We start from the raw sequence: 111383 nt of genomic DNA, 5'->3' as shown, positions 1-111383 counted from the left end.
AGTCCGACGCCGGTGAGGACGACGACGTTGAGGACGTCGAAGGCGCGGCCGGCCCGGGTGTTGAACCGCTTGTGGGAGGTGGAGGCCATCAGAAGATCCCCTGCTGGTTGAAGCGCTTGGCGAGCCAGTTGGTGCCGAAGATGAGCACGAGCCCCACGAGCGCCTTGAACAGGCCGACGGCCGTGGAGTAGGAGTAGGCGCCCTGCTCGATGCCGGCGAAGTAGACGTACGTGTCGAACACGTCGGCCACGGTCCGGTTGAGCGAGTTCGACATCAGGTAGATCTGCTCGAACCCGGTGTTGAGGATCTGCCCGGTGTGGAGGATGAGCAGCACCACGATCGTCGGGAGGATCGAGGGGATCGTGATGTGCCAGACGCGCTGCCAGCGCCCGGCGCCGTCGATGACGGCGGCCTCGTACTGCTCCTGGTCGACCCCGGCGAGGGCCGCGAGGAAGATGATGGTGCCCCAGCCGGTGTCCTTCCAGACCATCTGCATGAGCACGAGCGGGCGGAACCAGTCGGGGTCGGCGAGCATGTTCGCGTCGGTGCCGAGGAGCCCGGAGAAGAACGTCCACAGTGGTCCGGTGCCGATCGCGAACAGCAGCGCGGTGATGGAGACGACGACGGTCCACGACAGGAAGTGCGGGATGTAGACGAGCGTCTGCACGGTGCGCTTGAGGATCTGGAGGCGCAGCTCGTTGAGGAGCAGCGCGAGCACGATGGTGAGCGGGAACGCGATGAAGAGGCTGAGCCCGGCGACGACGAGAGTGTTGGTGAGCAGCCGGGGGAAGTCGGGGTTGGTGAGGAACGCCTGGAAGTGGGCCAGGCCGACCCATTCGCTGCCGTCGATGCCGAGGAACGGGATGTAGTTCTTGAACGCGATGCGGGCGCCGTACATGGGCCAGAACCGGAACAGGGCGAAGTAGAGGAGGCCGGGCAGCATGAGGAGGAACAGCCAGCGGTAGCGCACCGCGGCGGTCCAAGGGCCCCGGCGGGCGGGCGTCCTCGCGCCCGGTGGTTCGCGGTCGGCCTCGATGGCGGTCGTCATCGCAGTCTCCTTGGGGGTCGGTGTGCGGGGCCGGCCGCGGGTCGGCCGGCCCCGCGCCGGGTCAGTTCAGGTCGGCGTAGAGGTCGTTGATCTCCTGCGTGACGTCGTCGCCGCCGCTGGAGCGCCACGTCTCGATCGCGGCCTGGAGTCCGGCCTCGTCGATCTGTCCGGCGATGTACTGGATCCGGGCGTCGGCGATGATGGTGTCGAGCTGCGCGCCGCTGGTGGTGTAGGTCGGCGACACGAGCGCGGCGGCCGGGTTGAACACCGCGTTCGCGGCGTCCTCGGCCTGGAGGTCGAGGCGGAGCTGGTAGAGCGCCTGGTCGTACTCGGTCTCCTGCTGGATCGGGTAGGCGTCGTACCCGGCGACGTTGGTGCCGAGCTGGGCCCAGGCCCCGGTGACCTGGTCGGTGAAGTCCTGCTTGGCGGGGTCGAAGACGGCCTCGCCGTCGACGACGGTGAAGTTGTCCCCTTCGATGCCGTGGTTCATGAGGTTCTGGGCCTCGGTGGTGTTCAGCTCGTTGAGGGCCGCGAGGACCTGCTTGAGCTGGTCCTCGGTCTGCACGCCGGCGCGGGGGACGGCGAGGAAGCCGGAGTACCCGGCGGTGGGCAGCGCGTAGGTGCCGTTCGGGCCGTCGAGCTGGCCGACGAGCGCCACGTACCGGTCGTAGTTGTCGGGGTCCTGCTCCTTGAACAGGCCGGCGAGCTGGGTGGCGCGGGACTGCACGTCGATGATGATGCCGCCCTTGCCGTTCAGGAACGGCTCGTTCCAGGTGGCGGGGTCCATCGTGGCGTAGTCGGGGTTGACGTAGCCGTTGGCGACGAGGTCGCGCTCGTACCGGAGCGCCTGGACCCATTCGTCGGTGGTGAAGGCGGGGGCGAGTTCGCCGCCCTCCTCGGTCCAGAGGTTGCCCGAGCCGTGCCAGACCTCCATGGCGTCGTAGGGGCTGCCGTTGCCGATGCCGCCCCACGCCGGGTTGATCATGCCGTAGGTGTCGTCCTGGCCGTTGCCGTCGGGGTCGTCCTCGGTGAAGGCGCGGGCGATCTCGTAGAGGTCGGCGGTGGTCTGCGGGGCGGCGAGGCCGAGGTTGTCGAGCCAGTCCTGGCGGAGGATGACGCTGGTGCGGATGACGTCGCGGGCGCGGTAGACGCCGTAGACCTTCCCGTTGACGCTGGAGGCCTCCTGGACCTGCGGGTTCTCGGTGACGAGGTTCGGGTAGTCGCCGGAGGCGAGGTAGTCGGTGAGGTCCCAGAACCCGCCGGCCTCGGCGGTCTGGACGAACGACTGGTCCTTGCCCTGGATGACCATGACGTCGGGGATGTCGTCGCCGGCGAGCACGGTGTTGGTCTTGCTGCCGTAGTCGGTGTTGGGCACCCACTGGACGCTGAGGTCGAGTCCGGCGAGCTCGCTGAGCGCCTCGTCGATCGGGTCGTCCTCCTCGGGCGGGACCGCGGAGAAGAACGGCGCCATGATGGTCAGCGACTCAAGGGGTTCGCCGCTCCCCTCGCCGCCGTCGGAGCACGCGGTGGTCAGGGCGAGGCTCGACGCGGCGAGCACCGCGAGCGGTATGCGCTTGCTTTTCAACATGGGGGTCCTTTCGGAAGGGGATTTCGACTGCTTGCTGTCCCGCCGGCGCGGCCGGCGGAGGCGTCAGGCCGCGCCCGGGAGGCTCCGGTCGTTCGCGGCGTAGAAGGAGAGGCACAGCGCGGTGCACAGGTGGATCCACACGCCGACCGAGAGCACCGGCAGAAGCCCGGGGACGAACGCGGTGACCGCGGCGATCAGCGCGGTGGTGGCGGCGAGGAGCAGCGGCGCGCCCGGGAACCGGAGCGCGAACTCCCACGACAGGCGGATGCACCGGCCGCGGGGCAGGTCGTAGTGGGCGTCCATCGTCACCGCCAGGAGCAGGTGCGCCAGGCACAGGGCGCCCGCGGCGGCGAGCGCGGCCCGAAGCCAGAGGGATTCGGCGGCCGCGAGGTTCCAGCCGAGGACGGCGAGCGCGGCCGCCGAGGGGGCCGCGAGGAGGTTGGCGTGGACGAGGCGGCGCCGCCAGGCGGCGGCGAAGGCGCGCACGGTCCGCTGGGCGTCGCCGCGCAGGCGGGTGCGGCTGCACGAAGCGGCCGCGGACAGGGCCGGGGCCCAGCCGAGGACGATCCCGCCCGCGAGCGTGAAGGCGATCACCAGGAGGTTGAGCAGGCCGACGAACGCGATGGCGTCGAGGCGGCCGTGCCAGCGATCGGTCCGCGAGCCGTCCCGCTGGGGCGCCGCCGGACCGCGAGGGGTGTCCAGTGTCGTCATGGTGCTCCACATCTCCGTCGATGCGTTCGGCCGGCCCGGGGGGCCGCTGGAGGGGTGCCGCGTCAGGGCCGCGACAGGTTCACACAGAGTTGAAAGGATTCAAACGTGATTGACACAATAGTTAACGATCACCCTCGCGTCAACACGCGGCAGGTCCCGACGTCAACACCCGCAAGACAGGAGGTAATCACCCGAACGCGGCCCGCAAGCGCCGCCGGCCACCAGTCCATCACGGACACTCATGTGTATCGTTGCGGCCCAATGAGAGAGCAGCTCAACCGCCCCAAAGGGCCGAAACGGCATCGAGGGGCGCCGATGGGCACGGGATTGAATCGGTTCAAAAACGGGGAGCCGCTCCGGCGCGGTCATGCGGGGAAAGGAGGCGGACGTGAAAGAAGCCCGGTCGCCCGGACTTCGTTTCATGCGTTTCGATGGAGGTGGGTACGGGATTCGAACCCGTGTGCACGGCTTTGCAGGCCGTTACCTAACCACTCGGACAACCCACCTTGGTGGAGAAAGAGCCCAGGGGATGAAACCTGGGCTCTCTCGCTTCGGTGGACGATACTGGGATTGAACCAGTGACCTCTCCCGTGTCAGGGGAGTGCTCTCCCGCTGAGCTAATCGTCCGGGATAGCGCTCTTTCGAGCTCCGAGCGGACGACCGGGATCGAACCGGCGACCTACACCTTGGCAAGGTGTCGCGCTACCAACTGCGCTACGTCCGCATGTCTTCCAGGTAATTCGCATTCCCTGGCGACGGGATAGAACTTTACCCAACGCTGAACAGAGCGTCCACCGGGGGGTCGGGGCATCCGCCTTTGGACCGCGTTGTCGCAGCGCTCTGGCAGAATCCTCCCGTGGCTCAAGCTATCGATCAACGCATCGCCGAAGAACTCTCGGTCGGCGCCCACCAAGTCCGCTCGGCCGTCGCGCTTCTCGACGACGGCTCCACCGTTCCGTTCATCGCCCGGTACCGCAAAGAGGCGACCGGGGGCCTCTCCGACGAGCAGCTCCGCTCGCTCGAGGAGCGCCTCGGGTACCTGCGGGAGCTGGAGGCCCGCCGCAAGGCGGTGCTCGAATCGATCGCCGAGCAGGGGAAACTCACCGAGGCGCTGGCGGCGCAGATCGACTCGGCCGACACCAAGGCCCGGCTGGAGGACCTCTACGCGCCCTTCAAGGTCAAGCGCCGCACGAAAGCCCAGATCGCCCGCGAGGCCGGCCTGGAGCCGCTCGCCGATCTGCTCCTGAGTGATCCCTCACAGGACCCGGAGACCGCTGCCGCGGCGTTCCTCAACCCCGAGCAGGAGGTGGCCGACGCGGCCGCCGCCCTCGCCGGGGCCCGCGCGATCCTCACCGAGCGGTTCTCCGAGGACGCCGACCTCATCGGCGACCTGCGCGAACGCATGTGGCGCAAGGGAAGGGTCGTCTCCAAGGTCCGCGACGGGGCCGAGGAGAAGGGCGCGAAGTTCTCCGACTACTTCGAGTTCGCCGAGACGTTCACCACGCTCCCCTCGCACCGGGTGCTCGCGCTCTTCCGCGGCGAGAAGGAGGAGGCGCTCTCGCTGGCGCTGGAGCCGGGCGAGTCCGAGGTCGAGGGCGCCGACTGCGAGGGCGTCATCGCCGCGAAGTTCGGGATCAGGGACGAGGGCCGGCCCGCCGACGCGTGGCTCGCCAAGACCGTGTCCTGGGCCTGGCGCACCCGCATCCTCGTCAAGCTCGGCGTGGACCTGCGGATGCGCCTGTGGCAGCAGGCCGAGGACGAGGCCGTCCGGGTCTTCGCCGCGAACCTGAAGGACCTCCTGCTCGCGGCCCCGGCCGGGCCGAAGGCCGTCATGGGCCTCGACCCGGGCTACCGGACCGGCGTGAAGGTCGCCGTCGTCGACGCCACCGGGAAGGTCCTCGACGCCACCGCGATCTACCCGCACCAGCCGCAGAACCGCTGGGACGACTCGCTCGCGGTTCTCGGGGCCCTGGTCAAGAAGCACGGCGTGCAGCTCATCGCCATCGGCAACGGCACCGCCTCCCGCGAGACCGACCGGCTCGCCGTCGACCTCGTCAAGGCGTTCGCGGGCGTGGCGGAGATCTCCAAGATCGTCGTCTCCGAGGCGGGCGCCTCGATCTACTCGGCGTCCGCGTACGCCACCAAGGAGCTCCCGGGCATGGACGTGTCGCTGCGCGGCGCCGTCTCTATCGCCCGCCGGCTCCAGGACCCGCTCGCCGAGCTCGTCAAGATCGAGCCCAAGCACATCGGCGTCGGCCAGTACCAGCACGACCTCACCGAGTCGAAGCTCACGCGCTCGCTCGAAGCGGTCGTCGAGGACGCCGTGAACGCCGTCGGCGTCGACCTGAACACCGCCTCGGTGCCGCTGCTGTCGCAGGTGTCGGGCCTGAGCGAGTCGGTGGCCGCGAACATCGTGGCCTACCGCGACGAGCACGGCCGCTTCCCCGACCGCAAGGCGCTCCTGAGCGTGCCCCGGCTGGGCCCCAAGGCGTTCGAGCAGGCCGCCGGCTTCCTGCGGGTCCCCGGCGGGGCCAACCCGCTCGACGTCTCCGCGGTCCACCCCGAGGCGTACCCGGTCGTGGAGCGCATCCTCGCCGCGACCGGCGCGTCGATGAGCGGGATCGTCGGCGACGCGAAGGCGCTGCGGGGGCTCAAGGCCGCCGACTTCGCCGACGAGCGCTTCGGCGTGCCCACCGTCACGGACATCCTCGCCGAGCTGGAGAAGCCCGGCCGCGACCCGCGGCCGGAGTTCAAGGCCGCCTCGTTCAAGGAGGGCGTCGAGAAGGTCGCCGACCTCAAGCCCGGGATGCTCCTGGAGGGGGCCGTGACGAACGTCGCCGCGTTCGGCGCGTTCGTCGACATCGGCGTCCACCAGGACGGCCTCGTGCACATCTCGGCGCTCGCCAACCGGTACGTCGAGGACCCGCGCGAGATCGTCAAGCCCGGCGACGTCGTCAAGGTCAAGGTCGTGTCCGTGGACCTGGCCCGGCAGCGGATCTCGCTGACGATGCGCCTGGAGGACGAGCCCGAGTCCGGCGGCCGGGGCCGCCAGGGCGGGCAGGGAGGCCAGGGCGGCGGCCAGAACGCCAAGGGCGGCAAGGGCGGCGGCCGCCAGCAGCCGCGCCAGCGCGGCGGGCAGCAGGCCGCGCCGCAGAGCGCGATGGCCGAGGCGCTGCGCCGCGCGGGCCTGACGAAGTGAGGCGGCGGCGCGCCCGGCCCGCACCGGGCGCGCCGCCTACGCTGGGGGCGTGAAGCTCAGTTCCCTGTTCCGGCCGATGGACCTCCTCGTGGGGTCGGTCAACGCGGTCGTGGTCATCTCGTGGTCGCTCGTGCAGTGGGAGCTGCGCGTCGAGGACACGCAGGGGCTCAACGAGGACCTGGGCTGGATCATGATGGCGGTCTCGGTCGTGGTGCTGTTCTTCCGCTCCGCGTTCCCGCTGGCGGTCACGCTGGTCATCCTCGCGGCGACGCTCGTGTACTACCCGGCGTCGTCGACCGACGGGCCGATGCTGTCGGCGTTCGTGATCTCGCTGTACACGCTCGCGGCGCTTGGGAGGCTGGTCGCGGCGTCGGTGATCGCGGCGAGCACGTTCGTGATCATCGTGGTCTCCGAGGTGATCGCGAACTTCGCGCACATGACGCAGAGCGAGACGCTCATGCTCGGCGGGTGGATCGTCGCCGTCCCCGCGATCGGGGCGGTCGTCGCGCACCACCGGCGGTACCGGGCCGAGACGCTGGTGGCGCTGGAGGAGACGCGGCGGCGCAGCGTCGCCGAGGAGCGGATCAGGATCGCGCGGGACCTGCACGACGCGGTCGGGCACCACCTCTCGCTCATCAACGTGCAGACCGCGGCCGCGCTCCGGAAGCTGCGCAAGGACCCCGCGTACCGGACCGAGGAGGTCCTGGAGATCGTCGCGGAGACCACCCGGCTGTCGCTGCGGGAGCTGCGCGCGATGGTCGGGGTGCTGCGCGAGGCCGGCGAGGACCCGCCGACCGGGCCGGGGCCGAGCCTGGACCAGCTGCCGTCCCTCGCTGACGCCGCGCGGGCGTCGGGGCTGGAGGTGGAGCTGCGGGTCGACGGGAGCACGGAGCCGCCGGCGGCCGTGGACGCGGCCGCGTACCGGGTGGTGCAGGAGGCCCTGACGAACGTGCTGCGGCACGCGCGGGCCTCGCGCGTGCATGTGACGGTGGTCATCGGGACGTCGACGCTGGCGCTCGCGGTCGTCGACGACGGCAAAGGCGATGCCAAGGGCGCCAACCTCGCCGGGAACGGCCTGACGGGGATGCGCGAACGGGCGGAAGGGCTCGGCGGTACCTTCAACGCGGGGCCGCGCGAGGACGGCGGCTTCGCCGTCGAGGCCGCGTGGCCGTTGGAGGTGCCGAAGTGATCCGGGTGATGCTCGTCGACGACCAGCGGCTGGTGCGGGCCGGGTTCGCGTCGATCCTCGGCGACGAGGAGGACTTCGAGCTGGTCGGCGAGGCCGGCGACGGGGCCGAGGCCCTGGAGCTGGTGCGCAGCAAGCGCCCCGACGTGGTGCTCATGGACATCCGGATGCCGCGCATGGACGGCCTGGAGGCGACCGAGCGGATCGGGCGCGACCCGAAGCTCGACGGCGTCAAGGTGGTCATCCTGACGACGTTCGACGAGGACGACTACGTGTACCGGGCGCTGCGCGCGGGCGCGAGCGGGTTCCTCGTCAAGGACACCGACCCCGACGAGCTCATCCACGCGATCCGGGTGGTCGCGGCCGGCGAGGCGCTCATCTCGCCGAAGGTCACGCGGCGGCTCATCGCCGAGTTCGCGGGGCGCGTCGCGCGGCCCGAGCCGAGTTCGCGGCTGGGCGCGCTGACCGAGCGGGAGACGGAGGTCCTCAAGCTCGTCGCCACCGGCATGAGCAACGACGAGATCGCCGGGACGCTGTTCCTGTCCCCCGCGACCGCGAAGACGCACGTCAGCCGCATCATGTCGAAGCTGGCCGCGCGCGACCGGGCGCAGCTGGTGGTGACCGCGTACGAGGCGGGACTCGTCCGTCCCACATGGACCGACGGGCAGTGATGCTACCGGGGGCGTACGGCCGCATCGGGCCGTGATCCCGCGGGAGTAGCGCGAATGCCCCTGCCGGGCCGATGCGCCTGGAGCCCGCGCCGCGGGAGAGTCGCGGCATGGAACCAGACCTCGCCCTCGCCCGCTCGCGGATGGCCCGCCTGTCAGACTGGACGCAGCGCCGGCCCCTCATCGCCCTTCTGACGTGGGTCCTCGTGTTCGGCGCGTCGATCGGCGCCGCCGCCGCGATCGGCGCCGCGTTCGACGACGACTACTCGATGCCCGGGACCGAGTCGCAGGAGCTCACCGACCTCCTCGCCGACCGCGCGCCCGACGCCGACCGGCTCACCGTCCAGGTGGTGTTCGCCGCCGACTCGGTGACCGCCGAGCAGGACCGCGTCACCGCGCTCCTCGACGAGATCGACGCGATGCCCGGCGTCGGCGACGTCTCCGACCCGTTCACCGAGCCCGGCGCGATCAGCGACGACGGCACCGTCGGGTACGCGACCGCCGTGTTCGACGGCACGACCGCCGAGGCCGCCGAGCTGCTGCCGCTGGCCGAGGACGCGGCCGGGGACGGCCTGGAGGTCGCGCTCGGCGGCGACCCGGTCCGCGAGGCCGAGGAGGGCGGCGGCGGCGGCGCCGCCGAAGGCGTCGGCATCCTCGCGGCCCTGGTGATCCTGGTGCTCATGTTCGGGTCGTTCCTGGCCGCGAGCCTGCCGCTCATCACCGCCGTGTTCGCGGTGGGGACGACGTTCTGCCTGGCGCAGCTCGTCTCCCACGTGACGACCCTGCCGACGTACCTGACGCCGATCCTGTTCCTGGTGGGCCTGGGCGTCGGCGTCGACTACGCGCTGCTGATCTTCGCGCGGTTCCGCTCCGAGCTCCTCGGCGGCGCGTCCCGCCGCGACGCCGCCGCGACCGCCCTCGACACCGCCGGCCGGTCCGTCCTGTTCGCCGGGTCGGTGGTCATCGTCGCGCTCGTCGGCCTGTACGCGCTCGGACTCGGGGCGCTGCAATCGGTCTCGATCGCCGTCGCGCTCGTGGTCCTGGTGACCATGGCCGCGTCGGTGACGCTCCTGCCCGCGCTCCTCGCGCTGTTCGGCAAGCGGATCGAGCGGCGCGTGCGCACGCACGCGGCGAAGGCCAAGGGCGTGCCCGGGCGCCGATGGAACGCGTGGTCGCGCCTGGTCGAGAAGCAGGCGTGGCTCGCGATCGTGCTCGTCACCGTCGGCCTGGTCGCCCTCGCCGCGCCGCTGACGGGCATCCGGCTCGGATTCGCCGACGCTGGCACCGAGTCCGAGGAGCTCCAGAGCCGCCGGGCGTACGACCTGCTCTCCGACGGCTTCGGCGCGGGCTTCAACGGCCCGCTCCTGGTCGTCACCGACGGCACCGAGGCCGAGGCGCAGGACGCCTACACGGCGATCGACGGCCTGGAGGCCGTCGAGTTCGTCTCCCCCGCGGCCCCGATCGGCGAGGACCTGTGGATGTCCACGGTGATCGGCACCGCCGGCCCCAGCGACGAGGCCACCGTGGATCTCGTGCACCAACTGCGCGGCGACGTCCTCGACGACGCCGCGGGCGACCAGCTCGTCGGCGGCGCGACCGCCGCCGCGATCGACTTCAGCGACATCATCGAGCAGCGGGCCCCGCTGTTCCTAATCCTCGTCGTGGGCCTGTCGATGCTCCTGCTCATGGTCGTCTTCCGCTCGATCCTCATCCCCGTCAAGGCCGCGATCCTCAACCTCCTCACCATCGGCGCGAGCCTCGGCCTCGTCACGTGGATGTTCCAGGACGGCGCCCTCGGTGCCGAGCCGGGACCGATCGAGGCGTTCGTGCCCGTCATGAGCTTCGCGATCATCTTCGGGCTCTCGATGGACTACGAGGTGTTCCTCATGTCCCGCATGAGAGAGGAGTGGGTCCGCACCGGCGACGCCGCCGAGTCCGTCCGCAGGGGCCTCGCGTCCACCGGCGGCGTGGTGACCGCCGCGGCCGCGATCATGATCGCCGTGTTCGGCGCGTTCGTCTTCAGCGAGTCGCGCCTCCTCCAGCAGTTCGGCGTCGGCATGGCCGCGGCGATCTTCATCGACGCCTTCGTCATCCGCGTCCTCCTGGTCCCCGCGATCATGAAGGTCATGGGCCGCGCCGCCTGGTGGATGCCCCGCTGGCTCGACCGCGCCCTCCCCCACGTCACCGTCGAACCCGAACCGGCCCCCGAGCCGGCCCGAGTCTGAACCGGGAGACCGCGGGGTCCCGGCGCATCGCGCCGGGGCCCCGCGCCCGTCTGAGCGCGTGGGACCGCGCGCCCCGTTTCCGCAGAAGCCGCACCGGGCGTCCCGAATCGGGCTAGCGTCGGGAATCGAGACGTTTTCACAGGTGGAACGGGGTGAGTGCGATGCTGGAACTGCTCGCCAAGAACTGGGCGTGGGTGCTGGTGCGCGGCATCTTCACGATCGTGTTCGGCGTCCTGGCGGTCTTCTGGCCCGGGATCACGCTCATCGCGATGGTGATCCTGTTCGGCGCGTACGCGGTGGTCGACGGCATCACCGCGATCGCGATGGGCCTCCGGCGGTCCACGGGGCGCGGATTCCTCATCTTCATGGGCGTCCTCGGCGTCGTCGCCGGCCTCATCGCGCTCATCTGGCCCGGGATCTCGGCGCTCGCGCTGCTGTACGTGATCGCGTTCTGGGCCATCGTCACCGGCATCGGCTCGATTGTGAGCGGCTTCGGCCTCACCGGCGACGCGGGCGGGCGCTGGCTGTTCATCCTCTCCGGCCTCGCCGGGGTCGTCCTGGGCATCCTGCTGCTCGCCAAGCCCGGCGAGGGCGCCATCGCGCTGGTGGTGACCATCGGGTTCTTCGCGATCATCTGGGGCCTGCTCACGGTCATCACGAGCGTGCGGCTGCGGCGCCTGTCCAAGGAGGTCGACGCCGACCGCGCACGCAGCGTTGACAATTCAGACCTGAACCACGCATAGTGGACTGAGATCGAGCAACGGAGCGCGGGTGGGGCGCGCCAATACCCACCTGGAGCTGCTCTCGTGAATCCACTGCACACCACGGCGAAGGCGGCCCTGCGGGCCGCCTTCGCCGTGCTCATCGCACTCGCCGCGATCGTCGCCACCGCGACCCCGGCCGGCGCCGCCCCGGGCGACTACTTCGTCTCGACGGTCGGCGAGGACGGCTGCACCGTCTTCGAGACGACGGGCAACGCGGACCTGTCGTACCCGGGGATGCCCGTGGTCATCCTCGAGGGCCGGGCCGACCGGTACGACGACGGAGGCGACTGCCTCGACGTGGAGCCCTTCGACCGCCGGATCGAGTTCGTCGCCCTGGACGGCTCCGGCATGGTCGTCGGCGACGCCTACGTCCCGCTGCCGCTCGCGAACGGGTCCGAGGAGTACACCGCCGCGATCTACGGGCTGTACGGATCGGACGTCGTCGTGGTCATCGTCGACATCTGCGTCGTCGGCGGCGACCCCGGATCGTTCATCTGCGGCGAGAGCGACATCATCGTGCCCGCCTGAGCACGACGGAGGCGGCCCGCGCATCGCGCGGGCCGCCTTCGTCTCGTGCCTATTCGGACCAGGCGCGCCAGGACGCGGTCAGGTCGCGGACCCGGGCGAGCTGGTCCGCGACGGCCTTCGGGCCGGTCGATCCCGGGGTCGTGCGGCCCGCGAGGGCGCCGTCGACGTCCAGGACGGCCTTGACCGACGGGTCGAGGTGCGGGGAGATCGACGCCAGGTCGGCGTCGTCGATCTCGTGCAGCTCGATGCCGCGGGACTCGCAGTGGGCCACGCATGCGCCGGCGATCTCGTGGGCTGAGCGGAACGGGATGCCCTGGCGCACCAGCCAGTCCGCGATCTCGGTCGCGAGGCTGAAGCCCTTCGGCGCCGACGCGCGCGGGACCTCGGTGTCGAACCGCATCGTGGCGACCATGCCGGTCACCGCGGGCAGCAGCAGCGCCAGGTTGTCCAGGGAGTCGAAGACCGGCTCCTTGTCCTCCTGGAGGTCCTTGTTGTACGTGAACGGCAGGCCCTTGAGCGTCACCAGGAGCGCGGTCAGGTTGCCGACCAGGCGGCCCGACTTGCCGCGCGCCAGCTCGGCCACGTCCGGGTTCTTCTTCTGCGGCATGATCGACGAGCCGGTCGAGAACGCGTCGTCGAGCGTCACCCAGCCGAACTCCTGGCTCGACCAGAGGATGACCTCCTCCCCCAGGCGGGAGAGGTGGACGCCGATCATCGAGCACACGAACAGGAGCTCGGCCGCGAAGTCGCGGTCGGAGACGGCGTCCATCGAGTTCGCCGCGGGCGCGTCGAAGCCGAGCTCCTCGGCGACGGCGACCGGGTCGAGCGGCAGCGACGAGCCCGAGAGCGCGCCGGCCCCCAGGGGCGACACCGCGGCGCGCTTGTCCCAGTCCCGCAGGCGGTCCAGGTCCCGCAGGAGGCCCTGCGCGTGCGCGAGGAGCTGGTGGCCCAAGGTCACCGGCTGCGCGTGCTGCAGGTGCGTCATGCCGGGCGCCGGAGCGTCCACGAGGGACTCGGCCTGGTCGGCCAGCGCGTCGACGAGCGCGGTCACGTCGGCGGCGAGGCCCCGGGCGTGGTCGCGGCAGTACAGGCGCAGGTCGGTGGCGATCTGGTCGTTGCGGCTGCGGCCGGCGCGGAGCTTGCCGCCGAGGTCGCCGAGGCGCTCCACGAGGCCGCGTTCGAGCGCGGTGTGGACGTCCTCGTCGCTGATCGTGCCGGTGAAGGCGCCGCTCGCGACGTCCTCACCGAGCGCGTCGAGCGCGGACAGCATCCGCTCGAGCTCGTCGGCGGTCAGCAGCCCGGCGCGGTTGAGCACGCGCGCATGGGCTTTGGACGCCTTGAGGTCGTACGGCGCGAGCCGCCAGTCGAAGCCGATCGAGGCGTTGAGCGCCTCGAGGGCGGCGGCGGGGCCGCCCGTGAAGCGGCCTCCCCACAGTTTCGCCATTACTCGGCCTCGTTCTTGATCCGCTCGTTCCGGGCGGCGGCGAGCTTGGCCGGGAGGCTCCACAGCTCGACGAAGCCGCGCGCGTTGGACTGGTCGAACGCGTCGCCCTCGTCGTAGGTGGCGAGGTCGAAGTCGTAGAGGCTGGTCTCGGAGCGCCGGCCGGTGACGGTGGCCTTGCCCGCGTGGAGGGTCACCCGGACCTCGCCGGTGACGTAGGTCTGGACGTCGTTCACGAACGTCTCCAGGCTCTGCTTGAGCGGGGAGAACCAGAGGCCGTCGTAGACGAGCTCGCCCCAGCGCTGGTCGACGGTCCGCTTGAACCGGGCCTGCTCGCGCTCGATGGTGACGTTCTCGAGCTCCATGTGGGCGGCGATCAGGGTGATGCCGGCCGGGGACTCGTAGACCTCGCGGGACTTGATGCCGACGAGCCGGTCCTCGACCATGTCGATCCGGCCGATGCCCTGGGCGCCGGCGCGCTCGTTGAGCTCCTTGACGAGCTCGTACGCGGACTTCTCGACGCCGTCGAGGGCGACGGGCCTGCCGGACACGAAGGTGATGACGACCTCGTCGGGCTCGCGCTCCTCGGCCGGGTTCTGCGTGTAGTCGTAGATGTCCTCGATGGGGCCGTTCCAGATGTCCTCGAGGAAGCCGGTCTCGACGGCGCGGCCCCACAGGTTCTGGTCGATCGAGTACGGGGACTTCTTGGTCACGTCGATCGGGAGGTGCTTCTCCTCGGCGAACGCGATGGCCTTGTCGCGGGTCCAGGCGAAGTCGCGGGCGGGGGCGACGACCTTGAGGTGCGGGGCGAGGGCGGCGAGGCCGGCCTCGAACCGGACCTGGTCGTTGCCCTTGCCGGTGCAGCCGTGGGAGACGATCGTGGCGCCGTGCTTCTCGGCGGCGGCCACGAGGTGCTTCACGATGAGCGGCCGGGAGAGCGCGGAGACGAGCGGGTAGCGGTCCATGTAGAGGGCGTTCGCGGCCACCGCGGGGAAGCAGTAGTCGGCGGCGAACTCCTCGCGGGCGTCGATGATCTCGGCGGCGACGGCGCCGCACCCGAGGGCCCGCTGCTTGATGACCTCCATGTCCTCGCCGTTCTGGCCGACGTCGATGGCCACGGCGATCACTTCGGCGTCGAGCTGCTCTGCCAGGTACGGGATCGCGACGGACGTGTCGAGGCCGCCGGAGTAGGCGAGCACTACCTTCTCGGTCATTTCTGGTTCTCCTTCATTTCCTCAATGGTGATGGCGTGGAAGGGGTCTGGCGCTTTGCCGGCCCAGGTGAGAAATTGGTCCGCGATCTGGGTCCCGAGGACGCCGTCGCGGGCGATGACGGCGATCGTGTCGTCGCCGGCGATGGTGCCGATGACGTCGGCGAGGCCGGAGCGGTCGATGGCGCTGGCGAGGTACTGGGCCGCGCCGGGCGGCACGCGCAGGACGGCCATGTTCGCCGAGTGGTCGGCGCCGACGAGGAGTTCGCGCAGGAGCCGCTGGAGGCGGTCGGGGGCGGCCTCGGCGTCGCGCAGGGGGCGTTCGCCTTCCGCGAAGATCGAGTAGACGGCGGAGCCGCCGTCGGTGCCGCGGACCTTGACGGCGCCGAGCTCTTCGAGGTCGCGGGAGAGCGTGGCCTGGGTGGCCTCGATCCCGTCGGCGGCGAGGAGCGCGGCGAGCTCGGTCTGGGAGCGGATGGCGCGGGTCGAGATCAGCTCGACGATGCGCGCCTGCCGCGCGGCCTTGGTGGTTGGTTGGTTCATCAGCGTCCACTCCGGTTCGGGGAGGCGAGCGAAGCGAGCGGCGGGTGCGGGCTCACGCGGACTCCTTGAGCAGCCAGGCCAGGAGGGCCTTCTGGGCGTGGAGCCGGTTCTCGGCCTGGTCGAACACTCGCGAGTGGGGGCCGTCGATGACGTCGTCGGTGATCTCCTCGCCGCGGTGGGCGGGGAGGCAGTGGAGGACGATCGCGTCGTCGGCGGCGTGCGCGAGGAGGCCGGCGTTGAGCTGGTAGGCGTGCAGGTCGCCGAAGCGCTGGGCGCTGTCGGCCATGCCCATCGAGACCCACGCGTCGGTGGAGACGACGTCGGCGCCGGCGACCGCTTCGACCGGGTCGGCGGTGACGGTGACCGAGCCGCCGGTGGCGGCGTTGATCCGGGCGGCGCGCTCCAGGACCTCGTCGGCGGGCTGGTAGCCGGCGGGGGCGCCGATGCGCACGTGCATGCCGGCGAGGGAGGAGGCGATGACCGTGGAGTTGCCCATGTTGAACGCGGCGTCGCCGAGGTAGGCGATGCTGGTGCCCTTGAGCGGCTTGTGCTCGGCGATGGTCTGGAGGTCGGCGAGGAGCTGGCAGGGGTGCCAGCCGTCGGTGAGCGCGTTGACGACGGGGACGGTGGCGTGCTCGGCGAGCTCGGCGATCCGGTCGTCGCCGAAGGTGCGGATCACGATGGCGCTGACGTACCGGGAGAGGACCCGCGCGGTGTCGGCGACGGTCTCGCCGCGGCCGAGCTGGGTGGACTGCGCGTCGATGACGACGGAGTGGCCGCCGAGTTCGGCGATGCCGACGTCGAAGGAGAGCCGGGTCCGGGTGGAGGGCTTCTCGAAGATCACGGCGACGGACTTGGGGCCCGCGAGCGCCGGGTAGGCGTAGCGGTCGGCCTTGAGCTTGGCGGCGAGGTCGAGGACCTCCGCCTGCTGGGCGGGGGTGAGGTCGTCGTCTTTCAGGAAGTGCTTCACGGTCGGCCTCCGGGTGCGGGCAGAACGGTGTCGAGGGATGCGATGAGCTTGTCGCAGAAGGCGTCGATCTCGGTCCGGGTGATGGTGAGCGGGGGTGCGATCCGGATCGTGTCGGCCCGGGGCGCGTTGGCGAGGACGCCGAGGCCGATGAGGTGCTCGACCGTCTCGGCGGCGACGGGTTCGGCGAGGGCGATGCCCCGCCACAGGGCCTGGCCGCGGATCTCGGTGATCCGGGGGTCGGCGAGGAGCCGCGTCTCGAGGTGCGCGCCGAGGGCGAGGACGTTGTCGAAGAGGTGGTCGCGCTCGATCGTGTCGATCACGGCGAGGGACGCCGCGCACGCGATCGGGTTGCCGCCGAAGGTGGAGCCGTGGACGCCCTTGGTGAACAGGGCCGCGGCGGCCTCGGTGGCGAGGACCGCGCCGATGGGCACGCCGCCGCCGAGTCCCTTGGCGAGGGTGACGGCGTCGGGGACGATGCCTTCGGCGTGGTGGGCGAACCAGGCGCCGGTGCGGCCGAAGCCGGACTGGATCTCGTCGAGGACGAGGAGCGCGCCGTTCGCGGCGGTGAGCTCGCGCGCGGCCTTGAGGTAGCCGGCGGGGGCGGGGACGACGCCGGTCTCGCCCTGGGTGGGCTCGAAGAACACGGCGGCGACGGTGTCGTTGACGGCGGCCTTGAGGGCGTCGATGTCGCCGTAGGGCACGAAGACGACGTCGCGGCCGTAGGGCGCGAACGGCTCGCGGATCGCGGCCTTCCCGGTGATGGAGAGCGCGCCGAGGGTCCGGCCGTGGAAGCCGTGCTCGGTGGCGACGATCCGGGTCTTGCCGGTGGCGGCGCCGTGGAGGATCGCGAGCTTGAGCGCGGCCTCGTTGGCCTCGGTCCCGGAGTTGCACAGGAACACCCGGCCGGGGTTGCCCCACAGGTCGAGGAGCTTCTCGGCGAGTTCGACCTCCTTCTCGTGGAGGAAGAGGTTCGAGGTGTGCGCGAGCCGGGCGGCCTGGCCGCCGACGGCCTCGACGAGCGCGGGGTGGTTGTGGCCGAGGCTGGAGACGGCGATGCCGCCGATCATGTCGAGGTAGGTCGCGCCGTCGACGTCGGTCACGTTCGAGCCGGAGCCCTCGCGGATGGCGACGGGCGGGAGCCCGTAGTTCCCCATGAGCGCCTTGGTGTACCGGGTCTTGATCTGCTCCGAGTAGGTCATGTCGTCTCCTGGACCATGGTGCCGACGCCGTCGGTCGTGAAGATCTCCAGCAGGGTGGAGTGGGGGACGCGGCCGTCGATGACGTGCGCCTGCGGGACGCCGCCCTTGACCGCGCGCAGGCACGCCTCCATCTTCGGGACCATGCCGGCCTGGAGGGAGGGGAGGAGGTGCGCGAGGTGGTCGGTGGAGATCTGCCGCAGCAGCGAGTCCTGGTCCGGCCAGTTCTCGTAGAGGCCCTCGACGTCGGTGAGGACGATGAGCTTCTGCGCGCCGAGCGCCTCGGCCAGCGCGGCCGCGGCGGTGTCGGCGTTGAGGTTGTAGAGGATGCCGTCGTGGTCGAGGGCGACCGTGGAGACCACGGGGATGCGCCCGGCGGCGATGAGGTCGTCGACCGCGGCGGTGTTGACCGAGGCGACGTCGCCGACCCGGCCCACGTCGACCTGCTCGCCGTCGACGTCGGCCCAGCGGCGCTTGGCGGTGAACAGCTGCGCGTCCTCGCCGGACATGCCGACCGCGAACGGGCCGTGGTTGTTGATGAGGCCCACCAGTTCCCGGCCGACCTGGCCGACCAGGACCATCCGGACCACGTCGGCGGCCTCGGGGGTGGTGACGCGCAGGCCGCCCTTGAACTCGGAGGCGATGTCGAGCTTCTTCAGCATCGCGGAGATCTGGGGGCCGCCGCCGTGCACGACGACGGGCTTGATGCCGACGTAGTGCAGGAACACCATGTCCGCGGCGAACGCGGCCTGGAGCTCGGGGTTGATCATGGCGTTGCCGCCGTACTTGACGACCACGATGGAGCCGGTGAACCGCTGGAGCCACGGCAGCGCCTCGATGAGCGTCTCGGCCTTGCCGAGGGCCGCCTGGAGGTGCGGGGCGAGGGTGCTGATGTCAGTCATGTGGAGTACGCCGAGTTCTCGTGGACGTAGTCGTGGGACAGGTCGTTGGTCCAGATCGTGGCCGCGGCCGCGCCCTGGTGGAGCTCGATGTCGATGGCGACGTCGCGGCCGGTGAGGTCGACGAGGTCGCGCGGCTCCCCGGCGGCGCCGGCCTTGCAGATCCACACGCCGTTGACGGCGACGTCGACCGCGTCGGCGTCGAAGGGCGCCTTGGCGGTGCCGACGGCGGCGAGGATGCGGCCCCAGTTGGGGTCGGAGCCGAACAGGGCGGTCTTGACGAGGCTGTCGCGGGCGACGATCCGGGCGACCTCGACGGCGTCGTCCTCGGTCTCGGCGCCCGAGACGGTGATCGCGACGTCCTTCGTGGAGCCCTCGGCGTCTGAGAGGAGCTGGTGCGCGAGGTCCTTGCACAGGGTGGTGAGCGCGGTGATGAACTCGTCGGCGGCGGCCTCGACGCCGGAGGCGCCGGAGGCGAGCAGGAGCACGGTGTCGTTGGTCGACATCGAGCCGTCGGAGTCGAGCCGGTCGAAGGAGTACCGGCAGGCGGTGCCGAGCGCGGCGTCGGCGAGCGGGGCGTCGACGACCGCGTCGGTGGTGAGGACGACGAGCATCGTCGCCAGGCCGGGGGCGAGCATGCCCGCGCCCTTGGCGATGCCGCCGACGGTCCAGCCCGCGGGGCTGGTGACGGCGGCGTTCTTGGCGACGGTGTCGGTGGTCATGATCGCGGTGGCGGCCTCGGGCCCGCCGTCGGCGGCGAGGGCCTTCGCGGCGGCCTCGACGCCGGGCAGGAGCTTGTCCATGGGGAGCCGCTCGCCGATGAGCCCGGTCGAGCAGACCGCGATCTCGACGGCGCCGCAGCCGAGGGCCTCGGCGGTCTTCTCGGCGGTGGCGTGCGTGTCCTGGAAGCCCTCGGGTCCGGTGCAGGCGTTCGCGCCGCCGGAGTTGAGGACGACGGCCTTGAGCGCGCCGGTGGTGAGGACCTGCTGGGACCACTTGACCGGGGCGGCCTTGACGCGGTTGCCGGTGAACCGGCCCGCGGCGACCTGGAGCGGGCCGTCGTTGACGACCAGGGCCATGTCGGGCTTGCCGGAGGCCTTGAGCCCGGCGGTGACGCCGGAGGCCTGGAAGCCTTTGGCACTCGTGACGGTCACGGCGCGACTCCGTTCACGGTGAGGCCGGCGGCCTCGGGGAGGCCGAGCATGAGGTTGGCGCACTGGACGACCTGCGCGGCCGCGCCCTTGCCGAGGTTGTCGATCGCGGCGGTGACGATGATCCGGCCGGAGTCCTTGTCGACCGTGCCCTGGAGCTGGACGGCGTTGGTGCCGAAGACCGAGGCGGTCGCGGGCCACTGGCCCTCGCGCAGGACGTGCACGAAGTGCTCGCCGTCGTAGGCCTTGGCGAGGGCGGCCCGCACGTCGGCGGCGGTGGCCTCGGCGACGGGCTTGGCGGTCACGGTGGAGAGGATGCCGCGGGGCATCGGCGCGAGCAGCGGGGTCATGGAGACCGAGGCGGCGCCGCTGGCCTGCTTGATCTCGGGGACGTGCTGGTGCGCGCCGACCTTGTAGGCGCTGATCGAGCCGGAGACCTCGGAGGCGAGGAGGCTCTTCTTGGGGGCGTTGCCGGCGCCGGAGGTGCCGGAGGCGGCCACGACGACGACGTCCTCGGGCGAGGCGATCCCGGCGTCCAGGAGCGGCCGCAGCGCGAGGATGGTGGCGACGGCGTAGCAGCCGGTCGCGGCGACCCGGTCGGCGGCGGCGATCCGCTCGCGCTGGCCGGGGAGCTCGGGGAGGCCGTAGGTCCAGGCGCCGGCGTGGGGGCCGGAGTAGTAGGACTCCCAGGCGGCGGCGTCTTCGAGCCGGTGGTCGGCGCCGAGGTCGACGATCTTCTGCCCGGCGGGCAGCTGGGCGGCGAGCGCGGCGGACTGGCCGTGCGGGAGGGTCATGATCACCAGGTCGGCCTCGTTGAAGGCCTCCGGGGTGGTCGGGGTGAAACGTCGGTCGCCGTACGCGGAGAGGTGGGGGTGGACTGCGGTGATGTACTCACCGGCGTTGCTGTGCGCGCCCGCGGCGACGACGTCGAGCTGCGGGTGGTCGGCCAGCAGCCGGAGCACCTCGCCTCCCGCGTAGCCGCTGGCTCCCGCCACGGCGACCTTGAACGTCACTGGAAACCTCCGTCTTGAATGACTATGCAGAGAACTGTATCAGCATTCAGACGGAATCGGACAGAGGTATTCCGCGTGGTGGGATGTGACCGTCGCCCTGTTCGCGGCCGCCGGACCGCGCCGGCGGCGCCTCCTCAGCGGGCCTGCTCGCGTGCCGTTCGACCGTCGGCCGCCATGGCCCCGCCCCGCTCTCAGCGGGCCTGCTCGCGCGCATCATACGGCCGTCGGCCGCCATCGCCCCGCCCCGCTCTCAACGGGCCTGCTCGCGTGCATAGATGGCGGCCTGGACGCGGCTCGCCAGGCCCAGCTTCGCCAGCACCCGCGTGACGTGGGACTTCACCGTGGCCTCGGCCATGCCCAGCTCGGCGGCGATCTCCGCGTTCGACATGCCCTCGCCGATGAGCGCGAGCACCTCGGTCTCGCGCGGGGTCAGGCTCGCCACGCCCGCGCCGTCGACCTCGATCGGCGCGTACGCCGGGCGCGAGCGCGCGAACTCGGCGATGAGGCCGCGGGTGACGGCCGGCGAGATGAGGCCGTCGCCGCGCGCGATCGTGCGCACCGCCTCCACGAGGGTCTCGGCGTCGGCGTCCTTGAGCAGGTACCCGCTCGCGCCGGCGCGCAGCGCGTCGAAGACGTTCGCGTCGTCGCCGTAGGAGGTGAGGACGAGGACGTCGGCGGTGCCGCGCAGCTCGGCGGCCGCGGCGATGCCGTCCTTGCGGGGCATCCGCACGTCCATGACGACCACGTCGGGGCGCAGCTCCCTCGCGAGCGCGACGGCCTCGACGCCGTCGGCGGCCTCGCCGACCACCTCGATGTCGTCGGCGCTGTCGAGCAGCATCCGCAGCCCGGCGCGGACCGCCGCGTGGTCGTCGGCCAGCAGGACAGTGGTCATGGGCGTGTACTCCGATCGAGTGAAAAACTGCGGCGGCGGGGGCGGAGCCCGGCTCTCACTCCGGCTCCGGGGGCCGGGCGGCGTCGGCAGCTCCGGTCGGGATGCGGGCGCGGACCGCCCACTTCCCGCCGTCGGGCCCGGCGTGCACCGTACCGCCCAGGATCCGGACGCGCTCGGTCATCCCGACCAGGCCCGAACCGGCGCCCGGGACGGTGTCCTCCTTGCGCCCCAAGGCGTTCACGACGGTGACGACGAGCTCCCCGGGGGCGAACGCCACGGTGGCCTCGGCGTCGCAGCCGTGCTTGAGGGCGTTCGTGAGCGCCTCCTGCACGACCCGGTACGCGGTCAGCTCGACCTCGCCGGGCAGGTCCCGCTGCTCGCCCTCGACGCGGAAGTCGACCTGGAGGCCGACCGCGCGCATCCGCTCGGCGAGCTCGGGGATCTGGTCGATCCGGAACGACGCCAGCTCCTCCCCCTCGTCCCCCGCCCGGAGGATGCCGATGATGCGGCGCAGCTCGGCGAGCCCGTCGACGCTGGAGGCGCGGATCGCGGCGATGGACGTGCGCACGGTCTCGGGGTCGAGGTCCCGGCGGGACTGGAGGGCCGTCGACTGGAGGGCGATCGCCGAGAGGGAGTTCGCGACCGTGTCGTGCAGCTCGCGGGCCATCACGGTGCGCTCGCGGAGGACCGCCTCGCGGCGGCGCACGTCGGCGAGGCGCACCGCCTGCTCGGCCCGCTCGCGTTCGAGCTCGGCGCGGTCGTGGGCCTGCCGCACGATGACGCCGGTGGCGATCGGCGAGAGCAGCACGACCGCGAGGATCGCGAGCGTGGTCACGACCGAGACGGTGTCGGCGCCTTCGAGATAGGTGAGGCCGCCGAGGGCGAGCACGCCGGCGACGATGGCCGGGGCGAGGACGCGGACGCCGCGGCGCGGCCCGTACCGCGCGTACGCGTACAGGTTGTCGGTGTACACGCAGATCGTGGCGAACGAGACCCCGATGGCGATCTCCGTGGAGAACCCGACCGTGCCGAGCGCGAGGCTCAGGCTCGGGGAGGCCCGGCGGACGACCACGCCGAGGCAGGCGAGCCCGAACGGAAGGTACCGGTAGCCGATCGGCAGGTCGCGCATGTACGGCTCGAAGCTGCCGAGTCCGATCAGGACCGCACCGACGGCGAACAGGACCGCGGCGGCGATGAGGTCGCCTCTGCGCACGCGTCGCAGGAGGCCGGGCGGACTGGTCATGCCCCCATCCCATCACGCCCGCGGGCCCGCGGCCTCAGTCCAGGAGTGGAACCGGCCTCCGACTTTGGTCGCACCCAGCGCGCCCCACCGGACCCGGAAGGTTCATCATGTTCGGGTGACCCAGGTGAATCCTCCCCAGTTCCGTCCCGAGTGGGAACGGTACAGCGGGGTGCTCCGCAACCTCGTGATGGCCAACTCGTTCCTCGCGCTCGTGCTCGAGCTCGCCCTCTTCGTCTTCGTCGCCTGGTGGGCGCTCGCGCTCGACCACCCGCTGTGGACGCGGGTGCTCATCGCCGTCGCCGCCGTCGGCGCGCTCATCGCCCTGTGGGGCGCGTTCGCCGCGCCGAAGGCCCGCGTGCCGCTGCCGACGGCCGGGACGGTGGCGGTCAAGGCCGTCGCGTTCGGAGCGGGGGCGCTGGCGCTGTGGGGCCTCGGCCTGCCGGCCGCGGCGATCGCCTTCGCGGTACTCGCGGCGGCGAACACCGCCGCGGTCACCTACTTCAGGCGGCCCCGAAAAGCGTGAGCACGACGCTGTAGTCCCATGAGGACGGGTCCTCGGTGGGCCAGTCCTCGATCTCGCTGAAGACCGCGCCGACCGTGGTGACCCAGAAGATCACGTACAGGATCCAGAAGACGATCGAGGCGACGCCGATCCAGCCGAGCACGATCCCGGCCGTGGCGAACCCGCTGCCGCTCTCGCCGCGCTCGGCGATCTGGCGCTTCGCGATCATGCCGAAGATGAGCCCGAGGACCCCGAGGGGGTTGCACGCGCCCACGATGCCGAGGACCAGCGCGGCGATCGACATGCCGTTCATCGGGGGCGGCGGCGCGTACGGGTAGCCGTAGGGCGGGGGCGGCGGGTAGGCGCCGTAGGGCGCGTACGCCGGCGGCTGCTGCGCGGCGGGGTACTGCGGCTGCTGCGGCTCCGCGTTGTAGGGATCGGGCGTTGACATCACGGGCACCTCTCGGTCGTTCCTGGCACGACCTCAGCTTAAGCGCTCCCCGCCCGCCCCGGGCTCCTCGGCGGGAGGCGCGTCGACGGCCTCCCGCAGGGCCCGTTCGCGGTCGAGCAGCGGGGTGCAGGCCCGCCAGACGAGCGCGGCGACGGCCCAGCCGACCGCGGCGCCGCCGACGGTGTCGGTGAGCCAGTGGGCGTGCTGCCAGGTGCGCGCGCCCATCATCAGCACCGTCAGGAACACCGCCACGGGCCACCAGGCGCGCAGGTGCCGGGCCGGGATCCACACGACCGCGACGATGACGACGAACACCGCCATCCGGGCCGCGTGCCCGGAGGGGAACGCCCAGGACCCGGTGTCCACCATGACGTCCAGGGGCCGCGGGCGCTCGCCGACGCGCTTGACGAGGTCGACCGCGATCGAGGTCGCGGCGACGGCCGCGCACGCGAACACCGCCGAGCGCCAGCGCCGCGCGATGAGCAGGGCGACCACGGCGATGGCGAGGAGCGCCAGGCCGGGTTCCCCGCCGAGGCGGTTGAGGAGCTGGGCGAGCTGCCAGCGCAGGCCGTCGGCGGGGCCGCCGACGAGGTCGTTCCAGGAGTCGTCGAGGCCCTGCCAGGGCGGGCTGCCGGGGGCGAGGCGGATCCAGAGCGCGTCGCCGAGGACTCCCAGCGGGACCAGGACCGCCAGTGCCAGTGCCAAGCGGGACTTCGGGAAGCCGTTGGGAGTCATGCGCTGCATCGTAGTCCAGACCGGTCCTCGGGCCCGTTCAGCAGAAGGGCCAGCTGGTGCACTCGCTGGTGGTCTCCTCGGGCTCGGACGTGGTCGGCTCGGGCTCCTCGGGCTCCGATGTGGTCGGTTCGGGTTCCGGTTCGGCGCTGGTCTCCTCGGGTTCGCTGGAGGGCTCCTCCTCGGACTCGCTCGGGGAGGCGGAGGCGGCGCACGCGGCGTCGCCGGGGTTCGCCTGGCAGTACTCGCCGGCGGGGTCGACCGAGCCGTCGTCGCCGAGCCCCTCGGTGAGGTCCTCGCCGGCTCCGGACGCGCCGGGGAGCGACTCGGCCTCGTAGCCGTGCTCCTCGATGGCGGTGTCGATGACGGTGCGCCACAGGGCGACGCCGCCGTCGTTCGCGGCGGCGCCGTTGGCCCAGGCGGCGACGCTGAGCTGCGGGATCGCCCCGACGAACCAGGACTCGGTGGTCTGGCCGTGGTAGTCGGCGGCGACGCCGAAGAAGTCGCGGTCCTCGATGGCCTCGCTCTCGCCGAGGCCGAGGTACTGGAGGTCCTGGGCGGTGGTCTCGGCGAGGGCCTGCTCGGTGCGCACGCCCTGCTGCGCCTCGATCTCGCGGTCGCCGGAGTCGAGGACGGCGCCGACGAAGTGGGTCTCGGCGTACGCGCCGCCCGCGGCGATGGTCGCGTAGACGCTCGCCATGTCGACCACGGACACGGGGTAGGTGCCGAGGTCGGCGGCGGCGAGCCCGTCGTAGTCGCCCGCGGCGAGGTCTCGCACGGTCCCGTCGGCGTCGGCGATCGCGGTGAGGCCCATGCCGTTCGCGGTGGCGAGGACGGTCTCGACGCCGTATTCGCCCGCGACGGTGTCCATCGCGCCGGAGCGGCCCTCGCTGACGGCCTGCGCGAGGGTGACGTCGGTCTGCTCGTCGGCCCACCAGGACTCGATGGAGGCGCCCGCTTCGAGGGCGGTGGCGGCGGTGATCATGTCGAACACCGAGGACGGCGGGTGCAGCGAGCCGACGAGGTCCTCGCCGGTGTCGGGGTCGGTCCCGGCGTAGCACAGGACCGCGCCGGAGCCGGGTTCGACGGCGACGACGCCGGCTTCCCCGGTGGTCTCCTCGGCGGCGTCCTGGAGGGCCTTGTCGAGGGTGAGGACGACGCGGTAGCCGTCGGGGCGGTCGTCCTCGTCGTAGAGCTGGTCGGGGGTGATGCCGTAGCGGGCTTCGAGTTCGGCGTAGACGCGCTCGGCGAGCGGGCCGTGCGTGTCGGGGAAGTCCGCGGGGAGGGCGCGGCCGTCGTCGTAGAGGAGCGCGGCGTCCGCGGGTCCCCCGTCGGACCCGTCGTCGGGGAGGTTGCCGAGGACGATGGAGACGCCGATGGCGAGCACGAGGGCGACCGCGCCGCCGACGGCGAGGTGCATCCTGGTGAACCGCATGTCGCGCAGGCGCTCCGGGATCGACGAGGCCGCCCGGCGGGCGCCGCTGTACGCGAGCCCGGCACGGTGGCTCCCCGGCGGTCCGCCTTCCGAGCCGGTCCGCCTCAGACGCCTGCCAACGCGAGAGGGGTTCCCGTTATTCACACCACGTACCTTAAAAGGCGCGGACCATGCGACACGCCGCGGCTCCGCCTTTATGCCGAAATCACCGGCGAGTCGGACACGCAGTGAGGGCGCGGTGCCACCGTGGTGGCACCGCGCCCCTGTCGTACTGGAAGAGCGGGGTTATTCGCGCAGTCCGGCCCCGAACCGCTCGGCGGCGACCGCGACGGCGGCGTCGCGGACGGCGACGCCCTCCTCGTTGGTGAGGGTCCGGTCGGCGGCGCGCAGCTCCAGCTTGAACGCCAGCGACTTCCGGCCCTCGCCGAGCTTCGCGTCGCGGTAGACGTCGAACAGGCGCAGGCCTTCGAGCAGCTCCCCGGCGCCCTCGCGCAGGGCGGCCTCGACCTGCCCGGCGGGGACGGCCTCGGCCACGACCACGGCGACGTCGATGAGCGTCGCCGGGAAGTGCGAGATCACCGGCGCGGGCGCGAGGTCGGGCAGCGGCAGCGCGGTCAGGTCGAGCTCCATCGCGGCGGTGCGGCGCGGCAGCCCCAGGCGGTCGCAGACCTCCGGGTGCAGCTCGCCGGCGTGCCCGACGACGATGCCGTCCACGCGCAGCTCGGCGCAGCGGCCCGGGTGCCACGGCGCGGCCTCCCCTTGCGCCGTCTCGAGGTCCACGCCCGCGGCGGCGGCCACGATCTCGGCGGCCTCGACGGCGTCGGCCCAGTCGACGGCCCGTCCGGGCGAGTCGATCCCGGCCGGAACGGCCTGGCCGCACAGGACCGCGGCGACGTGCCGCGGCTGCACCGGCAGGCGCCGGATCGCGGCCGCGATGGCCTCGTCCTCGGGGCGCCTGGAGACCGGCAGGACCACCGTGTCGAGCTCGGTCCAGCCCTCGGCGGGCTGGAAGACCAGGCCCTCCTCGAAGACCGCGAGGTCCTTCGCGCCGCGCGCCAGGTTGATGCGCACGGCGTTCACCAGGCTCGCGAGCACCGTGGCGCGCAGCAGCGGCGCGGCGTCGTCGAGCGGGTTGAGCACGGCGACGGCCTCGCGCTGCGGGTCCTTCTCGTCCAGCCCCAGCTCGTCGGCGCGGTCGCGGGAGACGAACGGGAACGTGTACGTCTCGGTGAACCCGTTGTCCGCCAAGGCGCGCGCCACGCGGCGGCGGCGCCGCTGCGCGGAGGTCAGCCCGGTCCCGGCGATCGCGCGGGGCGTCGCGGACGGGACGTGCGCGTAGCCGTGCAGCCGCACCACCTCCTCGACCAGGTCGGCCGGGTCGGTGATGTCGGGGCGCCAGGACGCGGGGGTCACGGTGAGGACGTCGCCCTCGCCTTCGACGGTGCAGCCGGACGCTTCGAGCATCGCGACCACGGTCGCGCGGTCGTAGTCGACGCCGACAGTCTTGGCCGGTCGGTCCACGGGCAGCTCGATCGCGGTGATCGGCGTGCGGTGGTCGATGTCGGCGACCTCCTCCACGAGCGTGCCGCCGCCGTACTCCACGAGGAGGTCGGCGGCGCGCTGCGCGGCGAGCATCGAGATCGCCGCGTCGGCGCCGCGCTCGTAGCGCTTGGACGCCTCGGAGGTGAGCCTGTGCCGGCGGGAGGTGCGCGCGATCGAGGTCGGGTCCCAGTGGGCCGCTTCGATGAGCACGTTCCGGGTGCCGGGCACGACCTCGGAGGTGAGGCCGCCCATGACGCCGGCCAGCGAGAGCGGACCGGACGCGTCGCAGATGACCATGTCCTCGGGGTCGAGCTTCCGCTCGACGTCGTCGAGGGTCTTCAGCGTCTCGCCGGGCTGCGCGCGGCGCACCACCAGGACGTCCTGGAGGGCGTCCCGGTCGAAGGCGTGCAGCGGGTGGCCCAGTTCGAGCATCAGGTAGTTGGTGACGTCGACCGCGAGGCCCAGCGGGCGCATCCCGGCCTGGACCAGGCGCTTCGCCATCCACTCGGGGGCCTCGGCGTTGGCGTCCACGTCGCGCACCTCGCGCAGCGTGAACCGCGTGCATCCGTCGGTCTCCACCCGGACCGGGTACGGCGGGTGCTCGGTGGCCTTCGGCTCCGCGGCCTTCGCGACCGGGTCGGTGAACGCGACGCCGAGGCGGTGCGCGACCTCGCGGGCGATGCCGCGCACGGAGAAGCAGTAGCCCATGTCGGGGGTGATCGCGAGCTCGAAGACGACGTCGTCGAGGCCGACGACCGCGCGGGCGTCCTCGCCCACGGTGCCCTCGGGCAGGATGATGATGCCGTCGTGCTCGTCGGAGACGCCGAGCTCGCGGGCCGAGCAGATCATGCCGTCGGAGAGGCGGCCGTAGGTCTTGCGCGAGGCGATCGTGAAGCCGCCGGGCAGCTCCGCGCCCGGCAGCGCGACCACGACGAGGTCGCCCTCGGCGAAGTTCATGGCGCCGCAGATGATCGAGCGCGGCTCGGCCTCGCCGACCTCGACCTGGCAGTGGCGGATCGGCTTCTTGAACTCGGTGAGGAGTTCGATCGAGGCGACGCGGCCGACCACGAGCGGGCCGGTGACGCGCCCGCGGAGGTCGTCGACCTCCTCGACCTCGAGGCCGCACTCCACGAGCGCGGCGTCGAGCGCCTCGGTGGTCAGGTCCGCGGGCAGGGCGGCGTACTCGGCGAGCCAGGAAACGGGAATCCTCATCGTCTACTCCTCCACTCGCAGGCCGGCGGGGAACCGGACGTCGCCGTCGATGATGTCGCGCAGGTCGGTGATGCCGTGGCGGAGCATGAGCGCCCGCTCGACGCCCATGCCGAACGCGAAGCCCGAGTACACGTCGGGGTCGATGCCGCAGGCGCGCAGCACCCGCGGGTTGACCATGCCGCAGCCGCCCCACTCGATCCAGCGGGCGCCGTCCTTGTGCGCGGCGAACCAGACGTCCACCTCGGCGCTGGGCTCGGTGAACGGGAAGTACGAGGGCCGCAGGCGCGTCACCGCGTCCTCGCCGAACACCGACTTCGCGAAGTGGTCGAGGGTGCCCTTGAGGTCGGCCATGGTGATGCCCTCGTCGACCACGAGGCCCTCGGTCTGGTGGAACACCGGCGAGTGCGTGGCGTCGACCTCGTCGGTGCGGTACACGCGGCCGGGCGCGACCGTGTAGATCGGCGGCTCCTGCGTGAGCATGGTGTGGATCTGCACGGTCGAGGTGTGCGTGCGCAGCACCATGTTCGACCCGTACTCGCCCTTGCCGTCGGCGATGTGGAACGTGTCCATCATGGTCCGGGCCGGGTGGTCGGGGTGGATGTTGAGGGCGTCGAAGTTGAACCACTCCAGCTCGACCTCGGGGCCCTCGCCGATCTGGTAGCCCATGGCGACGAACAGGTCCGCGATGCGGTCCATCTGCACGTTGATCGGGTGGCGGGCGCCCTCGCGGCGGCGCGGGGTGCGCGCGGTGACGTCGACGGTCTCCTCGCGGAGGACGCGGGCCGCCTCGGCGGCCTTCAGGATCTCCTCGCGGGCCTCGTAGACGGCCGTGATCTCGGTGCGGGCGGCGTTGACGTTGCGCCCGGCCTCGCCGCGCTCGGGACCGGGGATGGAACCGATCGCCCTGCGGGCCAGCGACACCGGCGACTTGTCGCCGAGCGTCGCGGACTTCGCGGCGGCGAGCTGGTCGAGGTTCGCGGCCCCCTCGATGGCGGCGGCGGCGTCTTTCACGGCCCTGGACAGGGCCTCGGGCTGGAGCAGGCCAGCCTCGTTCTCAGTGCTCATTCGTCTCTCTCCTGGCGGGACCTTCAGCAGTCTAAGGAAGGCGTGCGGCGCTGCCGCAGCCCGCTGGGGAGAGGTGGTCGGCTAACCGCCCAGCCCGCACCCGGCGGGCTGGATAAATTCGCGGTGGCCGTCAGACATGAGCCCATTCTAACTTCCTGCGCTGCGCGGCGGCGCTCGCGTACAGGCAGAGCCCGGCGGCGACGGCGAGGTTCAGGCTCTCGGCCTTCCCCCAGATCGGGACGCCCACGCGGCGGTGCGCCAGCGCGGCGGTCTCGTCGTCCAGGCCGTGGGCCTCGGAGCCGAGCAGCCACACGGTGGGCGCGTCGAGGTCTCCGGCGGCGTCGAGCTCGTACAGGTCCTCGCCGCCGGCCGCGGCCGCGAGGATCTGGGCGTGCGGGAAGACGTCGAGCATGTCCGCGGTGTCGGCGGCGCGCACGACGGGCAGGTGGAAGAGGCTCCCGGCGGAGGAGCGCACGCACTTGCCGTTGTACGGGTCGACCGAGTCGGTGCCGAAGACCACGCAGTCGGCCCCGGCGGCGTCGGCCGCGCGGAGCACGGTCCCGGCGTTCCCGGGGTCGGTGATGCCGTGGAGGACCGCGATGAGCTTCGGGTCTTCGGGGAGCCGCTGGTCGAGGAAGCGGCAGACCGCGACGAGCCCCTGCGGGGTCACGGTCTCGGCGAGGGACGCGAGCGCGTCGTCGGTGCACGGGTGCACGTGGGCGCCCGCGGCGACCGCGGTGTCGATCAGGTCCGAGTGGCGCGTGTCGGCGTCGAGGTCGTAGAACAGGTCGGTGACCGCGCCGGCGGCGACGGCCTCGCGGACGGCCTGGGGGCCCTCGGCGAGGAACCGCTCGGCCTTCTCGCGGCCGCGCCGGCGCTGGAGCTTGCGGGCGGCGACGACCCGGGACGAGCGCGCGGTCAGCGCGTCCGTCCCGGGTTCATCTGCGCTCATGTCGGCGATGCCCGTGTTCCTAGGCCTCGACCGGGGCGTTGACGTCCTCGGGGAGGGCGGCCTTGGCCACCTCGACGAGGGCGGTGAACGCGGCGGCGTCGTTGACGGCCAGCTCGGCGAGGATCTTGCGGTCCACCTCGACCTCGGCCAGGGCGAGGCCCTGGATGAAGCGGTTGTAGGTGAGGCCGTTCGCGCGGGCTGCGGCGTTGATGCGGGTGATCCACAGCTTGCGGAACTCGCGCTTGCGGGCCTTGCGGTCGCGGTACGAGTAGGTGTACGAGTGGAGCAGCTGCTCCTTGGCCTTGCGGTACAGGCGCGAGCGCTGCCCGCGGTAGCCCTTGGCCTCTTCGAGTACGACGCGGCGCTTCTTCTTGGCGTTCATCGAACGCTTGACGCGTGCCACAGTAGGTCTCCTTGCGGTTAAAAGCGGATGGAAGTCAATCGGAGCGAGCTAGCGGCCCAGCAGCTTGTTGACCTGCTTGACGTCGGCCGGGGAGACGGCGACGCGGCCGTCCTTGCCACGCTTGAGCTTGGAGGACTTGTGCTCCAGCAGGTGGTTCTTGCCGGCCTTGCGGCGCATCAGCTTGCCCGAGCCGGTCACCTTGAACCGCTTCTTGGCACCGCTGTGGGTCTTCATCTTCGGCATGTGCTTCTCCTTAGTCAGTCCAGACGAGGTCGGGCGCGTTCCCGCGCCCGGCCCGTCCTCGCACGCGGTCTAGGTCGCGGGCGCTTCGTCGGGCTTCTCGGCAGGGGCCTCGGCCGGAGCGGCGGCCTGCGCCGGCTCGGCCTGCTCGACCGGCTCGGCCTCGGCGGCCTCGTCGCGGTCGCGGCCCTTGCGTCCGCCGCCGGCCTTGTTGATCTCGCCCTTGGGGCGGATCGGCGCGACGACCATGATCATGTTGCGGCCGTCCTGCTTCGCAGCGGACTCGATGACCGCGAGGTCCGAGATCTCCTCCGCGAGCTTGTCCAGCAGGCGGCGTCCCAGCTCCGGTCGCGACTGCTCGCGGCCGCGGAACATGATGGTGATCTTGACCTTGTCGCCGGCCGTCAGGAACCGCACGATGTGACCCTTTTTGGTCTCGTAGTCGTGCTTGTCGATCTTGGGCCGGAGCTTCATCTCTTTGATGACGGTCTGCTGCTGGTTGCGGCGCGAGGCACGGGCCTTCTGAGCGGACTCGTACTTGTACTTGCCGTAGTCCATGAGCTTGCAGACCGGCGGACGCGCGGTGGGAGCGACCTCGACCAGGTCGAGGTCGACGTCCGCGGCCAGTTGCAGGGCCTTGTCGATCGACACGATGCCGACCTGCTCGCCTGCCGGGCCGACCAGACGCACTTCCTTCGTCCGGATCTGGTCGTTAATCCGCAAATCGCTGATGGGGCCTCCTTGGTTGAGCTGCTCGCCGGTGCGGTCGCACCGGCGCCCCTGTGGCTTTCGGGTCGTCGCCGGTGCGGGTGCATCGGCGGCTCGTCGCGCAAGCGTGACCCAGCGGCCTCGGGCATGAGGTCCCAACAAAGAAGGACCCCAGCGTATGCCGGGGTCCACTCCAAAGCACGGCAGAGTCGTCTGCCGTCTTGTGACCCGGTCGCCAGTCGGTCCCGAGGGACCCGGCTGCGGGTGGGAGCTGGACTCCGCTTGCTAGCACCTGCCGTCGTTCAAGTGAAGGACGCGGTGCGATCGACACGCCATCCTAGCACTCAGCTGCGGGACTGCTCCAAGAGCGCTCGCAGGTGTTTGATCGCCGCCACAGCCCGCTCCTTGTCGCTGACCTGCACGGCCATGATCGACATCTCGTCGTCGTCGGCGAGTTCGACGGTGGCCCAGGTCATCTTGTCGGTGAAGTTGATCGCGGTGACGACCTGCCACGGGAAGAAGCGGGTGGCGGTGACGTTGCGCACCTCGATCCCCCGCTCGTCGGCGCGCACGCGCAGGCGCAGGAAGCTCAGGGCGATGCCGGCGCCGACGACGCCGAGCCCGATCATGGCGGCCTGGTCGGCGACGGTGACGGCGCCGCCCTCGACGGTGGTCGAGCCGAGGGTGAAGGACAGCGCGGTGAACCCGACGAAGGCCACGGCCGCGCCGATCCAGGCGCCGATCCGGGACTTGCGGGGTCGGTAATCGAGGGGGCCGGTGGTGGTCATCGACTGCTCCTGTGCGGCGGTCACGCTGCTCCTCTAGTGTCCCTCGACCGGCGCCTCACGGCAGCTGGTCGATCTCCAGGCTGGAATCGAATGCAAGCAAGGTCTTCGGCTCGCCCGTGACGATGGGCCAGCCGGGGCGGTTCAGGCCACACCAGGCGACGTGCCCGGCGGCGATGTTGCCGTGCTGGCGCGAGCGCGAGAGCATGAGGCCGACGTCGCGGGCGGACTTCTGGTCGAGGTCCATGACCACGGTGACGGGCAGGCCGAGCAGGACCAGGAGGGCGTCGCGGTCGCGGCGGCGGGCCTGGGACCAGGCCTCGGCGAGCGCCCCGGAGGGGATCGCGAGGACCACGTTCTGCTCCAGCGCGGTGAACACCACGGCCTGGGGGTAGGGCATGGAGGTGGCGAATCCGACGATGGCCGACACGTCCAGGATGCGGCCACCGATCATGGACGCGCCTCCCCGTCGCGCTCCTTCTCCTCGACGCCCAGGACTTCGCGGGCCCACGCGAGGTGCTCGGCGCTGGGGCCCTGGCCCTTGCGCTCGAAGAGGTCCTGGAGCTCGGTGAGGGAGCGGTCGCGCTCGAGGCGCTCGGCGACGGCGGCGCCGACGTAGTCGTCGACGGACTCGGCCCGGCCGACCGCCACGAGGCGGCGGATCTGCTCGAGCTGGGCTTCGGTGAGGGTGACGCTCGAGCGCGAGGGGGCCGCCCCCTGGTTCGGGGGTGGGTTGAGCGACGAATTGGCGCGATCGGTCACGATCCTCAGGGTAGCCGTGCCGTCGCGTTCGAGGCGACCGGCCGGGAGCGTCGCGGGCCGGGTCATGGCGGCGCTTGCGTGCCGCGGGCGCGGCCGGACGCGGTACCGTCAGGGAGCGCGGGCCCCTAGCCGCGCGACAGGTACAGAGGAAAGGAACGGCGATGGCCGAGACGAAGTCCGGGGAGCGACCCCACGACCCGAAGTTCCCCGAGAAGTTCCTGGAGTTCATGCGCTCCGGATGGGGGCCCTTGGACCTGGACGCGGCTCCGCTGCCGCAGGCGGCCTCGACCGCCCGCCGCCGCGCGGCGCTCTCGGCGGCGTTCCCCGGCGAGGTGGTGATCGTCCCGACCGGTGCGGAGCAGCGGCGCTCGAACGACACGTACTTCCCGTTCCGCGCCGGCTCGGACTTCGTGTGGCTCACCGGCGACCAGGACCCCGAGGGCGTCCTGGTGCTGCACCCGAGCGGCGACGGCCACGAGGCGGTCCTGTACCGCCGGCCCCGCAAGGGCACCGACTCCGACGAGTTCTTCCGCTCCGCGCAGTACGGCGAGCTGTGGATCGGCCGCAAGTACTCCCTGGACGAGACCGAGGTGCGCCTGGGCCTGCCGTGCAGGGACGTCGAGGGGCTCGGCGAGGCGCTCAAGGGCGCCGAGCGCCCGCGCACGCGCCTGCTGCGCGGCTTCGACGCGAAGCTCGACGCGCGGTTCGCGGACGAGGACGCCTCGGCGGGCGCGCTGACCCGCGACGGCGAGCTGGCGGCGGTCCTCTCGGAGCTGCGGCTGCGCAAGGACTCGTGGGAGCTGGAGCAGCTCCAGGACGCGGTCGACATCACCGTGCGCGGCTTCGAGGACGTGGCCCGGATCATCCCGGCCACCGGCTCGGTCTCCGAGCGGCTCATCGAGGGCGTCTTCCGCTCGCGGGCGCGCCTGGAGGGCAACGGCCTGGGCTACGACTCGATCGTCGGCGCCGGCTCGCACGCGACCACGCTCCACTGGATCACCAACGACGGCGCGACCAAGACCGGCGAGCTGCTCCTGATGGACATGGGCGTGGAGAACCACCACCTCTACACCGCCGACGTCACCCGCACGATCCCCGTGGACGGGCGGTTCACGCCGCTCCAGAAGCAGGTGTACGACATCGTGCACGCCTCGCAGCAGGCCGGCATGGACGTCATCCGGCCGGGCACCGAGTTCCAGGAGATCCACCAGACCTGCATGCGGGTCCTCGCCGAGGGCCTGAGCGACCTGGGCATCCTGCCGGGCACGGTGGACGAGGCGCTCGACAAGGACTCGCTGATCTACCGGCGCTGGACGCTGCACGGCTTCGGGCACATGCTCGGCCTCGACGTGCACGACTGCGCGGCCTCGCGGCCCGAGCACTACTACAAGGGCGCGGTGCAGGAGGACTTCGTCCTCACCGTCGAGCCGGGGCTGTACTTCCAGTCCAACGACGAGCTCGTCCCCGAGGAGCTGCGCGGCGTCGGCATCCGCATCGAGGACGACGTGCGGGTCACCGCCGACGGCTGCGAGAACCTCTCGGCCGGGCTCCCGCGGACCTCCGACGAGGTGGAGACCTGGCTCGCCGAGCAGCGCGAGGCGGGTCCGCGACTCGCGGGCGAGTAGCGGCGTTTCCACAGGTGGTGTCGGGTGTCCATGGGCCGGTGACGGCCCTGGATGCCCGGCGCGTATAGTCCGATTTAAGACTTATATCCACCGCACCGGGCCGGCGGCGGCTGCGCCACCGCACACAACCGCCAGCCGCCGCCGGCCTTTAATTCCTGATGCGGTCCCTCCCTTGGCGATCCACGCCACACACGTGCGCTTAGGGTCGGCTAAGCAACCTCCCCGGAACGCCGAGTGCTACAGTTGGAACCGTTAAATAAGACGGACGTACTGTTTAAGAGTCGGCGGCTCTGCCCGGCCATGGTCCTCAACCGTGGTCCCCGGCCTCTCGGGTTGCGGCAGACTGAGACCGACCTGCAGTCTCAATCGAGGAGCTCTCATGGTGAGTACGGACTCCTTCGGCGCCCGCGAAACGCTGCGGGTCGGCGAACACGACTACGACATCTTCCGCATCGACAAGGTGGAGGGCCACCAGCGGCTGCCGTACAGCCTCAAGGTCCTCCTCGAGAACCTCTTGCGCAACGAGGACGGCGCCGACATCACCGCGGACCACATCCGCGCCCTCGGCTCCTGGGACCCGGCCGCCAAGCCGAACACCGAGATCCAGTTCACGCCCGCGCGCGTCATCATGCAGGACTTCACCGGCGTCCCCTGCGTCGTCGACCTCGCCACCATGCGCGAGGCCGTCCGCGACCTCGGCGGCGACCCCTCCAAGGTCAACCCGCTCGCGCCCGCCGAGATGGTCATCGACCACTCCGTGATCGTCGACTTCTTCGGCCGCCCCGACTCCTTCCAGCGCAACGTCGAGCGTGAGTACGAGCGCAACCGCGAGCGCTACCAGTTCCTGCGCTGGGGCCAGACCGCCTTCGACGAGTTCAAGGTCGTCCCGCCCGGCACCGGCATCGTCCACCAGGTCAACATCGAGCACCTCGCGCGCGTCGTCATGACCCGCGACGGCGTCGCCTACCCCGACACCTGCGTCGGCACCGACTCCCACACCACCATGGAGAACGGCATCGGCGTGCTCGGCTGGGGCGTCGGCGGCATCGAGGCGGAGGCCGCGATGCTCGGCCAGCCCATCTCCATGCTCATCCCGCGCGTCGTCGGCTTCAAGCTCTCCGGCGACCTCCCGCCCGGGACCACCGCCACCGACCTCGTCCTCACCATCACCGAGATGCTCCGCGACCACGGCGTCGTCGGCAAGTTCGTCGAGTTCTACGGCGAGGGCGTCGCCTCGGTGCCCGTCGCCGACCGCTCCACGCTCGGCAACATGGCCCCCGAGTTCGGGTCCACCTGCGGCATCTTCCCCATCGACGAGCGCACCGTCGACTACCTGCGCCTGACCGGCCGCACCGAGGAGCAGATCGCCCTCGTCGAGGCCTACGCCAAGGCCCAGGGCATGTGGCACGACCCGTCGCAGGAGGCCCAGTACTCCGAGTACCTGGAGCTCGACCTCTCGACCGTGGTCCCCTCCATCGCCGGGCCCAAGCGCCCGCAGGACCGCATCCAGCTCGACGAGGCCGGCCGCCAGTGGCGCCGCGACGTCGCCTCCTACGTGGCCGACGAGCCGGGCATCGAGTCCTTCCCGGGCTCCGACGCCCCCGCGCAGTCCCCCAACGGGAACCGCCCGCACAACCCGCAGACCGTCAAGTCCGAGGCCGGCGAGTTCGAGCTCGACCACGGCGCCGTCGTGATCGCCGCGATCACCTCGTGCACCAACACCTCGAACCCGTACGTCATGGTCGGCGCGGGCCTCCTCGCCAAGAACGCCGTCGAGGCCGGCCTGCTCTCCAAGCCGTGGGTCAAGACCTCGCTCGCGCCCGGGTCCCAGGTCGTCACCGGGTACCTCCAGCGCGCCGGGCTCTCCCCGTACCTCGACAAGCTCGGGTTCAACCTCGTCGGCTACGGCTGCACCACCTGCATCGGCAACTCCGGCCCGCTCCCCGAGGAGACCTCGGCCGCGGTCCAGGCCGGCGACCTCGCCGTCGCCGCCGTGCTCTCGGGCAACCGCAACTTCGAGGGGCGCATCAACCCCGACGTCAAGATGAACTACCTCGCCAGCCCGCCGCTGGTCGTCGCCTACGCCCTCGCCGGGACCATGGACGTGAACCTCACGACCGACGTCATCGGCCAGGGCAAGGACGGCCAGGACGTGTACCTGCGCGACATCTGGCCCTCCGCCGAGGAGATCCGCGAGGTCGTCGACGGCCACATCGGCCGCGACATGTTCCTCAAGGAGTACGCCTCGGTCTTCGACGGCGACGAGACCTGGCAGTCCCTGCCGATCCCGACCGGCGACACCTTCGAGTGGGACGACGCCTCGACCTACGTGCGCAAGGCCCCCTACTTCGAAGGCATGCCGGCGACGCCGGGCGCGATCGAGGACGTCCACGGCGCCCGCGTCCTCGCCAAACTCGGGGACTCGGTCACCACCGACCACATCTCCCCCGCCGGCTCCATCAAGGCCGACTCGCCCGCCGGCGAGTACCTGAAGGGCCAGGGCGTGTCCCCGGCCGACTTCAACTCCTACGGCGCCCGCCGCGGGAACCACGAGGTCATGGTCCGCGGCACCTTCGCGAACATCCGCCTGCGCAACCAGCTCGCACCGGGCACCGAGGGCGGCTGGACCCGCGACTTCACGCAGGCCGGCGGCCCCGTGTCGACGATCTACGACGCGGCCCAGAACTACGCCGCCGCTGGGACCCCGCTGGTGATCTTCGCCGGCAAGGAGTACGGCACCGGCTCCAGCCGCGACTGGGCCGCCAAGGGCACCCTCCTGCTGGGCGTCAAGGCCGTCATCACCGAGTCGTACGAGCGCATCCACCGCTCGAACCTCATCGGCATGGGCGTCCTCCCGCTCCAGTACCCCGAGGGCGAGTCGCACCAGAGCCTCGGCCTCACCGGCGAGGAGACGGTGTCGATCACCGGCGTCACCGCCATCAACGAGGGCATCCCGGAGACGGTGACCGTCACCGCCACCGGCCCCGACGGCACCGTCACCACCTTCGAGGCCGTGGTCCGCCTGGACACCCCGGGCGAGGCCGAGTACTACCGCAACGGCGGCATCCTCCAGTACGTCCTGCGCGGCCTCCTGGCCGGGTAAGACGTCCGAGTCGCAAGGGGCGGGCCGTTCGCGGTCCGCCCCTTCTCCCTTCCCCCGAACCGAAAGCCCTCCATGCTCACCCTCCTCGGCGTCTTCGCCGTGCTCGCCGTCGCCTCCGTCGTGCGCTCCACCGCCGGGTTCGGCTTCTCCCTCGTCGCCGTGCCGCCGCTCGCGTTCCTCCTCGACCCCGTCACGGCCGTCGTCGTCTCAAGCATCATCGCCGCGCCCGTCAGCGTGTCGATCGCGGTGAAGAACCGGGCCGACATCGACCGCCGGCTCCTCGCGGTGATCCTCGGCTGCGGCGTCCCCGGCGTCCCGCTCGGCGTCTGGGCGCTCAGCGCGCTGCCGCAGACCGGCCTCATGTTCGTCATCGCGGGCGTGGTGCTGCTCGGCACCGCCATCGTGTGGGCCCGCGTCGCGCTCCCCGGCGGCACTGCGACCCTCGCCGGCGTCAGCTTCTTCGCCGGGGCCTCCTACGGCGCCACCGGCGTCGACGGCCCGCCCATGGTCGCCGCGGCGCAGGGCCTCGGCCTGGAGCCGCGGGTCCAGCGCGCGACCCTCGCGGTCTCCTTCGCGGCGACCAGCATCGCCGCGATGATCGGCTTCGCCGTCGCCGGAGCGCTCACCGCCGAGGTCGGCAAGGCGGTCCTCATCGGCCTCCCCGGCCTCGTCATCGGCATCGTCGCGGGCGAGCACCTCTTCAAGCGCCTCGACGCCGCCCGGTTCCGGCGGGTCGTCCTCGCCCTCCTCGTCGTCAGCTCGGCCTCGGTCCTCGCCAGGGCCTTCGCCGTCGCCTGACGGGAATCCCAGTCGACTGGGGCGCGACTGGGTTTCGGGTCCGGGCGTTGACGGCGCGGTCGCGGCGCTGGCAGGCTCGCTGCATGGCTTACGAACTGGCGCAGGTGAACATCGGGCGGATGCGCGGGCGCCTGGACTCGCCGGTCATGCGGGACTTCATGGACGGCCTCGCGGTGGTGAACGCCGCGGCGGAGGCCGCGGACGGGTTCGTGTGGCGGCTGGTCGACGGCGAGGGCGACGGCGCGACCGGCTTCCGGTTCTGGGGCGACGAGTGGCTCATCGTCAACATGTCGGTGTGGACCGGGCCGGAGGCGCTGCGCGCGTATGTCTACGGGACCGTCCACCGGCCCTACCTGCGGCGCCGCCGCGAGTGGTTCGAGCACCTCCAGGAGGCCGTGACCTGCCTGTGGTGGGTGCCCGCGGGCGAGCGGCCGACGGTGCAGGACGCGGAGAAGCGGCTGACGCTGCTGCGGGAGAAGGGGCCGACGCCGGAGGCGTTCACGCTCAAGGCGGAGTTCACGCAGCCGAAGGCGTAGGGAACCGGGTGACACAGGCGCGGCGCCGGACGCGTGAAGGCCCTCACCTCCCGGAATCACGGCCCCCGCCGGGGCGTTTCGCCTGAGGTGATCCGGGAAGTGGACGTCGTCGTGATCGGGGCCGGCCAGGCGGGCCTGTCGGCCGCGTACTTCCTGCGCCGCCACTTCGAGCCCGGGACCGGGTTCGCCGTCCTCGACCACGCGCCGCACGCGGGCGGGGCGTGGCAGTTCCGGTGGCCGACCCTCACGTTCAAGACCGTGAACGGGGTCTACCGGCTCCCGGGGATGCCCGTGCCCGAACCCGACGAGTCGACCCCGGTCGCCGGGGTCCTCTCCGAGTACTTCGCCGCCTACGAGCGCGAGTTCGACCTGCGCGTCCAGCGCCCCGTCTCGGTGCGCTCGGTGCGGTCGCTCCCCGACAAGCGCCTGGAGGTCGCCACCGACCGCGGCACGTGGCTCGCGAAGGCCCTGGTCAACGCCACCGGCACGTGGGAGCGCCCGTTCTGGCCGCGCTACGCGGGCCAAGAGGCGTTCGCGGGCCGGCAGCTGCACACCGCCCAGTACCGCGGGCCCGAGGCGTTCGCGGGCGAGCGCGTCGTGGTCGTCGGCGGCGGCATCTCCGCGATGCAGCACCTCATGGAGATCCACCCGCTCGCGGCCGCCACCACCTGGGTGACGCGGCGCGAGCCGCAGTGGCGCAGCGGCGACTTCAACCCCGACCGGGGCCGCGAGGCCGTGGCGATGGTCGAGGAGCGCGTGCGCCGGGGCCTGCGCCCGCAGTCGGTCATCAGCGTCACCGGCGTCCCGCTCACGCCCGAGGTCCGGGCCGCCCGCGAGGCGGGCGTCCTCGACCGAAATCCGATGTTCGACCGGATCGAGCCCGGCGGTGTGGCCTGGGACGACGGCCGCTTCGTGCCCGCCGACACGATCCTGTGGGCGACCGGGTTCCGGGCCGCGCTCGACCACCTGGCGCCGCTGAAGCTGCGCGGGCCGGGCGGCGGGATCGTCATGGACGGCACCAGGGTCGCGGCCGATCCGCGCATCCACCTCGCGGGCTACGGGCCCTCGGCGAGCACCGTGGGCGCGAACCGCGCCGGGCGGGCCGCGGTGCGGGAGATCCGCGAGTACCTCAGCGGCCGCTAGCCGATCGTGAGCACCGCCTGCACCGGCCAGTGGTCGGAGGGGGCGACGCCGTCCCCGGTGCGGACGTTGACGCCGGCCTTGTGGACGGTGAGCTCCTGGCGGCGGGGTCCGGATCTGGCCATGATCCAGTCGATGCGCGGGCCGGCGGCGGGCTCGGGCCTCCAGCGGTTGAACGTGCCCCAGTCGGGGGTGAGGCGCTCGCCGGCGGCGGTCCAGGCGTCGGTCAGGCCGCCGCGGGTCAGCACCTCGTGCGCCTTCGCGTCGGGGCCGCAGTTGAAGTCCCCGGCGAGGACGGCCGGGCCCTGGAAGCGGCGCACCACGTCGCGGCAGATCTCCGCGCCCTTGCGGCGGGCCTTCTCCGAGCGGTGGTCGAGGTGGACGTTGGCGACGTGGAAGTCCTTCCCGGTGGCCTTGTCCTCGAAGCGGACCCAGGTCAGCATCCGCACGGTGCCCGAGCGCCAGTTGCGCGACCCGATCCGGTCGGGGTGGCGCGAGAGCCAGAGGTGGTCGTAGTCGAGCGGGGCCACCCGCGAGGCGTCCCAGAGGATCGCGGTGGCCTCCGAGCGGGAGCCGCCGGCGCGGCCGAGGTGGATCCAGTCGTAGCCGCCGAGGTCCTCGCGCAGCTCCAGGAGCTGGCGGAAGCGGCCCTCCTGGGTGCACAGCACGGTGGGGCGCTCGGCGCGGACCAGCTGCTGCACGAGGGGCCGGCGCTCCCACCACGCGTGCGCGGGGCTGCCCGAGGCCGACTTGAGGTTGTACGTCATGACGTGCACGAACGGCGCCTCGACCGGGCCGATCAAGGGCGCGCCCCGCAGCACCGCCGGGGGCTGCGGTTCCGGCGGGGCGTCGGCCCGAAGGAGGTTCATGGTCGCGACCATATCGCCCGGGTCCGTCGCCCCGCCGGGACTTGCGGGTTCGCGCGCCGGCCGCGGCGTCAGGCGAGTTCGACGAGCGCCTGGGCGGGCCAGTGGTCGGACGGGGAGAGGCCGTCCTTGGCGTAGGTGTTCACCCCGGCCTTGAGGACGCGGATGCCGGGGGTGGTGAGGATCCAGTCGATGCGGCGCTCGGTCTCGCTGGGGACGGGATTCCAGCCGTTCCAGGTGCCCCACACCGGGGTGACCTGCTCTTCGGCGGCGAGCATGGTGTCGACCAGGCCGCCGTCCACGAGGATGGTGTAGGTCGGGGTGTCGGGGACCTGGTTGAAGTCGCCGGCGGTGACGACGGGGAACCCGGCCTCGATCCACGGCGCGATGACGTCGAGGTTCATCTGGGCGCCGAGCTGGCGGGCGTTCTCGGACTGGTGGTCGAAGTGGTTGTCGACGACGTAGAACTCCCTGCCGGTGCGCAGGTCCAGGAACCGGATCCAGGTGAGCATCCGCACCACGTTGTTGCCCCAGCTCTTGGAGCCGATGAGCAGCGGGGTGTCCGAGAGCCACTGGTGGTCGTACTCGACCACCTTGAGGCGCTTGGTGTTCCAGTAGATCGCGGTGGCCTCCGACTTCGAGCCGCCGAGGCGGCCGAGGTGGATCCAGTCGTAGTGGTCGTCCAGGTCCTCCAGGACGTCCTGGAGCTGGCCGTACAGGCCCTCCTGCGTGAACAGGACCGTGGGCTTCTCTCGCTTGAGGACGGTCTTGACGAGGGGCCGGCGCTCCTCCCACGAGTGGGGCGTGGGGTCGCCCTTGTACCGGATGTTGAAGGTGAGCAGGTGGATCTGGTCGCGCCGGGGCTCGCCGATGAGGGCGCTGCCGAGGGTCTCCTGGGCGTGCGCGGCTGTGGAGAAGGCGCCGGTGGCGACGGCCGTCGCGCCGACGGCGAGTCCGGCGCCGAGGACGCCGCGTCGACTGAGGACGTTGGTCATTGCACCTCTATATCTCGGGATGAAACCGGGTGGATCGTAAGTGAACGACAAATGCCACCAAACCACAACCCTTAGCGGGTGAACGGGCGACGAACTCGCGTCGGCGCGGCGTCGCGCCCACAAGAGACGGACGGGGGGGGGCCGGGGCCCGCCGCCGTCCCGGTTTCCCTGGTGCGGCTCAGTGGATCGCGGCGCGGGCCTCCAGATAGGCCCGGACGGCCGCGGGGTCGGCCTCGCCGGCCCAGCCGATGTACCCGTCGGGGCGCACGACGCGGGTGAGGCCGTCGGGCTCGGCGGAGGCGACGTCGACGGCCCCGGTGGGTTCGGTGCCGTCGAGGACCGCGAACCGGCCGCCGCGGAGGGCCTCGTAGAGCCGCGAGCCGTCCGCGAGGTCGACGTCCTCGGCGCGGGTGCCGACGAGGCGGTGCTCGCCGCGGCCGTGCGGGTAGCGCACGTCGATGCCGCTGATCATCCCGGTGACCTTGTGCTGCACCGGCTCGAGGCGCATCGCGGTGCCGAGGACCGCGCCGCGGACGACCTTCATGACCTTCGACTTGTTGGCGGCGACGCGGATGATGCGGCCGCTGGCGCGCAGGACCTCCTCGCCGACGGGGTGGCGCTCGGCCTCGTAGGTGTCGAGCAGGGCGGCGTCGGCGCCGCGGAGGACCGCGGCGAGCTTCCACGAGAGGTTCGCGGCGTCCTGGATGCCGGTGTTCATGCCCATGCCGCCGGCGGGCGAGTGGCAGTGCGCGGCGTCCCCGGCGAGGAACACGCCGCCGGCGCGGTAGGCCGGGGCCTGGCGCTCGTCGGCGTGGAACCGCGAGCGCCAGCGCGGCTCGTGCATGCCGAAGTCGGTGCCGAACGCGAGCGTGAGGGCGGTGCGGATCTCCGCGGTGTCGACGGGGGCGTCCTCGGCCCGCTGGTCGGCGGCGTTCCAGGCGATGACGCGCCAGGTGCCGTCGCCGAAGTCGGCGATGAAGCAGAAGGCGCCGTTCGCGCTGCCGACGGCGGGGCTGTGGGCGGGCGGCGCGTCGAGCACGGCGTCGGCGAGCATCATCGACTCCAGGACGGCCTCGCCGGGGAAGGGGATGCCGACGGCCTCGCGGACGGCGGAGCGGACGCCGTCGGTGCCGACGGCGTACCTCGCGGTGCGGTCGCCGTCCTCGGTGCGCACGGTGACGCGGCCGGCGGCCTGGTCGACGCCGGTGACCTTGCAGCCGAATCGGAACTCGGCCCCGGCCGCGACGGCGCGTTCGCGCAGGACGCGCTCGACGTGGTACTGCGGCGTCATGAGCACGCACGGGAAGCGCGTGTCGAGGCCGCTCAGCTTGACCTTGGCGCTGCCGAACAGGAAGAGCTCGCCGAGGCGGTTGCCGCCGAGGGCGAAGAGGTCGTCGGCGAGGCCGCGGGCGTCGAGGACCTCGAGGGTGCGGGCGTGGACGGCGAAGGCGCGGGACAGGTTCGAGATGTCGGCGCCGCGCTTCTCGAGCACGAGGACCTTGACGCCGGCTTCGGCGAGGTCGCCCGCGAGGAGGAGCCCGGTGGGGCCGGCTCCGACGACGATGACCTCGTGCTGCTGCTCGTTCATGGGATGCTCCCGGGGGTCTGGAAATTCATCACTCGATGAATTCAACATACGATGAATTTCCTCGGCGCAGAACCCCGCGGGCGCGAATGTGACGCAGATGAAAGTCCGGGGCAAGCCCGAGAACGCAGCTAGGGCCGCGAGAGGTGAGAGACTCGCGGCCCTAATTCGAACTGCCGAAGATAGGTTAGCATAACCTAACTAGCTACTCAAGGGGCTGTCACCAGCGCAGGAACGCGCCGACACCGCCGGCCTGCTCCCCCAGCTCGACGCCCTCGCCGAGGATCGACACCCGGGCGTCCGACGCCAGCGCCATCGCGATCATCGCCTCGCCCAGCTGCGCCTCGGCGACGGCCGTGGCGACCTCCGGCTCCCCGGGCGCGACGGCGTCCGCGAGGACCGCGCCCGCGGGGATGCGCTGGGCGCTCCACACGGAGTCGCGCTCGATCACGAGCCGGTCGACCCGGCCCCCCTGCAGGGCGTCGAGCACCTCCTCCGATCCGATCGCGGCCCGCGGCGGGGCCTCGGCGAACTCGGCGGCGAGCCGCGCGTCCCGGGCCCGCCTGGCGGCGGTGATCTCGGGGGCGAGGAGCTGCTGGATCTGCGCGGGCGACTTCTGGCTCAGGATGAGCTGCGAGGGCACCACCTCGGCCTTGACGCCGTTCTTCAGCGACTTCGAGGCGGCCTCGACGAGCTCGGGATCGCCGGTGACGACCAGGAGCTCCCAGCCGAACTCGGCCGTGTGCTCCTCCAGTGTGGAGTGGGCGGCGGCGAGGAACTTCTGGAGGTGCTCGGCGACGCGGTAGTCGAACAGGTCGTACTGGGTCGAGGAGCTGTGGTGGTCGCGGCCGTGCCCGCCGGGGCCCTTCATGACGCGCCACTCGGTCGTGTCGAGCTCGAACTGGAGGCCGGAGACCTCCTCGCACTTGCCGAAGCGGCTGTCCAGCAGCCGCATCCCCTTGCCGTCGACGACCGCGACGCCGACCGGCGAGCCCTCCGCCCACGCGCCGAACATCGGGGCGATGTGCGACCGCGGCCCGAGCGCGACCCGGTCGGTCAGGGGCGTCTGCATCTCGACGGTGAAGGTCTCACCGCTGCCGAGCGCGACGAACAGCGCCCGCCCGATCCCGGGCGAGCCGGGCCGGACGAGCGCCTCGATGTCGATCTTGAGCTCTTCGACGCGGCGACCCAGCAGGGACCTGGTGCCGTTGTCGACGGCGTCGAGGAGCTGCTTGACGCCCTGGTCGAGCCGCGTCCGCCAGGGCGGGGTGGACCCTTCCTGCCGGGGGTCGGCGTTCACGTAGAGCGAGAGCACGCCGGCGTCGTCCCGCAGGTTCACCAGCTTCATCTGCGTCTCGCGATCCATGGGCATGGCTGAACGCCTCCTCGTAGGTCGGAATGCGCCTCAGGATATGCCCGGACGCGCCCAATCGAGAAGGTTTCGCCACTTCCGCGCGATCAGATCGCGCAGCCCTCCGGACCGCACGCTTCGGCGTCCTCGGCGCCTGCGATCGTGGTGATCGCGGGCTTCTTCTCGTCCCAGGCCCGCTCGAGGATCTCGGCGAACAGCGCGGTCGGCTGCGCCCCGGAGACCCCGTACTTCTCGTCGATCACGAAGAACGGCACCCCGTTCGCTCCGAGCGCCTTGGCCTCGGCCTCGTCCGCCCGCACCGCGTCCCGGTACCGCTCGGGGTCGTCGAGCACGCCCACGACCTCGGCCTCGTCGAGCCCTGCCGCGACGGCCACGGCCACGACGCGCCCGCGGTCGAAGATGGAGGCCTCGTCGGCGAAGTTCGCGGCGTAGAACGCCTGCCAGACCTCGGCCTCGAGGCCCCGGTCAGAGGCCAGGTGAAGGAGACGGTGCAGGTCGAAGGTGTTCCCGTGATCGCGGCCCTCCGTCCGGTACTCCAGTCCCTCCAGCTGCGCGAGCTCGCCGAGCTTGTACTCGTTGGCCTGCGCCTGAGCGGGGCTGATCCCGTACTTCTTCGCGATCATCGGCACGACGGCGTCCACCTCGCCCGGCTCGCGGTCCGGGTCGAGCTCGAAGGAGCGGTGCCGCACCTCGACGGCGACCTTCCCGTCGAGCTGCTGCACGGCCTTGTCGAACCGCGCCTTCCCAACGTAGCACCAAGGGCAGGCGATGTCGGACCAGATGTCCACTCGTAGTGTTTGCACACCACGACCAACACCCCCGACGCCCGCCCGATTCCACCTGTGCGGCGCCTCTCCCCCGCACTCGCGCCCAAGCCCCCGTTCAGGTACCCTTTCTCAGGCTCGGCGCGGCCCCCACCGCGCCCCCGGGTGCTTAGCTCAGCGGTAGAGCACCTCCCTTACAAGGAGGTGGTCACAGGTTCGATCCCTGTAGCACCCACCAGCACGAAGGCCTCGGTGGAGCATCCGCCGAGGGCCGAGAAAGAGGCGGATCACGGGCCGAGACCAGCGTCTATAACGCCACTTGACGGGATGGTCGCGCCGGGGCCCAGGGCGGGTCCGGATATTCCTACTTGTTCAGTAGAGTTATCGGCGTGCTCGACTGGGACCTGCTGCTCGGCTTCGCGGCCGGGCTCGCGATTTCGGTCGTGACCGCTCCGGCCGGCGTCTCGGGCGCGGTGTTCCTGCTGCCGGTCCAGCTCTCGGTGCTGCACGTGCCGAACCCGGCGGTGACCCCGACCAATCTGCTGTACAACGTGATCGCCGGTCCGGGCGCGCTCGCCCGGTACGCCCGGACCGGTTCGCTCCGCTCACCGCTGGCGGGCCTCCTCGTGGCCGGGACGCTTCCCGGAGTGGTGCTCGGCGCCCTCGCGCGCGTCCACCTCCTCACCGACGCGGATCTGTTCCGGCTGTGCGCGGCCGCCGTCCTCGGGCCCCTCGGCGTGTGGCTCCTGCTTCCCCGGCGCGACCGTGTTCGGCCGCGGTTCACGTTGCGGCGCAGAGTGGTCCTGGTACTGGCGTTCGCGGCGGGGTGTGTGGGCGGGGTCTACGGGATCGGCGGGGGCTCGCTGCTGAGCCCGGTCCTGGTCGGCGCGGGTCTGTCGGTGGCCGCGGTCGCACCGGCCGCGCTCCTGTCGACGTTCGTCACCTCGATCGCCGGATGCCTCGCCTACGCGCTGCTGAGCCTGACCGCTCCGGGCGACGTCGCCCCGCACTGGCCGCTCGGCATCGCCTGCGGCCTGGGCGGACTCCTCGGCGGTTACCTCGGCGCGGCCCTCCAACCGCGGCTGCCCGAGCGGCTCCTTCGACGCCTCCTCGGCGCCCTCGCCATCGCGCTCGCGGCGCTGTACGCGGTGCAGGCGGGAGCGGCAGTGTGAGCCGTCAGGGCCGGGGGCGCAGGTCGGTGAGGTGGGCGTCGAGGGCCGCTATGGCCCAGGCGGTGCTGCGCGCGGGGTCCTGGCGGACGATGTGGAGGGCGAGGCCGTCGACGAGGGCGTGGAGGCGGTCGGCGTCGGTGTCGGCGGTGCGGGCGAGGTCGCGGAGGGCGGCGTCGCAGACGGCGCGGACGGCGTTGTGGACGCGGAGGTGGGGGCCGCGGAGGTCGGGTTCGGTCATGGCTGCGGTGCCGAGGGCGAGGTAGGCCTCCATCTCGATGCGCCGGTCCGCGTCGAGGGGCAGCAGTTCGAGCAGGAGCGCGCGGGCGCGGTCGGGGGCGTCGGCGGGGACGCGGGCGACCCGGGCGGTCATGCGCTCGACGACGAGGTCGGTGGCGCGCTCGCGCAGTGAGGACTGCGTGGGGAAGACGTACCGCAGGGAGCTGGGGGCCAGGCCCGCCTCGGCGGCGACGTTGCGCACCGAGAGTTCGGCGAGGCCGTCGCGCGCGAGGACGCGCCAGGCGGCCTCCGAGACCTCCCGGAGCCGCGCTTCCCTGTCGAGGTGTCGAGGCACGGCATCATTGTCGCACAGTCATGCGGGAACGTGCTACGGTTGTTTTCGTACGATCGAGCGACAACGATGGAAGAGGTGGGACGGCATGGCCTGGCTGGTCTTGGTCGCATCGGGGATGCTGGAGGCGGTCTGGGCGTCGGCGCTCGGGGCCTCGAAGGGGCTCAAGCGACCCGGGCCCACGGTGCTGTTCGCCGTCACGCTGCTGCTGAGCATGGCCGGGCTGGCCGTCGCGATGCAGACGCTGCCGGTGGGCACCGCGTACGCGGTGTGGGTCGGCATCGGCGCCACGCTGACCGTGCTCATCGCGGTCGCGCGCCGGCAGGAGTCGCTGACGCTCGCCCGCGCCGCCCTGCTGGCGGCCCTGATCGGGTGCGTCGTCGGCCTGAAGGCGGTGAGCTGAGATGGCGTGGATCGTCCTGCTCACCAGCGCGGTGCTCGAAGCCGTGTGGGCCACCGCCATGGGCGCGAGCGACGGGTTCAGCCGGCCCGCGCCGACAGTGGTATTCGCGGTCGCGCTCGTCATGAGCATGCTCGGCCTGGCCCATGCGGCCGAGCGCATCCCGATCGGCACGGCCTACGCGGTCTGGACCGGCACCGGCGCGGCGCTGACGGTCATGTGGGCCATGGTGACCGGCACGGAGTCGGCGTCCGTCCTCAAAGTCGTGTTCCTGGCCGGGATCGTGCTGTGCGTGGTCGGTTTGAAGGTGGCGCACGCGCCCGCGCCGTCCGAGCGGGACGCGTGAACGCCGAAAAGGACTGGGCCGCAGGGGACCGGCGGGGTTAGCGTGGGCGCAGGACGAGCGGAGGAGCGGCGATGGACGAGGCACGGCGGCTGCGCGCACTGGACGCGGCCAGGGAGGTCGCCGGGGAGGTCGGACTGGGCGCCGAGGTGGCGATCGTGGTCCACGCCTCCAACAAGCTGACGCTGCGGCTGCTGCCGGGCGACGTGCTGGCGCGGGTGGCGCCGCAGGAGCACCGGATCGCGCAGTTCGAGATCGACCTCGCGCGGCGGCTCGACGCGGCCGGGGCGCCCGTGGCGGTGCCCGACCCGCGGACCGAGGCGGTCGTGCACCGGCGCGACGGCTTCGAGATCACGCTGTGGACCTACTACGAACCGGTAGGGCCGCAGCCGATCCCGGCGGACGAGTACGCCGGGGCGGTGGCGCGGCTGCACGAGGGGATGCGCCGGGTCGAGATGCCGGCGCCGCACTTCACCGACCGGGTCGAGGAGGCGCAGCGGCTCGTGGCCGACCGCCGGCAGTCGCCGGGGCTGGCCGAGGACGACCGGGCGTTCCTGGGCGGCGCGCTGCGGGACCTGCGCGCCGCGGTGACCGGGCGCGGGCGGGCCGAGCAGCTCCTGCACGGCGAGCCGCACCCGGGGAACCTCCTGGCGACCGCGGCGGGCCCGATGTTCGTGGACTTCGAGACGAGCTGCGTCGGGCCGGTCGAGTTCGACCTCGCCCATGCGCCCGAGGAGGTCGGCGGGCACTACCCGGGGGTCGACGCGGACCTGCTGCGCGAGTGCCGCGCGCTCTCGCTGGCGATGATCACCGCGTGGCGCTGGGACCGCGACGACCGGCTCCCGGACGGGCGCCGGCTCGGCGCCGAGTGGATGGCGCAGCTGCGGGCCTACGACCAGTCGTAGCCGCGGTTGCGGCACAGGCAGAACGGGTGCCCGACGGGGTCGGTGTACACCTGCCAGCCGTACCCCTCCTCGTTGACGAACTCCTGCTTGAGGACGGCGCCGAGCGCGGTGATCCGCGCCTGCTCGGGCGCGAACTCGTCGACCTCGAAGTCGAGGTGGAACTGCTTCGGGTGCTCGTCGTCCGGCCACGTCGGGGGCGTGTAGTCGTCGACCCGGTAGAACGCGAGGTCGACGCCGCCGAAGGCGATGGCGGCCCAGAAGTCGGTGCTGTCGGACTTGAGCGGGCTCCCGGTCACCTCGGCGTAGAACGCGCCCAGTCCCATCGGGTCGGGGCAGTCGATGATGAAATCGGTGAATCTGAGCATGGCACCGATCCTGCCACGGGCGCGGCCGGCGTTCCGGGGCCGGGCACGGCGGCGGCGGCGCGGCGGTGGTGTGCACCGCCCGGCGCCGCCGGATCGTCAGTGGTGATGGACTCGAGTTCGCCGGCGGGCCGGACGACCCCCCGTAGGGCCGTCCCTCCCCGGCACGCGCCGGCGGACTCCTGTCAGGAGGCGGAAGGCGCCCCGACCTTGACCGGCGCGACCACGGGCGGGTCGAGCACGGGTTCGGCGCTGTGGCTCTCGCGCCACCAGCGCATCAGATTGCGGATGTAGATGACTTGGAGTCCGATGACGAGCGGGGCGAGGCCCCAGACGTCCCAGACGACGATGAACGCGATCCAGGGAATGCCTCCGAGGACGCCGAGGAGCCAACCGAGGTTGTTCTTGTTGCCCGCGAGCCAGTAGGCCACGAGCTGGTTGGCGCTGAGAAGGATGGCTACGGCCTGACGGATGAAGTCGCCGTCGAAATTGAGTTCCACGACTAGACCTCCTGGGTCCAGGTGGGGCCGACGGCCGGAGCCGCGGCGGTGGAGGGCGCCGGGGTTCCGGCGAGGATCCGCACGGCGGGGCCGGCGGAGGTGATGGTGTAGGCCGGTCGTGAGACCGGCTCCGGGAGAATATTGGCGGGGACCATGATCGAATCCTATGAAGGATTTCGGAAAGTGAGTGTCGCATTACTCACTACGGGTGATGTCGGATCATGGACGAAAGGCGATTCGCTCAATTCGGGAACTGCTGCGTTTCAGTCGCACGGGAGTCCTTGGGCCTCAACCGTGTTGCGCAGTCCTCCAAAACGGGTTGTCGGAATGCACACGCAACTCGATCAGACTAGTCCCCTGCGCAGTGAAAAGCGAGACCGGTTCGGGTCCTATTTCGAGTCGCTCCGGAAGAGGCGTTCGACGAGGTCCTGCCAGGCGTCGGCGAGGCGCACACCCGCCTCTTCCGCATCCGTGCCGACGGCTCGGGCGGACGTCACGTACAGCAGCAGCGGGCCTTCGAGGGCGGCCGCGAGCTGCACGGCGAGGCTCTCGGGGTCGCGCACGCCGAGGCCGGACTGCGCCAGGAGCATCCGCAGGTGCACCAGGGTCATGTCGACCTCGACGGCCGGGCGCCCGAGGTCCCGCTCCATCGCGGCGCGCGCGACGTCGATGTTGTCGATGAGGAACGCGATGCGCACGCGGCCGTATGCGACGAGGCGCTCGGCCGGGCCGGCCCCGGGGCCCAGCGGCGGCGGACCCGCGAGCACGAGCTCCTGGAAGCGGCGGGCCTCCTCCTCGAGGAGCGCCTTGAAGATCCCGGCGCGGGTGCCGAAGCGGCGGAAGACGGTGCCCTTGCCGAGCCCGGCCCGCTCGGCGAGTGCGTCCATGGTCACACCGCCGGGTCCGCTCTCGGCCAGCATCTCGCGCGCGACCGCCAAGAGCCGCAGGCGGTTGCGCTTGGCGTCGGCGCGTTCGGCGCGCGGTCTGCCCAGGGGCACGACGGGTCGGTCCACGGGATCAATCTACCCGCCGGAAATATAAACGGGGTAGAGTCCGTTTAGAAGGCGAAGGGCCCGACGCCGTGCCCTTCCCATCCGACCGCCCCGCGGTCCACCCGCTTCAAGGAGCTTCCCGCATGAACCTGTTCCGCCTGGACGCCAGCATCCTGCCCGGCGCCTCCACCAGCGCCGAGATCGCCGACCTGGCCGAGGCCGAGTGGTCCGCCGCCCACCCCGGCGGCACCGTCGTCCGCCGCCACCTCGGCACCGACCCGCTGCCCGCCGACGCGTGGGCCCACGCCACCCTCGGCGCGTTCACGCCCGAGGACCAGCGCGGGGAGGCGCACACGGCCGCCCTCGGCCTCGCCGCCGAGCTCGCCGAGGAGCTCCAGTCCGCCGACGCGGCGATCCTGGCCGTCCCGCTCTACAACTACGGCGTCTCGCAGCACTTCAAGACCTGGGCCGACCTCGTCATCTCCGGCGCGGGCGCGAGCACCCCGGTCCTCAAGGGCACGCCCACCGTCCTCGTCACCTCGCTCGGCGGCGGCTACGGCCCCGGCGCGCCCCGCGAGGGCTGGGACCACTCCACGCCGTACCTGGAGCGCATCGTCGGCGACCTGTGGGGCGCGGACCTCACCGTCGTCAAGCGCGAACTCACCCTCGCCGCGACGACTCCGGGCATGGAGGCCCTGCGCGACCTCGCCGCCGAGCAGCACCGGGTGGCGCTCGACGCCGCCCGCGAGGCCGGCCGCGCGATCGCGGGGAACTGAACGCCCGCACCGACACCGCGAAAGGGCCCGGGGGAACTCCCCCGGGCCCTTGTCGTCGCGGCGTTCCGTGTCCACCTGCGCTGAACCGCTTCGGCGGACCTGACAGGGCGACGTTTCGAACAGGCGTGCTTGAATACTCCGGTGCTAGGACCCAAACTCGGATCGATGATCGGCGCCGTCGGCGGCCTCGTCTTCATCCTCGTGAACGCCGGCGGACTGCCCGGGCCGCTTCCGCTGATCGTGCGGATCGCCGGGGTGATCGCGTTCGCGCTCGTCCTGTGGACCGTGCTCCGCCGCCCGGGCGTCGGGGGCGAGCCCCCGTCGCGCTCGGCGATGCGGACCTACTGGATCTGCGTGGCGGCCGAGGTCGTGGCGATCCCGTTGGGCGCCTCGGTGATCAACAACGTCTTCGAGCAGCCGGACCTGACGGTCTGCTGGGTGGTCCTGGTCGTCGGCGCGCACTTCCTGCCGTTCGCCCGCGCCTTCGACGCGCCGGTGTTCACCTCGCTCGGATGGGTCCTCATCGGACTCGCCGTGGCCGGCGGGGCGCTGGCGCTCGCGACCGGCGCGGTCGCCGCCGCCGCGACGGCGGTGCTCGCCGGCGCGGCGCTGTTCCTGTTCTCCGCGTTCGGCGGCCGCGTCCGCGAGCCCGCCGCGGCGTAGAGCTCAGAGGGCCGGCAGGACCCTGGTGGTCACCAGCCCGATGTCCCTCATGAAGCGCTCCAGCGCGATCGCGGCGATGCCGTCCATGCCGCTGCGGTCGGAGAGCTCCACGGCGAGCCCGGCCGCGGCGTCGCCGGGCGCGTCCTCCAGGACCCGCCGCCGCACCAGCGCCAGCAGGTGCTCGCGGCGGAGCCACCCGGTCATCCCCGTCAGGGCGATGACCTCCGGGTTGAGCACGGCGACGAGGTCGGCCAGCGCCGCCCCGAGGTAGTCCGCGGTCCGCTCCAGCGCGGCGAGGGCGGCCGGGTCGCCGGCGTCCGCGGCGGCGGCCAGGGCCTCGATGAACGCGTGGTCGCCGGGCCCGGCGGCGAGCGGGTGCCCGGGGGCGGCCTCGGCGAGGGTCCGCTGGACGCCGGGGATGCCGACGTACGCCTCGACGCAGCCGCGGCGCCCGCACTGGCAGCGGCGGCCCTCGAAGGCGAGGAGGCTGTGGCCCCATTCGCCCGCGGTGCCGGTGGCGCCGCGCACGACCGCGCCGTCCTGGACGATGCCCGCGCCGACGCCCACGCCGAGGTTCGCGGTGACGAGGTCGGCGCTGCGGCGGCCGGCGCCGAGCCACAGCTCCGCGGTCGCGATGGCCTTGAGCGGGTTGTCGACGACGACGGGCAGGCCGAGGCGGTCGCGGAGGCGGTCGAGGTGGAGCCAGATCGCGTCGGGCGCGCCCGCCCGCGCTTTGACGGGGCGCTGCATGCCGCCGGGCAGGAGGACGCCGACGCCGAGGACGTCGCCGCGGTCCGCCTGCGCGCGTTCGAGGGCGGTGCCGAGGGTGGCGGCGATCCAGTCGATGACGCCGTCGGCGTCCGCGACGGGTTCTGCCGCGGTGGCCGCGACGGTCGCGAGGCGGCCGAGACCCGCGTCGAACACGGTCGCCTCCAGGTAGCGGTCCTCGACGTAGACGCCGACGACGCGGCCGCGGTCGGGGTTCGCGCGCAGTCCGGTGGTGGGCCGGCCGACGGCGCCGTTCAGGAGCCCGGTCTCGGCGATGATGCCGTACTTGAGGAGGTCGCCGACGACGGCGGAGACGGTGGCGGGGCTCAGGCCGGTGTCCTCGGCGAGCGCGTTGCGGGTGGACTCCCCCGCCGCGAGGAGGGCGCGCACGACGATGAGCCGCGACTCGCTGCGGAGGTCGCGGGAGGTACGCCGGGCGACGGCCATGGGCACTCCAATTCCTCGGTCGACGAGGAATCGTAGCGCGGGCGGCGGCGCCGCGGCCGCGAACGGCCGCGGGCCCGGCCCCCGGCGGGGGACCCCGATCGAGGGACTCCCCTTGCGGGCGTTTCACGGCGGCCCGGTACAAATAGGGGATCGGATCACCCGTCAGGTGGGGGGAAGCGAGCACCGCGATGCACGGTATCGGCGATTTCCGGGAGCTGTTCGGCGACGACCGCTACCGCACGCCCGTCAGGCCCACGTACGCCGCGCCGCGGCGCGGGCGCGACGAGGCCGAATCCGAAGCGCGCCTTGGCGACCCGGAGGTGCGTGCGCGCCGGATCGCGGCGGCCGCGGCGGCGGTGTGGAACCACGACGGCGTGCAGCTGGGCGGCGCGGACCACGCCCATCCGGTGGACCGGTCCTGGGCGATGGAGGCCACGGGGCCGGTGGTCGCGGACCTGCTCGCCGTGCTCGCGCGGCACGGGTGCGACGTCGACGACGAACGCATCCAGGACGCCGCGGGCGCGGTCGCGATCCTCGCGGCGCGCAGCTCGGACGGCTGAGGGGCGCTCAGCGCAAGAGGTGCTCGGCTGTCAGGCCTTCACCGCGCCGACTGCTCGGCTGTCCGGCCTTCACCGCGCTAGATGCGCGAGGGCGGCTTCGGCGGGCCGCCGCCAGGTCGGCTTCCCGCCGGTCCTGCCCGCTTCTCCGGCGATGCCGACGTCGCGCAGGCCGAGGGCCCTGCGCAGGGCCCAGCCGCGGGCGCGGCGGATCGTGGCGTCGTCGGCGCCGTAGTGCGTGAACAGCGCCTCGGGGTCGGGCAGGAGCAGCCACGCGGCGGACAGGTCGGCGGCGGGGTCGCCGGTGCACATGTCGCCGAAGTCGACCACGCCGGCGAGCGCGCCGTCCGCGGTGACGACGTTGGCGGCGTGGAGGTCGCCGTGGAGCCACAGGGGCGGGCCGTCCCAGGCGGGGGCGGCGAGCGCGTCGTCCCAGACCTCCTTCAGGGGCCCGGTGAGGCCCGCGAGGTCGGGAGCGAAGGCGGCGAGGGGGACGCCGCGGTCGGTGGGCCGCGCGGCCTCGGCGGGCGCGGGCCGGTGGAGGGCGGTGAGGAACGCCGCGAGGGTCTCGGCGGAGCCGGGCGACGCGACGGGGGCGAGGTCGGCGGGGGTGCCGTGGACCCAGGTGGTGACGAGCCAGGTCTTGGGGAACCGCTCGGTCGGCGCGCCGAGTCGGGCGGGGACGGGGACCGGCAGGGGCAGGCCCGGGGCGAGGCCGGGGAGCCAGCGGTGCTCGTACTCCAGGAGGGCCGGGGCGCGTTCGCTGCGCGGCAGGCGCAGGGCGAGGTCGCCGCCGAGGCGCCACATGCGGTTGTCCCAGCCGCCGTCGACGGGCCGCAGGTCGAGGCCGGCGAGGTCGGGGGGCAGGAGCGAGCGCACGAAGTCCTCGTCGATCGTCAAGTCGTCCAAGGCGTTCCCTTTCGTCGTTCCCGGGGAGCGTACCTGCGTAGGCTGGGGCCCATGGGTGAGCAGAGCGGGCCGTCGCGCACGGCCGGGACCGAGCATTCGACCGCGGGGGCGTACGTCACCGGGGAGGAGTTCACGCGGGACGCGAACTACATCGAGGACCGGATCGTGGCCGATCCGGCGGCGGTGCGGGCCGCGCGGCCCGAGCCGGCGTCGGCGATCGGCGACCCGCGGATCGCGGGCCTGCGGGAGGGCGCGGCGGCGTGGCCGGTCGAGCCGGGCCGGTACAGGCTGGTGGCGGCGCGGGCGTGCCCGTGGGCGCACCGGTCGATCATCGTGCGCCGGCTTCTGGGCCTGGAGGACGCGATCTCGCTGGCGACGCCGGGCCCGGTGCACGACGTGCGGTCGTGGACGTTCGACCTCGGCCCGGACGGGCGCGACGCGGTGCTGGGCACCGAGCGGCTCCAGGAGCACTACTTCAAGCGGTTCCCCGAGTACCCGCGCGGGATCACGGTCCCGGCGATCGTGGACGTGCCGTCGGGGCAGGTCGTCACCAACGACTACCCGCAGATCACGTTCGACCTCTCGACCCAGTGGCGGCCGTTCCACCGCGACGGCGCGCCGGACCTGGTGCCGGACGCGCTGGTCGAGGACATGCTGCCGGTGATCAAGAAGGTGTTCACCGAGGTCAACAACGGGGTCTACCGGGCGGGGTTCGCCGGTTCGCAGCGCGCGTACGAGAAGGCGTACGGGCGGCTGTTCGAGGCGCTCGACTGGCTGGAGGAGCGGCTCGCGGGCAGCCGGTACCTGATGGGACCGCACGTCACGGAGGCCGACGTGCGGCTGTTCACCACGCTGGTGCGCTTCGACCCGGTCTACCACGGCCACTTCAAGTGCAACCGCGGCAAGCTGACCGAGCTCCCGAACCTGTGGGGGTACGCGCGGGACCTGTTCCAGACCCCGGGGTTCGGCGACACCGTCGACTTCGACCAGATCAAGCGGCACTACTACGTGGTGCACGAGGACGTGAACCCGACGCAGATCGTCCCGGCCGGGCCCGACCTCGCGAACTGGCTGACCGAGCACGACCGGGAGCGCCTCGGCGGCTCGCCGTTCGGCGACGGCACCGCGCCGGGCCCGGTGGCGGCCGACGAGCGGCCGCCCGGGGCGAACCCGCTCTACAGCGCCGAGAGGTAGGACTCCAGCTCGGCGGCGTACCTCGCGGGGTCCTCGTTCCAGGTCGCGGTGTGGCCGGACGCGGACTCCACGAGGGTCGCGCGGTCGCCGAGGAGCTCGGCGAAGTCGAGGGTCGCGTGGTGGTCGACCGTGGCGTCGGCGGTGTCGACGAACAGCAGCACGGGCATGGCGAACTCGTCGGCGAAGTTCCGCTGGTCGAGGTCGTGGAGGCTGATGTCGGCGCGCGGCTCCACGATGCGCTTGGCGGCCCAGGTGATCGGCGCGATGACGTTCCGGTTGTCGGCCTGGAGGTCGAGGGTGGAGTTCCAGTCGAGGCACGGGGAGTCGAAGACGAGCCCGCGGATCACGGACGGGTCCTCGATCTTGCGGGCGGCCATGGCGATGGTGGAGCCGCCCATGGAGATGCCGTGGAGGATCACGTCGGTCGCGCCGTTGTCGAGGGCGAACTCGATCGCGTCGACGACGTCGTCGGCCTCGTACTCGCCGAGGCTCATGAGGCCGTTGTCGGCGGCGGGGGCGCCTTCGTCGTTGCGGTAGGTCACGGCGAGGACCGGGTAGCCGAGGGCGTGGTAGATCTCGGCGGACCGGAGGGTCTCCTCGCGGGAGGCGTTGCGGCCGTGGACGCCGATGACCCAGGTGGTCCGCTCGGCGGGCATGAGCCAGGCCGGGGCGTCGCCGAGGCCGGTCGGGATCTGGACCTCTTCGAAGTCGATGCCGAGCGCGGCCGGGGTGCCGCGGTAGGCGTAGGTGTCGATGCGGACCATCTCGCCCGCGGCGAGGTCGCCGGCGAGCTCGCCTTCGAGCGCGCGGGTCACGGAGTCCTCGTCCTGGTCGACGACGTCGCCGACGAGCGTCTGCCCGTCCTCCCACGCGAGGCCCCACGTGCCGGGCTTCTCGGTGTCCTCGTCGCGCGGGAGCGTCACCGTCCCGTCCCCGACGGCCTCGACCGCGAACGGGTACTCCGGGCTCGAGTGGTCGGGCTTGAGGAGCTCGTTCGAGAAGTACCAGCCGGCGCCGGCGAGCCCGGCGAGGGCCAGCACCAGGAGCACGGCGACGCTGACGATCGCCGCACGCAGCCACTTGCGGCGCTTGCGGACGGGTGCTTCGGTTTCGGCGGTGGCGGTCACGTGGCTTCCCCGGGGGTCGTAGGGCGGTGGTCGCTCGATCCTAATGCCGCCTCGCGCGGCGCCGCCTCCGGCGACCGGCGGTAGAGGAGGTGCTGCTCGGCGACCCCGTGGACGACCAGGCCGGTGAGCGCGAGGGCGGTGACGACCGCGGCGCCGGGGATGGTGAGGACGGGGGCGAGGAGCGCGGCGGCGACGGCGACCGCGGCGGCGATGACCTTCGCGGCGACGTGCCCGGCGGGGATGCCGTGCTCGCTGACCGCCTCGATCATGAGCGTGGTGAGCAGGATGACGGCGACGGCGACGGCGGGGACGAGCGCGACGGTGCGGTCGCCGAGGTGGACGTGGCCGGGGTCGGTGATGCGCTCGACCGCCAGCGCGGTGCCCGCGCCGAGCGCGGCGACGGCCGCGAACACGAAGTAGTGGGCGTACGCCCAGACGTAGACCGTGACCGGGCCGCGGTCGAACGCGTGGCCGCCCGCGAAGTCGAAGTAGATCCACCACAGGGCGAAGACGATGACGAGTCCGGCGCCGGCGAGGGTGAGCAGCGGCGCGGTGTCGAAGTCGAGGCCGGAGTCGACGGCGCCGGAGACGGCGATCGTGGCCGCGGCGACGGCCTCGCCGAGGACGATGATCGTGAAGAGGCCGTAGCGCTCCTTGATGTGCCCCCAGTGGCCGCCGAGGCGCGGGTTCCAGCGCGCGAAGGCGGGGACGGCGAGGTCGAGGAGGAACCACCCGAGCCACGCCTCGACGCGCCATTCCATGGGCACCAGGAGGAACGCGACCCAGCCGAGCTGGACGACGGTGGTGAGCACGATGATGCGGGCGGCGAGGCCGCGCATGGCGGGGTCGCCGGTGCGGTAGACGCGGGCCCACTGGGCGACGTACGCCAGCCGCATGACCACATAGGAGACGACGAAGATGCGGAAGTCGAGGTGCGCGGCTTGCGGGACGCCCGCGGCGAGGCCGAGCGAGCCGGCGATCATGACCATCATGAGGAGCCGGTAGGGCACGTCGTCGGTGTCGAAGAAGTTCGCGAACCAGGTGAAGGAGACCCAGATCCACCAGATGGCGGCGAACACGAAGAGGTAGCCGAGGAGGCCCTCGCCGAGGTGCCCGTCTGCGGCGGCGTGCTCGAACTGGGTGGCGGCCTGGGCGACGGCGACGACGAACGCGAGGTCGAAGAACAGCTCCAGCCAGGTGGCCTGCCGGTGGCCTTCAGTGTGGTCGCGGGTCGCGATCGGCACCCGCCAGCGCTTCGCCTCCACCATGGGGCACGGTCCTTTCCGGTCGCCTTCGAGGTCAGCGCACAGTATCCCGCCGCATCGGGCCCGCCACAAGCGGTCCGGCGGGGGCGGCCCGCCGGGTCCGCACCGCGAAGCGGGCTGCCGGGGCCCGGGGCGTGGGACGATGGAAGCGGCCCTCCCCTTCGGCCCGAAGGACTCCGCATGCCCGGTCCCGAGATCGAACGAGTCACCGACCGCCCCCACTGGCGCGACGCGGTGCGCACGGCCGCGGGCGCCTCGATCGCGGTCGGCGCGGGCGTCGCCGCGGCGGCGGGGACGAGCGTCGGGTGGCCGCTGGCGGTGGTGGTCATGGCGGCGGCGCTGGGCTGGCCCGCGGCCCGCTGGAGGAACCTGTCGCGGCGGCCGGTGGTCGCCGAGTTCGACCGGCGGGGCGTGCGGCTCTTCCCCGAGACCGCGGACGAGCGGCCGTCCGCCGGGCGGTCGCCGGTCGACCCGCCGCGGGGGTTGGACCGCCGGGAGGCGCGGCGCAACCTCGGCGCGGCGGAGGAGAAGCACGTGCGGGCGGTGCGCCCGCTGGTGGACCTGCCGTGGTCGGAGGTGCGGGCGATCGCCTTCTGGCGCCGGCGGCGCGGCCTGTTCCCGGTGACGATGGTCGGGGTCGAGCCGGTGCGCGGCGACCCGCCGCAGGGCAGGGCCGCCTACACCCGCGTCTTCGGCGAGCACGTCACCGATGCGGAGGTCCGGAAGTACCAGGAGGACCTCGAGCGTGCCGCCCGGTGGGGCGTCCCGGCGCACGTGTCGACGGCCCTCGCCCGCCGCTCGGTGCCGTTCGGCGGTTCGGGCCGCGGCCTGATCGCGACGGCCGCGAAGCGGTTCTCGATGCGCGCCAACGTGGTCGACGCGCGGCGTGCGCCGTCGAAGCGGCCGCGGAAGGTCTACTGAGGCTTGAGTTCGAGCACCCAGTCCTGGCCGGTGAGGTCGTGGCCGAAGCCGTGGAAGGGCGTCTCCTTCACGAGGGCGAACCCGTTGGCCTCGTAGACGTGCCGGGCGGCGCCGAGGAGGCTCGCGGTCCACAGGACGACGCGCTCGTACCCGGCGGCGCGGGCGAAGTCGAGGCAGTGGCCGACGAGGCGCGCGCCGAGTCCGAGGCCGCGGGCGGCGGGGCTGACGAAGAGGATGCGCAGGCGCGCGGTGCCGGGTTCGCCGTCGGCGACGAGGGCGACGCTGCCGACGCGCTCGCCGCCGGCCTCGGCGATCCAGGCGGCCTCGCGGCCGGGGTCGTGCCCGGCGGCGAAGTCGGCGACGATGCGCGCGACCAGGGCCTCGTACTCGGTGCTCCAGCCGTGCTCGGCGGCGTAGGACTCGCCTTGGGCCATGACGATCCAGCCGAGGTCGCCGGGCCGGTCGGCGAGGCGGATGCCGAGGTGCGCCATGGGGGTCCTCCGTGCTCGAAACTCACTGAAACGAGTGTTTCAGTGCCCTTATGCTAGACCCGTGACCCAGGACAGCGCCAGCCCCCGCCGGACCGAACTGCTCGAGGCCGCCTACCGGTACGTGCTGGAGCACGGCCTCGCCGACCTCTCGCTGCGCCCGCTGGCGGCGGCGATCGGCTCCAGCCCGCGGGTGCTGCTGTTCCTGTTCGGCAGCAAGGACGGCCTCATCCGGGAGCTGCTGGCCCGCGCCCGCGCCGACGAGCTGGCGCTCCTGGGCCGCCTGGAGGGGCGCACGGGGCTCGCGGCCGCGGCAGAGCGGCTGTGGGCGTGGGCCGCCGCGCCCGAGCACCGGCCGCTGCTGCGGCTGTGGGTGGAGGCGTACGGGCGCTCGCTCGTGGAGCCCGGCGGGTCCTGGGCCGGGTTCGCGAAGGCCACGGTGGACGACTGGCTCGGCGTCCTCGCCGCCTGCGAGCCCGAGGGGGCCGACCCGGCCCGCCGCACGCTGGTGCTGGCCGTCCTGCGCGGCGCGATCCTCGACCTCCTCGCCACCGACGACGCCGAGCGGACCGGCGCGGCGCTGCGGCTGCATCTGGCGGCGCTCGATTGATGTGAGATACACGAGTATTCCTATAGCTTTAGTTGACATTGCCGAGAGGTGGCGTTACGGTTCGGGTTGTGCCACAGTGCACATCCCCCCAAACACACGCGAAAGGCACTGCGATGCCCGAGACGGAGGCGCCGACCCGCGGCGCCGTGATGAAGTCCCTCGCCGCGGTCGCGGCCGCCCTCACCCTGGCGGTCGCGGGATGCGGCGGCGGCGAAGACGCCGACCCGACCGGGGTCGGGTTCGAGGACTGCGCCGAGGAGCCGACCACCTGCAACTCCGGCGAGCGCGCCGAAGGCGGCGACCTGGTGTGGGCCGTGGACGGCAAGTGGGAGGCGTGGGGCCAGGCCGACATCTACGGCTCCAGCCTCGCCACGTCCGTCGTCAACCAGCCCCTGCGCCCGACGGTGTTCAGCTTCGACCAGAACGGCGAGATCCACTACAACGACGGGATCTACGCCGGCGCGCCCGAGCTGCTGGCCGAGGCCCCGCTGACCGTGGCCTACCACCTCAAGGAGGAGGCGACCTGGGGCGACGGCACGCCCATCGGCGTCGACGACTTCGTATGGCACCAGCGGGCCACCTCCGGCGACGAGGCGCAGTGCGCCCAGTGCACCCCCGCCAGCTCCTACGGCGCGAACGTGGCGTCCATCGAGGCGGTCGAGGGGAACACGGTGGTCGTGACCTATGTGGACGGCTATCTCGACGCGGAGTGGTACGCCGCGGGCGTCATCACGCATCCCGCGCACATCGCCGAGGCCCGCGGCCACGCCGACTGGCGCACCGACCCGGCCGTCATGGCCGCCTCGGTCGCCGACTTCTCCGAGCACCCGCCCCTGGACTACAGCGCCGGGCCGTTCAAGATGGTCGAGGGCGTGCTCGGCGAGTACGCGAAGTACGTGCCGAACCCCGAGTGGACCGGCTCGCAGCAGAGCACCCTCGACTCCCTGACGCTCAAGTACATCAACGGGGCCGAGGCCATGGCGACCGAGCTGCGGCAGGGCACCATCGACGGGGCCGCGCCCTCCAGCTTCGACCCCGAGATCCTCGACCAGCTCGCGTCCGAGGAGGGCCTGAAGTACACCGTCGCGCCGCAGTCCGGCTGGGCCCACGTCGACGCGAACCTGAACAACCCGTTCCTGTCCGACCGGGCGCTCCGCGAAGCCGTCTTCACCGCGATCGACGCCGGCGACGTGAACGAGCGGGCCTTCGGCACGGCCTACGAGGACGTCGAGACGATGCAGAACGTGCTGTTCCGGCCCGACTCGCCGTACTGGACCGACCAGGTCGCCGACGGCGGGCTCGGCTCCGGCGACGTCGAGGCGGCCCGCGCGATCCTCGAGGGCGCCGGGTACACCTGGCAGGACGGGCAGCTGCTGACCCCGGCCGGAGAGCAGGTGGTCCTGCGGTACCGCACCGGCATCGAGGGCAACGCGTTCACGCCGATCATCCAGGACCTCGTCATCACCTACCTGGCCGAGCTCGGCATCGAGCTGACCGTGGACCCGATCCCGGCCGGCGAGCTCAGCTCGGTCCTCGACGAGGGCGACTGGGACCTCATCCAGTTCTCCTGGATCGAGACCCCGCTGTTCGCCTCCTCCGCGGCCGACTACTGGGGCGAGGGCAACCACACCGGGTTCCAGAACGACGAGGTCGACGCGATCGTCGCCGAGCTCGCGACCACCCTGGACCGCGACCGCGCCGCCGAGCTGAACAATCAGGCCGCGCAGATCTCGCTCGACGAGGCCGTGCAGCTCCCGCTCGCGTGGACCCCGGCGCTGGTCATGGTGGACGAGGACGTGGTCAACGTCCGCGACAACTGGGCGACCACGATGCGGGTCTTCTCGAACGTCGGCGAATGGGGCTTTCTCGAAGAGAGCGCTTAGAAAATGACAGCGACGGCCGGGTGCGACGAATCGTCACCCGGCCGTCACTCGTTCAAGAGTATGCGTTCCCCCTGTTCATGAAGGGGATCAAACCGTCTCTTGGGGATTGGATAACCCGTTTCAAAATGCATTGAATAAATCCACGGTAATCGATATGTTATCAGTACCGGCCATCGAGGTCGCCCGGACGGCAGCGTCGCCCCCGGGGCCGACCGGCCGCATCGCAGTGCCCGCTGAGACCGACTCGAAAGACAGTCGAAAGGTGGGCGATGATGCCTGCGAACTCAGCAATGCACACCCGCGCGCGCCGGCAGGCACGAGCGCGCGCCCAACTCAGCAGAAGGCTCTTCCTGGCCGGCGTCGGCGCCACCGCCGCGGCCGCCGCCGGGATCGGGGCGATCGGCCTCGCCGACGCGCAGCCCCGGCCGACCCCCGCGAACCGGTTCGGTCGCATGTTCCCGAACCTGCCGCCGTACGTCCCCGCCGACGAGCGCTGCCGGCAGGCCATGCTCGCCATCGGCGCCGTCGGCGGCATCATGGACGCCGACGACGACCTCGCCGCCGGACCGGTCCAGCTCATCCTGGACCCCGCGCTCAGCGCCGGCAACCCCGACAACCCCGACCACACCGCGGGGATCACGTTCCTCGGCCAGTTCCTCGACCACGACATGACGTTCGACCAGACCTCCCCGCTCGGCACCCCGACGCGCCCCGAGGACTCGCCGAACGACCGCACCCCCGCCCTCGACCTCGACACGGTCTACGGCGGCGGCCCCGGCGTCGACCCCGAACTGTACGAATCGGACCGGCGCCACCTGCGCGTCGAGTCCGGCGGCCTGTTCGAGGACGTCCCCCGGCAGGGCGGCGGCACCGCGATCATCGGCGACCCCCGCAACGACGAGAACGCCATCCTCTCCGGACTCCACGCGGCGTTCCTCCTCTTCCACAACCGCGTGGTCGACCGCCTCGTGGGCACCGGGTACGGCGGCGACGTCTTCACCGAGGCCCGCCGCCTCGTCACCTGGCACTACCAGTGGATCATCGTCCACACCTTCCTCCCCCTGGTCTGCGGCCAGGACGTCGTCGACGACGTCCTCGACAACGGCCGCGACCACTACCGGCCCGAACCGGGCCCGGCCTTCATGCCGATCGAGTTCCAGATCGCGTACCGCATGGGGCACAGCATGATCCGGCCCTCCTACCGGCTCAACCTGCAAGGCGACGACGGCGGACCGTTCTTCGGGTTCATCTTCGACCCCGCCGCCGCGTTCGAGGACGACCCCAGCGACCTGCGCGGCGGCGTCCGCAAGCCCCGCCGCTTCGTCGGCTGGCAGACGTTCTTCGACTTCGGCGACGGCCAGGTCCGCCCCAACAAGCGCCTCGACACCGTCATCTCCACCCCCCTGTTCCGGCTCCCCCTGGGCGCCATCACCGGCGGTCAGCCCCCGATCTCGCTCGCGCAGCGCAACCTGCTGCGCCACATGACCTGGAGCGTCCCCGCCGGGCAGCGCATCGCCCAGAACATGGGCCACCAGATGCTCATGCTCCAGGACGACATGGCCCCCTACGGGATCGCGCTCGAGAACCAGACCCCGCTGTGGTTCTACGTGCTCGCCGAGGCCGAGCAGCTCGCCGACGGGCGCCGCCTCGGCCCCACCGGCGCCCGGCTCGTCGCCGAGGTCTTCCTCGGCCTGCTGGAACTCGACCCCAGCTCCTACCTGGCCGCCGCACCCACCTGGCGGCCCACGCTCCCGTCCACCACCACCGGCGACTTCCGCATGCAGGACCTGCTGCGCTTCGCCGGCGTCGACCCCGCCGCCCGCGGGCAGTAGACCCCCGAATCGCCTGGCGCGGCCGAACCGGGCGCGCCAGGCCCTAAGCTCCAGGGGTGAGCGATGCGGGGGAAGTCAAGTCGGAGAGCGTCCTGACCGTGCTCGTGGCGGGCCTGATGAACCTCGCCATCGCGGTCGCGAAACTCGTCGCCGGGGTCCTGACGGGCTCGGCGGCCATGGTCTCGGAGGCCGCGCACTCCGCGGCCGACACCGTCACGGAGATCATGCTGTACATCGCGCTGCGCAACAGCGTGAAGCGCCCCGACGAGGCCCACCCCTTCGGATACGGCTCGACGGCGTACATGTGGGCGGCGCTGGCGGCGGCGTTCACGTTCGTCGCGGGCGGCCTGTTCTCCATCACGCACGGCTTCCACTCGCTGCACGAGGGCGGGGAGGCCGACTTCCTGGTGTCCTACATCGTCCTGGCGATCTCGTTCGTGCTGGAGGCGGTCTCGTTCGGACGGACCATCGTGCAGCTCCGGAGCGAGTCCCGGGAGTGGAACGTGCGGCCCCGGATCTTCCTGCGGCACACCCCGGACACCAGTCTCAAGGCGGTGTTCCTGGAGGACCTCGCCGCGCTCATCGGTCTCCTGCTCGCGGCGGCCGGCCTGGTCCTCACCGAAGTCACCGGCGACCCGTTCTACGACGGCGGCGCCTCGATCCTCATCGGCGTGCTGCTCCTGGTGGTGGCGGTGCTGCTCGGGCACGCCAACCTGTCGCTCCTCATCGGGCGGAGCCTGCCGCCGCGGTTCCGCGCCGCCGTCAAGGCCGAGCTCGAGACGGGCGCGGAGATCAACGCCGTTCAGGAGCTCCTGACCCTCCAGCTCGGACCCACCTCGGTCCTGGTCGCGGCCCGGATCGACTACCGCGACAGCGCCGACGGCGCCGCCATCGAGGCCGCCAGCCGCGAGGCCGAGGCCCGGTTGCGCGAGCGGTACCCGCAGATCACCTACGTGTTCCTGAGCCCGTGGGGCGACGCGGAGCTCACGCGCTGACGGCCTCCTGGCACGCCGCGGGCGCACCGGCGGTTCGCACCGATGCGCCCGGGAAGCGGTCTAGCCCTGGAGGTCGGCGAGGGCCTTGCGCCACTGCGTCTGGTCGCGGGCCTCGCCGGGGAGGTTCATCTCGGCGAAGCGGACGACGCCGTCCTTGTCGATGACGAACGTGCCGCGGTTGGCCATGCCCTTCTCCTCGTTGAAGACGCCGTAGGCCTGGGCGACCGCGCCGTGGGGCCAGAAGTCGCTCAGCAGCGGGAACTCGAAGCCCTCGCGCTGGGCCCACACCTTGTGCGCGAACGGGGAGTCGACGGAGACGCTGAGGACCTGCACGTCGTCGGACTGGTAGGCGTCCAGGTCGTCGCGGATGCCGCACAGCTCGCCCTCGCACACGCCGGTGAAGGCGAACGGGTAGAACACGAGGAGGACGTGCTTCTCGCCGCGGAAGTCGGCGAGCGCGACCTCCTGGTTGTGCTGGTCCTTCAGCGTGAAGTCGGGGGCCTGGGCACCGGTCTCGATGGGCATGCGCGCTCCTTGCACTGGGCCCCCGCGGGCGGGGGCCTCGGGTGTCTGTCGCGCTGAAGGTTAGCGGCGGGCGACGACCATCCGCGACGCGACCCAGTCGGGGGAGGCGTTCAGCGTCTTGGTCGACTTCAGGCCCGCCTGCTCGGCGGAGTCGGCGACGTCGGCCGGGTCGATGTGGCCGGGCCTGCCCGCCTTCGGGGTCAGGAGCCACACCACGCCGTCGTCGGCGAGCGGGTCCCGGGCGTCCAGGAGGAGGTCGACGAGGTCGCCGTCCTCCACGCGGCACCACAGCAGGACCGCGCCGACGATCTCGTCGGAGTCCTCGTCGAGGAGCTCGCCGACCGCCTCGATCACGGCCGTCCGCAGTGCGGCGTCAACGTCGGTGTCGAATCCGATCTCCATGACCGCCTCGACTCCTTCGAGCCCGAGTCGCTGCACCACGCTCGACACGTCCACCGGGCTGCTCGGAGCGTTCACCTTGTCCCCTCCATAGGTCGGCATCCAGGGCGCGCCGCCCTGTAGTCCACAGCATATGAAGTAGAGCATATTCGGTGGGGCATATGGCGGACTCGCGCGCCCGTTCGCGAAGCACCTTCGGCAAGCGGTCGCACGCCTCCGACGTGCGGACGTGCGGGAGTGTTCACGTGGTCGTGATCTCAAGGGCGCGCGGGCCGCGGACGAGGGCGCAGGTGAGCGGCCTTCGAGGTCGCGGGGAGTGTGGGCGCGGTCGCATCAACCCGGGTGGGCGGCGGAGGGGCGCGGTAGATTCGGGGGAGGATGGTAGAGAACGATGACACTCTGCTGCCATGAGAGCAACCCTGCAAAGCCGCAGTCTTAGAACGAGGGATCGCCCGTGACCACGGAACAGAACCGGCCGCCCATCAGTGACGGATTGCCGACCCAAGTGCCGGACACTGACCCCGGGGAGACCAGCGAATGGCTGGACTCCCTCGACGGCCTCCTCGACGCCGGCGGGCGCACCCGTGCCCGCTACGTCATGCAGCGGCTGCTCGAGCACGCACGGAAGCGCCAGATCGGCGTGCCGGCGTCCACGAGCACCGACTACGTGAACACGATTCCCGTCGAGGCCGAACCCCACTACCCCGGCGACGAGGCCGTCGAGCACCGCATCCGCGCGTACGTCCGCTGGAACGCCGCGATGACCGTGCACCGCGCGCAGCGTCCCGGCATCGGCGTGGGCGGCCACATCTCGACGTACGCCTCCGCCGCGAACCTCTACGAGGTGGGCTACAACCACTTCTTCCGCGGCCGCGACCACGAGGGCGGCGGGGACCAGATCTTCTACCAGGGCCACGCCTCCCCCGGCATGTACGCCCGGTCCTTCGTGGAGGGGCGCCTGACCGAGGACCACCTCGACGGCTTCCGCCAGGAGGTGTCGCGCCCGCAGGGCGGCCTGCCCTCCTACCCCCACCCCCGCCTGATGCCGGACTACTGGCAGTTCCCGACCGTGTCGATGGGCCTGGGCCCGATCAACGCGATCTACCAGGCCCTGTTCAACCGCTACATGGACGACCGCGGCATCCGCGACACCAAGAAGCAGCAGGTCTGGGCGTTCCTCGGCGACGGCGAGATGGACGAGGTCGAGTCGCGGGGCGCGCTCCAGTTCGCGGCCGGCGCCGAGCTCGACAACCTCACGTTCGTCGTCAACTGCAACCTCCAGCGCCTCGACGGCCCGGTGCGCGGCAACGGCAAGATCGTCCAGGAGCTCGAGTCGTACTTCCGCGGCGCGGGCTGGAACGTCGTCAAGGTCATGTGGGGCCGCGAGTGGGACCCGCTCCTCGCCGCCGACCACGACGGCGCGCTGGTGAACCTCATGAACACCACCCCCGACGGCGACTTCCAGACGTTCAAGGCCGAGTCCGGCGCGTTCATCCGCGAGCACTTCTTCGGGCGCGACACGCGCACGAAGGCGATGGCGCAGCACATGTCCGACGACCAGATCTGGGACCTGCGCCGCGGCGGCCACGACGACCGCAAGATCTACGCCGCGTACAAGGCCGCGATGGAGCACGAGGGCCAGCCCACCGTGATCCTCGCGCACACCGTCAAGGGCTACAAGCTCGGCTCGACCTTCGAGGGCCGCAACGCGACCCACCAGATGAAGAAGCTCTCGCTCGACGACCTCAAGGGCTTCCGCGACGCCCTCGACATGCCGGTCACCGACGAGCAGCTCGAGCGGAACCCGTACCTGCCGCCGTACATCAAGCCGGCCGAGGACTCCCCCGAGCACGAGTACCTGCAGGAGCGCCGCCGCGCCCTCGGCGGGTCGATCCCCTCGCGCCGCAACACCGTGATCCCGCTGAACCTGCCGGGCGAGGACGCCTACAAGTCGGCCAAGCGCGGCTCCGGCAAGCAGAAGGCCGCCACCACGATGGCGCTGGTCCGGCTGCTCAAGGACCTCATGCGGGACAAGGAGACCGGCAAGCGCTGGGTCCCGATCATCCCGGACGAGGCCCGCACCTTCGGCATGGACGCGATGTTCCCGACGGCGAAGATCTACTCGCCGCACGGGCAGCAGTACCTGTCGGTGGACCGCGACCTGTTCCTGTCGTACAAGGAGTCCGAGCAGGGCCAGCTCCTGCACGTGGGCATCAACGAGGCGGGCTCGCTCGCCGCGTTCACCGCCGCGGGCACCGCCGGCGACACGCTCGGCGAGCCGATGATCCCGTTCTACATCTTCTACTCGATGTTCGGGTTCCAGCGGACCGCCGACGCGATCTGGGCGGCCTCCGACCAGCTCGCGAACGGCTTCCTCATCGGCGCCACCGCCGGGCGGACCACGCTCAACGGCGAGGGACTCCAGCACGAGGACGGCCACTCGCTCCTGATCGCGCACACCAACCCCGCGGTCGTCTCGTACGACCCGGCGTTCGGCTACGAGATCGGGCACATCGTGCAGGACGGCCTGAAGCGCATGTACGCCGACGGCGAGCACGTCTTCTACTACCTCACGGTGTACAACGAGCCGATCGTCCAGCCGGCCGAGCCGGAGGGCGTCGACGTCGAGGGCATCCTGCGCGGCATCCACCGCGTCTCGTCCTCCGACGTGCAGGGTCCGCGAGTACAGCTGCTGACCTCCGGGTCGGCGATGTCGTGGGCCGCGAAGGCCGCCGAGCTGCTCGCCGCCGACTGGGGCGTGGCCGCCGACGTGTGGTCGGTGACCTCCTGGTCCGAGCTCAACCGCGACGCGATCGAGGCCGAGCGGCACAACCTGCGCCACCCCGAGGCCGAGAAGCGGGTCCCGTACGTGACCTCCAAGCTCGCGGGCGCCGAGGGCCCGTTCGTCGCCGTCAGCGACTACCAGCGGGCCGTGCCCGACCTGGTCAGCCGCTGGGTGCCGGGCGAGTACACCTCGCTGGGCACGGACGGCTTCGGCCACTCCGACACCCGCGGGGCCCTGCGCCGCCACTTCAACGTGGACGCCGAGTCCGTGACGGTGGCGGCCCTCCAGCAGCTCGCCGCCCGCGGCGAGGTCAAGCCGGAGCTGGTGGCCCAGGCCGCCGCGAAGTACGCGATCACCGACCCGACGGCCGCCGAGGCCGGCGAGGCGGGCGGCGACTCCTAAGGCCGCACCGCGCGACGAAGGGACCGGAGGGCACTGCCCTCCGGTCCCTTCGCGTTCACGCGCACGGCGCACGGGCGCCGGACGCGTCGCCACGGCCGGCCCCCGGGCTCCGGACGCGAACGAGGGCGGGCGCACCGCAGCGCGCCCGCCCTCAATGCGTCTCGGTCGGACTAGGCCTCTTCGGCCTCCTCCTTCTCGATCTCGGCGCGCACCGCGTCCATGTCGAGTTCCTTGACCTTGCCGATGATCTCCTCCAGCGCGGCCGGCGGCAGGGCGCCCGGCTGGCTGTAGAGGAGGATGCCGTCGCGGAAGGCCATGAGCGTCGGGATCGACTGGATCCCGGCCTCGGCGGACAGCTCCTGCTGGTCCTCGGTGTCGATCTTCCCGAAGACGACGTCGCTGTGCTGCTCGCTCGCGGACTCGAACGTCGGCGCGAACATCTTGCAGGGTCCGCACCAGTCGGCCCACCAGTCGACCAGCACGATGCCGTTGCCGGTGACGGTCGCTTCGAAGTTGTCCTTGGTCAGTTCAACGGTGGCCATAGGACCGCCTCTCTGTTCTTGTCTGAAATCGTGCTCTCTCGGGCAACAGTAGTGGCGCATCGGGTATTCCGACCGACGTCGGTGCGCGGCGCGCGCCACGTCTGGCAGGCTATAGGGCATGGACCTGGCCACGACCATTCAGAACATCGAACGCTCCTCGTCGGCGCTGACGACCCAGTCGCTCACCCGGATGGACGAACGCCTCCCCTGGTTCCGCGACCTCCCCGCCGAGCAGCGCTCGATGGTGACCCTGGTGGCCCAGGCCGGCGTCCGTCAATTCCTGGAGTGGCTGCGGTCCTCCGGCGACGACCTCGGCACCTCCGACATGGTGTTCGAAGCCGCGCCCCTCGAGCTCGCGCGCGCCATCAGCCTCCAGCACACCGTCGCCCTCATCCAGGTCGTCATCGACGTCGTCGAAGAGCAGGTCCCCCAGCTCGCCGCCGACGGCGAGGACGACCAGCTGCGGGAGTCCGTGCTCCGCTTCAGCCGCGAGATCGCGTTCGCGGCCGCACGCGTGTACGCCCGCGCCGCCGAGACCCGCGGCGCCTGGGACGCCCGCCTCCAGGCGATGCTCGTCGACGCGCTCCTGCGCGGCGACAACTCCGACGAGCTCATCAGCCGCGCCGCCGCGCTCGGCTGGTCGGAGACCCAGACCATCACCGTCGTCTGCGGCGCCACCCCCGGCGGCGAGGCGACGCTCGTCCTCCACTCGGTGCAGCGGGCCGCCCGCCGGCTCGGCCTCGACATCCTCGCGGGCGTCCACGGCGCCCGCCTGGTGCTCCTCCTCGGCGGGGTGAAGGAGCCCGTCGAGATCGTCGAGAAGCTCACCGGCCAGTTCGGCGAGGGACCGATCGTCGTGGGGCCCACCGTGACCGGGCTCGCCGACGCCTCCGCCTCCGCGCTCGCCGCGGTCGCCGGGCACCGCGCCGCCCCCGCTTGGCCCGACGCGCCCCGCCCCGTCACCGCGATGCAGCTGCTCCCCGAGCGCGCCATCGCCGGGGACGAGGCCGCCCGCCAGGGCCTGCGCGAGGGCGTCTTCATGACGCTGCGCCGCGCCGGCGGCGAGCTGCTGGAGACCATGGACGCGTTCATCGCCTCCGGCGGCGTCCTCGAGGGCACCGCTCGCGAGCTGTACGTCCACCCGAACACGGTCCGGTACCGCCTCCGCCGCATCCAGGAGGTGACCGGTTTCTCCCCCACCGATCCGCATGAGGCCTTCGTGCTCCGTGTGGGGTTGACCATAGGCCGCCTGGAGAACTCCCCGGCGACCCGGCGTCCTCGCAGCTGACAACGAGTGTTGTAGATTCCCTACAAGAACGGGCGGGGCTTTCAGTCCTCCGGCCGCTCCCGTTTCCCATGCCGTCGATGCGAAAGTTCTAGTGTGCTTGCCATTCTCGCCCCTGGGCAGGGCTCTCAGAAGCCCGGCTTCCTGACGCCGTGGATCGAGGCCGACCCCGCCGCAGCCGCGAAGCTGCGCGACTGGTCCGACCTCATCGAACTCGACCTCGTGCGCCTCGGCACCGAAGCGGACCAGGCCGAGATCACCGACACCGCCAACACGCAGCCGCTCCTGGTCGCCGCCGGCCTCATCGCCGCCGACTACCTGCCGGTCGGCGCCGCGAGCGTCGTCGCCGGGCACTCCGTCGGCGAGCTCACCGCGCTCGCCCTCGCCGGGGTCCTCACCCCCGAGGCCGCCGTGCGCCTCGCCGCCGTCCGCGGCCGCGAGATGGCCGCCGCGTGCAGCATCGAGCCGACCACCATGGCCGCCGTCCTCGGCGCCGCCGAGGACGAGGTCCTCGCCGCCATCGAGTCGGCCGGCGCCTGGCCGGCCAACCGCAACGGCGCCGGGCAGATCGTCGCCGCCGGCCCCGTCGCCGCCATCGAGAAGCTCGCCGGCGATCCGCCCGCGAAGGCCCGCATCATCCCCCTGAAGGTCGCCGGGGCGTTCCACACCCCGCACATGGCGCCCGCGCAGGAGGCCCTCGAGGCGCTCGCCGCCGAGATCCCCACCGCCGACCCGGTCCGGACGCTCCTGTCCAACCGCGACGGGAGGCCCGTGACCTCCGGCGCCGCCGCCCTGCAGCAACTGGTGGCCCAGGTCACCTCACCCGTCCGGTGGGACGCCTGCATGAGTACGCTTGGAGAACTGGGGGTCACGGCGGTCGTCGAGCTGCCGCCCGCGGGCACGCTCACCGGGCTGGCCAAGCGGGCGCTCAAGGACGTCGAGCGACTCAACGTCAACACCCCCGACGACCTCGCGGCTGCGGCCGCTCTCGCAGGGAACGAAGGAGCCGAGTGAGCGTCAACGGAACACGGGTCGTCAGCGTCGGGCACTACCAGCCCGAGAGGGTCCTCACCAACGAGGACCTCTCCAAGATCGTCGACACCAACGACGAGTGGATCGTCTCCCGGGTCGGCATCAAGGAGCGCCGCATCGCCGCCGACGACGAGAAGGTCGCCGACATGGCGACCCACGCCGCCAGGCAGGCCCTCGAGAACGCCGGCCTCCAGCCGACCGACATCGACATGGTCATCGTCGCGACGGTCTCCGCCAAGGACGTCTGCCCCAACACCGCCTGCCGCGTCTCCGAGGCCCTCGGCATCGATGCGCCCGCCGCGATGGACGTCAACACCGCGTGCTCGGGCTTCGAGTACGCGCTCGCCCAGGCCGACATGGCGATCCGTATCGGCAGCGCCACCCGCGCGCTCGTGATCGGCGCCGAGAAGCTCACCGCGGTCACCGACTGGGAGGACCGCACCTCGTGCGTCCTCTTCGGCGACGGCGCGGGCGCGGTCGTGGTCGAGGGCACCGACGACCCCGCCCTGGCGATCAGCCCGGTCGTGTGGGGCTCGGAGCCGTCCATGGCCGACGTCATCCGCATCGAGGAGGACGTGCCCTACATCAAGCAGGCCGGGCAGACCGTCTTCCGCTGGGCCACCACCCAGCTCGCGCCGCTCATCGAGAAGGTCGCCGAGCGGGCCGACGTCAAGATCTCCGAACTCGCGGCCTTCGTGCCGCACCAGGCGAACCTGCGGATCATCCAGGGCATCGCCAAGCGCCTCGACTTCAGCGACGACTGCGTCGTGGCCGAGGACATCGTCTACTCCGGCAACACCTCGGCGGCGTCGGTGCCGCTGGCGCTGTCGAAGTTGGTACAAAGTGGCAAGGTGGCCTCCGGCGCCCCGATCCTCCTGTTCGGATTCGGCGGCGGGCTCACCTACGCCGGGCAGGTCATCCGCTGCCCGTAACTATCGAAAGGGAATAACTCATGGCTCTGTCTCGTGACGAGATCCGCGAAGGCCTGTCGGACATCCTCGAAGAGGTCGCGGGCGTCAACCCCGACGATGTCGCCGACGGCAAGTCCTTCACCGACGACCTTGACGTCGACTCGCTCGCCATGGTCGAGGTCGTCGTGGCCGCCGAAGAGAAGTTCGGCGTGAAGATCCCCGACGACGAGGTCGCCAACCTGAAGACCGTCGGCGACGCCGTCTCCTACATCGAGAAGGGTTAATGTGACTGAGGTAGTCGTGACCGGGCTCGGCGCGACCACTCCCCTCGGCGGGGACGTGGCGTCGACCTGGGAAGCACTCGTGGCCGGACGGTCGGGCGTCCACCAGCTCACGCACGGGTGGGCCCAGGAGCTGCCCTGCCGGATCGCCGCCGAGCTGGCGGTGGAGCCGTCCGAGGTCCTGCCTCGGGTCCGGCTGCGCCGCCTCGACCGCTCGGAGCAGATCGCGCTGGTCGCGGCTCAGCAGGCGTGGGACGACGCGGGGCTGAACGACGACCTCGACAAGGAACGGCTCGGCGTCGTCTTCGGCTCCGGGATCGGCGGCGCGCTCACGCTCCTCGCCCAGGACGACATCCTGGAGGAGAGCGGCGCCCGCAAGGTCTCCCCGTTCACCGTGCCCATGCTCATGCCGAACGGCCCCGCGGCCGTGGTCGGCCTGGAGTTCGGCGCCCAGGCGGGCGTGCACGCCCCCACCAGCGCGTGCGCCACCTCGGCCGAGGCGATCTCCTGGGCCGCCGACATGATCCGCGCCGGCCGTGCCGACGTGGTCGTGGCGGGCGGCGCCGAAGCAGTCATCGGCGGCCTGCCGATGGCCGGCTTCTCGTCGATGAAGGCCATGTCCACCCGCAACGACGACCCCGAGCACGCCTCCCGGCCCTGGGACCGCGACCGCGACGGGTTCGTCATGGGCGAGGGCTCCGGCGCCCTGATCCTGGAGCGCCGCGAGCACGCCGAAGCGCGCGGGGCGAGGATCTACGCCGTCGTGGCGGGCTCCGGCCTGACCTCCGACGGCTACGACATCGTCCAGCCCGACCCGGAGTGCCGGGGCGGCGGGCGCGCGATGGCGGCGGCCATCAAGCAGGCCGGCATCGACCCGAAGGACATCGGGCACGTCAACGCCCACGCCACGTCGACGCCGGTCGGCGACATGGCGGAGGTCAAGGGCATCAAGCGCGTCGTCGGCGACCACGTGGTGCTCACCGCGACCAAGTCCATGACCGGGCACCTGCTCGGCGGGGCGGGCGCGGTGGAGTCGATCGCGGCGATCATGGCGATCGTCGACGGGGTCATCCCCCCGACGATCAACCTCGAGAACCCCGACCCGGCCCTGGACCTGGACGTGGCCGCGAACGAGGCCCGCAAGGTGGAGCTGAACGCCGCGCTCAACACGGCCTTCGGCTTCGGCGGCCACAACGCGGCGCTCTTGTTCACGAAGGCGTAGCCGGAGTGAACTTGAGGTTCAGGACGAAGGCGTAGCCGGAGTGAACCGGAAACGCAGTACGAAGGCGTAGCCGTAGTGAACTTGAGGTTCAGCACCAAGGCGTAAGCGGTACAAGCGAACAGCGGGGCCTCGTCGCGACAGCGGCGGGGCCCCGCCGTCGTTCGCCGGTGCATCGGGAGTGTCTCGGCGAGCCGCGGAGCGCCTACCACAAACCGGGCATGAGAGGGTCCCCTGGAGCAAAAATACTCCCGGAGTACGACATCCCACTGAAGGTGATCCTTCTTCGGAATGAGGCGAAACGGTACCGCAGGCGGGAGCGCGGCCCGGGGGCTGGCACTACCGTGGAGACGACGAGTTTTTCCTAGACTGTGAGAACACCCGAACCCAGTCCAGGAGACCAGGAAGCCCGTTCCGATCCCGAAGGAGCCCGACGTGACCGCGACCCCCTACGCGACCGCCGACCCGCCGAAGGCGGGCCCGCCCGCACCGATCACCAAGGCCGAGCGCTCGCTCGCACCCGACATCGCACGCGGCGGCATGCTGCTGTTCATCGCCCTCGCGAACGTCCCGATCCACTTGTGGGGCATGGGCCTCGACAAGTACAACCACAACACGGGCCAGTCGGCCGCCGACCACATCGCCTACTTCGTCGAACAGCTGCTCATCGCGGACCGCTCACGCCCGATGTTCGCGATCCTCTACGGCTTCGGCATCGCCGTCATGGCCTCGCGCATGTTCGCCCGCGGCATGGAGGCCAAAGGCGTCCGCAAGATCCTGCGCCGCCGCTCGTGGTGGCTCCTCGCGTTCGGGTTCCTGCACGCGACCTTCCTGTTCTTCGGCGACATCCTCGCCCCGTACGGCGCCATGGGCCTCATCGCCCTGTTCTTCGTGCACCTCTCCGACAAGTCGCTCAAGAAGTGGCTCTGGGGCTCGATCGCGTACGTCGCGGTCGTCGGCACCCCGATCATGGCGTTCTTCTACACCGGCGCCGCCGCGCCGCCCGGCGACGACAGCCTCCCGCCCTACCTCGGCCAGATGCTCATGGGCGCGATCGCCTCGCCCGTCGCCGTGCTCGCGCTCGTCGTCACCGGATCGTTCTTCCCGCTCATCATCGCGGGCATGATGCTGCAGCGCTCGGGCTGGCTCAACCACCCCGAGGACCACCTGCCGCGGCTGAAGCTCGTCTTCGTCACCGGCATGATCGTGAACGTCGCCAGCTCGCTGGGCGTCGCGCTCATCGCCCTCGGCGCCTGGGAGCCGTCCCAGACGCTGTGGGTCGCCGCCGTCTACACGACCCTCCTCGGCGGCATGTACGCCGGACTCGGCTACATCTGCGGGTTCGCGCTCCTGGCGCACAAGCTGCGCGGCTACGGCCGCCGCGGCATCCCCGGGGCCCTCGCCGCGGTGGGCGAGCGCTCGCTGACGAGCTACCTGCTGCAGTCGTTCATCATGGCGCCGCTGCTCACCGCCTGGGGTCTCGGCCTCGGCGAGGACATGGGGTACCTGGCGGCGTTCGGCGTGGCCTTCGGGACCTGGGCGGTCACCGTGGTGATCGCGGTGCTGCTGGACAAGGCCGGGAAGCGCGGCCCGTTCGAGGTATTGCTGCGGCGCCTCACCTACGGCCGCAAGCGGTCCTAGGACGCTGTACGAGACGCCCCCGTGTCGGATGGCCGACGCGGGGGCGTTCGCGTGCGCGGGCCCGTGGCAGAATACGGCCGTGCGAGTGAGCTGGATTCCCTTCCGACTGCTGCGGGCCGCCGTGTTCGCAGCGGTCTCGGGGTCGGCGTCGCTCCTGCTGCACCTGTGGAGCGGCGGGCACGCGCCCGGGCCGCTCCAGGCGGCCGCGGCCTTCGGGCTGGTCTTCGCCGCCGCGTACGCGGTCGGGAACCGCGAGCGCGGCTTCCTCGTCCTCGCGCCGCTGTGCCTCGCGGCCCAGTGGGGCCTGCACGAGCTGTTCCAGGCGGGCGCGGTCGAGACCGCGCACGCGCACGGGGCGGGCCTGAGCATGTGGCTCGTGCACCTCGCCGCGGCCCTCGCGCAGGCGTCGTGGCTGGCGCGCGGCGAGACCGCGTTCGCGGCCCTGCTCGACCTCCTGACGCTGTGGTTCGCGCGCCTCGTGCGCATCGCGGGCCTGCACGCCCCGGCCGCGGTGCGGCCGCACCGGTTCACCGCCCGGACGCGCGAGCCGCGCCCGGCCCCGGCCGCCCCGGCGTCCATCTCGCGCCGCGGTCCGCCGCGGCTCGCTTTCTGATCCCGACGTCCCCCGGCGCCACGCGGCGCCACCCCCTGCCCGGAGTTCCGGGCTGCTCAGAAAGCGACGCATGTCAACTCCCAGGTTTCCGGCTGCCCTGCGGCAGCCGCTCCTCCGGCTGCATTTCTACGCCGGCATCCTCATCGCACCGTTCCTGCTGGTCTCGGCCCTGACCGGACTGGCCTACGCCCTCTCCTACCCGATCGAAGACGCCCTCTACGCCGACCTGCGGACCGTCGATCCCGGCGGCGAGCCGCTGACGCTCGCGAACCAGGTCGGCGCCGTCACCGAGGCGCACCCGGACTGGTCGGTGACGGCCGTCCGGCCCGCCGCCGAACCGGACGCCTCGACCGCGGTCCTCGTCGACGACGGCGTCGTCCGCGAGTCCGGCGCGGTCGCCGTCGTCTACGTGGACCCGTACACCGGCGAGCTGCTCGGCGACTCCACGACGTACGGGTCCTCGCAGGCCGGCCCGGTCCGCGAGTGGATCTCGACGCTCCACCGGAACCTGCACCTCGGCGAGCCGGGCCGGCTCTACTCCGAGCTCGCCGCGAGCTGGCTGTGGGTGGTGGCCCTCGGCGGCCTGGTCCTGTGGATCGCGCGCCGGCAGCGCACGCGCACGGCTCGCAGACTGCAAGGAGGGGGAAGCCGCGGCTTCTGGTGGCCCAGGCCCGCCGGCTCCGGCCGGTCCCGCACCCTCGCGTGGCACGGCCCGGTCGGGGTGTGGCTGGTGCTCGTGCTGCTGTTCCTGTCCGTCACGGGCGTCACGTGGTCGCGGTACGCGGGCGAGCACGTCGCCGAGCTGCGGGCGGCGCTGAGCTGGACGACCCCCGCGATCGAGGTGGACTCGGGCGCGTCCGCCGGCGACCACGCCGGGCACGACGCGATGACCGGCATGGCGACCTCGGCGTACTCGATCACGCTCCTCGACAGCGTGTACGCGGCCGCCCTCGACGCGGACATGGCCGACCCGATGCAGATCACGCTGCCGACCGGGTCGGCCACGCAGTACCTGGTGAGCGAGCAGCGGCGGTCCGCGCCGCTGGAGCAGGACCAGATGGTCGTCGACACCGCCTCGGGCGCGCCGCAGGTCGCCGACGAGCTGCGGTTCGCGGACTGGCCGGTCATGGCGCAGGCGACGAGCGTGCTCATCGCCGCGCACATGGGCCTGCTGTTCGGCCTGGCGAACCAGCTGGTCCTGGCGGCCGCGATGGTGCTGCTGGTCCTGGTGATCGCGTGGGGCTACCGGATGTGGTGGCAGCGCCGCCCCAAGGGCGCGGTCGTGGGCCGCGCGTACCCGCGCGGCGGGCTGCGGCGGCTGCCGTGGCCGTGGGTCGCGGGGATCGTGGCGGCCGCGGCCGCCGTGGGCTGGTGCTTCCCGCTGCTGGGGATCTCGCTGGCGGCGTTCGTGGTCGTCGACGTGGCGGTGGGACTGTGGCGGCGGTTCCGCAGGCCGCCGGCGGAGCGCGGGTCCGGCGGGGCGACGGTGTCGCGGCGGACGGCGCTGGCGTCGGCGACGATCACGGCCGCGGTCGGCGCGGGCGTCGGCATGGCGATCGCCTCGGGGGCGCGCGATGACGGCGCGGCGGCCGAGGACGAGGGCGCCGGCACGGAGCCGTTCTACGGCGACCGGCAGGGCGGGATCGAGACGCCGGTCCAGGGGCACGCGCTGTTCGCGGCGTTCGACCTGGCGGCCGCGGACCTCGCGACCGGGGCCGCGCTCGACACCGCCGCGGTCGCGGCGAACCTGCGGGCGCTGCTGCGGGACTGGTCGGACACGGCGGCAGCGCTCGCGGCGGGCGAGGCGCCGCCGAAGGCCGCGATCGACGGCGACGACCAGTTCGACGCCGAGGCGGTCGCGGCGGGCCTGGACCCGGCGCGGCTGACGGTGACGTTCGGGATCGGCCCGGCGGCGTTCGCGAAGGCGGGTCTGGAGGCCGCGCAGCCGTCGAAGCTGACCGAGCTGCCGGAGTTCGACGGGGACCGGCTGAACCCGGCCTGGTCGGGCGGGGACCTGCTGGTGCAGGTCTGCGGCGACGACCGGCAGGTCGTGTCGAACGCGTTCCTGGAGCTGCGGAAGCGGGCCGCGGGCCGGGGCGCGCTCCTGTGGGTGCAGCACGGCTTCTCGTCGGCGCCCGCGGGCGGCGGGACCCCGCGGAACCTCATGGGGTTCAAGGACGGCAGCGCGAACCCGAAGGCCGGGAGCGAGGAGTTCGACGCCCGCGTGTGGGCGGTCGACGCGGAGCCGTCGTGGTTCGAGGGCGGCACGTACCTGGTGTTCCGCAAGATCCGGATGCGGCTGCCGGACTGGTCGATGCTCAGCGCCCAGGACCAGGACCTGACGTTCGGGCGGGAGCGGGACTCGGGGGTGCCGCTGAGCGGCGGCGGCGAGTTCGACCACCCGGACTTCACGGCGCTGGACGCCTCGGGCCTGCCCGCGGTGCCGGCCGACTCGCACATCGCGGTCGTCCACGACGCGGCGATGGTGCGGCGCGGCTTCAACTACGACTACGGGTTCCTGACCCAGGGCGACGTGTCCTCGGACGCGGCGGCCGACGGGCACCTGGACGGGCACATGCACGCCGAGCACCCGTACGACGCGGGGCTGCTGTTCGTGTCGTTCCAAGCCGACCCGCAGGTGTTCGTGGACTCGCAGGAGCGGATGGCGGCCTCGGACCGGCTCATGGAGTTCATCACCGCGGAGGGCTCGGGCGTGTTCGCGGTGCCGCCGGGGGCGGCCGAGGGCGGCTTCGTCGCCGAGGCCCTGTTCCGGCCGTGACGCGGCGGGGCGGGCGCCGGGGGGCGCCCGCCACGTTCACCGCGTCAGCGGGGTTCGGCGGGCGGGCGCGGTGCGCCGCCCGCGCCCGCTACTGCTGCCAGCGCCGGCCGGTGAGGAGCTCGTAGGCCTCGATGTAGCGGGCGCGGGTGGCCTCGACGATGTCGGCGGGGATCTCGGGGGCCTCGGCGTCGTCGGGGCGCCAGCCGGTGGACCGGGCCCAGTCGCGGACGAACTGCTTGTCGAAGGACGGCTGGGTCTGGCCGGGCTTCCAGCCGGCGGCGTCCCAGAAGCGGGAGGAGTCGGAGGTGAGGACCTCGTCGGCGAGGGTGAGGACGCCGTCCTCGTCGAGGCCGAACTCGAGTTTGGTGTCGGCGATGATGATGCCCTTGTCGAGGGCGATCTCGGCGCCGCGGCGGTAGACGTCGAGGGTGAGGTCGCGGACGCGGGCGGCGAGGTCGGGGCCGAGGCGGTCGGCGGTCTGGGCGTAGGTCTCGGGGGCGTCGTGGTCGCCGACGTCGGCTTTGGTGGTGGGGGTGTAGACGGGTTCGGGGAGCTTGGAGCCGTCCTGGAGGCCGGGGGGCAGGGCGACGCCGTTGACGGTGCCGGTCTCGCGGTAGTCGGCGAGGACGGAGCCGGTGAGGTAGCCGCGGACGACGGCTTCGACCTTGACCATGTCGAGGCGCTTGACGCGGACGGCGCGGCCGGCGAACTCGGCGGGGACGTCGTCGGCGGAGACGACGTGGTTGGGGACGATGTCGGCGAGGCGTTCGAACCACCAGAGGCTGAGGGCGGTGAGGAGGGCGCCCTTGCCGGGGATCTCGGTGGGGAGGATGACGTCGTAGACGCTGACGCGGTTGGACGCGACGAGGACGAGGTCGCCGCCGTCGGCGTAGACGTCGCGGACCTTGCCCTGGTGAATGAGTTCCACTGCTGCTCCCGGTTGCTCGTGCTGCGTCGATTACATCAGCGGGGTCGTCATCCTACGTCTCGTCCGGCGCGCGGCTGTGCCGAGCGACACCTGCCGGGGGGCGGTGGCGCGGCGTAGGCTGGGGCGGTGACTTCCGTACAGCCTGAAGGACGCCGGATGCTGCGCCTCGAAGTGCGCAACGCCCAGACCCCGATCGAGAAGAAACCCTCCTGGATCAAGGTCAAGGCCAAGACCGGACCCGAGTACACCGAGCTGCGGGGCCTCGTCAAGAGCGAGGGCCTGCACACGGTGTGCCAGGAGGCCGGGTGCCCCAACATCTACGAGTGCTGGGAGGACCGCGAGGCGACGTTCCTCATCGGCGGCTCCCAGTGCACGCGGCGCTGCGACTTCTGCCAGATCGACACGGGCAAGCCCGGTCCGCTCGACCGGATGGAGCCGCTGAAGGTGGCCGAGTCGGTGAAGACGATGGGCCTGAAGTACGCCACCGTCACCGGCGTCGCGCGCGACGACCTGGACGACGGCGGGGCGTGGCTCTACGCCGAGACGGTGCGCCAGATCCACGAGGCGATCCCGGGGTGCGGCGTGGAGCTGCTGATCCCCGACTTCAACGCCGAGCCCGACCAGCTGGCCGAGGTGTTCTCCTCGCGTCCGGAGGTGCTCGCGCACAACGTGGAGACGGTGCCGCGGATCTTCAAGCGCATCCGCCCGGCGTTCCGCTACGAGCGGTCGCTCGAGGTGATCACGAAGGCCCGCGAGGACGGCCTGGTGACGAAGTCGAACCTGATCCTGGGCATGGGCGAGACCCGCGAGGAGATCTCGCAGGCCTTGAAGGACCTGCACGCGGCCGGCTGCGAGCTCATCACGATCACGCAGTACCTGCGCCCGACGAAGCGCCACCACCCGGTGGACCGGTGGGTGAAGCCCGAGGAGTTCGTGGAGCTGTCGGCCGAGGCCGAGGAGATCGGTTTCGCGGGCGTCATGAGCGGTCCCCTGGTGCGCTCGTCGTACCGGGCGGGGCGGCTGTACCGACAGGCGATCGAAGCCCGCAGCGAAGCCCTCGCGTAACGCGCCGGTAGACTTGGGAACATGGCAAAGCAGCAGGAAAAAGAGACGTTCGGGTCGCGCCTGAAGACGATCGGGATGGCGATCAAGTTCACCAACCAGCGGGACAAGCTGTTCCTGCCGTTGGAGGCCGCCGCGATCCTGCTGCCGTTCGTCATCGTGACCGCTCTGGTGGTGTTCGCGCGGTTCTCGCTGTTCTGGTACGTGTCGGCGGTGTTCGTGGCGCTCCTGGCGGGCCTGATCGTGCTCAACATGCGCACGAGCAAGGTCGTGAACCAGGAGGCCGTGGGCAAGCCGGGCGCGGCGTACGCGCTCATCGACGGCATCCGCGGCTGGGTCGTGACGCCCGGCGTGGCGGCCCTGTCGGAGACGCAGATGGTGCACCGCGCGGTCGGCAAGGCCGGTGTGGTGCTGCTGGGCGAGGGCGGCCCGAAGACCCGCAAGCTCCTCGGCCAGGAGAAGAAGCGGATCTCGCGCGTGGTCGGCTCGACCCCGGTGTACACGTTCCTGGTGGGCGAGGCCGAGAGCGACGACTTCTCGGTGACGGAGGTCCGCAAGCGCCTCATGAAGCTGCCGAAGAACATCGACTCCAAGGCCGCGAACCACATCGCGAAGCGCCTCGACGCGCTGGGCGTGGGCATGGCGATCCCGAAGGGGCCCATCCCGACGAGCGTGAACCAGGGCCGTGCGGCCCGCCGGGCGATGCTCCGCGGCCGCTAGGCCCGCACCGCTGCGACAGACGTCGGCCCGGCCGGGGGACTCCCCCGGCCGGGCCGCTTCGCGTCCGGGGCCCGGTCGGGCCGGGCACGCGAAGACGGGCCCGCCTCCCAGGCGCGGCCCGTCGCTCGTGTGCGTGCGTGGATGCAGGTCAGAAGATGTCGCCGTTGTCGCGGCGGCGGCGCCAGCGCTCCTCCATCCGGGAGGTGAACCCGCCGGGCTTGGCGTTCTTGGCGCCGCCGGTGGTCCGGGTGGTCCCCTTGCCGTCGACGGCCTTGAGCTTCACGTTCGTGCCGCGCCGCTGCGCCCACAGGCCCAGGATGAGGCCGCCGAACATGAGGACCGCGCCGATGGGGGCGCCCCACTTCGCCGCGCTCCCGCCGGCGATCACCGTGCCGATGACGGCGGCGATGCCGATGACCGTGACGACCCCGGCCAGGATGAACCTGCGCCGGGTCACATGCGCCGGATCGTGGGCGCGCACCGCGTTGGCGAACTGCGGGTCTTCAGACAAGGACTGCTCGATTTGCTCGAACAGACGTTGCTCGTGGTCGGAGAGCGGCACGACACTCCTCCTGCACTAGTCTCGACGGGGCCGACGAGGCCCCGGTGCTTGTAGTCCAAGTCTACGAGGCTTTCGCCCGAGGCGGAAGGCAGTTCGTCCTTGAATCGGTCCGTTCTGGCCTCGTGATCCCCAGGCGGGGGCACTCGGAGCGGCGGCGCTCACGCAGCCGGGTGCCCAGGATCGCGGGTGTCTACACGCGAGTCTCTCCGGGCGAGTCTCCCAGCCGATCCGACGGCGCCCTTCCCGAACTTCGCAGTGGCCCTGTCCATCACGGTTTCGATGTCGCGCCAACCGTGTTCGGGTTCGCCGAGGGCGACCTGGCGGCCGACGGACGCGGACTCGACGAGGTGGTCGAGCTTGACGCCGATGAGCCGCACGGGCGCGGTGGCGGCCGCGTCGGCCATCTCGCGGGCGGCGTCGTAGATCTCGCGGCCTACATCGGTGTGAGCCGCGAGCATGCGGGAGCGGGTGATGGTGCGGAAGTCGCCGAAGCGGATCTTGACGGTGACGCCGCGCCCGGCCCAGCCGGCGGCGCGGGCGCGGGAGGCGACCTTCCGGGACAGCTCGAGGAGGACCGGTCCCCACACGGCGGCGTCGGGGGCGTCGTGGCCGAAGGTGGTCTCGTTGCTGATGGACTTCTCGACGCGCTCGGGGCTGACGGGCCGGGGGTCGATGTTGCGCGCGAGCGCGTACAGGTGTTCGGCGCTGGCGGTGCCGACCGAGGAGGCGAGGCTGTCGACGTCGAGGCGGGCGAGGTCGCCGACGGTGCGCATGCCGAGGCGCGTGAGCTTCTCGGCGGTCTTCTCGCCGATCCCCCACACGGCGCGGACGGGCAGGCGGTGGAGGAACTCCAGTTCGGTGGCGCGCGCGACGACGCCGAGGCCGTCGGGCTTGGAGGCCTCGCTGGCCAGCTTGGCCATGAACTTGGTGGAGGCGATGCCGACGGTGCAGGTGATGCCGTGCTCGGCGCGCACGCGCGCGCGGATGGAGCGGGCGATCTCGACGGGCGCGCCGATGAGGCGGCGGGCGCCGGCGACGTCGAGGAACGCCTCGTCGACGGAGATGGGCTGCACGTGGGGCGTGTACTCGCGGAAGATCGCCATGATCTGCCGCGAGACCTCGCCGTAGGAGGTCGTGGGGGTCATGAACACGCCCTTGGGGCAGCGGCGGCGGGCGATCGCCATCGGGAGGGCGGAGTGGACGCCGTAGGTGCGGGCCTCGTAGGACGCGGCGGCGACGACGCCGCGGGGGCCCAGGCCGCCGACGATGACGGGTTTCCCGCGCAGGGAGGGGTCGCGGGCGACCTCGACGGACGCGAAGAACGCGTCCATGTCGACGTGGAGGATCGACAGCCCGTCGTCGGGCAGGTCGGGCCCGATGAAGCGACTGAGTTCCCCGTGCACACGCGAAGCGTAGCCGCCGGGTCCGACAGGCCGCGGCGGCTCAGCCCGCCCGGTAGGTCCAGAGGGGGACCGCCATCTCGGCGGGGGTGAGGCCGCCGTGCTGGCCGATGAGGCGGGCGACGTGCGGGGGCTCCCCTTCGACGCCGACGATCGCGAAGGTGCCCTTGCAGGCGACGACCAGGTCGCCGATGCGCTCGCGGGCGGCGTCGGTGACCTTGGGGCCGAACCAGCCGCGGTCGACCGCCTCGTCGCGGCCGATGAGTTCGGCGCGGTCCCCCACCGCGTCGGACCAGGCCTCGCGCACGTCGTCGACCGCGCCGGGCGCGGTGTACAGGTACCGCATGCGCCCGTCGCCGGCGACCGCGTCGACCCCTTGGAGGAGGTCGGGGCGCTGGTCGACGTGGAGGCGGTCGGTGACGTTGACCATGCCGTGGTCGGCGGTGACGAACAGGGCCGCGTCGCGCGGCAGGCCGGTGAGGATGCCGTCGATCGCCTCGCTGACCTCGGCGACCGCTTCGAGCCAGTCCGGGGAGCCGACGCCGTGGAAGTGCCCGGCGGTGTCGACGTCGGGCAGGTACGCGTAGACGAGGCTGCGGTCGGCGCGGGCGAGCGCGGCCACGGTGCCCTCGGCGACCTCGCGGGGGCTGACGGCCGGGAGCCAGTCGGCGCCGCGGTAGATCGCGCGGGTCAGGCCGGTGTCGCGGAACGTGCCGTTGGAGACGATCGTGCACGCGACGCCGTCGGCGCTCGCGCGTTCGAACGCGGTCGGCTCGGGCTGCCAGGTCTCGGGGTCGGGGCTGGAGCCGTCCCAGCGGATGTGGGTGACGAGGTCGCCGGTGTCGGGGACGCGGACGGTGAACCCGATGATGCCGTGGCGGCCGGGCGGGAGGCCGCAGGCGAGGGACGCGAGGCTGATCGGGGTCGAGGAGGGGACGGTGGCGGTGATCGCGGTGAGGGTGCCGATCTCGCCGTGGTGGACGGCGCCGACGGTGGCGCTGGCCTGCGCGGCCTGGCCGAGGAGGTGGTAGCCGAAGCCGTCGAGGAGGAGCACGGCGACGCGGCGGACGCCGTCGAGCTCGCCCTGTCGCAGGAGCACGGCGGGGCTGTCGGTGCGCTGGGGGACGCCTAGGGCCGCAAGGGCGGTGGGCATGACATCGGCGAGGGTGCCGGTGCCGTAGGCGGGTCGGGTTTCCGCCGGGTACGGGCTCGAAGGCATGGCCTAGAGGCTAGCCGGTTTCGTCTCGTTTCGGCCACATGAGAGGCAGGTGGCCCGGATTCCGGCAGGTCGTAGCGCCTACGTCTCGGGGATGTCGAGGCCGGAGCGGTAGGCGATCGCGACGAGGCCGGCGCGGTCGCGGGCGCCGAGCTTGGCGAGGAGCTTGCCGACGTGGGTGCGCACGGTGGCAGGGCTGATGAACAGGCGCTCGCCGATCTCGTCGTTGGGGAGCCCGGTGGCCACCCAGCGGAGGATCTCCTGCTCGCGTTCGGTGAGGTCGCCGAGGTTGGGGTGGGGGCGGGCGCCGCCGGTGCCGCGCTCGGCGTACGCGTCGATGACCTTGCGCGTGACGTCGGGGCTGAGGAGCGAGTCCCCGGCGGCGGCGAGGCGGACGGCGCGCAGGAGGTCCTCGGGCGGGGCGTCCTTCATGATGAACCCGGCCGCGCCCCCGGCGAGGGCCTCGAAGATGTACTCGTCGATCTCGAACGTGGTGATCATGACGACGCGGGTGCCGGCCAGGGACGGCTCGCGGCCGATGCGGCGCAGCACCTCCAGGCCGTCGAGGCCGGGCATGCGGATGTCGAGGAGCGCGACGTCGGGCCGGAGGCGCCGGATGACCTCCCACGCTTCGCGGCCGTCCTCGGCCTCGGCGGCGACGTGGATGTCCTCCTCGTCGCGGTAGAGGTTGCGCAGGGCCATCCGAATGAGGCTCTGGTCGTCGGCGATCACGAGCTCGATCATCGCGGTTCCTTGCGGTCGTAAGGGATGCGGGCCTTGACGGCGAAGCCGCCGCCGGGCCGGGGCGCGGCCGTGAACGCGCCGCCGCCGGCCTGGACGCGCTCCATCATGCCGGTGACCCCCTGGCCCATCCGGTCCGGGTGGAGGGGGCCGCCGCGGCCGTCGTCGAGGACGGCGACGCGCAGCGCGGCCGCGTCGCAGGCGATCGTGACGGCGGCCTTCGTCGCCTCGGCGTGGCGGATGACGTTGGTGAGGGACTCCTGGACGACCCGGTAGGCGGTGGCGGCGACGTTGACGGGGACGGCGCCCGGGTCGCCGGTGAGCGTGTAGTCGACCGCGAGGCCGCCCTTGCGCACGCCGTCGACGAGCGCGGCGACGTCGGCGACCGCGCCGGTGGGCCGCAGCTCCGGCTGCTGGCCCTTGCGCAGCGGCGCGAGGGTCGCGCGGAGGTCCTGGAGGGCCCGGTTGGAGGCCTCGCGGATCGCCGCCAGGTTCTCCACGACCGCGTCGGGCGTCCCGGCGTGCTTCTCGGCCATGTGGAGGGCGACGCCCGCGTTCATGGAGACCACGGCGAGGCTGTGGCCGACCACGTCGTGGATCTCGCGGGCCATCTCCACGCGCTCCTCGGCGCGGTACCGCTCGCGCTCGGCCTCGCGCTCGCGCGACCGGGCGCGGCGGGCCTCCTTGACGATGCGGCCGCCCGCGGCGGGGACGCCGAGCCACACGAGCGCGACGCCCGCGGTGAACCAGAGGCTCGTGTCGCCGTCGAGGAGCGTGTGGAACGCGACGGTGTAGACGAACAGGCCGGCGAGCACGTACGCGGTGGTCCGCAGGGTGCGCGCGAACGCGTAGAAGCACACCGCGACGGCCGGGAGCATGAACACCGGCCCCTGCGGCAGGTCGAGGTACAGGTACACCGAGAGGGCCGCCATGGTGCCCGCGAGCGCGGCCTCGGGCGAGAGGCGCCGGACCGCGAGGAACGCGGCCATCGCCCCGATGAGCGCGAACGCGGCCGGCGCGGGCTTGACGCCGCCGTTCGCGCCGACGGTGCCCCCGGACGTCAGGAGCCCGAGCAGGAGCGCCAGCCCGATGTCGAAGACGGGGGCCGGGACGCCGCGCCGGGTCGCGTTCACAGTGCTCACAGGCTCAAGGCTACGGTCCGGGCGGGGCCGCGGCGTGGGCCGGACGGCGTAATCGCGCCTACGCTCCTCGACGTAGTCGCGGCCTCAGCGCATCGGCTTGCGGGCGAGCAGGTGGATGTTGGTCGCCATGTCGCGGAAGGGCACGCGGGAGGCGGTGGCGAGCTCGAACTCGCGCAGGGCCTCGCCGGTCGCGGTCTCGGGCGTGGCGGCCTGGATGAGGTCGCCGACGACGCCGACGCCGTGGACCTGCTCGGTGACCAGGCCGGAGCCGCCGATGAGCGCGGTGAGGGTCGCGGTCTCGAAGCGGCGCTTGATGGTGTCGCGGCCCTCGCTGACGCCGTCGACGTCGACGAGGAGGTCGAGCGCGGTGGAGAACTGGCCCGACAGGGCCTTGGCGAGGACGGCCGCGATGCGGTTGGCGACGAGGACGGAGACCGCGCCGCCGGGCGCGCAGGCCTTCGCGAGCGCGTCGAGCGCGGTGTCGGGGTAGTCGACCATCTCCAGGACGGAGTGGCACAGGACGAGGTCGGCGGCGCCGGGCTCGGTGACGTCGGGGAGCTCGTCGGCGTCGGCCTGGACGGCCTGGACCCGGTCGGTGACGCCGGCGTCGGCGGCGCGCTGGCGCAGCGAGGCGAGGGCGTTCGCGCTGGGTTCGACGACGGTGACCTCGTGGCCGAGCTCGGCGAGGGGGACGGCGAAGCCGCCGGAGCCGCCGCCGACGTCGAGGATGCGCATGGTCGCGCCGGTCCCGGCGGCGAAGCGCTCGATCTCGGCCGACAGGACGGACCACACGACGGCGATGCGGGGGTGGTGGGGAGCCTTGGCGGTCTCCCTGGGAATGTTGTCGACCATGCGGCACAGCCTAGCCTTGTTCGGGCGGACGGGTAAGTGAGAAACCCCCCGGGCGGGGCCCGGGGGGTGTCGTTCGCGGGGCAGGCCCTAGTCGCGCAGGAACGGCGGGCGCTTCCGGATCTCCCGCAGGTACGCGGGGTTGTTGCGGAAGTACCGGCGCCACAGGCGCTTGGGCTCCTTGGTGAGCCGGAAGAGCCATTCGAGGCCGTTGCGCTGCATCCACGGCGGGGCCTGCGGGACGAGCCCGGCGTGGAAGTCGAAGGCCGCGCCGACGCCGAAGAGCGCGGGGGCGTGGAGGCGGTCGCGGTGCGCGGCCATCCAGCGCTCCTGCTTGGGGGTGGACAGGCCCACCCACACGAGCTGGGCGCCGGAGTCGTTGATGCGCTTGACGATCTCGGCGTCCTCGTCCTCGGTCAGGGGCCGGAACGGCGGCGAGTACATGCCGGCGAACGTGACGCCGGGGATGCGCTCGGCGAGCTTCTCCGCGAGGAGCTCGGGCACGCCGTCCTTGCCGCCGTACAGGAACGAGGACCAGCCGCGCTCGGCGGCGCGGGCGAGGACGTTGAGCATCAGGTCGGGCCCGTACACGCGGTCCATCCACTCGGCCCCGGCCTGGCGCCCGGCCCACACCATCGGCATGCCGTCGGGCGTGGTCAGCCCGGAGGCGTTGTGGATGGCGAGGAGCTCGGGGTCCCGCTGGGACTCCATGACGCCGTGGACGCCGGTGACGCACACGTAGTGGCGCTCGCCGGTCTCGACCCAGCGGGTGACCTCGGTGAGCGCCATCGCCTGGTCGACGGTGGAGACGCCGACGCCGAGGACGTCGACGCGGCGGAGCTGCGGTTCGGCCATTACAGGTTGTAGGTGGCCTTGACCTGGTCGTAGACCCACTCGTAGGTCTTCGACATGCCTTCGCAGAGCGAGATCGAGGGCTCCCAGCCGTAGTACTTCTGGATGAGCGTGTTGTCCGAGTTGCGGCCGCGGACGCCGAGGGCGCCTTCGACGTGCTTGAGCTCGATGTCGATCCCGGCGATGTCGGCGACCAGGTAGTACAGGTTGTTGATGGTGGTCAGCTCGGAGGAGCCGAGGTTGAGGGGCTCGGTGACGTCGCCGCGGGTGAACATCTTGGTGCCGTGAACGCAGTCGTCGATGTAGGTGAACGAGCGGGTCTGCTCGCCGTCGCCCCAGATCTCGACCTCCTTCTGGCCGGTGAGGGCGGCGACGGCGATCTTGCGGCAGGTGGCGGCGGGGGCCTTCTCGCGGCCGCCGTCCCAGGTGCCGACTGGCCCGTAGATGTTGTGGTAGCGGGCGATGCGGGTCTCGAGGCCGAAGTCCTCGCGGAAGTGGCGGCACATGCGCTCGCTGAAGAGCTTCTCCCAGCCGTAGCCGTCCTCGGCGTCGGCGGGGTAGGCGTCCTCCTCCTTGAGCGGGGCGATGTTCGCCTCGGTCTGCTTGTACCCGGCGTAGACGCACGCGGAGGAGGAGTAGAAGAAGCGGCCGACCTCGGACTCCTTGGCGGCCATCAGCATGTGGGTGGAGGGCAGGACCGAGAGCATGCACAGGGCCTTGTTGTTCTCGATGAAGCCCATGCCGCCCATGTTGCAGGCGAGGTTGTAGACCTCGCCGGCGCCGCCGCCGATCGCGGTCTCGCAGTTCGCGAGGTCGGCGAGGTCCATCTGGAGGCTCTCGGTGTCGCCGTGGACCTGGTACCACTCGTCGAGGGGCTTCACGTCGACGGCCCGGACGGTCTTGCCCTCGGCGAGGAGGCTCGCCACCAGGTGCCCGCCGATGAAACCACCGGCTCCCGCCACTACCGCGTCCACGCTTGCCGCCATCGTCACTCCTCGGTTGTCCGGGTACGGGGAAGAATCGCTTCAGCCTACCCGCCGCGCTTCCGCGCCCACCAGCCGGGAAATGGGGCCTAAGTCACCGTCAGGGGCGGTTTCGGGGGCGCCGCCGGGCGCGGTCGCGGCGATCGGGGCGAGGAGTTCCGGGGCGGTGACGGCGCGCAGCGACGGGTCGGCGTCGCCGGTGATCGCGGGCTCGAAGCGGGAGGCGACGCAGTACAGGCGGACGTCGGGGTCGCCGAGGAGCCGCTTGACGTAGCGCAGGCGCTTGAGCTGGCGTTCGACCATCCGGAACCGCCAGCGGGCGGTCCCGAGGGCGACGGGGGCGCCCTGGTCGTCCCAGGCGGCGACCTCGAGGGTCCGCATCTGGCGGAACCGCGGGTCGGGGACGGTGACGCGGGTGGCCGCGGCGGCGCCGGTGTCGTCGAGGACCCAGGCGCGGGCGAGGTCGAGGAACTCGGGGCGGGCGACGTACCGGTCGAAGCGGGCGCGGTTCAGCCTCCACAGCTGCTCGGTGATGTACCCGCGCCGCCAGCGCGGCAGGTGCGGGCGCAGGACGGCGTAGTGGAAGCGCGCGAGGCGGTCGGTGAAGGTCCAGAACGGGTCGTCGGGTTCGAGGGGGTTGGGGCCGGGGCGGACGAGGCCGGCGGCTTCGAGGCGCGGCAGGAGCGCGTCGAGGTCGGCCTCGCTCAGGCGGGTGCCGGCGCGGAGGTCGTAGCGGGTGCGGGGGCGGACGACGGCGAGGGCGAGGACGGCGTCGGCGGCGTCGTCGACCTCCTCGCCGAGGAGTGCGGCGGCGCGGCCGGCGGCGCGCTCGAAGTGGGGGGCGTCGGGGGTGAGGAACCCGGTCCGGAGCCAGTCGGCGGTGTCGTCGAAGCGCTGCGGCAGGGGGGCGTGGGCGCCGAGGAGGGCGGGGTCGTCGCCGATGACGGCGTGGACGGCGACGGCGGCCTCGGGCTCGGCGGCGCCCAGGGAGCGGATCGACTCGCGCAGTTCGTTCATGGTGAGGGCGATGCTACTCGGCCCCTGCGCGTCTCACAGTTCGCGGAACATCAGGTGGAGGTCGACCAGGCCTTCGGAGGGGTGGTCGAAGCCGCCGGGGATGAGGGCGAGGGTGGTCATGCCGAGGGAGTGCCAGAGCTTGACGGCGTTGACGTTGGTGGCGACGACGGCGTTGAACTGCATGGCGCGGAAGCCGTCGTCCTTGGCGCGGGCGAGGGCGGCCTCGCCGAGGGCGCGGCCGATGCCGCGGCGCCCGTAGGCGGCGTCGACCATGAACCCGGCGTTGGCGACGTGGGCGCCCTGGCCGGGGAGGTTGGGGTGGATCTCGACGGTGCCGGCGACGTGCCCGTCGACGACGGCGACGAGCCGCGAGGCGGGCGCGGGGCGCTCCATCCAGTAGGCGCGGGTCCAGGACTCGGTGGTGTCGGGCGGCCACGGGTAGGTCTCGCCGGCCTGGATGATGGGGCGCATGAACGCCCACATGGCGGGCCAGTCGGTGGCGGCGGCGTCGCGGATCTGCATGGGGTCGAAGGTATCGGGTCTACCGGGGCGGCTGCCAGTCGGAGAGGGAGGCGGCCTGGCTCTGGACCCAGGAGTCGGGGACGGCGCGGAGGAGGCCGCGGGTGACGCCGCGGCCTCCGGAGGCGATGGTGTGGACGCGGCGCGAGAGCCGGGCGACGCGCTTGAGGCGGGGCAGGCGGGCGCGGTCGTAGGAGGCGAGGGCGTCGGGGACGGACTCGGGCGAGCGGCGCAGGGCCCAGCCGAGGGTGACGGCGTCCTCGAGGGCGAGGCTGCCGCCCTGGGCGAGGATGGGGGCGACGCCGTGGGCGGCGTCGCCCATGAGGACGAGGCCGCCGGTGCCGGCGGGCTGGTGGAGGCGCGCGGGGATGGGCCACACGTACCGGACGGACTGCTGGGTGAGTTCGGAGGGCCGGGTGGCGGCGATGTACTTGCCGACGGGGGCGGGCCAGTCCGCGAACCAGCGGTTGATGAGCTCGTGCTGGATCTGGGGGGACTCGGGGCGCATGCCGCCGGGGACGGTGGCCCACCAGCAGGCGCCGGCGTGGCCGAGGTCGCCGTAGCCGAAGCGGCGGCGGTCGGGGCCGTAGACCTCGACGGCCTCGGCGCTGCGCTCGGGGGCGCGGTGGGCGGGGATGATCCCGCGGAACACCACCACCCCGGCATCCACTGTGGGCGATCCGGGGGCGATGAGGGGGCGGGTCGGGGAGTCGATGCCGTCGGCGGCGACGATGAGGTCGGCGTCCCAGCGGCGGTTGGAGTCGCCCGCGGCGAGGTCGACCATGTCGATCCGGTCGACCTGCGTCGCGGGGTGGACCTCGACGCTGTCGCCGAGGCGCGACACGAGCGCCTCGTAGAGCATCGCGTTGTGGACCATGACGGACGGGGTGCCGTCGTCGGCGCCGAGCATGGCCCCGGCGAAGGAGCTGGAGACGCGGTCCTCGTTGCGGATCTCGAAGCGCTCCACGGGGGTCCCGGCGGCGTCGAGGGTGGCGTCGACCCCGAGCGCGCGCAGCGCGCGCACGCCCGAGGCCCACAGGATCATGCCGAGGTCGTCGCCTTTGAGGCGCTCGCGCCGCTCCAGCAGCGCCACCCGCCAGCCGAGCTTCGACAGCACGATCGCGCTGGCGAGCCCGGCGACGCCGGCGCCGACGACTACGGCTCTACGGTTCTGCATCTGCACCTGCCCGGGGGAAGCGGTGTCGGTCAGCCGTCGTCGCGGGTCGTGCCCGCGCCGGGCCGTGTCTCGTCGGAGGCGGTCTCGTCGGCGGTCGCGGTGTCAGTGGTGTCGGCCGGCGGCTCGTCGGACGGTTCGTCGGCGACGCCGTCCTCCTCGGGTCGAGTGTCCTCGGTTTCGCCGTCGTCGGGGGTCCCGTCCCCGTCGGGGGCGGTGAGGAGGACGCCCTTGGGCAGGGCGCCGTCGACGTAGCCGGTGGCCTTGGCGGCGTCGGAGTCCCAGGCGACGATGACGCGCTCGCCGCCGTCGTAGGCGACGACCTTGCGGGAGCCGCGCACCAGGAGCAGGTAGGCGACGGCGAGGACCACGACGACGATGCTCACCCACTGGTTGAGGCGGAGCCCGAAGGCGGCCTCGGCGGGGTCGATGCGCAGGCCCTCGATCCAGAACCGGCCGGTCCAGTAGAGGAGGACGAAGAGGGCGACGAGGCGCCCGGCGCCGAACTTCCACCGGCGGTCGGCGACGACGAGGACGACGGCGACGCCGACGTTCCACAGCGCCTCGTAGAGGAACGTGGGGTGGAACGTCTCGTAGTTCATGTAGCCGGCGACGCGGTGGTCGACGTCGATCGCGACGGCCCACCAGGCGTCGAGGGGCTTGCCGTACAGCTCCTGGTTGAACCAGTTGCCGAGGCGGCCGACGGCCTGGCCGATCGGGACGCCGGGCACGCACGCGTCGGCGACCGTGGCGAAGGGGAGCTTGAGCTGGCGGCAGCCGAGCCAGAGGCCGACGCCGCCGAGGAGGATCGCGCCGGGGACGCCGAGGCCGCCCTCCCAGACCGCGAAGGCCTTCCAGGGGTCGCCGTCGGGGCCGAAGTAGGCGTCGGGGCTGGTGAACACGTGGTAGATGCGGGCGCCGACGATGCCGAACGGCACCGCCCACACCGCGAGGTCGAGCACGGCCCACTCGGGGGCGCCGCGGCGGCGCAGGCGCACCTCCGCGATCCAGCAGGCCGCGACGATGCCGGCGATCAGGCAGAGGGCGTAGGCGCGGATCGGGATGGGGCCGAGGTGCCAGACCGACTCGGCCGGGCTCGGGATTGAAGCGAAGTCCACGACGCAAAACCTATCGGGTGGCGGCGGAGCGGCCGGGCGCGGGCCGGGGCGGGGGCGTGGAGGGGCCCCGCAGGCGTCGCCTGCGGGGCCCGCTGCGGTCTAGCGGCGGACGCCTTCGGCGAGGTCCGCGGTGAGTTCGGCGAGGCGCTGGTGCCCGGCCGGGACGTCGTCGGAGTCCAGGTAGCAGTTGACGATGGCCGAGCCGACGATGACGGCGTCGCCGTACCCGGCGATCTCGGCGGCCTGCTCGCCCGAGCGGACGCCGAGGCCCACGCCGATCGGCAGGTCGGTGTGCGCGCGGGTGCGGCGCACCAGGTCCGGCGCGACCGCGGAGGTCCCGGCGCGGGCGCCGGTGACGCCCATGACCGACTGCGCGTACACGAAGCCGCGGCAGGCCGCGACCGTGGCGGCGATCCGCTCCTCGGTGGAGGACGGCGCGACCAGGAAGACCCGGTCGAGCTCGTGCGCGTCGGAGGCGGCGATCCACTCGCCGGCCTCGTCGGGGATGAGGTCGGGCGTGATGAGCCCGGCCCCGCCGGCGGCTTTGAAGTCGCGGGCGAACCGGTCGACGCCGTACCGCTCCACCAGGTTCCAGTAGGTCATGACGAGGATCGGGACACGCCCGGCGACCGCCTCGGTGACCTCGAAGACCTGGCTGGTGCGGAACCCGGCGGCGAGCGCCTGGTCGGCCGCGCGCTGCACGGACGGGCCGTCCATGACCGGGTCGGAGTAGGGCAGGCCCAGCTCGATGACGTCGGCGCCGTGGTCGATCATGATGTCGACGGCTTTGATGGAGTCGGCGAGGGTCGGGAACCCGGCCGGGAGGTAGCCGACGAGCGCCGCGCGCCCCTCGGCCTTCGTCTTCGCGAACGCCGCTTCGACGCGCATCAGCTCTCCCCCTTGTCGAAGCCGTAGTACTCGACCACGTTGCCCATGTCCTTGTCGCCGCGTCCCGAGAGGTTCACCAGGACCTTCGCGCCCGGCTCCAGGGACTTGGCGAGGCGCAGCGCCCCGGCGAGGCCGTGGGCGGACTCGATCGCGCAGATGATGCCCTCGGTGCGGGCGAGCTTCTCGAGCGCGGCCATGGCCTCGGCGTCGTCCACCGGCTCGTACGCGGCGCGGCCGGTCGCGGCCAGGTGCGCGTGCTCGGGGCCGACGCCCGGGTAGTCCAGGCCCGCCGAGATCGAGTGCGACTCGATCGTCTGGCCGTCCTCGTCCTGGAGGACGAAGGTGCGGGCGCCGTGGAGGACGCCGACCTGCCCGGCGGTGATGGTCGCGGCGTGGCGGCCGGTGTCGTACCCGTCGCCGCCGGCCTCGAAGCCGTACAGCTTGACGGGCTCGTCGTCGAGGAACGCGGTGAAGATGCCCATCGCGTTCGAGCCGCCGCCGACGCACGCGGCGACGACGTCGGGGAGGCCCCCGGTGCGCTCCAGGAACTGGGCGCGGGCCTCGTCGCCGATGCCGCGGCAGTAGTCGCGCACCAGCTGCGGGAACGGGTGCGGGCCGCCGACCGAGCCGATGAGGTAGTGGGTGTGCTCGACGCTGGCGACCCATTCGCGCAGCGCCTCGTTCATGGCGTCCTTGAGCGTCCGCGAACCGGTCGTGACCGGCACGACCTCGGCGCCGAGGAGGCGCATGCGGGCGACGTTCAGGGCCTGGCGGCGGGTGTCCTCCTCGCCCATGTACACGGTGCACTCGAGCCCGAAGTAGGCCGCCGCGGTCGCGGACGCGACCCCGTGCTGGCCCGCGCCGGTCTCGGCGATGATCCGGGTCTTGCCCATGCGCTTGGTGAGCAGCGCCTGGCCGAGGACGTTGCGGATCTTGTGCGCGCCGGTGTGGTTGAGGTCCTCGCGCTTGAGCCACACCTCGACGCCGGCCTCCTGCGAGAGCCGCTCGGCGAAGTACAGCGGCGACGGGAGGTTCCCGTACTCGCGGCCGAGCGCGTCGAGCTCGGCGGTGAACGCCGGGTCGGCGAGGGCGGCGGTGTGCGCGGCCTCGAGCTCGTCGAGGGCGGCGATCAGGGCTTCGGGGACAAACCGTCCCCCGAATTCGCCCCAGTGGCCGGTGGCATCTGGGTTGGGCACGGTACTTACTCCCCTTCGCGGTGCTAGATCGGGCGCGGCGTGGCCGGGTGCGAGCCGGCGGTGACCAGTTCGCGGACGGCGTCGCGCGGGCTCTTCTGCTTGACGACCCCCTCGCCGACGAGCACGGCGTCGGCGCCGGCGCTCGCGTAGCGGATGAGGTCCCGGGTGCCGCGGACGCCGGACTCGGCGACCTTCACGACCTCCCGGGGCAGGCCCGGCGCGATCCGCTCGAACACCGAGCGGTCCACCTGGAGCGTAGTCAGGTCGCGGGCGTTGACGCCAATGACTTTGGCGCCCGCGCGCATGGCCCGGTCGGCCTCGTACTCGGTGTGGACCTCCACGAGCGCGGTCATGCCGAGCCCGGTGATGCGCTCGTGCAGCGACACGAGCGTGTCCTGGTCGAGCGCGGCCACGATGAGCAGGACCAGGTCCGCGCCGTGGGCGCGGGCCTCCAGGACCTGGTAGGGGGAGACCACGAAGTCCTTGCGGAGCACCGGGATCTGGACCTTCGCGCGCACGGCGTCGAGGTCGTCGAGGCTGCCCTTGAAGTAGGACTGCTCGGTGAGCACGGAGATGACCGAGGCACCGCCCGCGGCGTACTCGGCGGCCAGCTCGGCCGGGTCGGGGATGTCGGCGAGCGCGCCCTTCGACGGCGAGGCCCGCTTCACCTCTGCGATGACGCCCACGCCGCCGCCGGAGAGCGCGGCGTACCCGTCGAGCGCGGGCCGCGCGGCGGCGGCGCGCTCGCGGATCGCCTCGATGGGGGTCTCGGCCTGGCGCCGCTCGAGATCGGCGCGGACTTCGGTGATGATCTGCTCCAGCACGTTCATCTACGCGGTCCTTTCTCCTGCACCGATGCCGTGATAGTAGGCGACGAGGGGTCCCGGCCCGAGTCGAGGGCGTTCCACAGCGACACCGGGTCCTCTGTTATGGCGCCGTCCCCCGCGGGGGCCGTCTCGTACCGGTCGGCGGCGGGCCAGGCGCCGGCGCGCGCGGTCGTCCAGGCGCCCGCGCCCGCGAGGATCAGCCCGGCGGCGGCGAGCGCGATCGGCCACGGCCCGGACGCGAGGTGCAGGACCCCGCCGAGGGCGGCCGCGAGGCCCGCGAGGGCGGCGACGACGCCGAGGACGCGGCGGGCCCGGTTCCCGGTGGCGAGCATCGCGAGGAACGCGGCGCCGCCCGCGAGGGCGCACGGCAGCGCCCACGAGGCGAGGTCGGTCCCGGACTGGGCGGTGGTGGCGGTGATCCCGGCGTGGCCGGTCTCGGCGGTGGAGGTCCAGCCGCGGGAGGCGGCGAGGGCCGCGAGGCCGGCGGCGGCGATCCCGGCGAGGAGCACGCGGGCGCGCTCGCCGGCGCGGTCGGGGGCCGCGGCCTCGGGCGCGTCGCCCGCGGGGCCGTCGGCCGGGTCCGGGGAGGCGGTCGGGTCGCCGCTCATGCGATCTCCCTCCCGGTGAAGCAGGTGCGGGTGCCGGTGTGGCAGGCGGGGCCGGTCTGGTCGACCTGGAGGAGGACGGTGTCGCCGTCGCAGTCGGCGGCGACGGAGACGACGGCCTGGCGGTGCCCGGAGGTCTCGCCCTTGACCCAGTACTCGCCGCGGCTGCGCGACCAGTACGTCGCCTGCTTCGTCGCGAGGGTGCGCCGCAGCGCCTCCGCGTCCATCCACGCGAGCATGAGCACCTCGCCGGTGTCGTGCTGCTGCGCGATCGCGGGCACGAGCCCGTCGGCGTTGAAGCTCAGGTTCGCCAGTGCCTCTTCTCGACCTTCCACGGTTATCGATTGTGATCGCACCGCGCCGCGCGGTGCCACCCGGGCCCTTCGGAGAGTGAATCGTGGGATTCTCGGAGCCATGGAGCGCCCGTATGTCATCCTTTCGGCCGCCGTGAGCCTCGACGGGTTCCTCGACGACGACTCGCCCGACCGCCTGGTCCTCTCCGACGCGGCCGACTTCGACCGGGTCGACGCGGTCCGGGCCGGGGTCGACGCGATCGCGGTCGGCGCCGGGACCGTGCGGGCCGACGACCCGCGGCTCCAGGTCAGGTCCCCCGAGCGGCGCGCGGAGCGGACCGCGCGGGGTGCGCGGGCGACGCCGCTGCGGGTGGTGTTCTCCCCCTCGGGCCGGCTGGACCCGGGCGCGCGGCTGTTCGCGGACGGCGACCCGGTCGTGGTGTACACGTCGGCGGCGGGCGCGGCGGCGTGCCCGCTCGGCCCGGCCGCGGCCGAGGTCGTGGCGACCGCCGAGCGCGAGGTGGACCTGGCGGCGGCGCTCACGGACCTGGCCGCCCGCGGGGTGGCGCGGCTGCTGGTGGAGGGCGGCGGGACGGTGCACACGGCGTTCCTGGCGGCCGACCTCGCCGACGAGCTGCACGTGGCGGTGGCGCCGTTCCTGCTCGGGGAGCGCGGCGGGGCCCGGTTCACGTACCCGGCGGCGTTCCCGCAGTCCCCGGCGCGGCCGCTGGTCCTGGCGGCGGCGCAGGCGAACGGCCCGATCGCGCTGCTGGTGTACCGGCGGGCCTGACGGGCGGCTGAGCGGCGGCTCCGGGCGGCGGGTCGCGGCGGCGCGGTCTGCCCGGATCGGCCGGATCGGGGCGTTCGGTCCCTTATGGTGGCTTCAGTCCCCTGCCCGACCGATCCGCCCGAACGTGAGGAGCCGCGCCATGGCCGTCAGCGAGACGCCCGCCGAACCCGGGCCCGAGGGCCCCGGGACGACGACCGAGGAGGCGGGGGCGCCGCCGCCCGAGCGGCCCCTGGAGGTCGAGGAGCGGCAGGCGACGCTGCCGGTGGACCGGCCGGTGTTCTGGACCGGCGCGATCGTCACGCTCGCGGTGATCGTGTACGGCGCGGTCTTCCCCGAGCAGTTCGAGGACGGCTCGACGGCGGCGCTGAACTGGGTCATCGCGAACTTCGGGTGGCTGTTCATCATCGCCGGGAACATCTTCCTGGTGCTCGCGGTCTACATCGCGGCGAGCCGGTACGGGAACATCAAGCTGGCGGTGAACGCCGACGAGCAGCCCGAGTTCGGGACGCTGCCGTGGATCTCGATGATGTTCGCCGCCGGCATGGGCATCGGCCTCATGTTCTACGGCGTGGCCGAGCCGCTCTCGCACTACTTCGACGCCCCGCCGCCGCTCCAGCTCAACCCGGCGTCGCCGTACTTCCCCGACCAGCTCCAGGAGGGCGCGCTGGTCTACTCGTACTTCCACTGGGGACTGCACCCGTGGGCGATCTACGCGGTCGCGGGCCTGGCGCTCGGGTACTCGACCTTCCGCAAGCAGCGCGGCAACAACATGAGCGACGCGTTCGCGCCGCTCCTGACCGGGAAGCGCTGGGGCCCGGCCACGGGCCGGGGCATCGACCTGCTCGCGGTGTTCGCGACCGTGTTCGGGACGGCCGCGAGCCTGGGGCTGGGCGCGCTCCAGGTCGCGGTGGGCCTGGGGATCGTCGCGGGCGTGAAGGACTCGAAGTTCCTGGAGATCATCGTCATCGTGGCGCTGACGGCCGCGTTCGTGGCGTCGGCGTTCTCGGGCGTCCACCGCGGCGTCAAGTGGCTGTCGACGACGAACGTGGTGCTGGCGCTGTTCCTGGTCGTGTTCGTGTTCTTCGCGGGGCCGACCCTGTTCATCCTCGACGCGTGGCCGAACGCGGTCGGCGGGTACCTGTCGAGCCTGGTGAACCTGTCCAGCGTCACCGGCGCGTTCGGCGGTGCCGACTGGATGGCGGCCTGGACGATCTTCTACTGGGCGTGGTGGCTGTCGTGGGCGCCGTTCGTGGGCACGTTCATCGCGCGCATCTCGCGCGGGCGCACCATCCGCCAGTTCGTCGTCGGCGTCCTCCTCATCCCCTCGGCCGCCTCCACGCTGTGGTTCGCGATCCTCGGCGGGACCGCGCTGTGGAAGCAGGGCAACGGGAGCGCCGACTACGAGGCGGCGCTCGCGCAGGGCGAGGAGCACGCCCTGTTCGCGCTCCTGGACTCGCTGCCCATGTACGGCATCATGTCCGGCCTGTCGATGATCCTCGTGGCGATCTACTTCGTCACCGGCGCCGACTCGGCCTCGCTGGTCCTCGGCTCGCTGTCGAGTCGCGGCTCGCTCGCGCCGAAGAAGCCCCTGGTGGTGTTCTGGGGCGCGACGATCGGCGCCGTGGCGGCGGTCCTGCTCCTGTCGGGCGGCCTCGAAGGGCTCAAGAACGCGACGATCATCGTCGCGCTGCCGTTCGTCGTCGTCATGCTCGCGCTGTGCGTGGCGCTCATGAAGGAGCTGACGACCGACCCGGCCGCGAACGTGCTGCGCCACCACATGCGCCAGCGCGGCTTCCGCGACGCGATCCGCAAGCTCGTGGGCGAGGAGGTCGACACCCGGACCGCCGCGAAGAACCCGTGGGGCCGCGCCCGGATGCGCTTCCCCTCCGGCGGCGGGCGCCGGACCGGAACGGAGGAATAGGACCCGGTGCCGCTAAATTGGGGGGTGAACCTGCGGCGGAAGGAAACCCCATGAAGGCGATCGTGGTCGAGCGGACCGGCGGGCCGGGCGTCATGACGGTCCTGGAGGGCGAGGACCCGGGCCCGCGGCCCGGCCAGATCGCCGTCAGGGTCGCCGCGGCGGGCGTCAACTTCATCGACGTCTACCACCGCACCGGGGCCTACGGGCTGCCGCTGCCGTTCACCCCGGGCCTGGAAGGCGGCGGGTACGTGACGGCCGTCGGCGCGGGCGTCACCGGCTTCGCGATCGGCGACGAGGTCGCCTGGAAAGACGTCCCGGGCTCGTACGCGGACCTCGTGGTCGCCGACGCGGACGCGTTCGTGCCGGTCCCCGAGAAGGTCGCGGTCGAGACCGCCGCCGCCGTCATGCTCCAGGGCCTCACCGCGCACTACCTGTGCAACAGCGTGTACGACGTGCAGGAGGGCGACACGGTCGTCGTGCACGCCGCCGCCGGCGGCGTCGGCCTGCTGCTGACGCAGATGGTGAAGTACAAGGGCGGCAAGGTCGTCGGCACCGTGTCCACGGACGCGAAGGCCGAGCTCGCCCGCCAGAACGGCACCGACCACGTCATGCGCTACGAGGGCTTCGGCGCCAAGGCCCGCGAGCTCACCGGCGGCGAGGGCGTCGCGGCCGTGTTCGACGGCGTCGGCAAGACCACGTTCGACGAGGGCCTGCAGGCGCTGCGCCCGCGCGGGGTCATGGCCCTGTTCGGACAGGCGAGCGGTCCCGTCCCGCCCGTGGACCCGCAGCGGCTCAACAGCGGCGGCTCGCTCGTCCTGACCAGGCCGACCCTCAAGGACTTCACCCGGACCCGCGAGGAGTACCTCGCCCGCGCCGCCGACGTGTTCCAGATGATCGAGGACGACAACCTCCTCGTGCGCGTCGGCGAGACGTTCCGCCTCGAGGAGGCCCCCGAGGCGCACGAGGCGCTGCAGGCCCGCAAGACCACCGCGAAGCTGCTGCTCATCCCGTGACGGCCGCGGCCCGGAACGTCCTGCGGTAGGCCGAGGGCGAGACGCCGAGCGCGGACCGCAGGTGCTGGCGGAGCGAGACGCCGGTGCCGAGCCCGGACCGCTGCGCGACCTGGTCGACGGTGAGGTCGGTGGACTCCAGGAGCCGGCGGGCGTGCTCGACGCGCTGGCGGGTCAGCCACTGCGCGGGGCTCTGGCCGGTCTCCTCGCGGAAGCGGCGCGTGAACGAGCGGCGGCTCATGGTCGCCCGGCGGGCCAGGTCGTCGATGGACAGGGGCCGGTCGAGGTTGGCGAGGGCCCAGGCGCGGGATTCCGATGTGGACAGTTCCTGCTCGTCGGGGACGGGCCGCTCGATGAACTGGGCCTGGCCGCCGTCGCGCCACGGCGGCACGACGCAGCGGCGGGCCGCGGCGTTCGCGACCTCGGCGCCGTGGTCGCGCCGGACCAGGTGCAGGCACAGGTCCACGGCCGCGCCGGCGCCCGCGGAGGTGAGGATGCGGCCCTGGTCGACGAAGAGGACGTCGGGGTCGACGCGGACCCGCGGGTAGCGCTCGCGCATGCGGTCGGTGAGGACCCAGTGGGTGGTGGCGGTGAGGCCGTCGAGGAGCCCGAGCTCGGCGAGCACGAGCGCCGCCGAGCAGAACGAGACGATCCGCGCGTCCGGGCGCATCCGCGCGAAGACCTCCGGGAGGCCCGGCGGGATCGAGCGGACGTCGCAGGTGGGACCGCCGGGGCCGATGGTGGCGACCACGACGGTGTCGGCCCGCTCCAGGAGCTCGGGGCCGTGGTCGGGCGTGATCGTGAACCCGCTGGAGGAGCGGACCGGGCCGCCGTCGACGGAGCAGACCTGCACGTCGTAGAGGGGGTGCAGGTCCCGGTCGGTGGCGGCGGAGAAGATCCGGTCGGGGATGCCGAGCTCGAACGCGACGACGTCGTCCAGGGCCAGTACCGCCACGCGATGCGCATTCACCATGGCCCGATTCTTTCACATCGTGGCCTCCGGGCCACTTTCCGGCGGGCGGGCCCGCGCCCAGAATGGGACCGGTACACCGGAGTCGACGGAGAGGGAACCGAGATGACGACGATGCGAGCGGTGGTCCAGGACGAGCTCGGCGGGCCGGAGGTGCTCCGGGTGGCCGAGGTCGAGCGGCCCGCGCCGGGCCCGACGGAGATCCTGGTGCGGGTGCGCGCCGCGGGTGTGAACCCGACCGACTGGAAGTCCCGCGAGTCGGGCGGCCTCACCGGCCTGAAGCCGCCGTTCACGCTCGGCTGGGACGTCTCCGGGACGGTGGAGGCCGTCGGCGCGGGTGTGCGGCTGTACCGGCCCGGGGACGAGGTCTACGGGATGCCGAGGTTCCCGCACCCGGCGGGCGGCTACGGCGAGTACGTCGCGGCGCCGGCCCGCCAGTTCGACTTCAAGCCCGCCTCGCTCTCCCACGTGGAGGCCGCGGCGCTCCCGCTCACCGGCCTGACCGCGCACCAGGCGCTGGTCGACAACGCGGGCGTGCGCGAGGGGCACCGGGTCCTCGTCCACGCCGCCGCCGGCGGCGTCGGGCACCTCGCGGTGCAGATCGCGAAGGCACACGGCGCGTACGTGATCGGCACCGCCAGCGCCGGGAAGCACGACTTCCTGCGGTCGCTCGGCGCCGACGAGGCGATCGACTACCGCTCGGTCGACTTCGCGGCGGGCCTGTCCGGGATCGACATCGTGGTGGACCCGATCGGCGGCGAGTACGCGGCGCGGTCAGCGTCGGTCCTCAAGGACGGCGGGTACCTCATGTCGGTGATCCCCGGGGACCTCCCGGCGGCCGAGCGAGAGCGCGTGCACACCGGGTTCGTGCTGGTGGAGCCGGACTGGAGCGGGATGCGGGCCCTCTCGGCCCTCGTCGACGCCGGGAGGCTGCGGCCGACGGTGGCCGAGACCTATCCGCTGGAGGAGGTCGCCCGGGCCCACGAGTCGCTCCAGACGGGCCGCACCGCCGGAAAGATCGTGCTCACCGTGGCCTGACGCGGCGTCGTTTTCCGGCCAGCACCGCGGGCCCGGCGCGGGTTCGATTGGCGCATGCATGTGAACACGCCGTTGAAGGTCCACTACTACGGGAGCGTCGTCGTGCTCCTCGGCACCCGCGACGCGGAGGGGCGGGCGAACCTCGCGCCGATGTCGTCGGCGTGGTGGCTGGGGCAGTCGGCCATGCTCGGGATGGGCGACCGGTCCAAGACCGCGCAGAACCTGCGCGCCACCGGGGAGTGCACGCTCAACCTCGTCCCGAGCGGGCTCGCGGACGCCGTCGACCGGCTCGCGGACCTGACCGCGGCCGACCCGGTCCCGGAGTCGAAGGCCGCCAAGGGGTACCGGTTCGAGCCCGACAAGTTCGGGGCGGCCGGGCTGACCGAGCTCCCCGGTGAGGCCACGGGCGCGCCGCGGGTCGCCGAGTGCCCGGTGCAGCTCGAGTGCCGGATCACCGCCGCGCACCCGTTCGGGAAGGGCTGCACCGCGTTCGAGGCCGAGATCCTGCGGTCCCATGTGGACGAGTCGGTGCTGGTGCCCGGCACCGCGTACGTCGACCCGGTCGCGTGGGACCCGCTCATCATGAAGTTCTGCGACTACTTCGGGGAGGCCCGGAACCTGCGCGAGTCCACGCTCGCCGCGAACTGGCGGATGCCGCGCGGACGCCTGGACCGCGCCGCCTGAACCACCTCGCGGCACTGCCGGGCCGCACTACCGAGCCGCGCCGCCTGACGCGGCGGCGGGCCCACTCTGATCGAGCGGGCCCGCCGCGGCGTCAGTTCGAGCGGGTCTGCTCGACCCAGGAGCCGTGCAGGCCCGCGTAGACCGAGCCGGCCTCGGCGGCGAGCTCGGCGTGCGGGCCCTGCTGGACCAGCTCGCCCGCGTCGAACACCAGGACCTCGTCGGAGGTCTCGGCGGTCGACAGCCGGTGGGCGATGATCACGGTCGTGCGCCCGCGCGTGACCGCGTCGAGCGCCGACGACAGGCGCAGCTCCGTCGCCGGGTCCACCGCGCTGGTGGCCTCGTCGAGGACGAGCAGGTCGGGGTCGGTCACGTACGCGCGCACCAGGGACACGAGCTGGCGCTCGCCGACGGAGAGGTTCGCGCCGCCCTCCCCCAGTTCGGTGTCGAGGCCCGCCGGGAGCGTCTCGACCCAGTCGGCGAGCCCGAGCTCGGCGAAGGCCACGTAGATCTCGGCGTCGGTCAGCTCCGGCCGCGCGAACCGCACGTTCCGCGCCAGCGTGCCGTTGAACAGGAACCCCTCCTGCGGGACCATCGTCACCCGCCGCCGCAGCGACGCGAAGGTGACCTCCCGCATCGGCGCGCCGCCGAGCAGCACGCGCCCCGAGGTCGGGTCCATGAGCCGGGTCAGGAGCTTCGCGAACGTCGTCTTGCCCGAGCCGGTCTCGCCGACCACCGCGACCTTCGAGTGGGCGCGGATGTCGACGTCGATGCCGTGCAGGACCTCCGCGCCGCCGGGGTACGCGAACCGCACGCCCTCGAAGCGGACCCCGAGGGGCCCTTCGGGAAGCGCCCGGCCGTCGACCGGGTCGGCCACGTCGGGCGCGGTGTCGATGATGTCGAGGACGCGGCGCCAGCCCGAGACCGCGTTCTGCGCCTCGTTCAGCGTCTCGGTGCCGATCACGACCGGCTGCGTGAACAGCACGACCAGGAACAGGAACGCCGTCAGCTCGCCCACGGACATCGACCCGTCGGCGACCAGGAACGCGCCGAGGACCACCACGATCACGTTGACGCCCAGGTACACCAGCTCCCCCGCGCCGAACGACAGCGCGGAGCGGCTGATCGCGCGGGTCTGGTCGCGCCGGTGCTCCTCGATCGAGGCGTCCAGCCGCTCGCTCGTGCGCGCCCCGACCCCGTACGCGCGCACCGTGCCCGCGCCGACCACGGACTCCGCGACCGCCGACAGCATCGCCGAGACGCTGCGGCGCACGCTCGTGTACGCCGACGCCAGGTGCTTCTGCAGCCACTTGATCATCCACGTCACCGGGATGAACACGATCCACACCGCGATCGCCAGCTGCCACGAGTAGAACACCATGACCACGGTCGCGACGATGATCTGCGCCGTCGAGGTCACCAGGACCATGCCGCCCTGCTGCAGGAACTGGCTGATCTGGTCGATGTCGGTCGTCACGCGCGCGGTCAGCGCGCCGCGCCGCTCGGACTGCTGGTGCAGCATCGACAGGTCGTGGATGTGCCGGAACGTGCGGCGCCGCAGGGCCGCCAGCGCGTGCTCGGAGACGACGAACAGGCGCCGGTTCATGACGTAGTTCGCGAGCGTCGTCAGGATCAGCGCGGCCGTGCCGAGCGCGGCGACGGTGAACACGTAGCCGAGGTCGGGGCCGCCTTCGCCGAGGAGGCCCTCGTCGAGGATCTGCTGCGCGCCGATCGGCACGACCAGGCGCCCCAGGGCCGTGACGGCCGCGAGGAACACGGTGAAGCCGAGGCCGGAGCGCAGCTCGGGCGAGAGCTGGAGGCCGCGCTTGACGGTCTCCCAGGGGCCGGGCTGGGTCGGGGTCTCCTGGGCGGTCACGCCGCGCCCTCCTCGTGGTCGGTGTCGGCGGCGGCGAGCTCGCGGTCGAACTCGCCGTCGAACTCGCGCTCGGCCTCGGCCCGCTCGTAGGCGGTGACGAGGTCGGCGTAGGGCGGGTGGGTGCGCAGCAGCTCGGTGTGCGGGCCGCGCGCGGTGATGCGGCCGCCTTCGAGGAAGACGACCTCGTCGGCGAGGGCGATGGTGGCGCGCCGGTAGGCGACCACGAGGACGCTCGCGGCCTCGGAGGAGTCCTTGAGGCCGGAGAGGATCTGGGACTCGACCTTGGGGTCGACGGCGCTGGTGGCGTCGTCGAGGACGAGCAGGCGGGGCGATCCGGCGAGGGCGCGGGCGAGGGTGAGGCGCTGGCGCTGGCCGCCGGAGAGGCTGGTGCCGCGCTCGCCGACCTCGGTGTCGAGGCCGTCGTCGAGGTTGAGGACGAACTTCTCGGCGCCGGCGGCGACGAGGGCGTCCCAGAGTCGGTCGTCGCTCTCGTCCCCGGCGCCGCTGAGGCCGGGGCGGTCGAGGGCGATGTTGGCGCGGACGGTGTCGTCGAAGATGAAGGGGATCTGCTGGACGAGCGCGGTGGAGCGCGCGAGGCTGGCGTGGTCGAGGTCGCGGAGGTCCGTGCCGTCGAGGCGCACGGTGCCGCGGCCGGGGTCGATGAGGCGCGCGGCGAGGTGGGCGAGCGTGGACTTGCCGGAGCCGGTGGCGCCGACGAGGGCGACGGTGGTGCCGGGCGCGACGGTGAAAGTGACCTCGCGGAGGGCTTCGTGGCCGTCGGGGTAGGCGTAGGCGACGGCGTCGAATTCGAGCGTCGCGGGGGCGGTGGTCGCGGGGAGCTGCTTGTCGCCGTAGGCCATGTCGCCGGTGGCGGCGAGGACGTGGTCGACGCGGGCGCGGCCGACGACGGACCCGGGGAGGTCGCCGAGGACCCAGCCGATGGCGCGGACGGGGAAGGCGAGCACGGAGAACATGAAGGAGACGGTGACGAGCTGCTCGAGGTTGATCGCGCCGGCCTCGAAGCGGGCGAGACCGACCAGGAGGGCGACGAGCACGGCGATCTCGGGGAGTCCGGCGATGGCGGGCTCGAAGGCGGCGCGCAGGCGCCCGACGCCGATCATGGCGTCGCGCAGCTCGCCCGCGGAGGCGCTGAACCGCTCGGTCTCGGCGGCCTCGCGGCCCATGGCCTTGACGACGAGCGCGCCGTCGAAGGACTCGTGGCCGACGGCGGAGACCTCGGCGCGGAGCTCCTGCGCGCGCTTGGCCCGGGGGGCCATCTTGGTGGCGAAGACGGCGTTGAGGGCGAACAGGGCGGGGAACATGCCGAGGGCGACGAGCGCGATGGCCCAGTCGATGGCGAAGAACGCGATCATGGCGACGACGACCATGAAGAGGGTGCCGCAGGCGAACGGCAGCGGCGCGAGGGGGCGGGTGGCGGCCTCGACGTCGGCGTTCGCGTTGGAGAGCAGCGTCCCTGTGGGGTGCTTCTGGTGCCAGGAGACGGGGAGGGCGAGGTAGCGGCGGGTGATGCGGCGGCGCCACTCGGCCTGGACGCCGAACTGCATGACGCCGGCGCCGATGCGCCTGGCGCACATGGAGGAGAAGCGGATGATCGAGGTGCCGAGGAGGGCGGCGGCGCCGAGGAGGACGGTGCCGAGGGCGACCTCGCCGTTCTCGTACGCGGGGACGGCGATGCCGGCGACGACCCAGCCGACGATGTAGGAGAGGAGGAGGGTCATGCCGGTGTTGATCATGGCTCCGGCGGCGCCGACGGCGAACGGCTTGGGTTTGAGCCGGATCATGTCGCCGATGTTGCGCAGGCCGCGTCCGAGGATGTGCTCGTCCGCGCCCGCGGCGAGATCGTCGGGATCGGCGGCGGTGCCGGTGGGCAGCGTCATTGGGTCTCCGGTCGGGTGGGTGGCTCCAGGCAGGTTCCTAGCCGCACGGCAAGCGGCCGCTTGCAATCATGCCTCGCACCGCCGACACTCGCCAACTCCGTTAAAGGCTGAAGGCCGTATGACCATCCCTAGCCCCCACCCACCCAGAGGGGACCGTAGCCGCCAGCATTGCCGCGGGGTGCGACAAGAACCGCCCCCGCGCGCGCCCGTGTCACCCGCAGAGGGACACGAATGTCGCGGGCGTCACGTCAACGCACGGGGTGGCCGGCGGTCGCGAGCGCCTGCTTGACCTCGCCGATCGCGATGTCGCCGAAGTGGAAGACGGACGCGGCGAGGACCGCGTCGGCGCCCGCGGCGACCGCGGGCGGGAAGTGGGCGACGGCGCCCGCGCCGCCGGAGGCGATGAGGGGCACGTCGACCGCGGCCCGCACGGCCGCGATGAGCGGGAGGTCGAAGCCGGCCTTGGTGCCGTCGGCGTCGATCGAGTTGAGGAGGATCTCCCCCGCGCCGAGCCCGGCGGCCCGCGCGCACCACTCGACGGCGTCGATGCCGGTGCGCCGGCGCCCGCCGTGGGTGGTGACCTCCCAGCCGGAGTCCGTCTCGGCGCCGGAGGCGACGTCGGCGGAGAGCACGAGCACCTGGTTGCCGAAGCGGTCGGCGATGTCGGCGATGACCTCGGGCCGCGCGATGGCGGCGGTGTTGACGCCGACCTTGTCGGCCCCGGCCCGCAGGAGCCGGTCGACGTCGTCGGGGGTGCGGACGCCGCCGCCGACGGTCAGAGGGATGAACACCTGCTCGGCGGTGCGCGCCACGACGTCCATCATGGTGCCGCGGTCGTCGCTGGAGGCGGTGACGTCGAGGAAGGTGAGCTCGTCGGCGCCGGCCGCGTCGTAGGCGGCGGCGAGCTCCACCGGGTCGCCGGCGTCGCGCAGGTTCTCGAAGTTCACGCCCTTGACGACCCGACCGGCGTCCACGTCCAGGCAGGGGATCACACGCACCGCAACTGTCACGCTGAGAAGACTACAGGTATCGGAGTGTCGTTCGGCGAACGACGCCATGCCCGGAATTAGGATTCCTGTTATGGTTATGACTATGAAGACTATCTCGGTGCTCATCTCAGACCACGCCTACAAGCAGCTGAAAGACGCCGCCGAGCGGGAGGGCACGACGCTCGCGAACTTCGCGAGGCCCGCCATCGAGAAGGCGGCGTACGCCGCCAGCCTCGCCAAGTACGCGCCCCCGGGGGGCGGCCCCTACCAGTACGACATGGAGGCGATGGCCGCCATCGACGCCGACATCGCGCGGGCCGCCTACGGGAACCAGGCCTGATGCGCCCCGGAGAGATCCGCGACCGACTCGACACCAAGTCCGCGCTGACCGTCGTCGTGCTGTCGTCGGAGACGTTCAACCAGATGACCGGCCGGGCCCTCGTCGCCCCGCTGATGACCACCGATCAGGTCCTGGCGGGCATCCCCACCCAAGGCGGCTTCATCGGATTCCAGGCGCTCCACTCCATGTTCACCTCGGCCCTGAGCGAGCCGCGCGGCCAGGTTGACCCGGCGGCGCTCGACGAGGCGCAGTCCCTCATCGCGGGGGCCATGACCCGCTGACCCCGAGCGTCGCAGGCACTTGCACATCACACACGTAGGACACAGCCGGGTTTCCTCCGCCGATGCGGAGGAGGCCCGGCTGTGTCGTGGGCGATACTTCCGGCCGCAGATTTGAACATGTTCAGAAAACGGCGTACGTTGAAGCTCAGAGTTGAACATGTTCAACTCTGAGCTTCCCCCTTCCAGAACGGAGCACTGTCATGGACATGACGGTCGTCGCCTACATCGCCTACCTGCTCGTCGCCGTGCCGCTCACCGTGTGGGTCGCCCGCACGCTCGGCACCAACGGGTTCCACTTCATCAAGGACGTCTTCGACGGGGACGAGCAGCTCGCCCAGGCCGTCAACCGGCTCCTCCAGGTCGGCTTCTACCTCCTCAACTTCGGGTTCGTGACGCTGTGGCTGCGTACCGGCGACGACATCGGCACCGCCAGGGGCGTGTTCGAGACCGTCGCCGTCAAGATCGGCGCGGTGCTGCTGGTCCTCGGCATCCTGCACGTGCTCAACGTGATCGTGCTCAACGGCTTCCGCAAGCGCGGCCGGGTCGTCGACGCCCGCGCCCTCGGCGCCATGGAGCCGCCGCAGCCGCGGCCGGGCCCGTACGGCCCGCAGCCGCAGTAGGATCGCCCTTGTGAGCGATCCTGCCTCCGGACCCGATGACTCCGACGCGTCCGCCCGCCCTGCCAGCAAGGGCGAGCGGACGCGGCAGCGCATCATCGACACCGCGCTCGACATGTTCGCCGAGCGCGGCTACGACAAGACCACGATGCGCGCGATCGCGGCCGAGGCCGGCGTCTCGGTCGGCAACGCGTACTACTACTTCAAGTCCAAGGAGCACCTGATCCAGGGCTTCTACGAGCAGGCCACCATCCGGCACGCCGAGCTGACGCCGACGATGCTGGAGGGCAAGGAGACCCTGGCGGAGCGGATCGAGGCGGCGCTGCTGGCGTGGCTCGACATCGCCGGGCCCTACCACGCGTTCGCGGGCCAGTTCTTCCGTAACGCGGCCGACCCGTCGAGCCCCCTGAGCCCGTTCTCGGAGGACTCCGGCGAGAGCCGCGACCGCGACATCGCGCTCTACCAGGAGGTTCTGGAGGGCTCGAAGACCAAGGTGCCCAAGGACATGGCCGACATCCTCCCCGAGATGCTGTGGCTGCACCAGATGGTCGTGGTCCTGTACTGGGTGTACGACGCCTCGCCGGGCCAGGAGAAGTCGCGGGAACTGGCGCGGCGCACCGCGCCGCTGGCGGCCCGGGTGGTGGCACTGTCGCGGCTGAAGATCCTGCGGCCGCTGGTGAAGCAGGGCGAGGAGCTGGTGCGGGACTTCCTCATCACCAGGAAGCCCGAGTAGGCCCGGAA

The 111383-nt window shown here is 72.3% G+C and carries 110 protein-coding genes, 4 tRNA genes and 1 pseudogene (1 of these 115 only partly in view); 46 read left to right on the top strand and 69 right to left on the bottom strand.

The features are described from left to right. The 7 genes from ABD419_RS08065 to ABD419_RS08035 form a co-directional block, all read right to left on the bottom strand. Window positions 1-89: the 5' end (the start) of a carbohydrate ABC transporter permease gene (locus ABD419_RS08065; RefSeq protein WP_344484208.1), read on the bottom strand. 796 nt of this gene lie to the left of the window's left edge; only the first 89 of its 885 coding nucleotides appear in the window; the start codon lies at window positions 87-89; its stop codon lies beyond the left edge, outside the window. Beyond that, window positions 89-1048, bottom strand: a complete 960-nt coding sequence (locus ABD419_RS08060; RefSeq protein WP_344484205.1) for an ABC transporter permease — start codon at window positions 1046-1048, stop codon at window positions 89-91. The genes ABD419_RS08065 and ABD419_RS08060 overlap by 1 nt, the downstream gene beginning before the upstream one ends. A 61-nt stretch (window positions 1049-1109) precedes the next feature. Beyond that, window positions 1110-2636 carry an extracellular solute-binding protein gene (locus ABD419_RS08055; protein ID WP_344484202.1) on the bottom strand — a complete coding sequence of 509 codons (1527 nt, stop codon included), beginning with the start codon at window positions 2634-2636 and terminating at the stop codon, window positions 1110-1112. Between the two features lie 63 nt (window positions 2637-2699). Then, window positions 2700-3347 carry a DUF624 domain-containing protein gene (locus tag ABD419_RS08050; RefSeq protein ID WP_344484199.1) on the bottom strand — a complete coding sequence of 216 codons (648 nt, stop codon included), beginning with the start codon at window positions 3345-3347 and terminating at the stop codon, window positions 2700-2702. A 432-nt stretch (window positions 3348-3779) separates the two neighbouring features. Next, a tRNA-Cys gene (locus ABD419_RS08045) sits at window positions 3780-3853 on the bottom strand. A 49-nt stretch (window positions 3854-3902) separates the two neighbouring features. Further along, a tRNA-Val gene (locus ABD419_RS08040) sits at window positions 3903-3974 on the bottom strand. A 24-nt stretch (window positions 3975-3998) separates the two neighbouring features. Beyond that, a tRNA-Gly gene (locus ABD419_RS08035) sits at window positions 3999-4071 on the bottom strand. Between the two features lie 132 nt (window positions 4072-4203). Between ABD419_RS08035 and ABD419_RS08030 the strand changes: the two genes are divergently transcribed. The 6 genes from ABD419_RS08030 (at window position 4204) to ABD419_RS08005 (ending at window position 11917) form a co-directional block, all read left to right on the top strand. Beyond that, complete coding sequence (locus ABD419_RS08030) at window positions 4204-6546, top strand: Tex family protein (protein WP_344484197.1); 2343 nt, start codon at window positions 4204-4206, stop codon at window positions 6544-6546. A gap of 49 nt (window positions 6547-6595) precedes the next feature. Continuing rightward, window positions 6596-7735 carry a sensor histidine kinase gene (locus tag ABD419_RS08025; RefSeq protein ID WP_344484195.1) on the top strand — a complete coding sequence of 380 codons (1140 nt, stop codon included), beginning with the start codon at window positions 6596-6598 and terminating at the stop codon, window positions 7733-7735. Continuing rightward, window positions 7732-8403 carry a response regulator transcription factor gene (locus tag ABD419_RS08020; RefSeq protein WP_344484193.1) on the top strand — a complete coding sequence of 224 codons (672 nt, stop codon included), beginning with the start codon at window positions 7732-7734 and terminating at the stop codon, window positions 8401-8403. The genes ABD419_RS08025 and ABD419_RS08020 overlap by 4 nt, the downstream gene beginning before the upstream one ends. A 107-nt stretch (window positions 8404-8510) precedes the next feature. After that, window positions 8511-10625: an MMPL family transporter gene (locus ABD419_RS08015; RefSeq protein WP_344484191.1), complete on the top strand. Its 2115-nt coding sequence runs from the start codon at window positions 8511-8513 to the stop codon at window positions 10623-10625. A 161-nt stretch (window positions 10626-10786) separates the two neighbouring features. Beyond that, window positions 10787-11368: an HdeD family acid-resistance protein gene (locus ABD419_RS08010; protein WP_344485342.1), complete on the top strand. Its 582-nt coding sequence runs from the start codon at window positions 10787-10789 to the stop codon at window positions 11366-11368. Between the two features lie 63 nt (window positions 11369-11431). Continuing rightward, entirely contained in the window at window positions 11432-11917 is a 486-nt protein-coding gene (locus tag ABD419_RS08005) for a hypothetical protein (RefSeq protein WP_344484189.1), read from the top strand. Between the two features lie 49 nt (window positions 11918-11966). On the opposite strand, the gene argH is transcribed toward ABD419_RS08005, so the two are convergent. The 10 genes from argH to ABD419_RS07955 all read right to left on the bottom strand — a co-directional run bounded on the left by argH (window position 11967) and on the right by ABD419_RS07955 (window position 22475). Then, window positions 11967-13361: an argininosuccinate lyase gene (gene argH, locus ABD419_RS08000; protein WP_344484187.1), complete on the bottom strand. Its 1395-nt coding sequence runs from the start codon at window positions 13359-13361 to the stop codon at window positions 11967-11969. Next, window positions 13361-14572, bottom strand: a complete 1212-nt coding sequence (locus ABD419_RS07995) for an argininosuccinate synthase (protein ID WP_344484185.1) — start codon at window positions 14570-14572, stop codon at window positions 13361-13363. Before ABD419_RS07995 ends, argH begins: the two co-directional genes overlap by 1 nt. Next, window positions 14569-15111 (bottom strand): arginine repressor, encoded by a 543-nt coding sequence (locus ABD419_RS07990; RefSeq protein ID WP_344484183.1) that lies wholly within the window; start codon window positions 15109-15111, stop codon window positions 14569-14571. The genes ABD419_RS07995 and ABD419_RS07990 overlap by 4 nt, the downstream gene beginning before the upstream one ends. Window positions 15112-15163: 52 nt before the next feature. Continuing rightward, window positions 15164-16081, bottom strand: a complete 918-nt coding sequence (gene argF, locus ABD419_RS07985; RefSeq protein ID WP_344484181.1) for an ornithine carbamoyltransferase — start codon at window positions 16079-16081, stop codon at window positions 15164-15166. Continuing rightward, entirely contained in the window at window positions 16078-17280 is a 1203-nt protein-coding gene (locus ABD419_RS07980; protein ID WP_344484178.1) for an acetylornithine transaminase, read from the bottom strand. The genes argF and ABD419_RS07980 overlap by 4 nt, the downstream gene beginning before the upstream one ends. Further along, the gene (gene argB / locus ABD419_RS07975) at window positions 17277-18179 is read right to left on the bottom strand and encodes an acetylglutamate kinase (protein ID WP_344484175.1); all 903 of its coding nucleotides are present in this window, start codon (window positions 18177-18179) and stop codon (window positions 17277-17279) included. Before argB ends, ABD419_RS07980 begins: the two co-directional genes overlap by 4 nt. Then, complete coding sequence (gene argJ / locus ABD419_RS07970) at window positions 18176-19330, bottom strand: bifunctional glutamate N-acetyltransferase/amino-acid acetyltransferase ArgJ (RefSeq protein ID WP_344484171.1); 1155 nt, start codon at window positions 19328-19330, stop codon at window positions 18176-18178. Before argJ ends, argB begins: the two co-directional genes overlap by 4 nt. Continuing rightward, a complete protein-coding gene (gene argC, locus ABD419_RS07965) occupies window positions 19327-20340 on the bottom strand; it encodes an N-acetyl-gamma-glutamyl-phosphate reductase (RefSeq protein ID WP_344484169.1) in 1014 nt (337 codons plus the stop codon). The genes argJ and argC overlap by 4 nt, the downstream gene beginning before the upstream one ends. Before the next feature lie 250 nt (window positions 20341-20590). Next, window positions 20591-21232: a response regulator gene (locus ABD419_RS07960; RefSeq protein ID WP_344484167.1), complete on the bottom strand. Its 642-nt coding sequence runs from the start codon at window positions 21230-21232 to the stop codon at window positions 20591-20593. A gap of 55 nt (window positions 21233-21287) precedes the next feature. Beyond that, window positions 21288-22475 (bottom strand): sensor histidine kinase, encoded by a 1188-nt coding sequence (locus tag ABD419_RS07955; protein ID WP_344484165.1) that lies wholly within the window; start codon window positions 22473-22475, stop codon window positions 21288-21290. Between the two features lie 115 nt (window positions 22476-22590). Here ABD419_RS07955 and ABD419_RS07950 point away from each other — a divergent pair, with 115 nt between their 5' ends. Further along, complete coding sequence (locus ABD419_RS07950; RefSeq protein WP_344484163.1) at window positions 22591-22998, top strand: YrdB family protein; 408 nt, start codon at window positions 22591-22593, stop codon at window positions 22996-22998. Here ABD419_RS07950 and ABD419_RS07945 read toward each other — a convergent pair. From ABD419_RS07945 to ABD419_RS07890, 12 genes are all read right to left on the bottom strand, one after another. After that, a complete protein-coding gene (locus ABD419_RS07945) occupies window positions 22976-23428 on the bottom strand; it encodes a DUF4190 domain-containing protein (protein ID WP_344484160.1) in 453 nt (150 codons plus the stop codon). The two genes, ABD419_RS07950 and ABD419_RS07945, sit on opposite strands and share 23 nt — an antisense overlap. Window positions 23429-23461: 33 nt before the next feature. Beyond that, window positions 23462-24163: a phosphatase PAP2 family protein gene (locus tag ABD419_RS07940; protein ID WP_344484157.1), complete on the bottom strand. Its 702-nt coding sequence runs from the start codon at window positions 24161-24163 to the stop codon at window positions 23462-23464. Between the two features lie 37 nt (window positions 24164-24200). Continuing rightward, a complete protein-coding gene (locus ABD419_RS07935; RefSeq protein ID WP_344484154.1) occupies window positions 24201-25595 on the bottom strand; it encodes a penicillin-binding transpeptidase domain-containing protein in 1395 nt (464 codons plus the stop codon). A gap of 285 nt (window positions 25596-25880) precedes the next feature. Continuing rightward, window positions 25881-28349, bottom strand: coding sequence for a phenylalanine--tRNA ligase subunit beta (gene pheT / locus ABD419_RS07930; RefSeq protein WP_344484151.1), 2469 nt, complete (start codon window positions 28347-28349; stop codon window positions 25881-25883). Window positions 28350-28352: 3 nt separating this feature from the next. After that, window positions 28353-29414 carry a phenylalanine--tRNA ligase subunit alpha gene (gene pheS, locus ABD419_RS07925; protein ID WP_344484148.1) on the bottom strand — a complete coding sequence of 354 codons (1062 nt, stop codon included), beginning with the start codon at window positions 29412-29414 and terminating at the stop codon, window positions 28353-28355. Between the two features lie 130 nt (window positions 29415-29544). After that, window positions 29545-30366, bottom strand: a complete 822-nt coding sequence (locus ABD419_RS07920) for a TrmH family RNA methyltransferase (protein WP_344484145.1) — start codon at window positions 30364-30366, stop codon at window positions 29545-29547. Window positions 30367-30385: 19 nt separating this feature from the next. Then, a complete protein-coding gene (gene rplT / locus ABD419_RS07915; protein ID WP_344484142.1) occupies window positions 30386-30769 on the bottom strand; it encodes a 50S ribosomal protein L20 in 384 nt (127 codons plus the stop codon). Window positions 30770-30817: 48 nt separating this feature from the next. Continuing rightward, window positions 30818-31012, bottom strand: coding sequence for a 50S ribosomal protein L35 (rpmI, locus tag ABD419_RS07910; protein ID WP_091043165.1), 195 nt, complete (start codon window positions 31010-31012; stop codon window positions 30818-30820). 69 nt (window positions 31013-31081) lie between these two features. Then, entirely contained in the window at window positions 31082-31726 is a 645-nt protein-coding gene (gene infC / locus ABD419_RS07905) for a translation initiation factor IF-3 (RefSeq protein WP_344485339.1), read from the bottom strand. 335 nt (window positions 31727-32061) lie between these two features. Continuing rightward, a complete protein-coding gene (locus ABD419_RS07900) occupies window positions 32062-32529 on the bottom strand; it encodes a PH domain-containing protein (RefSeq protein ID WP_344484137.1) in 468 nt (155 codons plus the stop codon). A gap of 31 nt (window positions 32530-32560) precedes the next feature. Continuing rightward, on the bottom strand, window positions 32561-32956 hold the full coding sequence (locus tag ABD419_RS07895; protein WP_112140276.1) for a hypothetical protein: 396 nt from the start codon (window positions 32954-32956) through the stop codon (window positions 32561-32563). After that, on the bottom strand, window positions 32953-33264 hold the full coding sequence (locus ABD419_RS07890) for a hypothetical protein (protein ID WP_344484134.1): 312 nt from the start codon (window positions 33262-33264) through the stop codon (window positions 32953-32955). The genes ABD419_RS07895 and ABD419_RS07890 overlap by 4 nt, the downstream gene beginning before the upstream one ends. 161 nt (window positions 33265-33425) lie before the next feature. Here ABD419_RS07890 and ABD419_RS07885 point away from each other — a divergent pair, with 161 nt between their 5' ends. The 5 genes from ABD419_RS07885 to ABD419_RS07865 all read left to right on the top strand — a co-directional run bounded on the left by ABD419_RS07885 (window position 33426) and on the right by ABD419_RS07865 (window position 40469). Continuing rightward, a complete protein-coding gene (locus ABD419_RS07885; RefSeq protein WP_344484131.1) occupies window positions 33426-34889 on the top strand; it encodes an aminopeptidase P family protein in 1464 nt (487 codons plus the stop codon). 382 nt (window positions 34890-35271) lie between these two features. Then, on the top strand, window positions 35272-37992 hold the full coding sequence (acnA, locus tag ABD419_RS07880) for an aconitate hydratase AcnA (protein ID WP_344485336.1): 2721 nt from the start codon (window positions 35272-35274) through the stop codon (window positions 37990-37992). A 72-nt stretch (window positions 37993-38064) separates the two neighbouring features. Further along, complete coding sequence (locus ABD419_RS07875) at window positions 38065-38790, top strand: sulfite exporter TauE/SafE family protein (protein ID WP_344484129.1); 726 nt, start codon at window positions 38065-38067, stop codon at window positions 38788-38790. Between the two features lie 83 nt (window positions 38791-38873). Next, window positions 38874-39326 carry a DUF3291 domain-containing protein gene (locus ABD419_RS07870; RefSeq protein ID WP_344484126.1) on the top strand — a complete coding sequence of 151 codons (453 nt, stop codon included), beginning with the start codon at window positions 38874-38876 and terminating at the stop codon, window positions 39324-39326. Window positions 39327-39416: 90 nt separating this feature from the next. After that, window positions 39417-40469 carry an NAD(P)-binding domain-containing protein gene (locus ABD419_RS07865; protein WP_344485333.1) on the top strand — a complete coding sequence of 351 codons (1053 nt, stop codon included), beginning with the start codon at window positions 39417-39419 and terminating at the stop codon, window positions 40467-40469. Here ABD419_RS07865 and ABD419_RS07860 read toward each other — a convergent pair. The 5 genes from ABD419_RS07860 to ABD419_RS07840 form a co-directional block, all read right to left on the bottom strand. Then, window positions 40466-41335 carry an endonuclease/exonuclease/phosphatase family protein gene (locus tag ABD419_RS07860; RefSeq protein WP_344484123.1) on the bottom strand — a complete coding sequence of 290 codons (870 nt, stop codon included), beginning with the start codon at window positions 41333-41335 and terminating at the stop codon, window positions 40466-40468. The two genes, ABD419_RS07865 and ABD419_RS07860, sit on opposite strands and share 4 nt — an antisense overlap. 68 nt (window positions 41336-41403) lie before the next feature. Continuing rightward, entirely contained in the window at window positions 41404-42327 is a 924-nt protein-coding gene (locus ABD419_RS07855) for an endonuclease/exonuclease/phosphatase family protein (RefSeq protein WP_344484120.1), read from the bottom strand. A 178-nt stretch (window positions 42328-42505) separates the two neighbouring features. Beyond that, window positions 42506-43915 carry an FAD-dependent monooxygenase gene (locus tag ABD419_RS07850; protein ID WP_344484117.1) on the bottom strand — a complete coding sequence of 470 codons (1410 nt, stop codon included), beginning with the start codon at window positions 43913-43915 and terminating at the stop codon, window positions 42506-42508. A gap of 217 nt (window positions 43916-44132) precedes the next feature. Continuing rightward, window positions 44133-45284, bottom strand: coding sequence for a VLRF1 family aeRF1-type release factor (locus ABD419_RS07845; RefSeq protein WP_344484115.1), 1152 nt, complete (start codon window positions 45282-45284; stop codon window positions 44133-44135). A gap of 86 nt (window positions 45285-45370) precedes the next feature. Continuing rightward, window positions 45371-46072: a DsbA family oxidoreductase gene (locus tag ABD419_RS07840; RefSeq protein ID WP_344484112.1), complete on the bottom strand. Its 702-nt coding sequence runs from the start codon at window positions 46070-46072 to the stop codon at window positions 45371-45373. A gap of 139 nt (window positions 46073-46211) precedes the next feature. On the opposite strand from ABD419_RS07840, the gene ABD419_RS07835 reads away from it, so the two are divergent. Both ABD419_RS07835 and ABD419_RS07830 read left to right on the top strand, forming a co-directional pair. Beyond that, a tRNA-Val gene (locus tag ABD419_RS07835) sits at window positions 46212-46286 on the top strand. 151 nt (window positions 46287-46437) lie between these two features. Then, complete coding sequence (locus tag ABD419_RS07830; RefSeq protein WP_344484109.1) at window positions 46438-47220, top strand: TSUP family transporter; 783 nt, start codon at window positions 46438-46440, stop codon at window positions 47218-47220. 4 nt (window positions 47221-47224) lie between these two features. Here the strand turns inward: ABD419_RS07830 and ABD419_RS07825 are convergent, their stop codons facing one another. Continuing rightward, window positions 47225-47791, bottom strand: coding sequence for a TetR/AcrR family transcriptional regulator (locus ABD419_RS07825; RefSeq protein WP_344484106.1), 567 nt, complete (start codon window positions 47789-47791; stop codon window positions 47225-47227). Window positions 47792-47876: 85 nt separating this feature from the next. Here ABD419_RS07825 and ABD419_RS07820 point away from each other — a divergent pair, with 85 nt between their 5' ends. The 3 genes from ABD419_RS07820 to ABD419_RS07810 all read left to right on the top strand — a co-directional run bounded on the left by ABD419_RS07820 (window position 47877) and on the right by ABD419_RS07810 (window position 49436). Beyond that, window positions 47877-48191 carry a DMT family transporter gene (locus tag ABD419_RS07820; RefSeq protein WP_344484103.1) on the top strand — a complete coding sequence of 105 codons (315 nt, stop codon included), beginning with the start codon at window positions 47877-47879 and terminating at the stop codon, window positions 48189-48191. Between the two features lies 1 nt (window position 48192). Beyond that, the gene (locus ABD419_RS07815) at window positions 48193-48534 is read left to right on the top strand and encodes a DMT family transporter (protein WP_344484101.1); all 342 of its coding nucleotides are present in this window, start codon (window positions 48193-48195) and stop codon (window positions 48532-48534) included. A gap of 71 nt (window positions 48535-48605) precedes the next feature. Next, the gene (locus tag ABD419_RS07810) at window positions 48606-49436 is read left to right on the top strand and encodes a phosphotransferase (RefSeq protein ID WP_344484099.1); all 831 of its coding nucleotides are present in this window, start codon (window positions 48606-48608) and stop codon (window positions 49434-49436) included. On the opposite strand, the gene ABD419_RS07805 is transcribed toward ABD419_RS07810, so the two are convergent. The 4 genes from ABD419_RS07805 to ABD419_RS07790 all read right to left on the bottom strand — a co-directional run bounded on the left by ABD419_RS07805 (window position 49421) and on the right by ABD419_RS07790 (window position 51311). Beyond that, on the bottom strand, window positions 49421-49801 hold the full coding sequence (locus tag ABD419_RS07805) for a VOC family protein (protein WP_344484097.1): 381 nt from the start codon (window positions 49799-49801) through the stop codon (window positions 49421-49423). The two genes, ABD419_RS07810 and ABD419_RS07805, sit on opposite strands and share 16 nt — an antisense overlap. A gap of 182 nt (window positions 49802-49983) precedes the next feature. Beyond that, entirely contained in the window at window positions 49984-50298 is a 315-nt protein-coding gene (locus ABD419_RS07800) for a hypothetical protein (RefSeq protein ID WP_344484095.1), read from the bottom strand. Between the two features lie 2 nt (window positions 50299-50300). After that, window positions 50301-50453: a hypothetical protein gene (locus ABD419_RS07795; RefSeq protein ID WP_344484093.1), complete on the bottom strand. Its 153-nt coding sequence runs from the start codon at window positions 50451-50453 to the stop codon at window positions 50301-50303. A 234-nt stretch (window positions 50454-50687) separates the two neighbouring features. Beyond that, window positions 50688-51311: a TetR/AcrR family transcriptional regulator gene (locus ABD419_RS07790; RefSeq protein WP_344484091.1), complete on the bottom strand. Its 624-nt coding sequence runs from the start codon at window positions 51309-51311 to the stop codon at window positions 50688-50690. Window positions 51312-51433: 122 nt separating this feature from the next. Here ABD419_RS07790 and ABD419_RS07785 point away from each other — a divergent pair, with 122 nt between their 5' ends. Continuing rightward, complete coding sequence (locus ABD419_RS07785) at window positions 51434-52066, top strand: FMN-dependent NADH-azoreductase (protein WP_344484089.1); 633 nt, start codon at window positions 51434-51436, stop codon at window positions 52064-52066. A gap of 141 nt (window positions 52067-52207) precedes the next feature. Then, window positions 52208-52729: a hypothetical protein gene (locus ABD419_RS07780; protein ID WP_344484087.1), complete on the top strand. Its 522-nt coding sequence runs from the start codon at window positions 52208-52210 to the stop codon at window positions 52727-52729. 3 nt (window positions 52730-52732) lie between these two features. Here the strand turns inward: ABD419_RS07780 and ABD419_RS07775 are convergent, their stop codons facing one another. Continuing rightward, on the bottom strand, window positions 52733-53944 hold the full coding sequence (locus tag ABD419_RS07775) for an ROK family transcriptional regulator (protein ID WP_344484085.1): 1212 nt from the start codon (window positions 53942-53944) through the stop codon (window positions 52733-52735). 188 nt (window positions 53945-54132) lie between these two features. On the opposite strand from ABD419_RS07775, the gene ABD419_RS07770 reads away from it, so the two are divergent. Next, the gene (locus tag ABD419_RS07770; protein WP_344484082.1) at window positions 54133-54504 is read left to right on the top strand and encodes a hypothetical protein; all 372 of its coding nucleotides are present in this window, start codon (window positions 54133-54135) and stop codon (window positions 54502-54504) included. A gap of 69 nt (window positions 54505-54573) precedes the next feature. On the opposite strand, the gene ABD419_RS07765 is transcribed toward ABD419_RS07770, so the two are convergent. Beyond that, on the bottom strand, window positions 54574-55410 hold the full coding sequence (locus ABD419_RS07765; RefSeq protein WP_425555969.1) for an aminoglycoside phosphotransferase family protein: 837 nt from the start codon (window positions 55408-55410) through the stop codon (window positions 54574-54576). Window positions 55411-55461: 51 nt separating this feature from the next. Here ABD419_RS07765 and ABD419_RS07760 point away from each other — a divergent pair, with 51 nt between their 5' ends. Next, window positions 55462-56604 carry a glutathione S-transferase family protein gene (locus ABD419_RS07760; RefSeq protein WP_344484079.1) on the top strand — a complete coding sequence of 381 codons (1143 nt, stop codon included), beginning with the start codon at window positions 55462-55464 and terminating at the stop codon, window positions 56602-56604. Here the strand turns inward: ABD419_RS07760 and ABD419_RS07755 are convergent. Beyond that, the gene (locus tag ABD419_RS07755; RefSeq protein ID WP_344484076.1) at window positions 56586-57731 is read right to left on the bottom strand and encodes an alpha/beta hydrolase; all 1146 of its coding nucleotides are present in this window, start codon (window positions 57729-57731) and stop codon (window positions 56586-56588) included. The two genes, ABD419_RS07760 and ABD419_RS07755, sit on opposite strands and share 19 nt — an antisense overlap. Continuing rightward, window positions 57728-58999 (bottom strand): low temperature requirement protein A, encoded by a 1272-nt coding sequence (locus tag ABD419_RS07750; RefSeq protein ID WP_344484073.1) that lies wholly within the window; start codon window positions 58997-58999, stop codon window positions 57728-57730. Before ABD419_RS07750 ends, ABD419_RS07755 begins: the two co-directional genes overlap by 4 nt. A 177-nt stretch (window positions 59000-59176) precedes the next feature. Here ABD419_RS07750 and ABD419_RS07745 point away from each other — a divergent pair, with 177 nt between their 5' ends. Further along, the gene (locus ABD419_RS07745) at window positions 59177-59917 is read left to right on the top strand and encodes a hypothetical protein (RefSeq protein WP_344484070.1); all 741 of its coding nucleotides are present in this window, start codon (window positions 59177-59179) and stop codon (window positions 59915-59917) included. Here ABD419_RS07745 and ABD419_RS07740 read toward each other — a convergent pair. Next, on the bottom strand, window positions 59911-60408 hold the full coding sequence (locus ABD419_RS07740; RefSeq protein ID WP_344484067.1) for a GNAT family N-acetyltransferase: 498 nt from the start codon (window positions 60406-60408) through the stop codon (window positions 59911-59913). The two genes, ABD419_RS07745 and ABD419_RS07740, sit on opposite strands and share 7 nt — an antisense overlap. Before the next feature lie 61 nt (window positions 60409-60469). Between ABD419_RS07740 and ABD419_RS07735 the strand changes: the two genes are divergently transcribed. The 4 genes from ABD419_RS07735 (at window position 60470) to ABD419_RS07720 (ending at window position 65725) form a co-directional block, all read left to right on the top strand. Beyond that, window positions 60470-61015, top strand: coding sequence for a TetR/AcrR family transcriptional regulator (locus ABD419_RS07735; protein WP_344484065.1), 546 nt, complete (start codon window positions 60470-60472; stop codon window positions 61013-61015). A gap of 113 nt (window positions 61016-61128) precedes the next feature. Beyond that, complete coding sequence (locus tag ABD419_RS07730; protein ID WP_344484062.1) at window positions 61129-62898, top strand: ABC transporter substrate-binding protein; 1770 nt, start codon at window positions 61129-61131, stop codon at window positions 62896-62898. A gap of 290 nt (window positions 62899-63188) precedes the next feature. Next, the gene (locus tag ABD419_RS07725; RefSeq protein ID WP_344484059.1) at window positions 63189-64730 is read left to right on the top strand and encodes a peroxidase family protein; all 1542 of its coding nucleotides are present in this window, start codon (window positions 63189-63191) and stop codon (window positions 64728-64730) included. A gap of 56 nt (window positions 64731-64786) precedes the next feature. Beyond that, window positions 64787-65725 carry a cation diffusion facilitator family transporter gene (locus tag ABD419_RS07720; RefSeq protein ID WP_344484056.1) on the top strand — a complete coding sequence of 313 codons (939 nt, stop codon included), beginning with the start codon at window positions 64787-64789 and terminating at the stop codon, window positions 65723-65725. 60 nt (window positions 65726-65785) lie between these two features. On the opposite strand, the gene ABD419_RS07715 is transcribed toward ABD419_RS07720, so the two are convergent. Together ABD419_RS07715 and ABD419_RS07710 are read right to left on the bottom strand one after the other, a co-directional pair. Beyond that, entirely contained in the window at window positions 65786-66250 is a 465-nt protein-coding gene (locus tag ABD419_RS07715; RefSeq protein ID WP_344484053.1) for a peroxiredoxin, read from the bottom strand. 60 nt (window positions 66251-66310) lie between these two features. Next, on the bottom strand, window positions 66311-66727 hold the full coding sequence (locus ABD419_RS07710; protein ID WP_344484050.1) for a DUF3052 family protein: 417 nt from the start codon (window positions 66725-66727) through the stop codon (window positions 66311-66313). Window positions 66728-67103: 376 nt separating this feature from the next. Between ABD419_RS07710 and aceE the strand changes: the two genes are divergently transcribed. Next, window positions 67104-69836 (top strand): pyruvate dehydrogenase (acetyl-transferring), homodimeric type, encoded by a 2733-nt coding sequence (gene aceE / locus ABD419_RS07705; protein ID WP_344484048.1) that lies wholly within the window; start codon window positions 67104-67106, stop codon window positions 69834-69836. A gap of 170 nt (window positions 69837-70006) precedes the next feature. On the opposite strand, the gene trxA is transcribed toward aceE, so the two are convergent. Further along, window positions 70007-70378 (bottom strand): thioredoxin, encoded by a 372-nt coding sequence (gene trxA / locus ABD419_RS07700; RefSeq protein ID WP_091043352.1) that lies wholly within the window; start codon window positions 70376-70378, stop codon window positions 70007-70009. A gap of 118 nt (window positions 70379-70496) precedes the next feature. Here trxA and ABD419_RS07695 point away from each other — a divergent pair, with 118 nt between their 5' ends. The 8 genes and pseudogenes from ABD419_RS07695 (at window position 70497) to ABD419_RS07660 (ending at window position 80139) form a co-directional block, all read left to right on the top strand. Continuing rightward, window positions 70497-71666, top strand: coding sequence for a PucR family transcriptional regulator (locus tag ABD419_RS07695; RefSeq protein ID WP_344484043.1), 1170 nt, complete (start codon window positions 70497-70499; stop codon window positions 71664-71666). Window positions 71667-71759: 93 nt separating this feature from the next. Beyond that, a pseudogene (locus tag ABD419_RS07690) lies at window positions 71760-72653 on the top strand (ACP S-malonyltransferase); the annotation flags it as partial. A gap of 20 nt (window positions 72654-72673) precedes the next feature. Continuing rightward, window positions 72674-73627 (top strand): beta-ketoacyl-ACP synthase III, encoded by a 954-nt coding sequence (locus tag ABD419_RS07685; RefSeq protein ID WP_344484040.1) that lies wholly within the window; start codon window positions 72674-72676, stop codon window positions 73625-73627. Window positions 73628-73653: 26 nt separating this feature from the next. Beyond that, a complete protein-coding gene (locus tag ABD419_RS07680) occupies window positions 73654-73890 on the top strand; it encodes an acyl carrier protein (protein ID WP_030159099.1) in 237 nt (78 codons plus the stop codon). Window position 73891: 1 nt separating this feature from the next. Further along, window positions 73892-75109, top strand: coding sequence for a beta-ketoacyl-ACP synthase II (fabF, locus tag ABD419_RS07675; protein ID WP_344484038.1), 1218 nt, complete (start codon window positions 73892-73894; stop codon window positions 75107-75109). Between the two features lie 432 nt (window positions 75110-75541). Then, entirely contained in the window at window positions 75542-76747 is a 1206-nt protein-coding gene (locus ABD419_RS07670; RefSeq protein WP_344484036.1) for a DUF418 domain-containing protein, read from the top strand. A gap of 85 nt (window positions 76748-76832) precedes the next feature. Continuing rightward, window positions 76833-77360 carry a hypothetical protein gene (locus tag ABD419_RS07665; RefSeq protein WP_344484034.1) on the top strand — a complete coding sequence of 176 codons (528 nt, stop codon included), beginning with the start codon at window positions 76833-76835 and terminating at the stop codon, window positions 77358-77360. A gap of 70 nt (window positions 77361-77430) precedes the next feature. Further along, window positions 77431-80139, top strand: a complete 2709-nt coding sequence (locus ABD419_RS07660; protein ID WP_344484032.1) for a Dyp-type peroxidase — start codon at window positions 77431-77433, stop codon at window positions 80137-80139. An 88-nt stretch (window positions 80140-80227) separates the two neighbouring features. Here ABD419_RS07660 and ABD419_RS07655 read toward each other — a convergent pair whose 3' ends face one another. Further along, window positions 80228-81067 carry a phosphoribosylaminoimidazolesuccinocarboxamide synthase gene (locus ABD419_RS07655; protein WP_344484030.1) on the bottom strand — a complete coding sequence of 280 codons (840 nt, stop codon included), beginning with the start codon at window positions 81065-81067 and terminating at the stop codon, window positions 80228-80230. Between the two features lie 156 nt (window positions 81068-81223). Here ABD419_RS07655 and lipA point away from each other — a divergent pair, with 156 nt between their 5' ends. Then, window positions 81224-82132 carry a lipoyl synthase gene (gene lipA / locus ABD419_RS07650; protein ID WP_344484028.1) on the top strand — a complete coding sequence of 303 codons (909 nt, stop codon included), beginning with the start codon at window positions 81224-81226 and terminating at the stop codon, window positions 82130-82132. Between the two features lie 21 nt (window positions 82133-82153). Then, on the top strand, window positions 82154-82849 hold the full coding sequence (locus ABD419_RS07645) for a DUF4191 family protein (protein ID WP_344484026.1): 696 nt from the start codon (window positions 82154-82156) through the stop codon (window positions 82847-82849). Window positions 82850-82997: 148 nt separating this feature from the next. Here the strand turns inward: ABD419_RS07645 and ABD419_RS07640 are convergent, their stop codons facing one another. The 17 genes from ABD419_RS07640 to hisI all read right to left on the bottom strand — a co-directional run bounded on the left by ABD419_RS07640 (window position 82998) and on the right by hisI (window position 98273). After that, window positions 82998-83411 (bottom strand): DUF3040 domain-containing protein, encoded by a 414-nt coding sequence (locus ABD419_RS07640; RefSeq protein ID WP_344484023.1) that lies wholly within the window; start codon window positions 83409-83411, stop codon window positions 82998-83000. A gap of 158 nt (window positions 83412-83569) precedes the next feature. Beyond that, complete coding sequence (dinB, locus tag ABD419_RS07635; protein WP_344484020.1) at window positions 83570-84814, bottom strand: DNA polymerase IV; 1245 nt, start codon at window positions 84812-84814, stop codon at window positions 83570-83572. Between the two features lie 40 nt (window positions 84815-84854). Continuing rightward, the gene (locus ABD419_RS07630) at window positions 84855-86030 is read right to left on the bottom strand and encodes an alkaline phosphatase family protein (protein ID WP_344484017.1); all 1176 of its coding nucleotides are present in this window, start codon (window positions 86028-86030) and stop codon (window positions 84855-84857) included. Window positions 86031-86108: 78 nt separating this feature from the next. Next, window positions 86109-86771, bottom strand: coding sequence for a response regulator (locus ABD419_RS07625; protein WP_344484014.1), 663 nt, complete (start codon window positions 86769-86771; stop codon window positions 86109-86111). Continuing rightward, complete coding sequence (locus tag ABD419_RS07620; RefSeq protein ID WP_344484011.1) at window positions 86768-87910, bottom strand: sensor histidine kinase; 1143 nt, start codon at window positions 87908-87910, stop codon at window positions 86768-86770. Before ABD419_RS07620 ends, ABD419_RS07625 begins: the two co-directional genes overlap by 4 nt. 84 nt (window positions 87911-87994) lie before the next feature. After that, complete coding sequence (locus tag ABD419_RS07615) at window positions 87995-88762, bottom strand: methyltransferase domain-containing protein (RefSeq protein WP_344484008.1); 768 nt, start codon at window positions 88760-88762, stop codon at window positions 87995-87997. Window positions 88763-88849: 87 nt separating this feature from the next. Continuing rightward, a complete protein-coding gene (locus ABD419_RS07610; protein WP_344484005.1) occupies window positions 88850-89614 on the bottom strand; it encodes a WecB/TagA/CpsF family glycosyltransferase in 765 nt (254 codons plus the stop codon). Further along, window positions 89614-90597, bottom strand: a complete 984-nt coding sequence (locus tag ABD419_RS07605; RefSeq protein ID WP_344484002.1) for an NAD-dependent epimerase/dehydratase family protein — start codon at window positions 90595-90597, stop codon at window positions 89614-89616. Before ABD419_RS07605 ends, ABD419_RS07610 begins: the two co-directional genes overlap by 1 nt. A 39-nt stretch (window positions 90598-90636) precedes the next feature. Then, the gene (locus ABD419_RS07600) at window positions 90637-91611 is read right to left on the bottom strand and encodes a hypothetical protein (protein ID WP_344484000.1); all 975 of its coding nucleotides are present in this window, start codon (window positions 91609-91611) and stop codon (window positions 90637-90639) included. Between the two features lie 33 nt (window positions 91612-91644). Continuing rightward, window positions 91645-92133 carry a GNAT family N-acetyltransferase gene (locus tag ABD419_RS07595; RefSeq protein WP_344483999.1) on the bottom strand — a complete coding sequence of 163 codons (489 nt, stop codon included), beginning with the start codon at window positions 92131-92133 and terminating at the stop codon, window positions 91645-91647. Between the two features lie 19 nt (window positions 92134-92152). Continuing rightward, window positions 92153-93340: an FAD-dependent oxidoreductase gene (locus ABD419_RS07590; RefSeq protein ID WP_344485322.1), complete on the bottom strand. Its 1188-nt coding sequence runs from the start codon at window positions 93338-93340 to the stop codon at window positions 92153-92155. Further along, window positions 93337-94422 carry a prolipoprotein diacylglyceryl transferase gene (gene lgt / locus ABD419_RS07585; RefSeq protein ID WP_344483996.1) on the bottom strand — a complete coding sequence of 362 codons (1086 nt, stop codon included), beginning with the start codon at window positions 94420-94422 and terminating at the stop codon, window positions 93337-93339. Before lgt ends, ABD419_RS07590 begins: the two co-directional genes overlap by 4 nt. Before the next feature lie 99 nt (window positions 94423-94521). Then, window positions 94522-95310 (bottom strand): tryptophan synthase subunit alpha, encoded by a 789-nt coding sequence (gene trpA, locus ABD419_RS07580; protein ID WP_344483993.1) that lies wholly within the window; start codon window positions 95308-95310, stop codon window positions 94522-94524. Continuing rightward, complete coding sequence (trpB, locus tag ABD419_RS07575) at window positions 95310-96506, bottom strand: tryptophan synthase subunit beta (protein ID WP_344483990.1); 1197 nt, start codon at window positions 96504-96506, stop codon at window positions 95310-95312. The genes trpA and trpB overlap by 1 nt, the downstream gene beginning before the upstream one ends. Window positions 96507-96529: 23 nt before the next feature. Beyond that, a complete protein-coding gene (gene trpC, locus ABD419_RS07570; protein WP_344483987.1) occupies window positions 96530-97336 on the bottom strand; it encodes an indole-3-glycerol phosphate synthase TrpC in 807 nt (268 codons plus the stop codon). Continuing rightward, the gene (locus tag ABD419_RS07565) at window positions 97333-97941 is read right to left on the bottom strand and encodes a Trp biosynthesis-associated membrane protein (protein WP_344483985.1); all 609 of its coding nucleotides are present in this window, start codon (window positions 97939-97941) and stop codon (window positions 97333-97335) included. The genes trpC and ABD419_RS07565 overlap by 4 nt, the downstream gene beginning before the upstream one ends. Further along, entirely contained in the window at window positions 97938-98273 is a 336-nt protein-coding gene (gene hisI, locus ABD419_RS07560) for a phosphoribosyl-AMP cyclohydrolase (RefSeq protein WP_425555966.1), read from the bottom strand. Before hisI ends, ABD419_RS07565 begins: the two co-directional genes overlap by 4 nt. A 79-nt stretch (window positions 98274-98352) precedes the next feature. Here hisI and ABD419_RS07555 point away from each other — a divergent pair, with 79 nt between their 5' ends. The 3 genes from ABD419_RS07555 (at window position 98353) to ABD419_RS07545 (ending at window position 101955) form a co-directional block, all read left to right on the top strand. Further along, a complete protein-coding gene (locus ABD419_RS07555) occupies window positions 98353-99021 on the top strand; it encodes a RibD family protein (protein ID WP_344483983.1) in 669 nt (222 codons plus the stop codon). Between the two features lie 139 nt (window positions 99022-99160). After that, the gene (locus tag ABD419_RS07550) at window positions 99161-100942 is read left to right on the top strand and encodes a BCCT family transporter (protein WP_344483981.1); all 1782 of its coding nucleotides are present in this window, start codon (window positions 99161-99163) and stop codon (window positions 100940-100942) included. Window positions 100943-100992: 50 nt separating this feature from the next. Beyond that, on the top strand, window positions 100993-101955 hold the full coding sequence (locus tag ABD419_RS07545; RefSeq protein WP_344483979.1) for a quinone oxidoreductase family protein: 963 nt from the start codon (window positions 100993-100995) through the stop codon (window positions 101953-101955). On the opposite strand, the gene ABD419_RS07540 is transcribed toward ABD419_RS07545, so the two are convergent. Next, window positions 101945-102925 carry a GlxA family transcriptional regulator gene (locus ABD419_RS07540; protein ID WP_344483977.1) on the bottom strand — a complete coding sequence of 327 codons (981 nt, stop codon included), beginning with the start codon at window positions 102923-102925 and terminating at the stop codon, window positions 101945-101947. The two genes, ABD419_RS07545 and ABD419_RS07540, sit on opposite strands and share 11 nt — an antisense overlap. A gap of 111 nt (window positions 102926-103036) precedes the next feature. Between ABD419_RS07540 and ABD419_RS07535 the strand changes: the two genes are divergently transcribed. After that, on the top strand, window positions 103037-103960 hold the full coding sequence (locus ABD419_RS07535; protein ID WP_344485317.1) for an NADP-dependent oxidoreductase: 924 nt from the start codon (window positions 103037-103039) through the stop codon (window positions 103958-103960). 54 nt (window positions 103961-104014) lie between these two features. Further along, window positions 104015-104644 carry a flavin reductase family protein gene (locus ABD419_RS07530; protein WP_344483975.1) on the top strand — a complete coding sequence of 210 codons (630 nt, stop codon included), beginning with the start codon at window positions 104015-104017 and terminating at the stop codon, window positions 104642-104644. Window positions 104645-104735: 91 nt separating this feature from the next. Here ABD419_RS07530 and ABD419_RS07525 read toward each other — a convergent pair whose 3' ends face one another. From ABD419_RS07525 to hisF, 3 genes are all read right to left on the bottom strand, one after another. Further along, window positions 104736-106517, bottom strand: a complete 1782-nt coding sequence (locus ABD419_RS07525) for an ABC transporter ATP-binding protein (protein ID WP_344483972.1) — start codon at window positions 106515-106517, stop codon at window positions 104736-104738. After that, window positions 106514-108415 carry an ABC transporter ATP-binding protein gene (locus ABD419_RS07520; protein ID WP_425555965.1) on the bottom strand — a complete coding sequence of 634 codons (1902 nt, stop codon included), beginning with the start codon at window positions 108413-108415 and terminating at the stop codon, window positions 106514-106516. The genes ABD419_RS07525 and ABD419_RS07520 overlap by 4 nt, the downstream gene beginning before the upstream one ends. A 248-nt stretch (window positions 108416-108663) precedes the next feature. Then, window positions 108664-109425: an imidazole glycerol phosphate synthase subunit HisF gene (gene hisF, locus ABD419_RS07515; protein ID WP_344483969.1), complete on the bottom strand. Its 762-nt coding sequence runs from the start codon at window positions 109423-109425 to the stop codon at window positions 108664-108666. Window positions 109426-109507: 82 nt separating this feature from the next. Here hisF and ABD419_RS07510 point away from each other — a divergent pair, with 82 nt between their 5' ends. The 4 genes from ABD419_RS07510 to ABD419_RS07495 all read left to right on the top strand — a co-directional run bounded on the left by ABD419_RS07510 (window position 109508) and on the right by ABD419_RS07495 (window position 111375). After that, window positions 109508-109744: a hypothetical protein gene (locus tag ABD419_RS07510; RefSeq protein ID WP_344483966.1), complete on the top strand. Its 237-nt coding sequence runs from the start codon at window positions 109508-109510 to the stop codon at window positions 109742-109744. Beyond that, window positions 109744-110025 (top strand): hypothetical protein, encoded by a 282-nt coding sequence (locus ABD419_RS07505; protein ID WP_344483963.1) that lies wholly within the window; start codon window positions 109744-109746, stop codon window positions 110023-110025. Before ABD419_RS07510 ends, ABD419_RS07505 begins: the two co-directional genes overlap by 1 nt. 200 nt (window positions 110026-110225) lie before the next feature. Beyond that, window positions 110226-110645, top strand: coding sequence for a hypothetical protein (locus ABD419_RS07500; protein WP_344483961.1), 420 nt, complete (start codon window positions 110226-110228; stop codon window positions 110643-110645). 10 nt (window positions 110646-110655) lie between these two features. Then, the gene (locus tag ABD419_RS07495) at window positions 110656-111375 is read left to right on the top strand and encodes a TetR/AcrR family transcriptional regulator (protein ID WP_344483958.1); all 720 of its coding nucleotides are present in this window, start codon (window positions 110656-110658) and stop codon (window positions 111373-111375) included. Window positions 111376-111383: the final 8 nt, after the last annotated feature.

The organism is Glycomyces endophyticus, from assembly GCF_039531525.1.
In the GTDB taxonomy this organism is placed as follows: Bacteria; Actinomycetota; Actinomycetes; order Mycobacteriales; family Micromonosporaceae; genus Glycomyces; species Glycomyces endophyticus.
Note: the sequence above shows the minus strand (reverse complement) of the source record. Positions and strands in the feature narration are given on the sequence as shown.

What these genes read in the sequence shown, in the direction of transcription:
- ABD419_RS08060 (WP_344484205.1), bottom strand. Translation starts at nt 1,048, where the DNA reads ATGACGACCGCCATCGAGGCCGACCGCGAACCACCGGGCGCGAGGACG.
- ABD419_RS08055 (WP_344484202.1), bottom strand. Translation starts at nt 2,636, where the DNA reads ATGTTGAAAAGCAAGCGCATACCGCTCGCGGTGCTCGCCGCGTCGAGC.
- ABD419_RS08050 (WP_344484199.1), bottom strand. Translation starts at nt 3,347, where the DNA reads ATGACGACACTGGACACCCCTCGCGGTCCGGCGGCGCCCCAGCGGGAC.
- ABD419_RS08015 (WP_344484191.1), top strand. Translation starts at nt 8,511, where the DNA reads ATGGAACCAGACCTCGCCCTCGCCCGCTCGCGGATGGCCCGCCTGTCA.
- ABD419_RS08010 (WP_344485342.1), top strand. Translation starts at nt 10,787, where the DNA reads ATGCTGGAACTGCTCGCCAAGAACTGGGCGTGGGTGCTGGTGCGCGGC.
- argH (WP_344484187.1), bottom strand. Translation starts at nt 13,361, where the DNA reads ATGGCGAAACTGTGGGGAGGCCGCTTCACGGGCGGCCCCGCCGCCGCC.
- ABD419_RS07995 (WP_344484185.1), bottom strand. Translation starts at nt 14,572, where the DNA reads ATGACCGAGAAGGTAGTGCTCGCCTACTCCGGCGGCCTCGACACGTCC.
- ABD419_RS07990 (WP_344484183.1), bottom strand. Translation starts at nt 15,111, where the DNA reads ATGAACCAACCAACCACCAAGGCCGCGCGGCAGGCGCGCATCGTCGAG.
- ABD419_RS07980 (WP_344484178.1), bottom strand. Translation starts at nt 17,280, where the DNA reads ATGACCTACTCGGAGCAGATCAAGACCCGGTACACCAAGGCGCTCATG.
- argB (WP_344484175.1), bottom strand. Translation starts at nt 18,179, where the DNA reads ATGACTGACATCAGCACCCTCGCCCCGCACCTCCAGGCGGCCCTCGGC.
- ABD419_RS07960 (WP_344484167.1), bottom strand. Translation starts at nt 21,232, where the DNA reads ATGACCACTGTCCTGCTGGCCGACGACCACGCGGCGGTCCGCGCCGGG.
- ABD419_RS07955 (WP_344484165.1), bottom strand. Translation starts at nt 22,475, where the DNA reads ATGACCAGTCCGCCCGGCCTCCTGCGACGCGTGCGCAGAGGCGACCTC.
- ABD419_RS07945 (WP_344484160.1), bottom strand. Translation starts at nt 23,428, where the DNA reads ATGTCAACGCCCGATCCCTACAACGCGGAGCCGCAGCAGCCGCAGTAC.
- ABD419_RS07940 (WP_344484157.1), bottom strand. Translation starts at nt 24,163, where the DNA reads ATGACTCCCAACGGCTTCCCGAAGTCCCGCTTGGCACTGGCACTGGCG.
- ABD419_RS07935 (WP_344484154.1), bottom strand. Translation starts at nt 25,595, where the DNA reads ATGCGGTTCACCAGGATGCACCTCGCCGTCGGCGGCGCGGTCGCCCTC.
- pheT (WP_344484151.1), bottom strand. Translation starts at nt 28,349, where the DNA reads ATGAGGATTCCCGTTTCCTGGCTCGCCGAGTACGCCGCCCTGCCCGCG.
- pheS (WP_344484148.1), bottom strand. Translation starts at nt 29,414, where the DNA reads ATGAGCACTGAGAACGAGGCTGGCCTGCTCCAGCCCGAGGCCCTGTCC.
- ABD419_RS07920 (WP_344484145.1), bottom strand. Translation starts at nt 30,366, where the DNA reads ATGAGCGCAGATGAACCCGGGACGGACGCGCTGACCGCGCGCTCGTCC.
- rpmI (WP_091043165.1), bottom strand. Translation starts at nt 31,012, where the DNA reads ATGCCGAAGATGAAGACCCACAGCGGTGCCAAGAAGCGGTTCAAGGTG.
- ABD419_RS07895 (WP_112140276.1), bottom strand. Translation starts at nt 32,956, where the DNA reads ATGATCGGTGGCCGCATCCTGGACGTGTCGGCCATCGTCGGATTCGCC.
- ABD419_RS07885 (WP_344484131.1), top strand. Translation starts at nt 33,426, where the DNA reads ATGGCCGAGACGAAGTCCGGGGAGCGACCCCACGACCCGAAGTTCCCC.
- ABD419_RS07875 (WP_344484129.1), top strand. Translation starts at nt 38,065, where the DNA reads ATGCTCACCCTCCTCGGCGTCTTCGCCGTGCTCGCCGTCGCCTCCGTC.
- ABD419_RS07870 (WP_344484126.1), top strand. Translation starts at nt 38,874, where the DNA reads ATGGCTTACGAACTGGCGCAGGTGAACATCGGGCGGATGCGCGGGCGC.
- ABD419_RS07860 (WP_344484123.1), bottom strand. Translation starts at nt 41,335, where the DNA reads ATGAACCTCCTTCGGGCCGACGCCCCGCCGGAACCGCAGCCCCCGGCG.
- ABD419_RS07855 (WP_344484120.1), bottom strand. Translation starts at nt 42,327, where the DNA reads ATGACCAACGTCCTCAGTCGACGCGGCGTCCTCGGCGCCGGACTCGCC.
- ABD419_RS07850 (WP_344484117.1), bottom strand. Translation starts at nt 43,915, where the DNA reads ATGAACGAGCAGCAGCACGAGGTCATCGTCGTCGGAGCCGGCCCCACC.
- ABD419_RS07845 (WP_344484115.1), bottom strand. Translation starts at nt 45,284, where the DNA reads ATGCCCATGGATCGCGAGACGCAGATGAAGCTGGTGAACCTGCGGGAC.
- ABD419_RS07820 (WP_344484103.1), top strand. Translation starts at nt 47,877, where the DNA reads ATGGCCTGGCTGGTCTTGGTCGCATCGGGGATGCTGGAGGCGGTCTGG.
- ABD419_RS07815 (WP_344484101.1), top strand. Translation starts at nt 48,193, where the DNA reads ATGGCGTGGATCGTCCTGCTCACCAGCGCGGTGCTCGAAGCCGTGTGG.
- ABD419_RS07810 (WP_344484099.1), top strand. Translation starts at nt 48,606, where the DNA reads ATGGACGAGGCACGGCGGCTGCGCGCACTGGACGCGGCCAGGGAGGTC.
- ABD419_RS07805 (WP_344484097.1), bottom strand. Translation starts at nt 49,801, where the DNA reads ATGCTCAGATTCACCGATTTCATCATCGACTGCCCCGACCCGATGGGA.
- ABD419_RS07795 (WP_344484093.1), bottom strand. Translation starts at nt 50,453, where the DNA reads ATGGTCCCCGCCAATATTCTCCCGGAGCCGGTCTCACGACCGGCCTAC.
- ABD419_RS07785 (WP_344484089.1), top strand. Translation starts at nt 51,434, where the DNA reads ATGAACCTGTTCCGCCTGGACGCCAGCATCCTGCCCGGCGCCTCCACC.
- ABD419_RS07775 (WP_344484085.1), bottom strand. Translation starts at nt 53,944, where the DNA reads ATGGCCGTCGCCCGGCGTACCTCCCGCGACCTCCGCAGCGAGTCGCGG.
- ABD419_RS07770 (WP_344484082.1), top strand. Translation starts at nt 54,133, where the DNA reads ATGCACGGTATCGGCGATTTCCGGGAGCTGTTCGGCGACGACCGCTAC.
- ABD419_RS07760 (WP_344484079.1), top strand. Translation starts at nt 55,462, where the DNA reads ATGGGTGAGCAGAGCGGGCCGTCGCGCACGGCCGGGACCGAGCATTCG.
- ABD419_RS07750 (WP_344484073.1), bottom strand. Translation starts at nt 58,999, where the DNA reads ATGGTGGAGGCGAAGCGCTGGCGGGTGCCGATCGCGACCCGCGACCAC.
- ABD419_RS07745 (WP_344484070.1), top strand. Translation starts at nt 59,177, where the DNA reads ATGCCCGGTCCCGAGATCGAACGAGTCACCGACCGCCCCCACTGGCGC.
- ABD419_RS07740 (WP_344484067.1), bottom strand. Translation starts at nt 60,408, where the DNA reads ATGGCGCACCTCGGCATCCGCCTCGCCGACCGGCCCGGCGACCTCGGC.
- ABD419_RS07730 (WP_344484062.1), top strand. Translation starts at nt 61,129, where the DNA reads ATGCCCGAGACGGAGGCGCCGACCCGCGGCGCCGTGATGAAGTCCCTC.
- ABD419_RS07725 (WP_344484059.1), top strand. Translation starts at nt 63,189, where the DNA reads ATGCACACCCGCGCGCGCCGGCAGGCACGAGCGCGCGCCCAACTCAGC.
- ABD419_RS07715 (WP_344484053.1), bottom strand. Translation starts at nt 66,250, where the DNA reads ATGCCCATCGAGACCGGTGCCCAGGCCCCCGACTTCACGCTGAAGGAC.
- trxA (WP_091043352.1), bottom strand. Translation starts at nt 70,378, where the DNA reads ATGGCCACCGTTGAACTGACCAAGGACAACTTCGAAGCGACCGTCACC.
- ABD419_RS07695 (WP_344484043.1), top strand. Translation starts at nt 70,497, where the DNA reads ATGGACCTGGCCACGACCATTCAGAACATCGAACGCTCCTCGTCGGCG.
- ABD419_RS07660 (WP_344484032.1), top strand. Translation starts at nt 77,431, where the DNA reads ATGTCAACTCCCAGGTTTCCGGCTGCCCTGCGGCAGCCGCTCCTCCGG.
- lipA (WP_344484028.1), top strand. Translation starts at nt 81,224, where the DNA reads ATGCTGCGCCTCGAAGTGCGCAACGCCCAGACCCCGATCGAGAAGAAA.
- ABD419_RS07645 (WP_344484026.1), top strand. Translation starts at nt 82,154, where the DNA reads ATGGCAAAGCAGCAGGAAAAAGAGACGTTCGGGTCGCGCCTGAAGACG.
- ABD419_RS07630 (WP_344484017.1), bottom strand. Translation starts at nt 86,030, where the DNA reads ATGCCTTCGAGCCCGTACCCGGCGGAAACCCGACCCGCCTACGGCACC.
- ABD419_RS07625 (WP_344484014.1), bottom strand. Translation starts at nt 86,771, where the DNA reads ATGATCGAGCTCGTGATCGCCGACGACCAGAGCCTCATTCGGATGGCC.
- ABD419_RS07615 (WP_344484008.1), bottom strand. Translation starts at nt 88,762, where the DNA reads ATGGTCGACAACATTCCCAGGGAGACCGCCAAGGCTCCCCACCACCCC.
- ABD419_RS07610 (WP_344484005.1), bottom strand. Translation starts at nt 89,614, where the DNA reads ATGGCCGAACCGCAGCTCCGCCGCGTCGACGTCCTCGGCGTCGGCGTC.
- ABD419_RS07605 (WP_344484002.1), bottom strand. Translation starts at nt 90,597, where the DNA reads ATGGCGGCAAGCGTGGACGCGGTAGTGGCGGGAGCCGGTGGTTTCATC.
- ABD419_RS07600 (WP_344484000.1), bottom strand. Translation starts at nt 91,611, where the DNA reads ATGAACGAACTGCGCGAGTCGATCCGCTCCCTGGGCGCCGCCGAGCCC.
- ABD419_RS07595 (WP_344483999.1), bottom strand. Translation starts at nt 92,133, where the DNA reads ATGCAGATCCGCGACGCCGCCGCCACCGACTGGCCCGCCATGTGGGCG.
- trpA (WP_344483993.1), bottom strand. Translation starts at nt 95,310, where the DNA reads ATGCGCGTCGAAGCGGCGTTCGCGAAGACGAAGGCCGAGGGGCGCGCG.
- trpC (WP_344483987.1), bottom strand. Translation starts at nt 97,336, where the DNA reads ATGAACGTGCTGGAGCAGATCATCACCGAAGTCCGCGCCGATCTCGAG.
- ABD419_RS07565 (WP_344483985.1), bottom strand. Translation starts at nt 97,941, where the DNA reads ATGAGCGGCGACCCGACCGCCTCCCCGGACCCGGCCGACGGCCCCGCG.
- ABD419_RS07555 (WP_344483983.1), top strand. Translation starts at nt 98,353, where the DNA reads ATGGAGCGCCCGTATGTCATCCTTTCGGCCGCCGTGAGCCTCGACGGG.
- ABD419_RS07550 (WP_344483981.1), top strand. Translation starts at nt 99,161, where the DNA reads ATGGCCGTCAGCGAGACGCCCGCCGAACCCGGGCCCGAGGGCCCCGGG.
- ABD419_RS07545 (WP_344483979.1), top strand. Translation starts at nt 100,993, where the DNA reads ATGAAGGCGATCGTGGTCGAGCGGACCGGCGGGCCGGGCGTCATGACG.
- ABD419_RS07540 (WP_344483977.1), bottom strand. Translation starts at nt 102,925, where the DNA reads ATGGTGAATGCGCATCGCGTGGCGGTACTGGCCCTGGACGACGTCGTC.
- ABD419_RS07535 (WP_344485317.1), top strand. Translation starts at nt 103,037, where the DNA reads ATGCGAGCGGTGGTCCAGGACGAGCTCGGCGGGCCGGAGGTGCTCCGG.
- ABD419_RS07530 (WP_344483975.1), top strand. Translation starts at nt 104,015, where the DNA reads ATGCATGTGAACACGCCGTTGAAGGTCCACTACTACGGGAGCGTCGTC.
- ABD419_RS07520 (WP_425555965.1), bottom strand. Translation starts at nt 108,415, where the DNA reads ATGACGCTGCCCACCGGCACCGCCGCCGATCCCGACGATCTCGCCGCG.
- ABD419_RS07510 (WP_344483966.1), top strand. Translation starts at nt 109,508, where the DNA reads ATGAAGACTATCTCGGTGCTCATCTCAGACCACGCCTACAAGCAGCTG.
- ABD419_RS07505 (WP_344483963.1), top strand. Translation starts at nt 109,744, where the DNA reads ATGCGCCCCGGAGAGATCCGCGACCGACTCGACACCAAGTCCGCGCTG.
- ABD419_RS07500 (WP_344483961.1), top strand. Translation starts at nt 110,226, where the DNA reads ATGGACATGACGGTCGTCGCCTACATCGCCTACCTGCTCGTCGCCGTG.